Annotated in this window: 100 protein-coding genes and 1 tRNA gene (2 of these 101 cut by a window edge); 65 read left to right on the top strand and 36 right to left on the bottom strand. The window is 59.0% G+C overall.

The annotated features are described in order from the left end of the window. The 4 genes from HMPREF2920_RS01860 to HMPREF2920_RS01845 all read right to left on the bottom strand — a co-directional run. Positions 1 to 660, bottom strand: partial view of a homoserine O-acetyltransferase MetX gene (locus tag HMPREF2920_RS01860; protein WP_070549724.1) — the 5' portion only. The gene continues 477 nt to the left of window position 1, outside the view; 660 of the gene's 1,137 nt are visible here — the first part of the coding sequence; the start codon lies at positions 658 to 660; the stop codon falls past the left edge of the window. 45 nt (positions 661 to 705) lie between these two features. After that, positions 706 to 2,028, bottom strand: a complete 1,323-nt coding sequence (locus tag HMPREF2920_RS01855) for an O-acetylhomoserine/O-acetylserine sulfhydrylase (protein ID WP_049193268.1) — start codon at positions 2,026 to 2,028, stop codon at positions 706 to 708. Positions 2,029 to 2,680: 652 nt separating this feature from the next. Continuing rightward, entirely contained in the window at positions 2,681 to 4,903 is a 2,223-nt protein-coding gene (locus HMPREF2920_RS01850; protein ID WP_070549725.1) for an NADP-dependent isocitrate dehydrogenase, read from the bottom strand. A 265-nt stretch (positions 4,904 to 5,168) separates the two neighbouring features. Continuing rightward, complete coding sequence (locus HMPREF2920_RS01845) at positions 5,169 to 6,158, bottom strand: molecular chaperone DnaJ (RefSeq protein ID WP_070549726.1); 990 nt, start codon at positions 6,156 to 6,158, stop codon at positions 5,169 to 5,171. Positions 6,159 to 6,552: 394 nt separating this feature from the next. Here HMPREF2920_RS01845 and HMPREF2920_RS01840 point away from each other — a divergent pair, with 394 nt between their 5' ends. Both HMPREF2920_RS01840 and HMPREF2920_RS01835 read left to right on the top strand, forming a co-directional pair. Beyond that, positions 6,553 to 7,863: an MFS transporter gene (locus tag HMPREF2920_RS01840; protein ID WP_016422141.1), complete on the top strand. Its 1,311-nt coding sequence runs from the start codon at positions 6,553 to 6,555 to the stop codon at positions 7,861 to 7,863. A 43-nt stretch (positions 7,864 to 7,906) separates the two neighbouring features. Next, positions 7,907 to 8,863 (top strand): exodeoxyribonuclease III, encoded by a 957-nt coding sequence (locus HMPREF2920_RS01835; protein ID WP_016422142.1) that lies wholly within the window; start codon positions 7,907 to 7,909, stop codon positions 8,861 to 8,863. A gap of 28 nt (positions 8,864 to 8,891) precedes the next feature. Here HMPREF2920_RS01835 and HMPREF2920_RS01830 read toward each other — a convergent pair whose 3' ends face one another. Next, complete coding sequence (locus tag HMPREF2920_RS01830) at positions 8,892 to 11,579, bottom strand: DUF6541 family protein (RefSeq protein WP_070549727.1); 2,688 nt, start codon at positions 11,577 to 11,579, stop codon at positions 8,892 to 8,894. Between the two features lie 191 nt (positions 11,580 to 11,770). On the opposite strand from HMPREF2920_RS01830, the gene HMPREF2920_RS01825 reads away from it, so the two are divergent. From HMPREF2920_RS01825 to HMPREF2920_RS01815, 3 genes are all read left to right on the top strand, one after another. Further along, positions 11,771 to 12,202, top strand: coding sequence for a hypothetical protein (locus tag HMPREF2920_RS01825; protein ID WP_016422144.1), 432 nt, complete (start codon positions 11,771 to 11,773; stop codon positions 12,200 to 12,202). Between the two features lie 96 nt (positions 12,203 to 12,298). Next, entirely contained in the window at positions 12,299 to 13,354 is a 1,056-nt protein-coding gene (gene trpS, locus HMPREF2920_RS01820; RefSeq protein WP_049171954.1) for a tryptophan--tRNA ligase, read from the top strand. 62 nt (positions 13,355 to 13,416) lie between these two features. Continuing rightward, positions 13,417 to 14,442, top strand: coding sequence for a YhjD/YihY/BrkB family envelope integrity protein (locus HMPREF2920_RS01815; protein ID WP_070549728.1), 1,026 nt, complete (start codon positions 13,417 to 13,419; stop codon positions 14,440 to 14,442). On the opposite strand, the gene HMPREF2920_RS01810 is transcribed toward HMPREF2920_RS01815, so the two are convergent. Next, entirely contained in the window at positions 14,443 to 15,693 is a 1,251-nt protein-coding gene (locus tag HMPREF2920_RS01810; protein ID WP_180950687.1) for a D-alanyl-D-alanine carboxypeptidase family protein, read from the bottom strand. It lies immediately after the preceding gene. Between the two features lie 156 nt (positions 15,694 to 15,849). Here HMPREF2920_RS01810 and HMPREF2920_RS01805 point away from each other — a divergent pair, with 156 nt between their 5' ends. Further along, positions 15,850 to 17,079: an adenosine deaminase gene (locus tag HMPREF2920_RS01805; RefSeq protein WP_016422148.1), complete on the top strand. Its 1,230-nt coding sequence runs from the start codon at positions 15,850 to 15,852 to the stop codon at positions 17,077 to 17,079. Between the two features lie 29 nt (positions 17,080 to 17,108). Here HMPREF2920_RS01805 and HMPREF2920_RS01800 read toward each other — a convergent pair whose 3' ends face one another. The 3 genes from HMPREF2920_RS01800 to HMPREF2920_RS01790 all read right to left on the bottom strand — a co-directional run bounded on the left by HMPREF2920_RS01800 (position 17,109) and on the right by HMPREF2920_RS01790 (position 19,846). Continuing rightward, entirely contained in the window at positions 17,109 to 18,350 is a 1,242-nt protein-coding gene (locus HMPREF2920_RS01800) for a hypothetical protein (RefSeq protein ID WP_016422149.1), read from the bottom strand. Positions 18,351 to 18,482: 132 nt separating this feature from the next. Beyond that, the gene (locus HMPREF2920_RS01795) at positions 18,483 to 19,397 is read right to left on the bottom strand and encodes a C40 family peptidase (RefSeq protein ID WP_224783752.1); all 915 of its coding nucleotides are present in this window, start codon (positions 19,395 to 19,397) and stop codon (positions 18,483 to 18,485) included. 128 nt (positions 19,398 to 19,525) lie between these two features. Next, positions 19,526 to 19,846, bottom strand: a complete 321-nt coding sequence (locus HMPREF2920_RS01790; protein WP_016422151.1) for a hypothetical protein — start codon at positions 19,844 to 19,846, stop codon at positions 19,526 to 19,528. Between the two features lie 347 nt (positions 19,847 to 20,193). On the opposite strand from HMPREF2920_RS01790, the gene upp reads away from it, so the two are divergent. Further along, positions 20,194 to 20,829 (top strand): uracil phosphoribosyltransferase, encoded by a 636-nt coding sequence (upp, locus tag HMPREF2920_RS01785; protein WP_016422152.1) that lies wholly within the window; start codon positions 20,194 to 20,196, stop codon positions 20,827 to 20,829. 9 nt (positions 20,830 to 20,838) lie between these two features. Here the strand turns inward: upp and HMPREF2920_RS10695 are convergent, their stop codons facing one another. Next, on the bottom strand, positions 20,839 to 21,522 hold the full coding sequence (locus HMPREF2920_RS10695; protein ID WP_141744775.1) for a hypothetical protein: 684 nt from the start codon (positions 21,520 to 21,522) through the stop codon (positions 20,839 to 20,841). A gap of 196 nt (positions 21,523 to 21,718) precedes the next feature. Here HMPREF2920_RS10695 and HMPREF2920_RS01770 point away from each other — a divergent pair, with 196 nt between their 5' ends. Further along, a complete protein-coding gene (locus HMPREF2920_RS01770; protein ID WP_070549729.1) occupies positions 21,719 to 22,945 on the top strand; it encodes a M20 family metallopeptidase in 1,227 nt (408 codons plus the stop codon). Between the two features lie 75 nt (positions 22,946 to 23,020). Beyond that, on the top strand, positions 23,021 to 24,430 hold the full coding sequence (locus tag HMPREF2920_RS01765; RefSeq protein ID WP_038627803.1) for an NAD(P)H-quinone dehydrogenase: 1,410 nt from the start codon (positions 23,021 to 23,023) through the stop codon (positions 24,428 to 24,430). Positions 24,431 to 24,552: 122 nt separating this feature from the next. Here HMPREF2920_RS01765 and HMPREF2920_RS01760 read toward each other — a convergent pair whose 3' ends face one another. From HMPREF2920_RS01760 to HMPREF2920_RS01745, 4 genes are all read right to left on the bottom strand, one after another. Next, on the bottom strand, positions 24,553 to 24,831 hold the full coding sequence (locus HMPREF2920_RS01760) for a mycoredoxin (protein WP_038627805.1): 279 nt from the start codon (positions 24,829 to 24,831) through the stop codon (positions 24,553 to 24,555). Positions 24,832 to 24,970: 139 nt separating this feature from the next. Beyond that, positions 24,971 to 25,501, bottom strand: a complete 531-nt coding sequence (locus tag HMPREF2920_RS01755; protein WP_070545717.1) for a dihydrofolate reductase — start codon at positions 25,499 to 25,501, stop codon at positions 24,971 to 24,973. A 23-nt stretch (positions 25,502 to 25,524) separates the two neighbouring features. Then, on the bottom strand, positions 25,525 to 26,361 hold the full coding sequence (locus HMPREF2920_RS01750) for a thymidylate synthase (protein ID WP_070545720.1): 837 nt from the start codon (positions 26,359 to 26,361) through the stop codon (positions 25,525 to 25,527). 16 nt (positions 26,362 to 26,377) lie between these two features. Next, complete coding sequence (locus HMPREF2920_RS01745; RefSeq protein WP_038627816.1) at positions 26,378 to 27,133, bottom strand: 3'(2'),5'-bisphosphate nucleotidase CysQ; 756 nt, start codon at positions 27,131 to 27,133, stop codon at positions 26,378 to 26,380. A gap of 171 nt (positions 27,134 to 27,304) precedes the next feature. Here HMPREF2920_RS01745 and HMPREF2920_RS01740 point away from each other — a divergent pair, with 171 nt between their 5' ends. Next, positions 27,305 to 27,718: a YccF domain-containing protein gene (locus HMPREF2920_RS01740; protein ID WP_049171975.1), complete on the top strand. Its 414-nt coding sequence runs from the start codon at positions 27,305 to 27,307 to the stop codon at positions 27,716 to 27,718. A gap of 92 nt (positions 27,719 to 27,810) precedes the next feature. Here the strand turns inward: HMPREF2920_RS01740 and pgi are convergent, their stop codons facing one another. Beyond that, positions 27,811 to 29,448 carry a glucose-6-phosphate isomerase gene (gene pgi / locus HMPREF2920_RS01735; protein ID WP_070549730.1) on the bottom strand — a complete coding sequence of 546 codons (1,638 nt, stop codon included), beginning with the start codon at positions 29,446 to 29,448 and terminating at the stop codon, positions 27,811 to 27,813. Positions 29,449 to 29,651: 203 nt separating this feature from the next. On the opposite strand from pgi, the gene HMPREF2920_RS01730 reads away from it, so the two are divergent. Further along, positions 29,652 to 31,133, top strand: a complete 1,482-nt coding sequence (locus HMPREF2920_RS01730; RefSeq protein WP_070549731.1) for an NAD-dependent succinate-semialdehyde dehydrogenase — start codon at positions 29,652 to 29,654, stop codon at positions 31,131 to 31,133. A gap of 22 nt (positions 31,134 to 31,155) precedes the next feature. On the opposite strand, the gene HMPREF2920_RS01725 is transcribed toward HMPREF2920_RS01730, so the two are convergent. Next, the gene (locus HMPREF2920_RS01725; protein ID WP_049171980.1) at positions 31,156 to 31,530 is read right to left on the bottom strand and encodes a chorismate mutase; all 375 of its coding nucleotides are present in this window, start codon (positions 31,528 to 31,530) and stop codon (positions 31,156 to 31,158) included. Between the two features lie 65 nt (positions 31,531 to 31,595). Between HMPREF2920_RS01725 and HMPREF2920_RS01720 the strand changes: the two genes are divergently transcribed. Further along, positions 31,596 to 34,295, top strand: coding sequence for a UvrD-helicase domain-containing protein (locus tag HMPREF2920_RS01720; protein WP_016422162.1), 2,700 nt, complete (start codon positions 31,596 to 31,598; stop codon positions 34,293 to 34,295). Positions 34,296 to 34,362: 67 nt separating this feature from the next. Here the strand turns inward: HMPREF2920_RS01720 and HMPREF2920_RS01715 are convergent, their stop codons facing one another. Both HMPREF2920_RS01715 and HMPREF2920_RS01710 read right to left on the bottom strand, forming a co-directional pair. After that, the gene (locus HMPREF2920_RS01715) at positions 34,363 to 34,854 is read right to left on the bottom strand and encodes a hotdog fold domain-containing protein (protein ID WP_038627827.1); all 492 of its coding nucleotides are present in this window, start codon (positions 34,852 to 34,854) and stop codon (positions 34,363 to 34,365) included. 152 nt (positions 34,855 to 35,006) lie between these two features. Further along, entirely contained in the window at positions 35,007 to 35,714 is a 708-nt protein-coding gene (locus HMPREF2920_RS01710; protein ID WP_016422164.1) for a M23 family metallopeptidase, read from the bottom strand. A 536-nt stretch (positions 35,715 to 36,250) separates the two neighbouring features. Between HMPREF2920_RS01710 and HMPREF2920_RS01705 the strand changes: the two genes are divergently transcribed. From HMPREF2920_RS01705 to HMPREF2920_RS01640, 14 genes are all read left to right on the top strand, one after another. Beyond that, entirely contained in the window at positions 36,251 to 38,080 is a 1,830-nt protein-coding gene (locus tag HMPREF2920_RS01705; protein ID WP_016422165.1) for a cell division protein PerM, read from the top strand. 57 nt (positions 38,081 to 38,137) lie between these two features. Next, positions 38,138 to 38,791: a phosphoribosylglycinamide formyltransferase gene (gene purN / locus HMPREF2920_RS01700; RefSeq protein ID WP_016422166.1), complete on the top strand. Its 654-nt coding sequence runs from the start codon at positions 38,138 to 38,140 to the stop codon at positions 38,789 to 38,791. Further along, positions 38,788 to 40,335 (top strand): bifunctional phosphoribosylaminoimidazolecarboxamide formyltransferase/IMP cyclohydrolase, encoded by a 1,548-nt coding sequence (purH, locus tag HMPREF2920_RS01695; RefSeq protein WP_016422167.1) that lies wholly within the window; start codon positions 38,788 to 38,790, stop codon positions 40,333 to 40,335. Before purN ends, purH begins: the two co-directional genes overlap by 4 nt. Before the next feature lie 199 nt (positions 40,336 to 40,534). After that, positions 40,535 to 41,128, top strand: coding sequence for a TetR/AcrR family transcriptional regulator (locus tag HMPREF2920_RS01690; protein ID WP_016422168.1), 594 nt, complete (start codon positions 40,535 to 40,537; stop codon positions 41,126 to 41,128). 307 nt (positions 41,129 to 41,435) lie between these two features. Continuing rightward, positions 41,436 to 43,016 (top strand): carboxyl transferase domain-containing protein, encoded by a 1,581-nt coding sequence (locus HMPREF2920_RS01685; protein WP_049172754.1) that lies wholly within the window; start codon positions 41,436 to 41,438, stop codon positions 43,014 to 43,016. Between the two features lie 54 nt (positions 43,017 to 43,070). Then, the gene (locus HMPREF2920_RS01680; RefSeq protein WP_069359441.1) at positions 43,071 to 45,164 is read left to right on the top strand and encodes an acetyl-CoA carboxylase biotin carboxylase subunit; all 2,094 of its coding nucleotides are present in this window, start codon (positions 43,071 to 43,073) and stop codon (positions 45,162 to 45,164) included. 79 nt (positions 45,165 to 45,243) lie between these two features. Next, complete coding sequence (locus tag HMPREF2920_RS01675; RefSeq protein ID WP_070429811.1) at positions 45,244 to 46,413, top strand: acyl-CoA dehydrogenase family protein; 1,170 nt, start codon at positions 45,244 to 45,246, stop codon at positions 46,411 to 46,413. Between the two features lie 2 nt (positions 46,414 to 46,415). Then, positions 46,416 to 46,958, top strand: a complete 543-nt coding sequence (locus tag HMPREF2920_RS01670) for a MaoC family dehydratase (protein WP_070601223.1) — start codon at positions 46,416 to 46,418, stop codon at positions 46,956 to 46,958. Positions 46,959 to 46,965: 7 nt separating this feature from the next. Then, positions 46,966 to 47,844 carry an HpcH/HpaI aldolase/citrate lyase family protein gene (locus HMPREF2920_RS01665; protein WP_070549733.1) on the top strand — a complete coding sequence of 293 codons (879 nt, stop codon included), beginning with the start codon at positions 46,966 to 46,968 and terminating at the stop codon, positions 47,842 to 47,844. Positions 47,845 to 47,949: 105 nt separating this feature from the next. Continuing rightward, complete coding sequence (locus HMPREF2920_RS01660; protein WP_070601221.1) at positions 47,950 to 49,704, top strand: AMP-binding protein; 1,755 nt, start codon at positions 47,950 to 47,952, stop codon at positions 49,702 to 49,704. A 4-nt stretch (positions 49,705 to 49,708) separates the two neighbouring features. Beyond that, positions 49,709 to 50,461, top strand: a complete 753-nt coding sequence (locus HMPREF2920_RS10860) for a CoA transferase subunit A (protein WP_070601219.1) — start codon at positions 49,709 to 49,711, stop codon at positions 50,459 to 50,461. Then, positions 50,462 to 51,130, top strand: a complete 669-nt coding sequence (locus HMPREF2920_RS10855) for a CoA transferase subunit B (protein WP_005509864.1) — start codon at positions 50,462 to 50,464, stop codon at positions 51,128 to 51,130. A gap of 58 nt (positions 51,131 to 51,188) precedes the next feature. After that, positions 51,189 to 52,397 carry an acetyl-CoA C-acetyltransferase gene (locus tag HMPREF2920_RS01645; protein ID WP_070601218.1) on the top strand — a complete coding sequence of 403 codons (1,209 nt, stop codon included), beginning with the start codon at positions 51,189 to 51,191 and terminating at the stop codon, positions 52,395 to 52,397. Positions 52,398 to 52,529: 132 nt separating this feature from the next. Next, positions 52,530 to 53,393, top strand: a complete 864-nt coding sequence (locus HMPREF2920_RS01640) for an HpcH/HpaI aldolase/citrate lyase family protein (protein ID WP_016422177.1) — start codon at positions 52,530 to 52,532, stop codon at positions 53,391 to 53,393. Here HMPREF2920_RS01640 and hypD read toward each other — a convergent pair whose 3' ends face one another. Both hypD and HMPREF2920_RS01630 read right to left on the bottom strand, forming a co-directional pair. Next, positions 53,394 to 54,545 carry a hydrogenase formation protein HypD gene (gene hypD / locus HMPREF2920_RS01635; protein WP_070601215.1) on the bottom strand — a complete coding sequence of 384 codons (1,152 nt, stop codon included), beginning with the start codon at positions 54,543 to 54,545 and terminating at the stop codon, positions 53,394 to 53,396. A 16-nt stretch (positions 54,546 to 54,561) separates the two neighbouring features. Further along, positions 54,562 to 54,831, bottom strand: coding sequence for a HypC/HybG/HupF family hydrogenase formation chaperone (locus HMPREF2920_RS01630; RefSeq protein WP_049172773.1), 270 nt, complete (start codon positions 54,829 to 54,831; stop codon positions 54,562 to 54,564). A 123-nt stretch (positions 54,832 to 54,954) separates the two neighbouring features. Here HMPREF2920_RS01630 and hypE point away from each other — a divergent pair, with 123 nt between their 5' ends. Beyond that, positions 54,955 to 56,097 carry a hydrogenase expression/formation protein HypE gene (gene hypE / locus HMPREF2920_RS01625; protein ID WP_049172775.1) on the top strand — a complete coding sequence of 381 codons (1,143 nt, stop codon included), beginning with the start codon at positions 54,955 to 54,957 and terminating at the stop codon, positions 56,095 to 56,097. Here the strand turns inward: hypE and HMPREF2920_RS01620 are convergent. Then, on the bottom strand, positions 56,094 to 58,508 hold the full coding sequence (locus HMPREF2920_RS01620; protein ID WP_083308218.1) for a carbamoyltransferase HypF: 2,415 nt from the start codon (positions 58,506 to 58,508) through the stop codon (positions 56,094 to 56,096). The genes hypE and HMPREF2920_RS01620 overlap by 4 nt on opposite strands. On the opposite strand from HMPREF2920_RS01620, the gene HMPREF2920_RS01615 reads away from it, so the two are divergent. From HMPREF2920_RS01615 to HMPREF2920_RS01590, 6 genes are all read left to right on the top strand, one after another. Continuing rightward, positions 58,465 to 58,902 (top strand): hydrogenase maturation nickel metallochaperone HypA, encoded by a 438-nt coding sequence (locus HMPREF2920_RS01615; protein WP_306297366.1) that lies wholly within the window; start codon positions 58,465 to 58,467, stop codon positions 58,900 to 58,902. The genes HMPREF2920_RS01620 and HMPREF2920_RS01615 overlap by 44 nt on opposite strands. A gap of 16 nt (positions 58,903 to 58,918) precedes the next feature. After that, positions 58,919 to 59,737, top strand: a complete 819-nt coding sequence (gene hypB / locus HMPREF2920_RS01610) for a hydrogenase nickel incorporation protein HypB (RefSeq protein WP_070566216.1) — start codon at positions 58,919 to 58,921, stop codon at positions 59,735 to 59,737. A gap of 333 nt (positions 59,738 to 60,070) precedes the next feature. After that, complete coding sequence (locus HMPREF2920_RS01605; protein WP_016422185.1) at positions 60,071 to 61,309, top strand: hydrogenase small subunit; 1,239 nt, start codon at positions 60,071 to 60,073, stop codon at positions 61,307 to 61,309. Between the two features lie 13 nt (positions 61,310 to 61,322). Next, complete coding sequence (locus HMPREF2920_RS01600; RefSeq protein WP_049193295.1) at positions 61,323 to 63,071, top strand: nickel-dependent hydrogenase large subunit; 1,749 nt, start codon at positions 61,323 to 61,325, stop codon at positions 63,069 to 63,071. Continuing rightward, the gene (cybH, locus tag HMPREF2920_RS01595) at positions 63,068 to 64,336 is read left to right on the top strand and encodes a Ni/Fe-hydrogenase, b-type cytochrome subunit (RefSeq protein ID WP_083296836.1); all 1,269 of its coding nucleotides are present in this window, start codon (positions 63,068 to 63,070) and stop codon (positions 64,334 to 64,336) included. The genes HMPREF2920_RS01600 and cybH overlap by 4 nt, the downstream gene beginning before the upstream one ends. 61 nt (positions 64,337 to 64,397) lie before the next feature. Then, entirely contained in the window at positions 64,398 to 64,982 is a 585-nt protein-coding gene (locus HMPREF2920_RS01590) for a hydrogenase maturation protease (protein ID WP_070566238.1), read from the top strand. On the opposite strand, the gene HMPREF2920_RS01585 is transcribed toward HMPREF2920_RS01590, so the two are convergent. Further along, positions 64,979 to 65,338 carry a hydrogenase maturation nickel metallochaperone HypA/HybF gene (locus HMPREF2920_RS01585; RefSeq protein ID WP_187403833.1) on the bottom strand — a complete coding sequence of 120 codons (360 nt, stop codon included), beginning with the start codon at positions 65,336 to 65,338 and terminating at the stop codon, positions 64,979 to 64,981. The genes HMPREF2920_RS01590 and HMPREF2920_RS01585 overlap by 4 nt on opposite strands. 40 nt (positions 65,339 to 65,378) lie before the next feature. On the opposite strand from HMPREF2920_RS01585, the gene HMPREF2920_RS01580 reads away from it, so the two are divergent. Together HMPREF2920_RS01580 and HMPREF2920_RS01575 are read left to right on the top strand one after the other, a co-directional pair. Continuing rightward, a complete protein-coding gene (locus HMPREF2920_RS01580; protein ID WP_070601211.1) occupies positions 65,379 to 66,734 on the top strand; it encodes a nickel-dependent hydrogenase large subunit in 1,356 nt (451 codons plus the stop codon). A gap of 4 nt (positions 66,735 to 66,738) precedes the next feature. Then, a complete protein-coding gene (locus HMPREF2920_RS01575) occupies positions 66,739 to 66,999 on the top strand; it encodes a HypC/HybG/HupF family hydrogenase formation chaperone (RefSeq protein ID WP_049172782.1) in 261 nt (86 codons plus the stop codon). Here the strand turns inward: HMPREF2920_RS01575 and HMPREF2920_RS01570 are convergent. Continuing rightward, entirely contained in the window at positions 66,996 to 68,582 is a 1,587-nt protein-coding gene (locus HMPREF2920_RS01570; protein ID WP_070601209.1) for an LCP family protein, read from the bottom strand. The genes HMPREF2920_RS01575 and HMPREF2920_RS01570 overlap by 4 nt on opposite strands. 184 nt (positions 68,583 to 68,766) lie before the next feature. Here HMPREF2920_RS01570 and rfbD point away from each other — a divergent pair, with 184 nt between their 5' ends. The 4 genes from rfbD (at position 68,767) to HMPREF2920_RS01550 (ending at position 72,564) form a co-directional block, all read left to right on the top strand. Continuing rightward, positions 68,767 to 69,741, top strand: a complete 975-nt coding sequence (gene rfbD, locus HMPREF2920_RS01565; protein ID WP_070601208.1) for a dTDP-4-dehydrorhamnose reductase — start codon at positions 68,767 to 68,769, stop codon at positions 69,739 to 69,741. 11 nt (positions 69,742 to 69,752) lie between these two features. After that, a complete protein-coding gene (locus tag HMPREF2920_RS01560; RefSeq protein WP_070601206.1) occupies positions 69,753 to 70,676 on the top strand; it encodes a glycosyltransferase family 2 protein in 924 nt (307 codons plus the stop codon). Between the two features lie 41 nt (positions 70,677 to 70,717). Then, entirely contained in the window at positions 70,718 to 71,875 is a 1,158-nt protein-coding gene (locus HMPREF2920_RS01555; protein ID WP_048731655.1) for a mannose-1-phosphate guanylyltransferase, read from the top strand. Between the two features lie 320 nt (positions 71,876 to 72,195). Next, positions 72,196 to 72,564, top strand: coding sequence for a WhiB family transcriptional regulator (locus tag HMPREF2920_RS01550; RefSeq protein WP_005510060.1), 369 nt, complete (start codon positions 72,196 to 72,198; stop codon positions 72,562 to 72,564). A 371-nt stretch (positions 72,565 to 72,935) separates the two neighbouring features. Here HMPREF2920_RS01550 and HMPREF2920_RS01545 read toward each other — a convergent pair whose 3' ends face one another. Further along, a complete protein-coding gene (locus HMPREF2920_RS01545; RefSeq protein WP_016422197.1) occupies positions 72,936 to 73,418 on the bottom strand; it encodes a metallopeptidase family protein in 483 nt (160 codons plus the stop codon). Positions 73,419 to 73,590: 172 nt separating this feature from the next. Between HMPREF2920_RS01545 and HMPREF2920_RS01540 the strand changes: the two genes are divergently transcribed. The 4 genes from HMPREF2920_RS01540 to manA all read left to right on the top strand — a co-directional run bounded on the left by HMPREF2920_RS01540 (position 73,591) and on the right by manA (position 77,838). After that, positions 73,591 to 73,998: a DUF3499 domain-containing protein gene (locus HMPREF2920_RS01540; protein WP_005509890.1), complete on the top strand. Its 408-nt coding sequence runs from the start codon at positions 73,591 to 73,593 to the stop codon at positions 73,996 to 73,998. Between the two features lie 116 nt (positions 73,999 to 74,114). Further along, the gene (locus tag HMPREF2920_RS01535) at positions 74,115 to 75,494 is read left to right on the top strand and encodes a phosphomannomutase/phosphoglucomutase (protein ID WP_083295704.1); all 1,380 of its coding nucleotides are present in this window, start codon (positions 74,115 to 74,117) and stop codon (positions 75,492 to 75,494) included. Positions 75,495 to 75,532: 38 nt separating this feature from the next. Further along, positions 75,533 to 76,549, top strand: coding sequence for a hypothetical protein (locus HMPREF2920_RS01530; RefSeq protein ID WP_049172792.1), 1,017 nt, complete (start codon positions 75,533 to 75,535; stop codon positions 76,547 to 76,549). Between the two features lie 86 nt (positions 76,550 to 76,635). Further along, entirely contained in the window at positions 76,636 to 77,838 is a 1,203-nt protein-coding gene (manA, locus tag HMPREF2920_RS01525; protein WP_049172794.1) for a mannose-6-phosphate isomerase, class I, read from the top strand. Here manA and HMPREF2920_RS01520 read toward each other — a convergent pair. Beyond that, positions 77,835 to 78,593 (bottom strand): hypothetical protein, encoded by a 759-nt coding sequence (locus HMPREF2920_RS01520; protein WP_069359452.1) that lies wholly within the window; start codon positions 78,591 to 78,593, stop codon positions 77,835 to 77,837. The genes manA and HMPREF2920_RS01520 overlap by 4 nt on opposite strands. A gap of 350 nt (positions 78,594 to 78,943) precedes the next feature. On the opposite strand from HMPREF2920_RS01520, the gene HMPREF2920_RS01515 reads away from it, so the two are divergent. From HMPREF2920_RS01515 to secA, 9 genes are all read left to right on the top strand, one after another. Beyond that, a complete protein-coding gene (locus HMPREF2920_RS01515) occupies positions 78,944 to 79,318 on the top strand; it encodes a DUF4259 domain-containing protein (RefSeq protein ID WP_038627901.1) in 375 nt (124 codons plus the stop codon). A 67-nt stretch (positions 79,319 to 79,385) separates the two neighbouring features. Continuing rightward, complete coding sequence (gene ahcY, locus HMPREF2920_RS01510) at positions 79,386 to 80,840, top strand: adenosylhomocysteinase (RefSeq protein ID WP_069359453.1); 1,455 nt, start codon at positions 79,386 to 79,388, stop codon at positions 80,838 to 80,840. Positions 80,841 to 80,885: 45 nt separating this feature from the next. Continuing rightward, the gene (locus HMPREF2920_RS01505) at positions 80,886 to 81,515 is read left to right on the top strand and encodes a dTMP kinase (protein WP_069359479.1); all 630 of its coding nucleotides are present in this window, start codon (positions 80,886 to 80,888) and stop codon (positions 81,513 to 81,515) included. Positions 81,516 to 81,569: 54 nt separating this feature from the next. Continuing rightward, a complete protein-coding gene (gene mtrA, locus HMPREF2920_RS01500; RefSeq protein ID WP_048731669.1) occupies positions 81,570 to 82,244 on the top strand; it encodes an MtrAB system response regulator MtrA in 675 nt (224 codons plus the stop codon). Positions 82,245 to 82,322: 78 nt separating this feature from the next. Beyond that, on the top strand, positions 82,323 to 83,996 hold the full coding sequence (gene mtrB, locus HMPREF2920_RS01495; RefSeq protein ID WP_070429795.1) for an MtrAB system histidine kinase MtrB: 1,674 nt from the start codon (positions 82,323 to 82,325) through the stop codon (positions 83,994 to 83,996). Then, positions 83,997 to 85,838: an LpqB family beta-propeller domain-containing protein gene (locus HMPREF2920_RS01490; protein ID WP_049193303.1), complete on the top strand. Its 1,842-nt coding sequence runs from the start codon at positions 83,997 to 83,999 to the stop codon at positions 85,836 to 85,838. It begins immediately after the preceding gene. A 493-nt stretch (positions 85,839 to 86,331) separates the two neighbouring features. Then, complete coding sequence (locus HMPREF2920_RS10555; protein WP_141737802.1) at positions 86,332 to 86,589, top strand: hypothetical protein; 258 nt, start codon at positions 86,332 to 86,334, stop codon at positions 86,587 to 86,589. 161 nt (positions 86,590 to 86,750) lie between these two features. Then, positions 86,751 to 87,410, top strand: a complete 660-nt coding sequence (gene hpf, locus HMPREF2920_RS01480) for a ribosome hibernation-promoting factor, HPF/YfiA family (RefSeq protein WP_016422210.1) — start codon at positions 86,751 to 86,753, stop codon at positions 87,408 to 87,410. 161 nt (positions 87,411 to 87,571) lie between these two features. Then, positions 87,572 to 90,274 carry a preprotein translocase subunit SecA gene (gene secA / locus HMPREF2920_RS01475; RefSeq protein WP_070545755.1) on the top strand — a complete coding sequence of 901 codons (2,703 nt, stop codon included), beginning with the start codon at positions 87,572 to 87,574 and terminating at the stop codon, positions 90,272 to 90,274. A gap of 3 nt (positions 90,275 to 90,277) precedes the next feature. Here the strand turns inward: secA and HMPREF2920_RS01470 are convergent, their stop codons facing one another. After that, positions 90,278 to 90,901, bottom strand: coding sequence for a hypothetical protein (locus HMPREF2920_RS01470; protein WP_049172812.1), 624 nt, complete (start codon positions 90,899 to 90,901; stop codon positions 90,278 to 90,280). Between the two features lie 284 nt (positions 90,902 to 91,185). On the opposite strand from HMPREF2920_RS01470, the gene HMPREF2920_RS01465 reads away from it, so the two are divergent. From HMPREF2920_RS01465 to HMPREF2920_RS01450, 4 genes are all read left to right on the top strand, one after another. After that, positions 91,186 to 91,596: an HAD-IA family hydrolase gene (locus tag HMPREF2920_RS01465; RefSeq protein ID WP_038627918.1), complete on the top strand. Its 411-nt coding sequence runs from the start codon at positions 91,186 to 91,188 to the stop codon at positions 91,594 to 91,596. After that, positions 91,596 to 92,087: a DUF6912 family protein gene (locus tag HMPREF2920_RS01460; RefSeq protein ID WP_038627920.1), complete on the top strand. Its 492-nt coding sequence runs from the start codon at positions 91,596 to 91,598 to the stop codon at positions 92,085 to 92,087. The genes HMPREF2920_RS01465 and HMPREF2920_RS01460 overlap by 1 nt, the downstream gene beginning before the upstream one ends. A 327-nt stretch (positions 92,088 to 92,414) precedes the next feature. Next, positions 92,415 to 93,479, top strand: a complete 1,065-nt coding sequence (locus tag HMPREF2920_RS01455; protein ID WP_070601204.1) for a flavin reductase family protein — start codon at positions 92,415 to 92,417, stop codon at positions 93,477 to 93,479. Positions 93,480 to 93,548: 69 nt separating this feature from the next. Continuing rightward, positions 93,549 to 94,889, top strand: a complete 1,341-nt coding sequence (locus HMPREF2920_RS01450; RefSeq protein ID WP_070601202.1) for a fatty acid desaturase family protein — start codon at positions 93,549 to 93,551, stop codon at positions 94,887 to 94,889. Here HMPREF2920_RS01450 and HMPREF2920_RS01445 read toward each other — a convergent pair. From HMPREF2920_RS01445 to aroA, 3 genes are read right to left on the bottom strand one after another with little or no spacing between them, the layout of a single operon-like run. Continuing rightward, on the bottom strand, positions 94,886 to 96,271 hold the full coding sequence (locus HMPREF2920_RS01445) for a chloride channel protein (protein WP_049191129.1): 1,386 nt from the start codon (positions 96,269 to 96,271) through the stop codon (positions 94,886 to 94,888). The two genes, HMPREF2920_RS01450 and HMPREF2920_RS01445, sit on opposite strands and share 4 nt — an antisense overlap. Then, complete coding sequence (gene rsgA / locus HMPREF2920_RS01440) at positions 96,258 to 97,304, bottom strand: ribosome small subunit-dependent GTPase A (protein WP_049191126.1); 1,047 nt, start codon at positions 97,302 to 97,304, stop codon at positions 96,258 to 96,260. The genes HMPREF2920_RS01445 and rsgA overlap by 14 nt, the downstream gene beginning before the upstream one ends. 2 nt (positions 97,305 to 97,306) lie before the next feature. Beyond that, the gene (gene aroA / locus HMPREF2920_RS01435) at positions 97,307 to 98,785 is read right to left on the bottom strand and encodes a 3-phosphoshikimate 1-carboxyvinyltransferase (RefSeq protein WP_083308216.1); all 1,479 of its coding nucleotides are present in this window, start codon (positions 98,783 to 98,785) and stop codon (positions 97,307 to 97,309) included. A 70-nt stretch (positions 98,786 to 98,855) separates the two neighbouring features. Between aroA and HMPREF2920_RS01430 the strand changes: the two genes are divergently transcribed. After that, positions 98,856 to 99,551, top strand: coding sequence for an SOS response-associated peptidase (locus tag HMPREF2920_RS01430; RefSeq protein WP_070601198.1), 696 nt, complete (start codon positions 98,856 to 98,858; stop codon positions 99,549 to 99,551). A gap of 39 nt (positions 99,552 to 99,590) precedes the next feature. Here the strand turns inward: HMPREF2920_RS01430 and ybaK are convergent, their stop codons facing one another. Continuing rightward, positions 99,591 to 100,103, bottom strand: coding sequence for a Cys-tRNA(Pro) deacylase (ybaK, locus tag HMPREF2920_RS01425; RefSeq protein ID WP_070601197.1), 513 nt, complete (start codon positions 100,101 to 100,103; stop codon positions 99,591 to 99,593). Positions 100,104 to 100,200: 97 nt separating this feature from the next. Here ybaK and HMPREF2920_RS01420 point away from each other — a divergent pair, with 97 nt between their 5' ends. Next, on the top strand, positions 100,201 to 100,830 hold the full coding sequence (locus tag HMPREF2920_RS01420) for a sigma-70 family RNA polymerase sigma factor (RefSeq protein ID WP_016422221.1): 630 nt from the start codon (positions 100,201 to 100,203) through the stop codon (positions 100,828 to 100,830). Further along, a complete protein-coding gene (gene rsrA, locus HMPREF2920_RS11035; protein ID WP_016422222.1) occupies positions 100,827 to 101,135 on the top strand; it encodes a mycothiol system anti-sigma-R factor in 309 nt (102 codons plus the stop codon). The genes HMPREF2920_RS01420 and rsrA overlap by 4 nt, the downstream gene beginning before the upstream one ends. Positions 101,136 to 101,268: 133 nt before the next feature. On the opposite strand, the gene HMPREF2920_RS01410 is transcribed toward rsrA, so the two are convergent. The 4 genes from HMPREF2920_RS01410 to HMPREF2920_RS01400 form a co-directional block, all read right to left on the bottom strand. Further along, a tRNA-Ala gene (locus HMPREF2920_RS01410) sits at positions 101,269 to 101,341 on the bottom strand. Between the two features lie 367 nt (positions 101,342 to 101,708). Beyond that, positions 101,709 to 101,783 carry a 50S ribosomal protein bL37 gene (locus HMPREF2920_RS11030; RefSeq protein WP_014300525.1) on the bottom strand — a complete coding sequence of 25 codons (75 nt, stop codon included), beginning with the start codon at positions 101,781 to 101,783 and terminating at the stop codon, positions 101,709 to 101,711. A 75-nt stretch (positions 101,784 to 101,858) separates the two neighbouring features. Then, complete coding sequence (locus HMPREF2920_RS01405) at positions 101,859 to 102,128, bottom strand: WhiB family transcriptional regulator (protein ID WP_005511107.1); 270 nt, start codon at positions 102,126 to 102,128, stop codon at positions 101,859 to 101,861. Between the two features lie 485 nt (positions 102,129 to 102,613). Then, positions 102,614 to 103,720, bottom strand: coding sequence for a diacylglycerol/lipid kinase family protein (locus HMPREF2920_RS01400; RefSeq protein WP_224786649.1), 1,107 nt, complete (start codon positions 103,718 to 103,720; stop codon positions 102,614 to 102,616). A 100-nt stretch (positions 103,721 to 103,820) separates the two neighbouring features. On the opposite strand from HMPREF2920_RS01400, the gene HMPREF2920_RS01395 reads away from it, so the two are divergent. Next, complete coding sequence (locus HMPREF2920_RS01395; RefSeq protein WP_246816249.1) at positions 103,821 to 104,279, top strand: hypothetical protein; 459 nt, start codon at positions 103,821 to 103,823, stop codon at positions 104,277 to 104,279. On the opposite strand, the gene HMPREF2920_RS01390 is transcribed toward HMPREF2920_RS01395, so the two are convergent. Then, a complete protein-coding gene (locus HMPREF2920_RS01390; protein WP_070601193.1) occupies positions 104,276 to 105,607 on the bottom strand; it encodes an Rv3212 family protein in 1,332 nt (443 codons plus the stop codon). The two genes, HMPREF2920_RS01395 and HMPREF2920_RS01390, sit on opposite strands and share 4 nt — an antisense overlap. A gap of 69 nt (positions 105,608 to 105,676) precedes the next feature. Continuing rightward, positions 105,677 to 107,041 carry a DEAD/DEAH box helicase gene (locus HMPREF2920_RS01385; protein ID WP_049182189.1) on the bottom strand — a complete coding sequence of 455 codons (1,365 nt, stop codon included), beginning with the start codon at positions 107,039 to 107,041 and terminating at the stop codon, positions 105,677 to 105,679. A 94-nt stretch (positions 107,042 to 107,135) separates the two neighbouring features. Here HMPREF2920_RS01385 and HMPREF2920_RS01380 point away from each other — a divergent pair, with 94 nt between their 5' ends. The 5 genes from HMPREF2920_RS01380 to HMPREF2920_RS01360 form a co-directional block, all read left to right on the top strand. After that, positions 107,136 to 107,360: a DUF3107 domain-containing protein gene (locus HMPREF2920_RS01380; protein WP_070851115.1), complete on the top strand. Its 225-nt coding sequence runs from the start codon at positions 107,136 to 107,138 to the stop codon at positions 107,358 to 107,360. Then, positions 107,360 to 108,268, top strand: coding sequence for a DUF3152 domain-containing protein (locus HMPREF2920_RS01375; RefSeq protein WP_038627952.1), 909 nt, complete (start codon positions 107,360 to 107,362; stop codon positions 108,266 to 108,268). Before HMPREF2920_RS01380 ends, HMPREF2920_RS01375 begins: the two co-directional genes overlap by 1 nt. A 9-nt stretch (positions 108,269 to 108,277) precedes the next feature. Beyond that, positions 108,278 to 109,129, top strand: a complete 852-nt coding sequence (locus HMPREF2920_RS01370; RefSeq protein ID WP_070601190.1) for a TIGR02569 family protein — start codon at positions 108,278 to 108,280, stop codon at positions 109,127 to 109,129. 102 nt (positions 109,130 to 109,231) lie between these two features. Further along, on the top strand, positions 109,232 to 112,582 hold the full coding sequence (locus HMPREF2920_RS01365) for an ATP-dependent helicase (RefSeq protein WP_246816248.1): 3,351 nt from the start codon (positions 109,232 to 109,234) through the stop codon (positions 112,580 to 112,582). Between the two features lie 2 nt (positions 112,583 to 112,584). After that, on the top strand, positions 112,585 to 115,343 hold the 5' portion of the coding sequence (locus HMPREF2920_RS01360; protein WP_070601186.1) for an ATP-dependent helicase. Its footprint extends 736 nt past the window's final position; the window shows 2,759 of its 3,495 coding nt (coding positions 1–2,759); it begins with the start codon at positions 112,585 to 112,587; its stop codon lies beyond the right edge, outside the window.

Here is a 115,343-nt window from a genome sequence, read left to right as displayed (position 1 = left end):
CGGAGTCACACCGCGGTCGTAGTAGTCGCCGCCATGCCAATCGGGATCGGACTCAATGAATTGAATCTGCGCAGACTGAATACCAATCTGCCAAGCAGACGCACGTGCGCCGACACACATCACCAATGCCTTGCCGACGAAATCCGGGTGCATCAGTGACCACTCAAGCGCTCGGGCCCCACCCAAGGAGCCGCCAATGACAGCTTGGAGGCGGGAAATTCCCAGTTCTTGCAGCGCCAGGTGCTCCACCGTCACCGTGTCGCGCACGGAGATTGCGGGGAAGCGAGAGCCCCAGGGCTTGCCGTCGTCCGGATGTGGACTGGAAGGGCCGGTTGTACCGCGACAGCCACCGATGACGTTGGTGCAGATAATGCAGTACTCGTCGGTATCCAGGGCGCGGGCAGAGCCAATCATCCCGTTCCACCAACCCGCAGTCGGGTGGTACTCATCCGAGGGGCCGGAAGCGTGGGCGTCGCCGGTTAGAGCGTGCTCGAGGAGGATGACATTCGAGCAGTCGTCGTTAAGCCGGCCCCAGCGTTCGAACTCGACAGTGACGTCGGGGATGACCGCGCCAGCCTCGGTTGTGACATCGCCGATAAAGACACGCCCCGGTTCGCCCTCGGGTGCGAGGGCGGCCGGGGTAGATGGGGAAAAGCTCATGCCTTATAGACTACTTAGTCCGTTCTGTGTCTGTGTACAAACGGTCTACGCGAGTGCTGCGAAGCCGCCCTCGAGATCGGCGATGATGTCATCGATGTTCTCGATACCGACAGAGAGGCGAACGGTGGCCTGGGAAATGCCGGCGCGGATCAGACCCTCCTCATCGGACTGGGAGTGAGTGGTGGTGGCCGGGTGGACAACCAGCGAGCGGACATCACCGATGTTGGCGACGTTGGAGTGCAGCTTCAGAGCGTCAATGAACTTCCACGCCTTGGCGGTGTCGGCATCCTTCAGGTCGAAGGAGAGCACGCCGCTGGCGCCGGAAAGGTCCAGCTTGTTCAGGGTCTCGTACCACGGGGAGCTCGGCAGTCCAGCGTAGTTGACCTTGGCGACCAGCGGGTGGTTCTCGAGGAACTCAGCGACAGCCTTGGCGTTCTCATTGTGGCGCTCGATGCGCAGAGCCAGGGTGTCGAGGCCCTGAGCCAGAACCCAAGCGTTGAACGGAGCCGGGGCAGCGCCGGTGTCGCGGAGAATGCCAGCGCGAGCACGCAGTGCGAAGGCCGGGGCGCCCAGGTCGGCGAACTTCAGGCCGTGGTAAGCCTCGTCGGCCTCGGTGAAGTTCGGGAAGATGGAACGGCCGTTGCGGGTCTGAGTCCAGTCGAACTTGCCGCCGTCGACGATGACACCGCCAAGGGAGGAGCCGTTACCAGTCAGGAACTTGGTGGTGGAGGAAACCACGACGTCAGCACCGTGCTCGAGCGGGCGCAGCAGGGCCGGGGTCGGAACCGTGTTGTCGACAATCAGCGGAACGTTGTTGCGGTGTGCAACCTCGGCGATGGCCGGGATATCGAGGACGTCGATCTGAGGGTTGGCGATGGACTCACCGTAGAAACCGACGGTGTTGTCCTGAACTGCTGCCTGCCAGGACTCCGGGTCATCCGGGTTCTCGACGAAAGTGCAGTCGATGCCAAGGCGCGGCAGGGTGACCTTGAACAGGGTCTCAGTACCGCCGTAGAGGCGTGGCGAAACGACGAAGTGGTCGCCTGCACGAGCCAGGGTGAGGACAGCAGCGGTCTCAGCTGCCTGGCCGGAGGAGAACAGTACGGCAGCGACGCCGCCTTCGAGGCTGGCGATGCGCTGCTCGACGGCATCCACAGTCGGGTTGGTCAGGCGGGAGTAAATCGGGCCTGCATCCGAGAGGTTGAAGCGGTTGGCAGCGTGCTCAGCGGAATCGAAGACGTAGGAGGAGGTGTTGTAAATCGGCAGGTTGCGCGCGGAGGTCTGTGCGTCCGGAGCGAAGCCGGCGTGAATAGCGCGAGTGGACAGGCCCCAGTTGGCGGCGTTGCTGTTGTCGTACTTGGTGGTCATTTCAGATACTTCCTTGCGGTTTTTTTGAGGTCGTTCAAAACGTTGCTTACAAACAATAGTGAACCAAGCTGTCTATTGCAAAGTTTTGGAAAAACCCAAGGTAAGAGGGTGTGTGTATCTGTGTCGAGAGTGCTATAGCCCGCTTAGTACGGATTGGTTTGATTAGTTCTGGGGCGTGGTCGGTTGTGGGGGGGGGAGGCTGCTGTATATGGGGGCGTGGGTGGCGCGTGGTGGGTGGTGGGTGGTGCGTGGCGAGTGGTGTTCGACGGGTGGCGGTTTGCCGAAGGAGTTAGTGCCTACCTTTATGACAGTTTGAAGGCAATTTTTTGGACAAAAGTGTCATAAAGGTAGTCAGTAACTCATGGGGTGAGGCACTGCGGTGCCGGGGCATCGGGCGCTGCGGTGCCGAGTGTCGAGGTGAGCCAAACAGGGGACTGAGTATGGGCGAAGGGTACCGTAAAGCGCCGAAAAGCACTGGGTACTGTCAAGACCGTTACGGAAGTCAGGGCATAGAAAAAGCCCCTCGCGCCATGTGCATCAAATGCAACATGAGCGAGGGGCTATCGCCCGAAACCGGCGGTCAGCCTAGGTCGGCCTAGACCAGCCTGGGCCAACCAGGTCAGCCAGACCAGCCAGGAGCAAGCAGCTAGTCCTACTTCTTCAGACCGTCGATGATCTCGTTGAACTCAGCGGACGGACGCATAACTGCGGAGGTCTTCTCATCGTCCGGCAGGAAGTAGCCACCCAGATCAGCTGGGGAACCCTGAGCATCAATCAGGGTCTTGGCGATGGACTCTTCCTTCTCCGTGAGAGCCTTAGCGACCGGTGCGAAAACTTCCTTCAGCTCGGAGTTCTCGTCCTGCTTGGCCAGCTCCTGTGCCCAGTAGAGAGCCAGGTAGAAGTGGGAGCCGCGGTTGTCGATTTCGCCAGCCTTGCGGGACGGCGACTTGCCCTCGTCGAGCAGGGTAGCGGTTGCCTTGTCCAGGGCCTCAGCCAGGACGCGTGGACGTGGGTCGTCGTCATGCTCAGCGGCGTAGCGCAGGGACTCGGCCAGTGCCAGGAACTCACCCAGGGAGTCCCAGCGCAGGTGGTTTTCTTCCTGAACCTGCTGGACGTGCTTCGGTGCGGAACCGCCTGCGCCGGTCTCGAACAGGCCGCCCCCGGCCATCAGCGGCACGACCGACAGCATCTTGGCGGAGGTGCCCAGCTCCATGATCGGGAACAGGTCGGTGAGGTAGTCACGCAGAACGTTACCGGTTACGGAAATGGTGTTCTCGCCGCGGCGGATGCGCTCGAGGGAGAACTTGGTAGCGGACACCGGATCCATGATGCGGATATCCAGACCCTCGGTGTCGTGGTCTGCCAGGTACTCGTTGACCTTGCTGATCAGGTTGTTGTCGTGCGCACGCTGCGGGTCCAGCCAGAACACTGCAGGGTCGCCAGTGATACGAGCGCGGTTGACGGCCAGCTTCACCCAGTCGCGGATTGGGGCGTCCTTGGTCTGGCAGGAGCGCCAGATGTCACCCTCGGCGACGTGGTGCTCAATCAGAACCTCGCCAGCGGAGTTGATGACCTGCAGGACACCGTCAACCGGGATCTGGAAAGTCTTGTCGTGGGAGCCGTACTCCTCAGCCTTCTGGGCCATCAGGCCGACATTCGGGACAGAGCCCATGGTTGCCGGGTCGAAAGCGCCATTGGCGCGGCAGTCCTCGATAACAGCCTGGTAGACGCCGGCGTAGGAGGAGTCCGGGATAACAGCGAGAGTGTCGCGCTCCTCACCATCCGGGCCCCAGCCCTTGCCGCCGTTGCGGATTAGTGCAGGCATGGAGGCGTCAACGATGACGTCAGACGGAACGTGGAGGTTGGTGACGCCCTTATCGGAGTTGACCATGTAAAGGGCCGGACCTTCCTTCAGGTCCTTCTCGATAGCGGACTTGACGGCCGCCGCAGTAGCGTCGTCAAGCTTGTGTAGACCATCGAGCATAGCGCCCAGGCCGTTGTCCGGAGTCAGGTTGGCGGCAGCCAGCTTGGACTCGAACTTCGGGAAAACAGATGGCAGAAAGGCCTTGACAACCTCGCCGAAGATCAGCGGGTCGGAGACCTTCATCATGGTGGCCTTCAAGTGGACGGAGAACAGGATGTTCTCGCGCTGTGCGCGACGAATCTGAGCGCGCAGGAAGTTGTCCAGGATGTGGACGTTCATGCCCGTGCCGTCAATAATCTCGCCCTTGAGGACCGGCATGTCCTTCTTCAGGGTGATGATCTGGCCGTCGTTAGCCTCGAGCTGGTAAGTCAGCTTGTCGTCGGCCGGCATGACAACGGACTTCTCGTTGTGGCGGAAGTCGTTGGAGGCCATGGTGGCGACGTTGGTCTTGGAATCCGCGGACCAAGCGCCCATGCGGTGCGGGTGCTTGCGGGCGTAGTTCTTCACCGGCTCCGGAGCGCGGCGGTCGGAGTTGCCCTCACGCAGTACCGGGTTAACGGCAGAGCCCTTGACCTTGTCGAACTTGGCGCGGTCGGCGGTCTCTTCCTCGCCTTCCGGCTGCGACTTGTACTTCGGAATGTCATAGCCCTTTTCCTGCAGCTCTGCGACAGCGCGCTTAATCTGCGGGACGGATGCAGAGATATTCGGCAGCTTGATGATGTTGGCGTCCGGCTCCTTGACCAGCTTGCCCAGGGCTGCCAGCGCATCCTCTACCTTCTGCTCGTCCGAAAGACGCTCCGGGAACTGAGCCAGAATGCGGCCTGCGAGGGAGATGTCGCGGGTTTCAACATTGACACCAGCCTGGCTTGCAAATGCCTCCACGATTGGCTTCAGCGAGTAGCTCGCCAGCAGAGGGGCTTCGTCAGTACGGGTCCAAATAATTGTCGCCATAATTCATGTCTCCTATCTGTTTTGTTCCACGATAACCCAGTTTTGAATCTTGGGTTGTGTCGGGGCATAGCGCAAAAACAGTGATAGTGATATGAATAACGCAATTATGTGAGGCAAGTCACGAAATGTGCAATTATTTGTCGCTTATTCGCCGCTTTTCATTCCATTTTTCGCTTTACGACGGCCCCCGCGCTCAAACCCTTCAAATACGAAAAACCGCGCTGGGGTGTCGTGCACGCCGGCGCGGTTGTTCAGGGCAGCCTATTTAGTTCTGTGTATTGTTCGGAGGATTGTTCTGGCCGAACTGGTAGCCCTGAGTGTTCTGAGACTGGGGGTACTGCGGAGCATAGCCCTGCCCCGGCGCCGACTGGGTAGTCCTGACCAGTTTCTGGCCGCGGAACCATGCGCGCATGTCCTTGAGGAACATAAGAACACAAGCCGCGATCAGCATGGCACCTGCGAGGAAGAGGACTACATCCACCCAGGAGCTCAAGAACAGGAGGGGGATGATGGTCATAGCCAACGCCAGTGGTGCCACGGTGACGCAGAAAAAGATTGGTGCCGTCGAGTCTTCACCGCGGAGGATGGAGTGAATCCAGTATGCGGTCAAGGTGACAAGCATCATTCCCATCAGTAGGAGGACTGGAACAAGAACGAGGGCGGCTGCAGCGCCCATAATGTAGCCGATGTCATCCCAAGAATCACCCAACGATGACTCTAGGCTGCCGAGATCGTTGGCGCCCTGGATGCCGAGCGTGATTGCGTACAGAACTGCGATGATGCCAATCAGAGTTGAAAAACCGACCAAGCCGGTAGTGATTCGGGGGATGAGTGGCATGCGCTGCCACATGTTCTGCAGTGTGGCGTTTGCAGGCAGCGGTGGTACATCCGTGGTCACCGTGGTGGTTACTGTCGCAGGACTGGTTTGAGTTGGGGCGGACCACTGTGCTTGTTGGGTTTGCGTCTGGAACGAGGATTCCTGCGCAGTGGGTGCCGGGCGATTTGCCAGCCCGCGCAGCGTCGCAATGGTGATGGTGGCGTTCTCATCGGCCAGCAAAGCGTCGTATTCGCGGCGACGTCCCTCATCGCCAAGCACTTGCAGCGCAGTGAGCTTTTCCTGGAACTCGCCGGAGTACTCCGAGACGCCAGCATCTCGCAGTTCGGAGAGCTGATTAGAAAGATTTGTATGGAGTTCTTCGGTGCTGGCTGCGCTATCCAGCTTCAGAGACTCGTAGAGGTTATAGCGGTCGCCCATAGTGGATCAAGATCCTATCGGTATTGCAGTTCGAAATATCTTTTAAAACAATTTACCTGGTAGCTATTACGGCAGCATCGAAGACCCGGAGCGCTCGATGGTAGGAAGTCCGTGGCGCTCGGAGGGAATGGTAGTCCTCGGCAAACAATGCCGATTGCAAAATGGTTTAGAAGAACTTGAGTGAGCGACTTCCACTAATGGCCGTAGATGTTATTCCGCGCACAAATACCCGGGGAACAGGCGGATTAAATAGCGAAATTTTTGTGTTGCGGAGTAGAGTCTCATTTTTCCCTTGCGGCTCCCCTCACGGTTTTGCGAACCCGTCTTGGGCCGAAAGTCGAGGGGAACTGAGAGTCCACCAACTGGCGTAAGAAGAGAAAAGGAGACGGTCGCAATGACGTCGTCAAGCGAAGTAACAACCCACAACGACGACCACAAACCGCGTGCGCGTCGTGCGGGAGCGTTTAGCTCGCATCGCCGTCCTGTTCCGGTGCAGGACGACATCTCTGATCTACGCCGAATCTTGGTGATTGTGGCTCTGTCGGTCGGTGCATTCGGCATCGGCGTTACCGAGTTTGTGGCCATGGGCCTGCTGCCTTACATCGCTGATGCCTTCGGACGTGATGAGGATGCCGCAGGGCGCATGATTTCGATGTACGCACTCGGTGTTGTCGTGGGCGCACCCCTAATTACCGTGCTGACCGGCTCGATTCCGCGCAGGCGCATGCTCCTGCTGCTGATGGCGGCATTTACCATCGGCAATGGTGCCACGGTTTGGGCAGGCACACTGGGCTCTTTCGAAGCAGTCATGGTCTCGCGCTTCATTGCCGGTCTGCCGCACGGCGCGTATTTCTCGGTGGCGGCGCTGGTGGCGGCCTCCCTGGCTAAGCCGGGACAGCGCGGCAAGATGGTGGCTCTGTCGGGCGTGGGGTTGTCGGTGGCGACTGTGATTGGTGTGCCGGCCGCGCAGGTGCTGGGACAGATTTACGGTTGGCGCAGCGCCTTCGCGTTTGTCGCGGTCATCGGGCTGATTGCATTTGTTTCGCTGTGGTTCGCCGTGCCGCATATGAACCGCATGCCGAAGACACGTCCGATGGATGAGCTCTCGGCTCTGGTGACACCGCAGGTGCTGCTGACCGTCGCGATTGGCACCGTTGGTTTCGGCGGCATGTTCGCGGTTTACACCTACATCACCTGGACTATGACTCGCGAAGCGGGCATGAGCGAAAACCACATCTGGATTGTGCTGATGGCCTACGGCATCGGCATGGTTGTCGGTACTTACATCGGTGGCTGGCTCTCCGACCGCATCGGGGAGTGGGGCATCATGGTTGCGCTGGTGCTGATGGTAATCATGCTCAGCGTCTTCTACTTCACCTCACAGAATGCTGTGCTGGGCACGATCAACTTCCTCCTTATCGGTCTGCTGGGATCGGTATTGGTGCCTAATCTGCAGACCCGTCTGATGGATGTCGCCGGTCGCGCACAGACGCTGGCGGCAGCTCTCAACCAGGCCGCATTGAACATGGCCAACGCATTCGGAGCGGCGCTCGGTGGTTGGGTCATTGCGTCCGGTTATGGCTACCGCGCACCGGCTTTGGGCGGCGCGACGTTGGCGATGTTGGCTATCTTCATCGCTCTGCCGACCATTGTTCTTTACCGCCGCTCACAGGCGAAGAAGGCCGAGCGCATCGAACTGCGCTAGGGGTCTTCAAGGCGTAGTGCACGCATAGGTAACGTATGAGGGCATGAGCCTTACAATCGCGACAATCAATGTCAACGGCATCCGCGCCGCCGTCAAGGAGCGCAGCGAAACCAATCTGGGATTGCTGGAGTGGCTGAAGCACACCAGTTCCGATGTCGTTTTGCTGCAGGAAGTCCGCGCCACCGACGACCAGGCACGCAAGGCCCTCGCGCCCGCTTTCGATGCCGGATGGCATTGGGTCGGTGCTGAAAACCTGGGTGCCAAGGGGCGCGCCGGCGTGGGCATTCTCTCGCGCTTTCCGCTTAACGACGTCCAGGTGGGCATCGGCTCCGAGGAGTTCGAAGAATCCGGTCGGTTTATCAGTGGTGTTGCCCCGGCAGCGGACACCGGCCTGGATGTGGATGTCCAGATTGCCAGCCTCTACCTGCCCTCTGGTGCCGCCCTGAGCGAGAAGCAGGATGAGAAGTACCGCTTCCTCGATGCCTTCTCCGACTACCTGGCCGAACTGGGTGCCAAGGGGCGCGACGGTCACCACGCAGTCATCGGCGGCGACTGGAACATCTGCCACCGCGAACAGGATTTGAAGAACTGGAAGACCAACCGCCGCAAGAGCGGTTTCCTACCGCAGGAGCGTGCCTGGATGGACTCGGTCTTCGGCTGCTGGCCCGATGAGGTTCCCCAGGATTCGCAGGTACAGGCCAGCGACAAGGAGCTGGAATCCGGTGCCTTCTCCGATGGTTCTGTGTGGGAGGCCCCGAAGCTCAATGCAGATCCGGTGTGGTTTGATGTCACTCGCCGTCTGCACCCAGAGGCCGACGGTCCCTGGTCCTGGTGGACCTACCGCGGTAAGGCGTTCGATACCGATGCCGGCTGGCGCATCGACTACCAGGCGGTAACCGAACCAATGCTCAAGCGTGCCGTCAGCTCGGTAGTGGATAAGCCTGCCGCCTACGACCTTCGCTGGACGGACCACGCGCCGGTGATCGTGGAGTACGCCTAAACCCGGCATACGCCTAACCCCGAGTGGACTAGTGTGCTCCGACGTCAGCGAACTCTGGGATTATCTCAGGCTCGGGAGCAGTTACGAGATGCCGGTTCTGCCGCAACATCGAGGCGATGCCGTCAACGATGGCGTCGGCCCATTTGTCCTGCATAGCGGGGTCGGCCAAATCGCGGGTGAGTTTTTCAGCGCCCACCGCTCCCAGCGATAGCGCAATTGTCGGCGCATGTGGCCGCGAACTCTGGTTCACCGCCACTGCCGGCGCCAGGCCGGTGCGAAACTCGGTTGGCACCCCGTTTGTGCTGTAACTGCTGTGCGGATTGAAACCTCGGTACACCATTCCGTCGCGCACACCCGCCGCCAACTGCCAATCGGCAGGAGCATCGTCCTCAGGTTCGAGAGACTTCACCACAGCGGATACCGAAAAGCCACGATCGCCGATGTTATCCCCAGAAAGAGTCTGGCCCTCTGATGAGCGACCGACGATTACGGTGGCTGCGCTCGCCGTGTCGTCGGCAAGCGAATGCGCGCCAACGATTGCGCCGCGCTGACGGAGCTTGTCGCTGGCGCGTTGCACGATGCTGTCGATGTGAGCGGAAGTATCCCCACTCAAACGCAGCGCGCGAGGCAGGTCGGCGTTGATAGCCTCGATGGCCTCGCGGCGAGAGTCGACGGTGATGCGCGCGCCGGCGAGCGGATCGACAGCCTCGTCGGGGGAGGGGACGATTGGCTGGCGCGGAGGCATCCACAGCGGATTGGGGCGCGCCGGGCGGTGTGGGGAACTGTTGACAACAGCGTGCAACTCTTCAGGTGAAAACATCTTGTTGACCGCGAAAATCATCACCGAACTGTCGTGATACACAGGCGTGAGCCCCGGCGCGTGCCATGCCCAGGAACGCATCGACAGCGCCTCCGTGCCATCCGTGTTCACACCCGGCGGGGAACTAATGATGTAGTGCACTCCCAATTTCTTCGCCATGGCATCGAACTCTGGATGTGAGCCCAGCAGGTCAACGTTTATCGGCAGCTTGTTGCTCGCCTCGGCAGTTTTGTCGGAGAAGGAGAAATGGCGGAACAGGGTCGGCAGTCCGGCGATGGCATACATCCACGCAGAACCGTCACGACGGTCATTGAGAATATGCCCCTCAAACGCATGCGGCTGTGCGGACAGCCAATCAATAGCTTCCATGTCCGCAGCGGTCACAAACGTGCTTCCGAAACTCTGGCGAATTGCCTCGCGCTGAGCAGGCCCACTCGCCCAGGTCGCAGGCACAATCGCCAGTGCCGCTACGAGCCCCATCGCCAGCGCAGGATTCCACGACTTGGTCGGCTGATCTCGCTTTGCGACGATCCACTGCGCCGCAGCCACAATCCCGACAACGGCAGCCGCGACTGCGTAGCCGACCAGCACTGCGCGCAGAATTCCCATAACCGCCTGCATGCGGTACGGCATGTCGTAGAAGAAAGTGCCAATAAACTTCAGATAGGTGCCGAACGGCTCAGACCAACGGGACTGCGCACTATCGGACACCACAAAGAGCAGCCCGAAAACCAGTGCCGGCCACGGAGCCCATGGGCTGTCTGGCAGGCGAGAGACAAGCGCCACCACCAGGCCGATGAGCACAAGAACCAGAACAGTCCGGGAAAAGATGGGCTCGTCAGCATAGCGGGAAAACCCAATCAGAGTTCGCCACAGTGATTCGGAGCGGGAAATCTCAATTTGGCCGGTAAAGCCCGCAACGGATTCGCCTTGCCCCCTCGCGGACAAAGCTGCCGGGAGAGTCATCACCAGGGCGAGCGCGCCGATAATTAGCGTGCGAACTAGGCCACTGACGCTCGGTTGGGTAATCAACCACAAGCCAACAAAGAGCACGGCAGCAATTGCGCCGGCCGGGTGGGTGATAAACGTGCCGACCAGGGCAAGCGCAGCGGGGACAATATAGCCCCGCATGGTCAAAGCCGCAGCAATCGGCAAAGCGGCCACCGCGAGCAGATACGGCATGGAGGAGGTGCGCCAAAGGGCCACCCAAATCTCCGGAAGCATCAGCGTCGCGACGGCAGCTGCGGGACCGGCATAGGCCGCCCACTTAGGACCAACTGCGGTGCGGGCTAGCACCGCAGTTGCTGCGGGAACAAGCAGCGCCGGGGCCAAGAACGCAAACACGTTGGAATCGAGGAAGACCGAGCCGGGCAGCAGCCCCGCCATGGCATGCCAGCCGGTGGGGTAGAACATTTCGGCCCCGGTCTCCTGATTCATCAGGTCACCGGCCGCGGTGGGCGAGGCTATTGCATGCTCGTCAATGAACCGGAGGAAGTTGGTATGCCAGAGCATGTCCCAGGCTTCGCGGATAGCGCCGGGGCCGCCAGGGACGTCGTTAAGCACGAGCATGGCGCGCATCGAGCCGACTACCGTAACTCCGACGACAATCATCGCGGTGACAACGCCGGAATCGAAGCCGTCTTCGGGCGTTGCTCGGGGGACGAATCTGCGCACCAGATAGCCAATAGCACAGAACCATGCCCACATGCCGGCCACGAAGAGCCAGGTGTAATCCAGCCCGAGCACGTGAGACAACCATGCGGAAAAACCGGTCACACCCAGCATTAATGGGCCGGCAGATGCCAACGCGAGCGTGGGACGTAGCCCACTGGCCCAACCGAGAACTGCGCCTGGGACCAGCAGGATGAAGACGGCAACCGCAATGGCAGCGAGCATGGGACTCCTGACGGATAAGAGAATTGAATTAGTCCAATAATACCTGTGGGTTAGTTCGGCACTTGGGACGCGAGCGCCTAAGATTTGAAGAAAGGACTGATGGGACTTCAGCCGCTGTAAAACCCAAGCGCGAATCTGCGCGGGACTTGAAGCGAGCTCGGTGCGGACCAGGAAAGGAGAGGACATCCCCAGTGAAAAACGGCGAGAGCGATAACAAGCGGCACCAGATGGCCGATTTGGAAGCCATCGCACGGAGTCTGCAGAACGACCCTGGCACTGCTGTCAATGTCCCAGTGGTCGTGACTTCCGGTGTCATTGTTGCGTTTATCGTGCTGTCTTTTGCCTACGCGTGGCCACTGTGGATTTCCCTCGGACTCATTGTTCTGCTGGGAGCCGTGATGGTCGTGTCCTACACCCGTAGGCCACCCGTAGCCCCGCTCGAGTTGACCCAGGGGGAGCGTGAGCGTGTTCGCCGTGTTCTCTCTGAACACGGCATTCGCCCAGCGATCACGTTGGTGCGCGCACTGTACCCCGAGGAATCGCCAGCTGCTGCGGCGCGCACCGTCAAATTGCTATCCGATCGAATGCTTGTGGAGCAGGGGGACGAGGGGCGTCGGGGCTAGCTTTTGGCAGTCGGTTTCCTGCAAAAGCCCGTGGTGTTGTCGAAACGGGTACGTCGTCGACTCTCAACTGCGGGCCTCGCGCTAGACTTATTGGCTATGAGTGAAAGCAAGGGTCCTGAGGCAACTAATCCTGCACCGAGTGCTCGTAAGCAGCGCGTTCTGTCCGGCATTCAGCCGACCGCAGATTCCTACCACCTGGGCAACTACCTGGGTGCATTGAAGAACTGGATTAATCTGCAGGATGACTTCGACGCTTACTACTTCATTCCAGACCTGCACGCCATCACTGTCGAGCAGAATCCGAAGGAGCTGCGTCAGCGCACTATCGCAGGTGCCGCACAGCTGATTGCACTCGGTATTGATCCGGAGAAGTCGGTGCTCTTCGTGCAGTCGCATGTGCCCGAGCACGCGGAGCTCGGATGGGTGTTGACCTGCTTGACTGGCTTTGGTGAAGCCAGCCGTATGACGCAGTTCAAGGACAAGTCCTCTCGTCAGGGCGCGGAACATACCTCCGCTGGTTTGTTCGCGTACCCCATGTTGATGGCTGCCGACATCTTGCTCTACCGCCCACAGCTGGTGCCGGTGGGGGAGGATCAGCGCCAGCACCTCGAACTGACGCGTAACCTGGCGCAGCGCTTCAACTCCCGCTACAAGAAGACCTTCGTGGTGCCGGATCCACACATCATGGAAGGCTCCGCGAAAATTTACGACTTGCAGGATCCGACCTCGAAGATGAGCAAGTCGGGTGCAAATCCGAAGGGCATTATTAACCTCTTGGACGACCCGAAGGTCTCCGCCAAGCGCATTCGCTCGGCCGTTACCGACAATGACGGAGAGATCCGCTTCGACCGTGAGAACAAGCCGGGCGTTTCCAACCTGCTGGTCATTCAGTCGGCGTTGACCGACAAGCCTGTCGACGAGCTCGTTGCCGGCTACGAAGGCGCTGGCTACGGCCAGCTGAAGGCTGATACCGCAGATGCGCTGGAGGCATTCACCACGCCACTGCGTGCACGCTATGAGGAGCTCATGGCCGATCGTGGTGAGTTGGAACGGATCCTGGCCGAAGGCGCTGACCGTGCCCGTGAAGTTGCCGCCAAGACACTTGCAGATGTGTACGAGCGAGTCGGGTTCCTGAAGGCCGCCAACCGTTAATTCAGCTGTAGACTCTGCGCTTCAGTCTCCGTACCGAAAGCTGGCACGTTAAGGTAGGGGACATGGCAACCTCTACTCAAAAAGATCCGAAGAGAACGGACCGCTATGGCATCGAGCGTGTACACGCCGATGAACCGAGCGCAATCGACCGCCTCCGCGAAAAGTGGGCGTGGTTCGATCACGTTATGCGGATGCAGGAGCGCTACTCCGAGCAGGGCGGTAACTTTTTTGCCGCCGCTGTCACGTACTTCTCCGTGCTGTCGATTTTCCCCCTAATCATGACGGCATTTGCCATCCTCGCGCTTGTGTTGCGTGGCAATGAGCAGCTGCTTGAGCAAATCCAGTCCGCTATCACCGACTCCATCGATGGGTCGATGGGCGACACCATCAACGCAATTATCGAAGGCGCGATCGATCAGGCAGGTGGCGTCTTCACCGTCGGTTTCATTGCCACCCTGTGGTCGGGGCTTGGTTGGATGGGCAACCTCTCCAACGCAGTGACACAGCTGTGGAAGCGCCCGCTAGGCGCTAGCAACTTCGTGATCGGAAAGGTTCGCGACCTGCTGCGTCTGCTGGGCATGCTGGTTATGATCCTGCTGACCTTCGCTGTCACTGCAGCCGGCTCTTCCGGACTGACCCAGTCCCTGCTGGACAAGATTGGTCTGGCTCATGTCCCGGGAATCACAATTATTGCGGGATTGATTGCCATCGCCATTGGTCTCGTCGCCAACTGGCTGCTGTTCTTCTGGATGCTCGCTTTCCTGCCGCGCGGGGGCGCCCCGTTCCGCTCTGCGGCAAAGGGTGCGATTATCGGTGCGATTGGCCTTGAGGTTGTCAAGCAGCTCGGTAGCGTTTTCTTCTCCAACGCCCTGTCGAACCCGGCCGGTGCAGTTTTCGGTCCGGTCATCGGTTTGATGGTCGTTTTCTACCTCATCTGGCGCATAACTATGTATGCCACTGCCTGGACCGCGACGACCGAAGAAGCGCTTGCCGACGAGGAGCTGGATGCACCTGCTCCTGCTGTCATTAACGTCCGTGCGGAAGCGGCCAACCCGTCCGGATTGAACCGCCTGCTCGGTTCGAAATAATTAGCCTCGATCGCGTCTGCCGAAGCGGTAGGTGACCATCGCAATCAATGCGATGACACCTACGATGGCAGCGCTGACAGTAATTTTTAGCCCGGTTCCTGTTGACTCGTTGTCCAGGATATCGGGCAATTTTTCTACCAACTTATCCTCAGTCGCTTCCGCTTCGAGGACACCGACAGAGCTGTCCTGCGGTGCCGCGAAGCCGGCGTCGAGAAGCGATGCCGCCTGCTCCCAGGGGCGCGGTGAATCCTCCACAGTGACGTCGAGAACGATGACGCCGAGACGACGGCCATCGCGCTCAGCCACCCCAGCGAAGGTATGACGGGCATCGTCGGTAAAACCGGTCTTGCCTCCAAGGGCGCCGGGGTAGTCCTGGGCAATCAGCTGATTGTCGTTGGCGATTTCGAAGTCATCGACCTCGAGAGCCTTGTCTCCGGGGATGGTGGCCAGGCGGGTGGCCGAGAGCTTGCGATAAATCTCATTGTTGAATGCGTGCTGGAAGAACAGTGACATGTCGTATGCCGACGTCATCTGTCCCGGAGCATCGAGACCAGTCGGGTTGACCACTCGCGTATCCGTCGCCCCCAACTTCTTTGCCAGGGCATTGACCTTCTCTGTGGTCTTATCCATGCCACCAAGTTCGCGGGCCAAGGCGTGGCCGGTGTCGTTGCCGGAGTTAAGCAGCAGACCAGTCAGGAGCGTTTCTACCGAGTAGTTCACGTCCTCGACGATGCCGACACGAGAGCCCTCCATGTTCGCGTCCTCGAAGGTCGCCTTGACTGGGGTGTCGAGCTTCAAATTCTCGATTGCCTCCATCGCCAGCAGCACCTTAATAATCGATGCCGGACGGTAGCGGCCGTGCGGGTCCTTCGCCGCAAGGACATCGCCGGATTTCAAATCGAACACCGTCCATGCAGAGGCGGAGAGGTCCTTCGGAACGTCAAACCCCTCACCGCTGACAATGCCGCAGGCGGACATCTTGCTACCTCCAGCCAGCTTTTGAGGAACCGGAAGTGGAGCGGGAGATGTTTCGCCGGGAGCCGGAACCTCAGAGGAATCCACTGGTGCTGGTGGAAGGGTCTTGTAGGGGCAGCCCTCCGTGTCACGGATATCAGGTGCGGGACCGACAATCGGGGCGTCGTCGGTAAGCGAGGTGCTCTGCGCCATGGCTGCAGGGGCGGTGCTCGGCAGAAGCAGAGCGCTGGTAGCTAGCAGCGTAACGGCAGATGAGAAGCGGCGAGAGGGAAACATGATGAAATAAGGGTAGTAAAACGTCACCCGAAATGACGTATTCGTCGTGTGTGGATGGGGGAAAACGGGGGAGCGGAAGCCTTTGTACAAAGCAGAATTACGATTCACCGGCAGTGAAGTAGAAGCGGAGGGCACAGTACCGATAGTCTGGCCATTATGACTAATTCTTTGCACAGTGATGCTCAGTCTCTGGACACACAGTCTTCGGCATCGAATCTCGATGAGATGCGCAAGGTTGTCGCCAGCCTGCCCAAGGTACTGCTTCACGATCACCTCGACGGCGGCCTGCGCCCGCAGACCGTTATCGACCTGGCCGCGGACTGCGGTTACACCGATCAGTTGCCCACCACCGACGTGGATGAACTGGAGAAGTGGTTCATTGACACCGGCAACTCTGGCTCGTTGCCGAGCTACCTAACCGCCTTCGCGCACACCTGCGCCGTCATGCAGACCGCTGAGTCGCTGACGCGCGTGGCGCGTGAGGCCGTCGAGGATCTGGCCGCCGACAACGTCGTCTACGCTGAGCTGCGCCTGGCTCCGGAAAACCATTTGGAAAAGGGCCTGGATATGCAGGCTGTCATCGACGCACTGGTCGAAGGCCTGGCGCAGGGTGAAGCCCATGCCGCCGCTGAGGGAAAGCACATCACCGCACGTCTGCTGGTCTGTGCGATGCGCCAGAATGACAATTCCAAGGAAGTCGCACAGCTGGTGATCGACAACTACGGGAAGAACTCCGACGGGTACGTTGTCGGTTTTGACATCGCTGGACCGGAAAACGGCTTCCCACCGGCTAACCATGCCGAAGCATTCACCATGCTGCGGGAAAACCTCATTCCGGTCACCATTCACGCAGGTGAAGACGCCGGTGTGGATTCGTTGCAGGACGCTGTCGTGCAAGGTGCTCGCCGCCTGGGTCACGGCGTGCGCATCTACGAGGACTTCGGTGCTTCCCTCGAGGGCATCGAATGCCAGGAGGTTGCCTCCGCTATTCGTGACCGCCAGATTCCGCTGGAAATCTGCCCGACCTCCAACGTTCAGACTGGTGTCTGTGACAGCGTTGCGGATCACCCGTTCTCGCTTCTCGACGATATGAGTTTCGCCTGCACGGTCAACACGGATAACCGTCTGATTGGTGCGACTTCCATGACCCGGGAGTGCATGGAGTTGGTGGAGAACTTCGGTTACGGCTACAGCGAGCTGTTCGAACTGACCTCGAATGCGCTAAACAATGCATTCGTGGATCTGCCGACCCGCGAGCACATCATGGACACCATTATTTACCCCGCTTACCTGCAGCTTATCGACAACAGCGACGAGGACATCGAAACTGATGTCAACGGTGCGGGTTTCGGTGCCGAAGATGAGCTGAACCTGACGCTGGACTAGCCAGCGCCGGCCAGCTTTGCTGGGAGGAGCTAGATCTTGGTCGTGAACCGAGCGGCCAAGTCCTTCTCCAGCTGCCTCCAGCCCTCGGCCTCATCGTCGTAAGGCGGAACTGGCTCGGACATTTCTCCGGTGTCCAGCAGGAAGTTCAGCAGCCACTGCAGCTGCTGGTTGCCCGCCAGTACCTCGTTCACGGCATCATCTCCAGCCCAGTCAGCGGCGTCTGCGAGTAGCTCGTACGCGCGGGCGAGCTGGGCGGTGTCCACGGCGTTCGGGCCCTTTTCAATGTCCTCGGCCAGACCGGTAAACGAGTACTCATTGTCCTCGTGCACTACGGCCTCCAGTTCACCTGCGTTGGCCGCGGTGATGATTTCATCCCACGTCGTCAGCGCCGACATGTCGTGATGCTTGTGCTCCAGCAGCCAACGCACCATCGTGCGGGGCTGTGAGAACGTGTGAATCTCACCGGCGCTGCCCAGGAATAGCGGGCGACGTCCCATGTAACAACGCAAGGTGTAGAGCGTGCGGCCAGCGATGGAGATCTTGATCGGGTCGATGCCAGCGTTGGCCCACACCGTCTGATCGTACGGATCGCCGGCGGTCTCCTCTGCGGACTTCTTTTCCTCTTCGCGCTTCTTCTCCGCCGCTTCACGACGCTCACGCTCCGCGGCCTCCGCCTCCTTTAATGCGGCTGCAGCAGCGGTTTCAGACTCTTCATCGATGCTCGGAGTATTTGCGCCGATGGCGTCGATAGCGTCAATGCAATTGTCCCAGTTGGTCAAGATGACATTACCGATAGCCGACCACTGAGCGGCGCCACTGCCCTGGAAGTGATCAGCACCATTTTGCGTGGCAGCCAGGACAGAGTGAGAGGCGAACATCTGGTTGATCGGAGTGAGATCCGCGATCGCACCAATCGAGCGAGTGATGGCAAGAATGCGATCAGCGCGCGAAACATGGTCGTAGTCGGCCCGGCCGGCCAGAATCTCTGGCAGCCCAATCAGGTCATAGCGGTGGCGTGGCGCCGCGATGGCAGCTCCCGGTAGCTGCTGGTTGAAGTTGCGCCAGCTGGGGTGCTGCGTGAAGTCGTGAGGAGCATCCGACTGTAGGAAAGCCAGGAGCTTTGCCGCCGATGAGAACAAATAGATGTCATCACCGCGGCCGAGCAGAGCCTGCCACTCGGAGCCACCCTCACGCCAGCTTGGAGCCCACAACGTGTAAAAGGTGCCCGAGGTCAGCTCGAGTTCGATAGGAACGATGCCTTTCCTGGCCATAGTTTTCGTCGCAGCCCTTCTGCTTGTCGGTGATTATTAAAACTCAAAAATTGTCATACCTGCAGCGCCCCCACGGGTGGCAAGTTTGCGTATTCCTATCTTAGAAGTTTTACGACGCAGATACCCACCGCACTATCCGGTCGGACGGTAGAACCCCTTAAACGGCATGCCGATGTTGGTCGTACGCACGGGGTTTACCTGCACCGGATCGCCCGCTTCGACCATCTTTCCGTCACCGATAACCATGGCGACATGGCCGTCCCACACTGCAAGATCGCCAGGTAGCAGTTCATCCTGGCTCACCTGTCTGCCGACGGCCTGTGCTTCTGCCGTGCGGGGAATATCAACACCAGCTTGCCCGTAGGCCCAGTGCGTTAAGCCTGAACAATCGAGCGCCTGCCCCGGAGTATTTCCGCCCCAACCATAGGGCGTTCCGACGGCACTGAGTGCAGCCTTCACCGCAGCTTGGGCCTCTGGTGTGGGCGCGCCAGCTCCAGCATCCGCAGGTACCGGCGCGCTGCCCGAATCGGACGACGCCTCCGAACCATCTGCAGCGTCGGTAGCGCTAGCCGAACCTGGGGTGTTCGTAGACGTAGAAGCGAGGGCGGCTTGAGTGATACCTGGGGCCTCCAACTGTGCCGAGTGAGGTGGGGTAGGGGTGTCCACCGCGGTACTCGCTTGCTGTATCAGCGACTGCACCAGAGGTCGCAGTTCTTGCTCGAGTTTCATGAGCCGCGCAATGGCCTGGGAGATCGCGGAACTGGCCGCTGAGGCTAGGCTGGCGCCGGTCGCGGCGAGACCAGCGGGCCCCGCAGCCGTCGCAGTCAACGAGCCCATGGCGGAAGTGACAAAATCCATGGCAATCCGGGCCAAATCAGTGGCCGCTGACATTACTGCGGCCAGCCCCTTGGCAATGTCACTGTCAATGGTTCCGGCGCGAGTTTCCAAGTCGGCTGCCGCATTTGCAGCCCGTTTGAGACTTGTTCCCGCGGCCCCTGCTCCGGAACCAGCACCATCGCCCCAGTTGCGGTCAACGGAATCTGCCACTGAGCGCCAGGCGGTACTCGCGGCGGGTATTGCGGCCCCAGCAAGTCCTGCCAGTGCGGGTGCGATGGCAGGACTTAGCTGTTGTGCAATCGCGGTGGGGACCTCCGTAAGTAGATTGGTGGGAAGCATCACGCACCGCCCATTCCGCGAGTTGCAACGGCTCCCATTTTCGGTGAGATGGACTGCAGCGCATATGCGCCGGCATCTTCAGCAGTGGACACCGCAGAGACAAGAGCGTTCAGTGCACGAGCAGCGCTGGTGCCGTACTCATTCAGCTCAGCTACATGCTCGTGTTGGTGCTGTAGAGCAGTGGCTGCAGCGTGACAGAAGGGCCCAGCAAACGGGACGTCGCCAAGCGAGAGCAGTGCGCTGATGCCCAAGTCAGCGCCGCTGACCTGCTGCGACAACGCGTCAAGGCGCGTGGCATCGGCAGAAATCAGCTCTGGCACCAGCGTAAAGACTGAGTCATTCCCGCTAGTGGTCGGAGAGAGAAAAGATTGGCTGTGGGAACTGTGTGGTGATGGACGGGACAATGTTGACGGCCTCTCTAGGAAATTCGCGTGTGGTTCAACACTCAGTGCTGTGGCAGAACGGCTAGCGGGGTTCGGACGGCGACTGAGTGGCAAGTGGTTTGGTAGTAGGCGGACTTGTGCAAATAGGGCGCAGTAAATAGCCCTCGTATTGTTAGGCGCGAAAAAGGCCGATTCGGTTCCATATTTTTTGGGGAACGCGTTTTCAGAAATTTGCTTTTGCCGGCACCAGAGCAGCAAAAGCAAAGCAATGTATTTTGGAAGGCATGGAGATTACCGTTGTCAACCATCCCTTGGCACAGTCACGTTTGACCATTCTGCGCGACGCGCGCACTGATAACGCGGGCTTCCGTGCGGCACTCGCCGATCTGGGCGCAATGCTGATTTACGAGGCAAGCCGGGAGCTGCCCGTCGATAACTTCGATGTTCAGACCCCAATCACTACCGCGCCGGGTTACCGTCTGCAGGATCCGCCGATTATTGTTCCCGTCATTCGTGCGGGTCTTGGCATGATTGATCCGTCGCTGTCGATGATTCCGGATGCGCAGGTGGGCTTTATTGGCTTGGCTCGTAATGAGGAAACCCATGAGCCGGTGCCGTACCTCGAGGCGCTACCGGAGGATCTGTCCGGGCGCACTGTCTTCCTGGTCGACCCAATGCTGGCAACCGGCGGTTCACTGCTGCATGCCCTGAAGCTGTTGGTGGATCGCGGCGCGGACAACATCACGGCCGTGTGCATCATTTCCGCACAGCAGGGTGTCGACGCCTTGAAGGAATCCGGTTTCCCGGTGCGTCTTGTCACCACAGTGGTGGACCCGGATCTTAACGAGGATGCCTACATCGTGCCGGGGTTGGGAGATGCGGGCGACCGCCTCTACGGTCCCCGCAACATTGATCTTTAAATTGATCTCTTAGGCAGTTCCCCAGGCTTCTGCCGCGTACTTCTTGACGACCTCGTTGTCCTTGGTCACAAGAACTCCGTCGGGGGACATCTGGTACTTGTACGAGCCGTTTTGTGCAACAACGCGGTCGCCCTCATCGACGATGATGTCCATCGATCCGGAACCCTGTGGTGTATCCGAGCGGTAGTACTTCTCGCCGGAGCGCGTCTCACAAGCAGCAGCCTTAATTCCCTGTTCAGCGGCGATAACAGCAAAGGCGCGGTCACCGTTGTCGCAGCGTGCGGAGCTGCCCACGAAGCCCAGGCCGTCTAGGTCGGAGCGGCCAGTGCCGAAGTCCTGCCCCTCCGGAGCTGATGTCGGCTCTGAGCTCGTCGTCGTGGATGGCGAAGACGTGGTGCTCGGCGTCGACGACGAGGACGATGTCGAAGTGCTCGGCGTGCTTGACGACGTCTCGGAGGACTTCGACGTAGTTGTGGTCGTGGTGGTCGTCTTGCTCGTAGAAGTCGAACTCGTCGAGGACGGCGGTGTCGAACTGGGCGACGTCGGCTGCGAGGAGGAGGGGACCTCCGGACGCTGGGGCTCATCACTATTGTTCAGCGACAGGCCGATGGCGATGCCGATGACGACCACGAGTGCGGTGGCCACGATGATGATGGGGATGCTGAGAGACTTAGGTGTGCCATTGCCGGACATGCCTATTATCATCGCAGACTTCCTCAAAATGTGAAACATCTGATAATTGAAGAGGCCAAAGTTAAAGAAGTGACTCCTGGTCATGCGTACGTCTGGCGCTGACATTCAAGCGCTTGCCGGCCACTGCTGTCGCTGGCGCAGTCGTCGGTAGGCCTCTTGTTACGGCCTGTCGATGGAGCGCTTACACTGGAGAGTTGTGATTGAGGAGTTTATTAAGCACTGGTGGGCCGAGCACGCGAACGAGATTCTCGAGTGGCGGCGGCATCTTCATGCGCACCCAGAGCTATCTCACATGGAGCACGCCACCACGGCTTTTGTGGAGGAGAAGCTGCGTGCTGCAGGGCTGAAACCAGTGCTGTTTCCCAACACCGGCCTGATGGTCGACATTGGTGAAGACGAACTCGCCGGTAGCGAAGCCGGAGGTGAACTCCCGGGACGTCTCGCTTTCCGCGGTGATATCGACGCGCTTCCAATTACAGAGAGCACGGGGCTGGAGTTTGCCAGCACCAATGACGGCGTCATGCATGCCTGCGGGCATGATTTCCACACCGCGATCACGCTCGCGACGGCACTGGCTATGGCTGAGTACCACGAAAAGCACACGTTGCCGACGCCGCTGCGTTTCATTTTCCAACCCGCCGAGGAGGTCATGGTTGGCGGTGCACCCGAGGTTATCGCTGCCGGTGCGCTCAATGGCGTTGAGCGTATTTTTGCCGTCCATTGTGAGCCGAAGCTGCGCGTAGGTCACGTCGGCGTTCGAACAGGTGCCATCACCTCTGCGGCCGACACGCTGGAGATTCAGGTGCATGGCCCGGGCGGGCATACCTCCCGTCCGCAGATGACAGCCGATGTTGTCTATGCACTGGGTAAATTGATTGTAGATTTGCCGGGCTTGCTGTCGCGACGCGTCGATCCTCGTACAGGCACCGTGCTGACGTTCGGCTCCGTTCACTCCGGGTACGCGCACAACGCGATTCCGTCGGAAGGCAGCGTCAGTGGCACCCTGCGCACCGCGGACATCAAGACCTGGCGCGACATCGATCCACTGGTGCGCGAACTGATTGAACAGGTCCTCGCTCCGACCGGCGCCGATTGCACCATCAACTACGAGCGTGGCGTGCCGCCTGTGCTTAACGACGAATACTGCACCGCCCTGATTGCGGAAGCGGTGCGACGAGTGGACGAGAATGCTGTCATTCAGGCCCCACAGTCGTCCGGCGGCGAGGACTTCGGTTGGTATCTCGAGCACGTCCCGGGTGCGATGGCTCGTCTGGGCTGCTGGTCCGGTCGTGGAGACAAGCACGATTTGCACCGAGATGATCTAATCGTGGACGAGCGTTGCCTGGGCGTTGGTGTGAAACTCTTCGCTGGCATCGTCGCACGCTATGAGGATGGCGCGCAGTCAACCATGACTGTCCGTTAGACTATTGGGGCAAAGCGGGGAAAACGCCTCCCGCGGTAGTTACATTGTGATATCCACGGCAACTTTGGAGGATTTGTGGCACAGAGGATCGTAATCATTGGCGGCGGCCCAGCCGGCTACGAAGCAGCGCTGGTTGGCGCCAAGTACGGTGCTGAAGTCACTGTGGTTGAGGATGCCGGTATGGGCGGTTCTTCCGTCCTGTGGGATTGCGTTCCCTCTAAGGCCTTCATCGCGGCGACGGGCGTTCGTACCGATATGCGCCGTGCGGACGAGATGGGTCTTCGCCCGGACTTCTCCCAGCGTAAAATCGACTTCACTGCGGTCAACGAGCGCGTTAAGCGCCTGGCGCAGCAGCAGTCTGACGATGTTCGCGCACAGATGGAGCGCGAGGGCATCAAAATGCTGCAGGGCCGCGGTCGTCTCGATGACCACGACCCGGGCCGTGTAACTCACTACGTCACCGTCGACTTGCTCGAGGGCGGCGAGGTCACTCTTGAAGCCGACCTGGTGCTGGTCTGCACCGGTGCGTCCCCACGTATTCTGCCGGGTGCAATTCCTGATGGTGACCGTATTTTGACCTGGCGTCAGGTTTACGAACTGGAGGAGCTGCCGGAGCACCTCATTGTGGTCGGTTCTGGTGTTACCGGTGCTGAGTTCGTATCCTCGTTCACCGAGTTGGGTGTGAAGGTCACCATGGTCGCTTCGCGTGACCGTATCCTGCCGCACGAGGATGCTGACGCTGCAGATGCCCTGGAGGAGGTCCTGCTGGAGCGCGGTGTGGACGTTGTGAAGAACGCCCGCTGTGATCTTGTCGAACGCACTGAGGACGGCGGCGTTCGCGTCGTCACTTCCGACGGCCGTGAGGTCTTCGGCTCCCACGCGTTGATGACCGTCGGATCGATTCCGAACACTGCGGATATGGGTCTGGACGCAAGTGGTGTGAAAATGACCCCGTCTGGCCACATTCACGTTGACCGTGTTTCCCGCACCAACGTGCCGGGTATCTACGCTGCCGGTGACTGCACCGACTTGTTCCCGCTGGCTTCCGTTGCAGCTATGCAAGGTCGTATTGCGATGTACCACGCCCTCGGTGAAGGTGTTTCGCCAATTCGCCTGCGCACCGTTTCCTCGGCAGTGTTCACCCGCCCGGAGATTGCGACTGTTGGTGTCTCCCAGGCTCAGATTGAGTCCGGTGAGGTCTCCGCTCGTGTTGAGGTTTTCCCGCTGGCAGGTAACCCGCGTGCGAAGATGCGCTCGCTGCGCCACGGCTTCGTCAAGCTGTTCTGCCGTAAGAATTCCGGCATGATTATCGGTGGTGTGGTGGTCGCTCCGACCGCCTCGGAGCTGATTCTGCCAATTGCTGTGTGTGTCTCCAACCAGCTCACCGTCGATGACCTGGCAAGCTCCTTCTCTGTCTACCCGTCGCTGTCTGGCTCGATTACTGAGGCTGCTCGTCAGCTGATGGCACACGACGATCTGGACTAATGCTGGTATCGCGACTGGCAACATGACCGGCCGCACTCGTAATTAAAACAAGCCGAGCCCCGAAAGTGGGGCTCGGCTTTTTGGCTGTGCAATAAGAACGTACCGATGCGCTTATGCTGCGCTTACTTGCTGGAGAGTTCAGCGTACTTAGCGGTGACTTCCTCCACAGACGGATTCGTGGCGTGCTCGCCATCGGAGTACAGCACAGTCGGCACAACGCGGTTGCCGTCATTGACGGACTCAACCCACTTCGAAAGGTCGTCGTGCTTTTCGACGTCCCAAGCCTCAAACGGAGTGCCGTTTTCCTTCAGGCCAGCAATGAGGTTCTGGCAGAAAGGGCACCAGGCCGCAGCGTAAATGGTCACGTGTTCGGTGGTCTGTGGAGTCTTCACATCAGTCATACTTAGTCCAACGCGCGGACCAAGGCCGATATTCCATTGCGCAATACGTCCGCCGGGCAGTAGCCCCACCTCAGAGCCTTGCTCGGCACCCTTCCCAGATGCTCTTCGGAGGCTTTCCTTCCGAGGCTTTTAAAGGAAGCTAATCCTCTAGACGCCGCCACGTGCAGAAGCGGTAGCGTAGGCCGGTCGTTGACGTCTGCCACGGGCCATCCTCGACACGAACCCAGTCGTAGAGGTCGGGAGCCATGACCGGTACCGGGACATTGACATCAGTATCAATGTCGGTGACCACGCATTCGTCGGCAAGCGAAAGTGCATCGCGATAGACACGTCCGCCCCCGATAATCCATGCTGCGGGCTCGTCGGCGACGGCTGCGAGTGCCGCTTCGAGGCTGGCTGCGGATTCAGCGCCGGGGAAATCGGACACGGAGCGCGAAAGGACGATGTTTCGACGACCCGGGAGTGGACGGAACTTGGGATTCAGCGAGTCCCACGTGCGACGCCCCATGATGACTGGTGCGCCCATCGTCGTTGTTTTGAAATGCTGAAGATCTTCAGGCAGATGCCAGGGCATAGTCGCGCCGTCGCCGATAATGCCGGCCCGAGACTGCGCCCAAATCATCCCTACAAACGGGGGCTTTGCGCTGGTGGAAGCGGTGGACTCGTTCATGTCGACACTCACCTTTCGCTGACTTAGACAGCCACCTGACCGCGAATCAGAGGATGCGGGTCGTAGCCGATGACCTCGATGTCCTCGTAAGCGTAGTCGAAAATGCTGTCGGCCTTCCGAAGCTTCAGCGTGGGGTAGGGGCGTGGCTCACGGGAGACCTGCAGTTCGCACTGTTCAATGTGGTTGTCGTAGATGTGGCAATCACCACCGGTCCAGATGAACTCACCAACGTCCAAGCCCGCCTGCTGCGCCATCATGTGCGTCAACAGTGCATAGGAAGCGATGTTAAATGGCACGCCCAGGAACATGTCCGCGCTGCGCTGGTAGAGCTGGCAGCTGAGCTTGCCATCTGCGACGTAGAACTGGAACAGCAGATGGCATGGCGGCAGCGCCATATTGGAAATCTCGGAGACATTCCATGCGCTGACGATGTTGCGGCGGCTATCCGGGTTGGACTTCAAAGTCTCCAGCGCCTGTGCAATCTGGTCGATGTGGTGCCCATCCGGAGTGGGCCAGGAGCGCCACTGCACGCCATAGACCGGGCCGAGGTCGCCGTTGTTGTCTGCCCACTCATCCCAAATAGTCACTCCGCGGTCCTGGAGCCACCGGACGTTCGAATCGCCGCGGAGGAACCACAGCAGCTCGTACACGATGGACTTCAGGTGCACCTTCTTAGTGGTGATCAGTGGGAAGCCCTCGTTCAGATCAAAGCGCAGCTGGCGGCCGAACACTGAGCGAGTGCCCGTGCCAGTGCGGTCTGATTTAGCTGCTCCGTCAGCGAGAATTTCGCGCAGCAAATCCTCGTACGGAGTCTGAATGCCCTGATGAGCCTGTGTTGTGATGTCAGTGGAGTCGGTCATAGCCGCCCTAGCTTACCTACTTCTGCTCTTGATTCTTGAATTCCTTCACCGCTGCCAGAATCTCCTCCGACAGGTCCGGTCGGCAGAACAGCATATCCGGCAGGAAAGTATCGACATTATTGTAGGTCGGCGCGGAGCCGTCTAGGCGGCTGACATGCAAACCGGCGGACTTAGCGACACCAACCGGCGCTGCCGAATCCCACTCGTACTGACCACCGTCGTGGATGTAGGCGTCGTAGTCACCGAGCAGTACGTGCATTGCCTTCGCACCAGCGGAGCCCATCTCTACCAGCTCCATGCCCAGCTTGTCAGCGACGTACTTTGCCACAGCCGGTGGGCGAGTACGCGATACGACAATCTTGCCCGCACGCGGCCCCTGGACAGCCTTGGCCTCACCCGTGTGGAAAACCTGGCCGTGATCCGGCAGACCAACAGCAGCGTGGGTCGGCTGACCGTCCTCTACCAGAGCGACATGAACTGCCCAGTCCTGGCGGCCCGAAGCGAACTCACGCGTGCCATCGAGTGGGTCAATAATCCACACCCGCTTTGAGTCCAGGCGCTCACGGTTATCCGCGGCTTCCTCCGACAGCAGTCCGTCGTCCGGACGGTGCTGCTCCAGTACGCGGGCAATCCACTCCTGTGCCAGTGCGTCGCCGGCATCTCCCAGAATGCGGCCACGCAGCAGGCCTACGTTGCGGACACCCTTGAGAATTTCACTGGCGCCCACGGCAAGTCGATAGGCAAGAACATCATCTTCAATGTAGGCAGACATGACTTAGATACTATTAGCTTTTTCCCAACCCCGCTTTGCGACGGGATGCCGCGCCCCATCCTCACCGCATCCGAGTGGCTCCATGGGCTTAATGCCTCACTTTGCGCAGGCGTTAGGTGAGCTGCGCTAACTCCAGATGCCGACTACGCATCCTGACTAGACTTAAGTGGCATGAAGACCTTGCTGAATATCATTTGGCTGTTGTTCGGTGGCCTGTGGCTTGCTTTGGGCTACATTTTCTTCGGCGTTCTTGCCTGTATTTTGATTGTCACAATTCCCGCTGGTGTGGCCTCGTTCCGCATGGCTTCTTATGCACTGTGGCCGTTCGGACGCTCCGTGGTGGAGCGTTCCGGACGGGGCGCGGTCGGTGCCGTTAGTGCCGGTGTGATGAATGTAATCTGGTTCCTCATCGCCGGTCTGTGGCTGGCCATCGGTCACATCATGACTGCGGCGGCGCAGGCTGTCACCATCGTTGGAATTCCACTGGCGGTGGCCAACGTCAAGATGATTCCGGTGACCTGCTTCCCATTCGGCAAGGACATTGTGAAGGGCTACCGTGTGGACGGCTACGCGGTGAAGATTTAGAGGGATACAAATAACAACAGCCCGCCCGCAGCGAGAATCAGTTCAAGCCGAGGGCGGACTGTTAGTTATCTAGGCCAGTTGGCCAGAAGACGTTAGCGCTTGTCGCGGTACCAGGTCAGCAGCGCATCGGTGGAGGCATCGCCCGAATCCGGTGCAACTTCACCGGTAACAGCAGGCAGTAGGTCGCCAGCCTGCTGCTTGCCCAGCTCGACGCCCCACTGGTCGAAGGAGTTCAGGCCCCAAACAATGCCCTCGACGAAGGTGATGTGCTCGTAGAGTGCAATCAGCGCACCGACAGCGTCCGGGGTCAGTTCCTCGGCCATGATGGTCGTGGTCGGACGGTTACCTGGCATGACCTTGTGCTCTACGAGTTCCTCGGCAACGCCCTCTGCGCGAATTTCTTCTGCGGTCTTACCGAAGGCCAGCACCTTGGTCTGTGCGAAGAAGTTACTCATCAGTAGGTCGTGCATAGAACCTTCGCCGGAAGCCGTCGGCAGATCCTGGCGTGGACGGGCAAAGCCGATGAAGTCAGCCGGAACTAGGCGAGTTCCCTGGTGAAGGAGCTGGAAGAAAGCGTGCTGGCCGTTCGTTCCCGGCTCACCCCAGAAGATTTCTCCGGTGTTGTAGTCCACCCTCTTGCCGTCGGTACGCACGGACTTACCGTTCGATTCCATGGTGAGCTGCTGAAGGTACGCCGGGAAGCGAGAGAGATCTTCAGAGTAGGGCAGCACGGCATGCGACTGAGCGTCGAGGAAGTTTGAGTACCAGACATTCAGCATGCCCATCAGTACCGGCACGTTCTGCTCCAGCGGAGCGTTGAGGAAGTGCTCATCCATTGCTCGGAAGCCCTGCAGGAAGCGCATGAAGTCCATCGGGCCAACGACTGCCATGATGGACAGGCCGATGGCGGAGTCGACGGAGTAGCGGCCGCCGACCCAGTCCCAGAAGCCAAACATGTTCTCAGTGTCGATGCCGAATTCGGCGACCTTTTCGGCATTCGTGGAAACGGCAACGAAGTGCTTGGCGACGGCTTCTTCGCTACCCAGTTGCTGGATAAGCCAGCGGCGAGCTGCGTGAGCGTTGGAGAGCGTCTCCTGCGTGGTGAAGGTCTTGGAAGCGACAATAAACAGCGTGGACTCCGGATCGACCTCATCCAGAACCGCCTGCAGGTCAGATGGGTCAACATTAGAGACAAAGCGGGCATCAATGCCGGCAGTGGCGTAGGTGCGCAGCGCCTTGGTCACCATTGCCGGGCCCAAGTCGGAGCCACCGATGCCGATGTTGACCACAGTCTTAATAGTGTGACCCGTGTATCCCAGCCAGTCTCCACTGCGGAGGCTGCGAGCGAAATCGCGCATGCGGCCGAGCACCTCATGCACGTCGGCAGCGACATCCTGGTCGCCGACGGTCAGATTTTCCTCTGCTGGCAGGCGCAGCGCTGTGTGCAGCACGGAGCGGTTTTCAGTGGTGTTGATCTTGTCACCGCGGAACATCTTCTCGCGTGCTTCTTCGATTCCAGCTGCACGAGCGAGCTCAACCAGCTCGGCAAAACCGTCGAGGCACATCAAGTTCTTGGAGAGGTCAACGTGGAGAGTGCCAGCATCGAAAGTCAGCTTCTCAGCGCGGCCTTCTTCAGTTGCGAAGAGCTCACGCAGCGAGGTGCCGCGGACGTTGTCCACGCGCTTAGCCAGCTGAGCCCACTGCTCGGTTCCAGTGATATCTACAGTCATTCCTGCTCCCAGGTAATTTTTGACGAAATGCACTTTATACATCCCCAGACTAGTTGCGTTTTGGCGCTCTCGCCGGGCGGCTGGATTCGACCAGGCGTGACCACAATCTGCCAGCAACTCGAGTCCGCAGTGCTCATGCGTCGCCCCATCCGCCACCTACGAGCCCCTAGCCCGCTTCAGCAAAGGCACCTACCCTGGAAAATATGACTGATTTCACTCCCGATTACGACAACATCCTCAAAGACGTCCCCACGGGTCTTCTCCTCGGCGGTGAGTTCCGTCCTGCGTCGAATGGCGAGACCTTCGACGTAATTAATCCCGCCACAGATAATCCGCTGGTCAAGGTCGCTTCTGCCACTGAAGAGGACGCGAAGCGGGCGCTTGACGACGCCGTCGCCGCCCAGAAGGAGTGGAAGGCAACCCCGCCCCGCAAGCGCAGCGAGATTCTTTACCGCGCATTTGAACTCATCCGTCGGGATGCAGATAAGTTGGCCCAGCTGCAGTCCCTGGAGATGGGCCGTGCGCTGCCGGATTCCAAGGCCGAGGTCGGCTACGGTGGCGAGTTTTTCCGTTGGTTCGCTGAGGAGGCTGTGCGTATCTCCGGCGATTACCGAATTTCTCCGAGCGGAACCTCGCGCGTCGCGGTGATTAAGCAGCCGGTCGGCCCGGTTTTGGCTATTACGCCGTGGAATTTCCCGCTGGCTATGGGGGCCCGCAAGATCGCCCCGGCACTCGCCGCCGGCTGCCCGGTCATTATTAAGCCCGCGTCCAAAACTCCGCTGACCATGCTCTACCTGGGCAAACTGCTTATCGAGGCCGGTGTCCCCGCAGGCGTGATCTCCGTGCTGCCAACAGGACACTCAGCCAACGTTTCGGCCCTGCTTTCCGATGACCGCCTGCGCAAGTTCACCTTCACCGGTTCCACCGAAGTTGGCCAGATGCTCGCTGCGAAGGCCGCGGAGACCTCGATGAAAGTCTCCCTTGAACTCGGCGGAAATGCTCCGTTTGTCATTCTCTCTGATGGCGATGTCGAAAAGGCTGTGCAGGCAGTCAGTGACGCCAAGCTCCGCAATGGCGGCCAGGTGTGCATCGCCCCGAATCGCTTTATTGTTCATGAAGCCAAGAAGGATGCGTTCGTCGAGGGCGTCGTCAAGCGTTTTGCGGAGCTGAAGTTGGGCGAGGGTACCGATCCGGCGACGGACCTTGGGCCACTCGCGCTGCGTGATCAACAGGAAAAGGTTCGTGATCTGGTTGACGATGCGGTCAAGCGCGGTGCGAAAGTAGAGTGCGGCGGCAAGATCCCAGATCTCGGCGGCGCGCTTTCCGACGGCTACTTCTTCGAGCCCACAGTTCTGACCGATGTGCCCGAGGATGCGGATATTGTCCGCGAAGAGATTTTCGGTCCGGTGGTTGCAGTGACAACCTTCACGGACGATGAGCACGCGATTGAGCAGGCAAATGACACGATCTTTGGTCTGGCGGCGTATGTGTTCAGTGAGAACCTGACCAAGGCACTTGGTGCGGCAGAGGCATTGGAGTCCGGCATGGTTGCGGTCAATAAGGGCTCGCTGTCGGACCCGTCGGCGCCGTTCGGTGGTGTCAAGCAGTCCGGTCTTGGCCGTGAGGGCGGCTTCACCGGTATCAATGAGTTCCTAGAGGAAAAGCTGATTTCCCTGGAAGGCTAGCAGGACAGGTAGCTGGCGAGGGTTAGCCCAGGCGACCGCGTCCCATGCGCAGCAGCGCCGACGCGATTGCCGGGCCCTCTGGGCCAAGTGCGTCGCGGAACTCGTTGATGATCTGCACCTCTCGGCCGTGCACGAGACGCGTGCCGCCAGATCCCAGGCGGGTTTTGCCGACGGCCTTACTGATTGCGGTGCGGCGTTGAATGGCATCGATAATCAGCCCGTCAAGGCGGTTGATTTCCTTGCGGTACTGTTCGATCTCCGCGGAGCTCAACGGGTCATCGGTACCGGTGGGGGTGCGGACTTCAAAAGGGGATACTGCCGCCGCCTGCTGGCTGTGCTCGGCGCCGTCGGTGTTGTCGGTGTGTGCGGCGCGAGTGTCCGCAGGGTTTTCGCTCATAGTTCTTATTGTGCCAAAGGATTCGAACAGTCCAATCCGGGGGCTCGGCTACTGTAGTAGCCATCATGGGAAATGAAACTGGAATGCTGTTCGGGTCCTTCAATGCTGACGATGGACGTAGTGGCGATAGCCATGCTGGTTCGAACCACGGTGAGGCGGGCGGTGCTACGCCTGGCCGTGGTGGGTTCGGCCACTTCGCCAGCGCTGGTAGCAATAGCGCACCGAGTGACGCTGCCAGCTTTGGCGGCGGTTTTGGCGGTGGCTTCGAGCCCAGTTTTGATTCAGAGTCGCTGCTAGAGGGGCTTAATCCGCAGCAGCGCCAAGCAGTGGAGCACATTGGTTCACCACTGTTGATTGTGGCTGGAGCGGGTTCAGGAAAGACATCTGTGCTGACGCGCAGGATTGCATACCTGATCGGTGCGCGTGGGGTCCTGCCAAGCCAAATTTTGGCTATTACCTTTACCAATAAGGCCGCAGCCGAGATGCGCGAGCGTGTGGCGGGACTGGTCGGTGACCAGGCGCGGCGTATGTGGGTGTCCACGTTCCACTCCATGTGTGTGCGCATACTGCGCATGCAGCATGCGCTAGTACCGGGGCTTAATTCCAATTTCTCTATTTATGATTCGGACGACTCCCGGCGTTTGCTGTCCATTATCGCTAAGGACATGGACCTAGATGCCAAGAAGTTCACCGGCCGCGTGCTCTCGTCGCGTATCTCCAATCTCAAGAATGAGTTGATTGACCCGGAGAAGGCCCTCGCGGACGCGTCGACGACGCGCAATCCTTTTGATGACGTCGTTGCACGGGTTTACCTGGAGTACCAGACCAGGCTACGGGCGGCTAATGCCGTGGACTTTGACGATCTAATCGGTGAGGTCGTTCGGATTTTCACCAATCACCCGCAGGTTGCAGAGTATTACCGTCGCCGTTTCCGGCATGTGTTGGTGGACGAATACCAGGACACCAACCATGCGCAGTATGTTTTGGTCTCGACGCTCGTCGGCAAGCCCGGTGGAGATGTGCCTCCGAGTGAGCTGTGTGTGGTGGGCGATTCGGACCAGTCCATTTATGCCTTCCGTGGTGCGACTATTCGCAATATTGAGGAGTTTGAGAAGGACTATCCGGAGGCCACGTCGATTCTGCTGGAGCAAAACTATCGCTCGACGCAGACGATTCTGTCGGCGGCCAATGCGTTGATTGCGCGCAATGAGAACCGCCGGGAGAAGAAGCTGTGGACCGATCTCGGTGAGGGCGGCAAGATCAAGGGCTACGTGGCGGACAATGAGCACGATGAGGCTCGGTTTATCGCTAACGAGATTGAGCAATTGGTCGACTACGGGCCGTACTCGTATTCAGATGTGGCGATTTTCTACCGCACCAATAATTCCTCCCGTGCGCTAGAGGATGTCTTCATTCGTATGGGCGTTCCGTACACGGTGGTTGGTGGCACCAGGTTCTATGAGCGTAAGGAAGTACGCGATATTGTCGCCTACCTGCGCGTTATTGAGAACTTCGACGATGATGTTTCGCTGCGTCGCATTATCAATACGCCGCGCCGCGGAATCGGTGACCGTGCGGTGGCTCATGTGTCGCTCTATGCCGAGGACGAGAGGTGCTCGTTCGGCACGGCGCTACGTGCCGTAGCGGAGGGTAAGGTTCCGGCGGTGGCGGCGCGGAGTCGAAACGCGATGGCGGCGTTCGTCGAGATGATTGATGGCTTGGCGGCGGATATGGCATCCGGTGAACTGGCCGATATCGGTGATTTGGTCAACGCGATTATTGATCGCAGTGGGTACAAGTCGGAGCTCGAGCGCTCCAATGATCCGCAAGATGCCACGCGCCTGGACAACCTCAATGAGCTCGTCAGCGTTGCGCGGGAGTTCTCTGCAGAGGCGCGGATGATGTCGTCGGTGGATATTAGCGCTGATGTAAATGAAGGCTCTGGCGCTGCAGCTGATGCTGAAAGCGGTGCTGATACTAGTGGCGAGTCCGAGGTGGAATCTGGAATCGCGAATGACCTCGCGCGTGATTTCGCGGCCGACTTCGACAACGATGGGGAAGCGGAACCGGGAAGTCTGCAGGCATTCCTCGAGCGAGTTTCTCTGGTGGCCGATGCGGATCAGATTCCGGATGATGACACCGGTGTAGTGACGTTGATGACGCTACATACGGCTAAGGGCCTGGAGTTTCCGGTGGTATTTCTCATTGGCTGGGAAGACGGACTGTTCCCGCACCTGCGCGCCCTGGGCGATCCGAAGGAGCTGGCTGAAGAGCGACGTCTGGCCTATGTGGGTATTACCCGAGCTCGCAAGCAGCTGTATCTCACGCGCGCTGTGACTCGGTCCTCGTGGGGTTCGCCGCAGAATAATCCGCCTTCACGTTTCCTGGGGGAAGTCCCAAGCGACCTGATCGATTGGCTGCGCGAGGCTCCGGCTCGCAGCTGGGGCGCCGGTTCTGGTGGTTTTGGTTCTGGTGGCTACGGCGCGGGCAGCGCGTTTGGTCGTGGCCATGGTGCCTCGTCGGGCTTCGGTTCCAGCTCGGGCTTCGGCTCTGGTGGATCCTCTAACTCTGGTGCGTCATCCCGAAAGAAGAATCAGGTCTTGCACCTAGAGCCCGGTGACAAGGTTGTTCACGACAAGTACGGCTTAGGCACTGTGCTTGAGGTCCAAGGGGCCGCGCCCCGGGCAACTGCGATGATTGACTTTGGATCCGCAGGTAAGGTCCGCATGATGCTTATCGGCGGCGTGCCCATGGAGAAGTTGTAAAAGAACAACCACCGCCCGACTGGCCGTCCCTACCCGCGGCCGTGCACGTGCCACTATCGCGTGGAGGCTACTTAGGCTTCTTCGCTGTCACCCAGCAGTTGATGGTGGCATCTTGTACTTCGGTGCCGTTGGCATCGGTCAGCACGATGTGGACGGGAAAATCTACCCCACCAGTCTCCGGTGTGATGGTGGAGAAGTCCGGCAACTCAGCCTTGGCCACAGCCGTCAGGCCACCAACGGAGATGCGCTTGTAGTTCGTCGTCATGCCCTTTGGAACCCAGCGATGCGTTGTCGGTACGCTGGCCTCACAGAGCATGCCCATCGCGAATTCAGCGAGGTTACACGCAGCAATCGCATGCACGGACTTAATGTGATTACGCACGCCCCACCAAGCGGGCATGCGCGCTACCGCCAGTCCAGGCTGCATCGTCTCTAGCTTGGGACAGATTGTGCGGAAATATGGCGCCGTCAATGCGGCGGTTAAGGAAAATAGACGCTTGCCGACGACTGGAGTCGCAGCCAACTTCTTCCACATGCGGAATGTTTGAGTCTCTGCCATGTGTCAAGAGTAAAGCCCCAGTACCGGCGGCGATGCCGGTTTCTGAAAAATTTAATCAGGGGAGGCTTGCAGCCGCGGTCAAACAGGGGCCGGTGCACAGGTAGGGCCTTCGCAGAGCGGCCAGGCTTGCTCGTACCTGTGCCGATACCTGATTAGTTCAGGTTCAGACCACGCTGGATGAACCAGGTCACCGGGTCGACCGGAGTGGTGCCATCCGGGTGGATCTCGAAGTGGAGGTGCGTACCGGTGGAGAAGCCGCGGTTGCCCATACCGGCGATGACCTGACCAGCTCGGACAGCTTCTCCGACAGCAACGTAGATGGACTCGATGTGGCCGTAGACGGAAACAGAGCCGTCGTCATGGCGAACGCGAATCCACTGGCCGTAGCCCTGAGCCGGGCCTGCATCGATAACAGTGCCGTCCATGACGGACATGATTGGGGTGTTGGTGACGTTAGCCAGGTCGACACCGTAGTGGAAGGTTCCCCAGCGTGAGCCGAACGGTGAGGTCAGCAGCCCCACGGTCGGGATGGAGAGTTTCGGAGCGCGGGCAGCCTGGTCGCGAGCAACGCGCTCCTGGTTGTACTGCAACGCCGTAGCGAGGTGGTCGCTGAGGTTAGTGCTCGGATTGAAGGAGCTGGAGGCCAGCACCATCGGAGCGTTGTTCTTCGGCTGAGCAGCGCGGGTCTGAGTCGAAGCTGAGTTCTCCGGAGCCTTATTCTCGGTCTCAGCTGCGTGGGCGACCGCGTTGGAGGAAGCGATCGTCGATGCGGACAGTGCGACCAGTGCTGCGCGAGAAGTTGCGGAAACCTCTACCTTGCGGTGCTTTCCGCCTCCGCGACGAGCATTGAAAAACGTCACTTCAATCTCCCTGCCAACGAAACTCTTTGTAACCCAACTGTTATCTAACTTCTGCGATAATAACGGTTCGATATAGGGCAAGCAACTTGTTTTTAGAGAACTTGTTCGCTGATTCGTCAGTTTCAGTTCAATAGGGCCGTGCTGTGGCCGTGGGGCTGTTGTCTTGTATCACGGATCCGGTGAAGCGCAACCGGTGTGTTGCCAGGGGATTTATGGCGGATGCCCCTTAATCGAGGGGCTGGGTAGGGGGATCGGCAAGTAGTTTCCGGGTGAACTAAGGGTGTGGTCGCGGGGGTGGCAAAAAGTAACCCATCGGCGTTGACAAATGGAAACCAAAGGTGAAGCCACTTTGGGGGGGGGGAGGGGGCAAAAGGAGATCGGACTCAACGGATACCGTCCGTCCTGGGATCCGTACCTTCAAATTAGACTCTGCAATGCCTAAACAAAGAGGCGTTGTATGTATGGCACTATATGGCCATGGCTGTGACGCACCCTTGCGTGGCACCCTATCTATATAGGTGGGCAATCAGCTGTCAATGATTAGACGCGGGAAGGACGATGTCACTGTGAAAGGCGCGGATTCGCGGAGAGGTTCCTCCGGTAGCGATCGAAATCGGCGAAGCCGCACCGGTGCCGGTGGCAGCGGCGGGGGTTCCCGTAGCGTCCGCAGCGAGCGCACTGCCCGCGCATGGCAGAATACGCAGGCCGGTCAGACTGGCGGTGCGCGCAGCGTCGGTGCCGACAGCAATCGAGCCGCCACGACGAAGATGAAAGCGGGGGGCTCCGGAACGTCGTCACGCAAGGGGCGTCCCTCGGGGTTCCGTCGTTTCATTAACTCGCCTCGTACACGCCGGTTTGGGCTGTCTGTTGCCGGTTCTTACGGCGTCGTATTGCTGTTCATCATCTCGGTAGCTCTGATTGGCGTCATCGTCAGTGGCGCTGGAATGTCTCCGCTTCCAGCGAGTATCGCGTCGATGTGGATGATCTTTAACCTCGCGCCGTTCCGTTTTAACGGCACGACGCTGGGGCTCACACCAGCACTGCCCGCGGTGCTGATGGTGTTGTTCATCGCCTGGCGTGTACGCCGCGAAGTCGCTGACCGCATCAGCATCAAGGATGTCCGCGCGTTGGTCGGCGCGTATCTGGGCACGCCCATTGTTCTCACCATCATCGCGTGGCTCATGCTTTACGACGCGTCGAAGGTGTTTCCCCGCGTTCAGACCCCTAGTTTCGGCCTTGCGATTGCAGCCGCGCTGCTTGTAAATCTCGTGGCCTTGGTGCTGGGAATGGGGCAGCGGTTGCTGCGTGCACTACTGCTGCGCCGGAAGCTGCCGGAGTGGTTGCTCGGGTCGGCCCGTCTGGCGGGCAGCTACGTGGCATGGCTGTGGCTGGCCGGTGTTGTGGTGACACTCGTTTCGCTGATTTGGCATCGAGAGTTGCTGGCAGAGACATTTGCAATCACGGATACCGTCGGTGAAAGTGTTGCGGTCAGCGGCCTCTCGCTGCTGTACCTGCCAAATGTGGCCTTCGGTGCTGTCGGTGTGCTGGTGGGCGGAAAATCGACGTTTGGGCCAGCGGAGGCTGGGCTGTTCGCAGTGCACCCGGCTCAGCTGCCACCGCTGCCGATTTTGGCTGCCATGCCTCAGTCGCTGGTGCACTGGGCTTTCGGAGTGCTGATTGTGCTACCGCCAGCCGTTGCGGCTTGGCGCGTCGTGGCATTCCTGAAGAAATCTGCACCGAAGCAGCCCTACCTGGTCGTCGTTCTCGCTGCCGTGTGGTCGATCATCTTCCTCATGGGGCTGGCTTGGCTGCTCGGCGGTGAGGTTGGCATCTTTGGGTGGGCCGGTGCCTCCTGGTGGCTGACTGGACTGCTCGGCTCGATGTGGCTGGTTGTTCCGGGGGCCATCGTGGTTGTTGCGATGACCGGTGTGCCGTCACTTGGTAGGGACAAGGGAGTCTCGGAAGTGGCCGCCGAGAAGTTCCCGCCGAAGCCTGCGGGAGATGGAAACGGTCATGCTGAGGCTGAGGATGCCGGCGACGCCGATAAGTCCGACAATGACGGGAGCGGTTCGGAGGAGTCGGAGGAGATTGTCGACGGGGAAGTCGTAGCGACCTCCGAAGATGAAGCGACCTCCGAAGACGAAGCCGAGTCCGACACAGAGGAGGAATCAGAGTCCGGTGCTGAGTCTGAAGACACTTCAGAAGACGCTGAGGAATCGGACGACTCTGAAGAGGATTCAGAAAGCGCCGCAGGCGGAGAAGCATCGGGCGAAGTAGATGCGACCGACGAGGACGAATCCGATGAGGACACCGAAGACTCGGAGGAAGGCGGCGACGGGGAACCGTCGTCAAGCCAAAAGAGCTAAGCCAACTTAGGGGGAGCGGAATTTGGGGTCTCTGCCGGGCTGGGTAAGCTAAACGCCGTGACTGAAGCACAGCCCGTCGCAGAAATTTCGCACAATAATTCCTCCAGCAAGCAGCTCCGCATCGTAGTCCTGGCCTCTGGCCTGGGCTCCCTTTTGCAGTCGATGCTGGAACTGCTGGACGCTGAAAAGGTTCAGATTGTCGCGGTTGGTTCGGACAAGGATTGTCCGGCGCTGGAGAGGGCTCAAAACCTCAATATCCCAACTTTTCGGGTGCCTTTCGATGCTGAGGCAAAGAAGGACCGAGAAGGTTGGGATATTCGTGTTTTAGAGGCCGTGAACAGTTTTTCGCCGGATATCGTTGTCTCGGCGGGTTTCATGCGCATTCTGGGGCCATCATTTGTGGAGGCCTACAGCAATCGCATCATTAATACGCACCCAGCGCTGCTGCCGTCCTTCCCAGGGGCGCGTGCGGTACCGGATGCACTTGACTACGGGGTGAAGGTCACCGGCACGACCGTGCATATCGTTGATAATGGAGTGGACACCGGGCCGATTCTGGCGCAACAGCCAGTGGCCGTCGAGGACGACGACACGGTGGAGACCCTGCACGAACGAATCAAGGTTGTCGAACGCCGACTCCTGGTTGATGTATTGCACTCGATTGCCGATCACGGAATTGAGCGTGACGGACGAAAGGCTTATCTGAAATGACCAACGACAACACGCAGCGTAAACCGATCAAGCGCGCTCTGATTAGCGTCTACGACAAGACTGGGCTCGAGGAGCTGGCTCGCGACCTGCACGAGGCTGGCGTGGAAATCGTTTCCACCGGTTCCACGGCTGGCAAGATTGCTGCAGCTGGCGTGCCTGTGACCCCGGTTGAGGATCTCACTGGTTTCCCGGAGTGCCTCGAGGGCCGCGTGAAGACGCTGCACCCGCGTGTTCACGCCGGCATTCTGGCTGATACCCGCAAGGAAGACCACCTGGCTCAGCTGAAGGAGCTCGGTGTGGAGGCTTTCCAGCTCGTTGTCGTTAACCTGTACCCGTTCCGGGAGACCGTTGCCTCGGGCGCTTCCTACGACGAATGCGTGGAGCAGATCGACATTGGAGGCCCGTCGATGGTTCGCGCTGCGGCGAAGAACCACCCGTCGGTTGCCATCGTCGTCGACCCGGCTCGTTACGGCGATGTCGCTACCGCCGTGAAGGAAGGCGGCTTCACCCTCGAGCAGCGCCGTGAGTTCGCTCGCGACGCATTCCTGCACACCGCTGATTACGACGCAGCTGTGTCCAACTGGTTTGTTGAGCAGCTCGGTGGCGCTGAGGGATCCACTCCGACTCCGCTGCGCTACGGCGAGAACTCTCACCAGTCGGCAACTCTGACCCGCATTGGTACCAAGGGGCTGGCAAACGCCAAGCAGCTGAACGGCAAGGAGATGTCGTACAACAACTACCAGGATGCCGACGCCGCATGGCGTGCCGCCTGGGATCACGAGCGCCCGTGTGTGGCAATCATCAAGCACGCTAACCCGTGCGGCATCGCAGTCTCGGATGAGTCCATCGCCGCAGCTCACCGCGCAGCTCACGCATGTGACCCGATGTCCGCATTCGGCGGTGTCATTGCCGTCAACCGCGAGGTCTCCGTTGAGATGGCCGAACAGGTCAAGGACATCTTCACCGAGGTCATCGTCGCTCCGTCCTACGAAGACGGTGCCGTTGAGGTGCTGAAGGCCAAGAAGAATCTGCGTATTCTCGTCGCCGAGTACGAAGCACCGACCACCGAGAACAAGTTTATCTCGGGTGGTCTGCTCACCCAGGATCCGGATACTTACCAGGCAGAGGGTGATAAGCCGGAGAACTGGGAGCTGGCCACCGGCGAGGCATTGAATGCTGAAGAGCTGGCTGAGCTCGAGTTTGCATGGCGCTCCGTCCGCGCTGTGAAGTCCAACGCCATCCTGCTGTCCAAGAACAACGCCACCGTCGGCGTCGGCATGGGCCAGGTCAACCGCGTGGACTCCGCAAAGCTCGCCGTTGAGCGCGCAAATACGCTTGCCGACGGAGAAAACCGTACTCAGGGGGCCTACGCTGCGTCCGATGCCTTCTTCCCGTTCGCTGACGGTCTGCAGGTCCTGATTGATGCCGGTGTGAAGGCAGTTGTCCAGCCAGGTGGTTCCATCCGTGACGAAGAGGTCATAGCTGCTGCCAAGGAAGCTGGCGTCACCATGTACATGACAGGTACTCGTCACTTCTTCCACTAATTCCTTACTGGATTAGGGGCTAACCGCCGCGGTGCTAACTGTCACCTCGGCGGTTTTTCTCTACCCGGACGTGTGGGGACCTGTGGGCGAGGATGTGTGTCTGTTGTCGAGCCGTGGTCTATGTGAACACACGCTGAGGGCAGGCGCTGGTGATAATTATGCAGACGAAATGGCTCCAATGCGTTTAACATAAGGGCTTATGTCACGTAGAACCGAAGCGCGACGGCGTCGAGAAGCAGAGATTCTCTCCGCTGCTGCTGCGATCCTGGCCGACCGAGGGTTTCATCAGACTCGGTTGGAGGATGTTGGCTCCGCTGTCGGCATTTCTGGCCCAGCTCTTTACCGTTACTTCAGCGGCAAGGAAGAGCTGTTGGCGCAGATCCTCATCGATATTTCTATCCGACTTGTCGATGGTGCGCGAGCAGTTCTCGATCGAGCAAAGAGCAATGATTGGGAGCCAGAGGAGACTCTTCGGGGCCTCCTTGCGCATCACGTGCATTTTGCAGTCACGGAGCCCGATCGCATTCGTGTCCAAGAGCGCGAAGGGGGAAATCTGGCGCCAGAGCAGAGCGCAAAAGTGCGTTCCTTGCAGCGTCTTTACATGGTCTTATGGGTGGACGCTCTGCGTGAACTACAGCCCGAACTCACCTCCGACGAGGCGCAGCTTAAAGTCCAGCTCACCGCTGGGTTGATTAACTCTTCCAGGCATGTGCTCAAATGGGCGGGCCCCGAGGCGACAAGGGAAAATGCCTTTGAGATGGCCCTCGCTGCGCTGGGCATTAACAACCAATAATCCGTATTCATTCTTCTGCCGTCTGGCCTCACTGTGCTCAGCAGTGTGAGGTCAGGCGGCTTTGTTGTGCGGTGCAGGGCGCTCACATTCAGTTGAATTCACCCCCGAAACAGATTTCTAGGGGAAACATAAATCTCTATTGGAAACATGTTGCGACCTCGGGGAGAGGTGTGTATTTCAAGCTGCATAAAAGACTTCCGGGGGTGAAAGTGTGGTCTAAGAAACAAAATTTGTTGTGAGGTGACTGGGGTCACATTAATCTTTTCGTCAAGAAAGTTAATAGTCATTAACGGAAAGTATTTCGCCCATGACTCACGCTCCAGCATTGACCAACCGACAGCGCCACGAAGAGCTCGTCGCAGAGCTCAAAGAGCTGCTTAGCACAACAGCACGCGGTGGTTCCGAACGTGCCCGTGCTCGCCATATTTCCCGCGGTAAGCTGCTGCCACGTCAGCGCATCAACCAACTGCTTGACCCCGGCAGCCCTTTCCTTGAGGTCGCACCGCTAGCGGCCCACGAAATGTATGGCGGCAAGGTTCCGGCTGCTGGCGTCATCGCCGGCATTGGCATCATCGAAGGTCGTCGCTGCCTGGTTGTAGCCAATGACGCAACCGTTTCCGGCGGAACGTACTACCCGTTGACTGTCAAGAAGCACCTGCGCGCACAGGAGATTGCCAGCCTTAACCACTTGCCGTGCATTTACCTGGTCGACTCCGGCGGGGCCATGCTTCTCAACCAGGATGAAGTTTTCCCTGATCGCGATCATTTCGGTCGCATTTTCTACAACCAGGCCAACCTTTCCGCTCGCGGGATTCCGCAGATTGCCGCCGTGATGGGATCCTGTACCGCCGGTGGCGCCTATGTGCCGGCGATGAGCGATGAAGCGGTCATTGTGAAAAACCAGGGCACCATCTTCCTGGCAGGCCCGCCACTGGTTAAGGCTGCAACTGGTGAAGATGTCACACCAGAGGAACTCGGTGGCGGCGAACTGCACTCCAAGACCTCCGGCGTTACTGACCACCTCGCGGTTAACGATGCCGACGCACTGCGTCGTGTCCGCGATATCGTCGCAACGCTCCCCAAGGACCCGGAAGTTCCGTGGGACACAGAATCCACCGTCTCGCCGACTCGCAACCAGACCGATCTTTACGATGTCGTCCCCGTCGATGCCAAAGTGCCTTACGACGTTCACGAGGTTATTGAAATTATTGTGGATGGAGGTCAATACCAGGAGTTTAAGGCCGAATTTGGTACGACCCTGGTCACTGCTTTCGCCCGCATCCACGGCCACCGCGTCGGCATTATCGCCAACAACGGCATTCTCTTCGCGGAATCTGCGCAGAAGGGCGCGCACTTCATCGAGCTGTGTGATCAGCGCGGCATCCCACTGGTATTCCTGCAGAACACCACGGGCTTCATGGTTGGTCGCGAATACGAGGCCGGCGGTATCGCAAAGCACGGCGCCAAGATGGTCAACGCCGTGGCTACCACCCGCGTGCCCAAGTTCACCGTAGTCATCGGTGGTGCCTTCGGCGCCGGCAACTACTCCATGTGCGGTCGCGCATATTCGCCGCGCTTCCTCTGGATGTGGCCGAATGCTCGCATTTCCGTCATGGGCGGTCCACAGGCGGCGATGACGCTGTCGACGGTTCGTCGCAACCAGATTGAACGCTCAGGTGAGAGCTGGTCGCAGGAAGAGCAGGAGGAGTTTGAAGCTCCGATCCGCGAGCAGTTTGAGCGCCAGTCGCACTGCTATTACTCATCGGCTCGCCTGTGGGATGACGGTGTCATCGATCCCGCAGATACCCGCCGAATTCTTGGCATGGCCCTCGATGTGGCAAGTGGCGCGCCCCTGGATGAACAGGGCTTCGGCGTCTTCCGCATGTAGTAACCAGCTAAAAACTCTCGACACCGCATTTTCTGGAAAGGAAACACAGGGCACATGACAGCGCACAACACGCAGCCCCACGCAGCTGGCGGCAGCCTGAGTACCGTATTGGTCGCAAACCGCGGGGAGATTGCCTGCCGCATTATTCGAACCCTTCGTGACAACGGAATTCGCTCCGTCGCGGTCTACTCGGATGCCGATGCCGACGCCCCTCACGTCCGCATGGCGGATATGGCCATCCACATTGGCCCATCTCCGGCACGTGAGTCCTACCTGGTTATCGACAAGATTATCGATGCCGCTCGCCGCTGCGACGCAGACGGAATCCACCCCGGTTACGGCTTTCTGTCTGAAAACGCAGACTTCGCGACCGCCTGTGAGGAAGCAGGTATTGAATTCATTGGCCCACCGGCCAGTGCCATCAACACCATGGGTGACAAAATCTCCGCCCGCGCTGCCGTCGAAGCCCGCGATGTTCCCACCGTGCCGGGTCTGTCTCGCCCCGGGCTTAGCGACGAGGACCTCATTGAGGCAGCCCCATCGATTGGCTTTCCGGTACTGATTAAGCCGTCGGCAGGCGGTGGCGGCAAGGGGATGCACCGCGTGGAAAACGCTGCTGACCTGCCGGCTGCGCTCGCGACGGCCCGTCGTGAAGCGGCGGGTGCCTTCGGCGATGACTCCCTGTTCATCGAGCACTTCGTCGACACCCCGCGGCATATCGAGGTGCAGATTCTCGCAGATAAACACGGCAATGTAATCCACTTGGGCGAGCGTGAGTGCTCGCTGCAGCGACGCCATCAGAAGGTCATCGAGGAAGCACCGAGCCCTCTGCTGGATGAGGAAACGCGCAGCGCAATTGGTGAAGCGGCCTGTGACGCGGCCCGCTCGGTCGGCTACGTCGGCGCGGGCACGGTGGAGTTCATTGTGCCGGCGAAGGACCCGTCGTCGTTCTTCTTCATGGAGATGAATACGCGCCTGCAGGTTGAGCACCCCGTGACTGAGCAGGTCACCGGCCTGGATCTGGTGGCGCTGCAGGTTGACATTGCCTCGGGACGCCCACTGCCGGTTGCTCAGGAAGATGTAACTCTCACCGGTCACTCGATTGAAGCTCGCGTGTATGCCGAAGACCCGGCGGCGGGATTCCTGCCCACCGGTGGCACGGTCACACGTGTCGTCGAGCCGAGCGGGGCGGGAATCCGGGTGGATTCCGGCATTGTCGACGGTTCCGAGGTCTCATCTCTCTATGACCCGATGTTGATGAAGATCATCTCCCATGGGGAAAACCGTGAGCAGGCGCTCGAGCGGTTGGACCGAGCGCTCGGAGACACCGTTGTCGCAGGTGTCGGAGTCAATATCGACTTTTGTCGCTACCTGCTGAACGTCCCCGAGGTTCGCGCCGGCGATCTTGATACCGGTCTGCTCGACCGCGTGGCGGAAGGCTTCGCCACCTCCGAAACACCGGACGATGTCTACCTCGCCGCTGCGATGGACTGGCTGACTTCCCGCTTTGAACAAGCCACCGACTCACCGTGGCTGACCCCGGATGGCTGGCGTGCCAGTGCGCCTGCCGCGCAGCGCATTCGCTTTGGGGCAGGGGAGGACTCGCGTCTGATCTCGATTGTGGGCACCCCGGCGAGTGCTGACGTCGTTGTCGGTGACGTAGTCGCAGGTCTGTCGGCCGAAGCGGAGAACGAAGATATCGACGTTCCAGAACCGCGAAATTACAAAGTTTCGGTCTTTCGCGACGGGGAACATCTGCGCATCGTCCGCGACGGAGTCGCACAGCACTTCCTGGTCGAGACCATCGACAATGCGGGGTCGGCGAACCACGAAGAGTACGTCGTCGCCGGTGCCCACGGCACCTGGGTATTGCCCCGCACCGAGGTAGTCACCACCGGTGCCGAAGCCGATGCAGGCGGCTCTGGCGTCATCCAAGCTCCGATGCCCGGCGCGATTATCGCGTTGGCGGTGGAGGAGGGAGCCCGCGTCGAAGCTGGTGAGGCTCTGTTGGTCATGGAGGCCATGAAGATGGAGCACACTCTCACTGCCGAAATTGCAGGTGAGGTTAGCTTCACCGTCGCGCCGGGCGATCAGGTCACCGGTGACCAGCAACTGGCGGTCATCACTGTGGCCGAAGCCGAGGAATAAAAACCCACACGAAACGCACCAACCAGGTCTAACGCCAATCAAGTCCCACACCTACAAAATCTTTTAAGGAGCACTCATCATGTCCGAAAGCACCAAGATTGCAACCGCCATCCTCGACGACGAATACGTGGAACTGCAGAAAGTAGTTCGCGAATTTGCCAACGAAGTTGTCGACCCGGTTTCCGCCGAGCACGACCGCAACCACACTTTCCCGTACGAGGTTGTCTCGCAGATGGGCGAAATGGGCCTGTTCGGTCTGCCATTCCCCGAGGAAGTCGGTGGCATGGGCGGTGACTACCTGTCCTTCGGTATCGCCCTGGAGGAGCTGGCTAAAGTCGATCAGTCGGTCGCTATCACCCTGGAAGCCGGCGTTGGTTTGGGCGCCATGCCAATCTTCCACTTCGGCAATGACAAGCAGAAGGAGACCTACCTGCCCGAGCTGACTGCTGGTAAGAAGCTCGCTGGCTTTGGTCTCACCGAGCCGGATGCAGGTTCCGACGCCGGCGCCACCCGCACCACAGCCCGTGAAGACGGCGATGATTTCGTCATCAACGGCGCCAAGCAGTTCATCACCAACTCCGGCACGGATATTACTTCGCTGGTTACTGTCACCGCAGTCACCGGCCAGAAGGAAGATGGCAAGAAGGAGATTTCTACCATCATCGTGCCGAGTGGCACGGAGGGCTTTGTCGCGGAACCGGCTTACGACAAGGTCGGTTGGAATGCCTCCGACACCCACCCACTGACCTTCACCGATGTTCGCGTCCCGCAGGAGAACCTGCTGGGCACCCGTGGTCGCGGCTTCGCTAACTTCCTGTCCATCTTGGCCGAGGGGCGTGTCGCAATCGCAGCGCTTGCCACCGGTGCTGCGCAGGGTTGTGTTGATGAGTCGGTCCGCCACGCCAAGGAGCGCCACTCCATGGGCCGTGCGATTGGTGAATACCAGGCTGTTTCCTTCAAGATTGCCCGTATGGAAGCGCGTGCGCATGCCGCACGGATGGCGTGGTACGACGCAGCCGCAAAGATGGCCGCGGGCGCAGAGTTCCGTCGTGAAGCGTACATCGCCAAGATGATTGCCTCGGAGGCTGCGATGGACAACGCGCGCGACGCGACGCAGATTTTCGGCGGCTACGGGTTCATGAACGAGTACCGCGTGGCACGCCACTACCGCGACTCCAAGATCCTGGAGATCGGCGAGGGCACCACAGAAGTGCAGCTCATGCTGATCGCGCGCGGATTGGGGCTGTAAAAATGGCTGACAACAACGCAACCGAAGTCACCCGCGACGTCGTGCAGCGCGGACTGTGGTTCGAAGAGTACGAGGTTGGCGCGCGTTACCTGCACCGTCCGGGGCGAACCGTCACTGAAACCGATGACGTCCTCTTCACGACGCTGACCATGAACACCCAGCCACTGCATCTGGATGCGCACTGGTCGAGCCAGCAGCCGGGATTCGGAGGCGAGCGCCTGGTCAATTCGATGTGGACGCTGTCGACGGTTGTCGGGCTGTCTGTCGGGCAGCTGACGCTCGGCACCATCGTCGCCAACCTCGGCTTCACCGAAGTGGCGTTTCCCGCACCGGTGTTCCACGGCGACACCCTGTACGCAGAGACCGTCTGCCGTAACAAGCGCCTGTCCAAGTCCCGCCCCAACCAGGGCATTGTCGAGCTCGAGCACATTGGACGCAACCAGGACGGCACCGTCGTCTGCCGCGCAGTCCGTTCCACGCTCGTCCAATGCGCACCGACTTCGCTTGACGACGGCTCCGAGAACGCAGCTTCAGCGGGGAAGTGAGTGGCTCATGTCTACGCATAACTCCTGGCAGCCGCTGGGCCCTGCAATTCTGTTTGCGCCGGCCGATCGGCCAGAGCGATTCGGCAAAGCTGCTGACCGCGCCGACATGGTGATTCTGGATCTGGAGGATGGCTGTCGCGCAGAAAACCGTGAGGCTGCCCGCGAGGCTATCGTCTCCTGTGACCTCGATCCGGCCCGCACCATTGTGCGTGTCAATCCACCGGAGGTTGAGGACTACGCAGCGGATATTGACATGCTGCGTGGCACCGCTTTCCGCCAGGTGATGCTGCCCAAGGCTTCCTCGGCGCAGCAAGTGGATGAGTTGGTAGCGGCACTGGGGGAGAAGACCCAGGTCATTGCCCTTATCGAAACTCCGCTTGGGGTCATGCGCGCCGAAGAGCTGGCGCAGGCCGATGGCGTCGTTGCGCTGTTCTGGGGCGCAGAGGACCTGGTGGCGGGCTTGGCGGGAACGTCATCACGCTTTAGCGAAGCAGAGGCTGCACTCGCGCCGGGCCGTATCTATGCGGGCAGCTACCGCAGTGTGGCGGTACATACCCGCAGCCACGTTCACCTGGCGGCAGCGGCGCACGGTAAGGCCAGTCTGGATTCCATCTACGTCAATATCTCCGACGCGGATGGGCTAGCTGCGGAGGCAGCCGATGCCGCTGCGTTGGGATTCGCTGCCACCGTCTGTATTCACCCAGGTCAGGTCCCGACAATCCGCCAGGCTTATCGCCCTAGCGACGAGGAGATTGACTGGGCGCGTCGGCTCTTGGCGGAAGCGGAAAAGAACACCGGTGCCTTCAGTTTTGACGGCCAGATGGTGGATGCGCCGCTCTTCCGTCAAGCAGAAGCCATTGCTCGGCGAGCCGCTGTAACCGGTTAGTCCCACAGCCGGTAACTACCACTGATTTATCCCCCCCCCTAAAGAACACAATTCCCTCTCACACTCCGCACTATGCGGAGTCACTTAAACCAAGGAGATCTCCCCATGACCGCGACATTGAAGAACCACGCAGAACAGCGCACTGCTGATCCTTCGAAGCTGCCGGAGGGCTTCACCACTGTGCCGGCACCATACGGCAAGGATGTTGTCGATGCTGATGGCAACAAGATGAGCCACGTGTTCGGCGCCGGTGTCGAGCAAGGTGCCGCTCCACTTCGCGATGAGACTCTCGGTGAGAACCTGCGTGCGATTGTGGAGAAATTCCCGTCCCGCGACGCCGTTGTTGACGTCTACGCGGATGTCTCCTTTACCTTTGAGCGTTTCTACAACCGAGTTCTGCGTCTGGCCAGCGCTTTCATCCGTGAGGGCTACCGTCCAGGAGATCGTATCGGCATTTGGTCCACCAACCGCTGGGAGTGGACCGTGGTGCAGTACGCCTGCCACCACATCGGCCTGGTGCTGGTCAACATCAACCCGGCTTACCGCCAGCACGAGCTGAACTACGTGTTGGAAAAGGCAGGTGTGCGTATGGTGTTTGCCGCCCGCCGCTACAAGGACTCCGATTACCGAACCATGCTGATCGAGGCCTCCAAGCAGCGCGGTGTGCGCCTGGACAAGGTCATCTACTTCGGCTCCTCCGAGTGGTACGAGCACATGCACAGCGAAATCGATGACCTGAGCGAGTACACCTCCCAGCTGAAGCCGGATGATCCGATCAACATCCAGTTCACCTCGGGCACGACAGGCTTTCCCAAGGGCGCTACGCTGACGCACCGCAACCTGCTGAACAATGGTTACTTCATCGGTGAGCTGTTGGGCTACACCGAGGCCGACCGCATCTGTGTGCCGGTGCCGTTCTTCCACACCTTCGGCATGGTGATTGGCACCTTCGCTGCCTTCACCCACGGTGCCGCTATTGTCATTCCGGCTCCGTCGTTTAAGGCGCGTGAAACGCTCAAGGCTGTGCACTCGGCTAAGGCCACCAGCCTCTACGGCGTGCCGACGATGTTCATCAATGAGCTTGAAGAAGCCCACGACCAGGAGGAATACGGCTCCCCTTACGACCTGTCGCTGCTGCGCACAGGTGTGATGGCAGGTACCTCGTGCCCGTCGAAGACCATGCGTGATGTGATGGACAAGCTCAATATGCGTGAGATTGCCATCTGTTACGGCATGACCGAGACTTCGCCGGTGTCCTTCCAGACCCGCGCGGATTCCCCGCTGGAAAAGCGCGTCAACACCGTCGGGCAGATCATGCCGCACCTGGAAGCCCGCATCATCTGTGAAGAAACCGGCGAGACCCTACCACGAGGTGAACAGGGCGAGGTCGTCGTCCGTGGATACTCCGTGATGAAGGAGTACTGGGAGCACCCCGAAAAGACTGCCGAGGCCATCGACGCCGACGGCTGGATGCACACCGGCGACTTGGGTGTGCTTGACGACGAGGGCTACCTGTCCATCACCGGACGTATCAAGGACATGCTCATCCGCGGTGGTGAGAACATCTACCCGCGCGAGATTGAAGAGTTCCTGTTCGCTCACCCGGCTGTTGTCGATGCACAGGTCATCGGCGTGCCGGATGACAAGTATGGCGAAGAAATCATGGCATGGGTAATTCTGCACGACGATGTGGAAGACCTCACCGCTGAGGACGTGGCGGCCTTTGCCCACGGCAAGCTGTCGCGTCACAAGATTCCGCGCTACGTCCACGTCGTCGAGGAGTTTCCGATGACCGCGTCGGGCAAGGTTCGCAAGGTTGAGATGCGTGAGATGGCTCCGCGAATCCTGGGCTGGGTGTAGAACAATGTCAAAAACAACTGATCAGACCGGTCGCGAGCTTGTCGCAGGCCTCGTCACTGATGGAATGACCCTGGCAGTCGGCGGTTTCGGCCTTTGCGGTGTGCCATATACCCTCATCGAGGGCGTGCGCGACTCCGGGGCAAAAGACCTCACCATCGTGTCCAACAACATGGGCATTGACGGTACTGGGCTCGGCATTCTGCTGGAGAACAAGCAGGTGGCAAAGGTAGTGGCCTCCTACGTCGGCGAGAACAAGGAGTTTGCTCGCCAGTACCTCGAAGGAGAAATCGAGGTGGAGTTCACCCCACAGGGCACTCTGGCAGAGCGTCTTCGCGCAGGTGGCGCAGGTATTCCCGCGTTCTACACCGCAACCGGCGTCGGCACGCTCGTTGCAGAGGGCAAGCCCCACGCCGACTTCGACGGACAGACCTACGTGCAGGAGCGTGGCATCGTTGCCGACATCGGCCTGGTGCACGCCTACCACGGCGATATTGACGGCAACCTTGTCTATCGCCGGACCGCGCAGAACTTCAACCCGCTGTGCGCAGCATCCGGCAAGGTGACCGTTGCAGAGGTGGAGTGCTTGCTTGGCCGCGGCGAGATCGACCCGGATCTGGTGATGACTCCGGGTGTGTATATCCAGCACATCGTTCGCGGTGACGGACGCGAGAAGCTCATTGAAAAGCGCACAACTCGGCCACGCAATACCGATTCCAGCCACGATGCCGGTGACGCGGCAGCAGGGGAGGAGATTTAAATGGCACCTGCGAAGACAATTATGGACAAGGGCTGGAGCCGTGACGAGATGGCACAGCAGGCCGCTGAAGAGCTGCGCGATGGCGACTATGTGAATCTGGGTATCGGCATTCCGACACTGGTGGCAAACCATATTCCCGAAGGCGTGCGCGTTCTGCTGCAGAGTGAAAACGGAATTCTGGGAATGGGTGCCTTCCCATATGAAGGCGAAGAGGATGCTGACCTCATCAATGCGGGGAAGCAGACCGTGACATTGGTGCCGGGCGCGGCAATCTTCGACTCCGCCACCAGTTTCGGCATGATTCGCGGCGGTGCCGTGAAAATGGCCGTGTTGGGTGCGATGGAGGTGAGCCAGTGCGGTGACCTGGCCAATTGGATGATTCCGGGAAAGATGGTCAAGGGCATGGGCGGTGCGATGGACTTGGTCGCCGGTACCCCTCGAGTGGTGGTTTTGACCGATCATGTTTCCAAAGATGGCAAACCAAAATTGGTAAAAGCCTGCGAACTGCCCCTCACAGGTGCAAAAGTAGTGAAAAGGATTATTAGCAACCTGGGAAGCTTCGATGTCGCTGATGATCACCTGGTGCTACGCAGGCTGGCACCTGGGGTGACGCTGGCAGATATCGAGGCCAACACCGAAGCCGCATACGTGGTTGACCTCGAGAATTAAATACGCAGCAATCATGGTCAGTCCACACTCATCAGTTTTGACTTAGGAGAATCCATCCATGAGTAACCTTCCAGCTCCCAGCCCGAATGATGTCGTTATCCTCGCTGGTGCTCGCACCCCGCAGGGCAAGCTGCTCGGTCAGCTGGCACCGCTTACTTCCGTCGAACTCGGCGCACATGCTGTCAAGCACGCTGTTCAGCGTTCCGGCGTTGCCCCGGAAGAGGTTCAGCACGTCGTTCTGGGCCAGGTGATTCTCGCAGGTGCTGGCCAGAACCCGGCTCGACAGGTCGCCATTAAGGCAGGTCTGCCATGGAATACGACCGCTGAGATTGTTAACAAGGTCTGTCTCTCGGGTCTAAACGCTGTCATTCACGCCGCTCGCTTGATTCGTCTCGGTGATGCAGACGTCGTTGTTGCAGGTGGTCAGGAGTCCATGACGCACGCTCCGCACGTTGCACGCGGTGTTCGTCAGGGCAAGTCCTTCGGTGCGCTGAAGCTGGAGGACACCTTGGAGCGCGACGGTCTGGTCGACTCCTTCGATGGTGTGTCCATGGGTACGCTTACCGACGGTCCGAACAGCGACCTCGGCATTAGCCGCGAGCAGCAGGACGAGGTTGCGGCCGCTTCTCACCAGCGTGCGGCTAAGGCGCAGGAAGACGGTATTTTCGCGCAGGAAATCGTTCCAATCGAGATTCCGCAGCGCAAGGGTGACCCGGTAGTTGTCGACACCGACCAGGGCATTCGCCCGGAGGCCACGGTGGAGACCCTGGCTAAGCTGCGCCCGGTCTTCCTGAAGGAAAACGGCACCATCACTGCCGGTAACTCCTCGCCGATTTCCGACGGTGCCGCAGCAGTTGTGCTGGCATCGCGTGCTTACGCAGAAAAGCACGGCCTGGACTACCTCGCAGTTGTGGGCAAGGCTGGCCAGACCGCAGGTCCGGATAACTCCCTGCACGCTCAGCCTGCGGACTCTTTGAAGGAGGCCCTGCGTCGCGCTGAGTGGGACGCGCAGGAGCTCGACTTCATCGAGATCAACGAGGCATTTGGTGCGGTGGCCGTCAAGTCCCTGCGTGAGCTGGACTACCCGCTGGAGAAGACCAACATCCACGGTGGCGCGATTGCCCTCGGCCATCCGATTGGCTGCTCTGGTGCCCGCCTGACTCTGACCGCAGCGATGGAGCTGAACCGTCGCGGTTCGGGTCGCGCTGGTGTGTCCCTGTGCGGTGGCGGCGGTCAGGGCGATGCGCTGCTGCTGTACCGCGACTAATCGCAAAAGGCTGAAAAACTCAGCAAGCCCGCGTTGTGGTTTCCACTCTATGGATGCCACAACGCGGGTTTTGTTGTCTCCTGGGGAGCCCCTGCGCGAAGGTGATTCGAGTTTTCAATTAGGTTAGGAGCTATGACAGGCTTTAGCTCCCTCGATGGTGAACAGACCTTCCCTTGGCTTCCCTCTGGCCCGGCGCTACTCTTCGCCCCGGCTGACCGTCCGGAACGTTTCCAGAAAGCTGCTGAACGATCGGACATGGTCATCATTGACCTGGAAGACGGCGCTGCCGTTGACAATCACGAGCAGGCACGTGCGAACATCATCAACAATCCGCTCGACCCGGAGACGACTATTCTTCGGATCACCGGTCCCGGGACTCCGACCTTCGCGGAGGATGTCGCCTTTGCCCGTGCATGTGATTACGACATCGTCATGGTGCCCAAGATTCGAGACTCCATCCCCGCAGAGCTCGAGGGGTTGAAGATCATCGCGATGATTGAAACCCCGCAGGCCATGATTAATATCCAGCAGATTGCCACCCACCCGGACGTTGTGGGTCTGTTCTGGGGTGCCGAAGACCTGACCGCCGAACTCGGCGGGGTGTCCTCGCGGCAGAGTGTGGATGAAAACCCACGTCGCCACTACCGAGACCCGCAGCGTCTGGCGCGAGCACTTGTTCAGGTCCATGCAGCTGCAGCGGGCATTGCCGCCATTGATGCCATTCACGCTGATTTCCGGGATGAGCGTGGCCAGTATCTCGAGGCACTCGACGCAGTGGGGTGCGGATTCCTGGCTACTGCCTGTATTCACCCGGCGATGGTGCCACCGGTGCGTAAGGCATACAAGCCGTCGGACGCAACGCTGGCCCGAGCCCGGGAGATTGTCAAGCACGCTGGAACGCATACCGGCGCCTTCCAGCTCGATGGTGAAATGATTGACGCGCCCGTCGTAAAGCAAGCCGTGGCAGCGCTCGCGCGAGCGGGAATTACGGAGTAACTAGCGGCGAGATTTCGCCAGGTTCTCGGTGATCTTCCGATCGATGCGGCCGAAGTTGTAGTACGCCGCACAGGCACCTTCGGGGGAGACCATGCAGGTGCCGATGGGGGTCGCCGGGGTGCAGGCAGTGCCGAAGACCGCGCACTGCCAGGGCTTGATGTGGCCGGTGAGCACAGAACCGCATTCGCAGGTCACGGGGTCTGGGATACGGCGCCCCGGCACCTGGAAACGACGCTCGGCGTCGAATGCCGCGTATTCCTCAGAGATGCCGAGGCCGGAGTTTTCAATCCAGCCGAGACCACGCCACTCGAAGGTGTCGCGGAGGGAAAAGACGCGGTCCATAAGTTTCTGCGCGGTGGTGTTGCCGGAAGAGCGAACGACGCGCGCGTACTGGTTGTCCACCCGGGACTTACCGGCAGCAACGTCGCCGCTGACGAATTGATCCAGCAGCATGACGACGGCCTGGAGCACATCCAATGGCTCAAAACCGGTGACCGCCACTGGCAGATTGAACTCGCGCGGCAGGAACTCGAAAGCGTCCGTGCCGGTGGTGGTGGCCACGTGGCCTGGGCCGATAAACCCATCAACCTTGGTTTCGCCGCCGTTGACGATGGCGCGCAGCGGCGGCTCGATAAGTACGTGGTTGGAAAACACGGAGAAGTTTTCCACGCCCTGCCGGCGTGCGGCCTCAACGGTCACGGCAGTCGACGGGGCGGTGGTCTCGAACCCGACGGCGAAGAAAACGACCTGCTTATCGGGGTTGTCGGTGGCGATCTTCAGCGCGTCGAGAGGCGAGTAGACAAAACGCACATCGGCGCCGCGCGCACGTGCCTGCATCAGCGACGTTTCGGACCCCGGCACACGCATCATGTCGCCGAAGGTCGTGAAAATGACGTCTTCCTGCTGTGCCAGCCAAATGGCATCGTCGACGCGACCCATGGGGATGACGCAGACGGGGCAGCCGGGCCCGTGGATCAGCTCGATGTTTTCGGGTAGGAGGTTTTCCAAGCCGTAACGGTAAATGGTGTGCGTGTGCCCGCCACAGACTTCCATCAGCGCGATGGGCTTCTCCAGCTTGGTGGCCTCGCGTTCAATGCGTGCGAGCAGCTTCTTCGCAGCGGCGGGATCGCGGAATTCGTCAACGTATTTCATGGTGCCGTCCAGCCCCTCAGTTGATCTGTGACGATGAGAAGGATTCCAGCTCATCCTCGTAAGTGTCGCCGCCTAGCTGTTTGATTTGCTGGAGCGAAAGTCTGGCTTCTTCCTCGTCGATCTTGCTCATGGCGAAACCGACATGTACGAGAACCCAGTCACCGGCGGTGAGGTTCTCGTCAACAAGTAAATCGGTGGAAATCATGCGTGCGACGCCACCAATTTCCACTGTTGCACGGGCAGCATCGTGGACTTCTGTGATGACGGCAGGGACACCAAGACACATACGCTTCTCCTCGTTTGCAATACTTATCGAGACTACCATCAGAGGCAGCGAACCTCGTTTTCGAAGGACGAGTGACGCAAGCAGTTTTGTCCGCCACCAGCTGTGAAGTTAGGGATAGTGAGCATGCAGCCGAAGAATCGTCTGAACACCAACGAAGCCAAGGTAAACACCAATATTGGTCGCGTTCGGGCACGTCCGTTCAGGCTTCTCGACGATTACGTCACCTTGCAACACGGCTCCGGTGGAAAGGCCTCCGCAGCTCTGGTTGAACAGGTCTTTTTCGACGCCTATGGCAATGAAATTTTAGGGCAGGGTGGCGACTCCGGGCTGTTCGCTGCCGAAGCCGTCGTCGAGGCTGCGGCAGCTTCTGCACATGGTGGGGCGCGGTTGGCAATGTCCACCGACTCCTATGTGGTCAATCCCATCGAGTTCCCGGGCGGCGACATCGGGGATTTGGCCGTCAACGGCACGATTAACGATCTGGCGGTAGCTGGAGCCAGGCCCCTGGCGCTGACCGCATCGTTCATTCTGGAAGAGGGGCTGGAGATTGCGACTCTGCGCCGCATTGTGGCGAGTATGCGCGTCGCTGCCGATGCCGCAGGGGTGAGCATCGTCGCCGGCGACACCAAGGTTGTGCCGAAGGGCGCAGGTGACCAGGTCTACATCACCACGGCCGGGATGGGCGTGGTCCGCGGCGACTACGCCGGTGCCGCTACGAAAGGATCTGTCTACGCAAACATCGAGGCCGGAGACCGCATCCTCGTCTCCGGTCCAATCGCCGATCACGGCATGGCCGTCATGCTCGCCCGCGGCGACTTGGCTCTGGCCGCGCCTATCGAGTCCGATACCCGTGCCGTCAACGGCCTGGTCGAGGCACTACTTGAAGCTGCCCCCGGCACTCGTTGGATGCGCGATGCCACTCGTGGCGGCCTCGGCACGGTCGCCAACGAGCTCGCCCGTGGCACCGGTCTTGGTGTCGTACTTGACGACGATTCCATTGCGGTCCGTGAAATGACCCGTGGCGCCTGTGACATGCTCGGCATAGATCCGCTCTACGTCGCCAATGAAGGCACCTTCGTCGCCGTTGTCCCCGCCGGGCAATCCGAGGCAGCGCTCAGTGCGCTCCACGCAGCCGGGGCTTCCGAGGCTTGTGATATCGGCTCCATCGAGGACGAGCCCGCCGCTTCCGTGGTACTGGTCACCGGATTCGGTGGCACCCGCATGGTGGACATGTTGGTCGGCGACCCGCTGCCGCGCATCTGCTAGACATCCATGCCCGTTGCCGCCAGCAGGCGGCCGGCCACCGCCTGACCAAGACTCAAGCCGCCATCGCCCGGTGGCACAATTTGATGCTGCAACAGAGTAAAGCCCTCAGCTGCAACTTCGCGCCGCAGCAGCTCCATCAACAGCGCATTATTCGCGCAACCCCCGCTGACGCCGACAACATCGGTGCCGGCTTCCTCCGCAGCCTGCACCAATCGCTTGCCGACGACACCCGCGACCCCACCGTGAAACACAAATGCGGCCTGCTCAGCGTCAGGCGATGCTACCGCCTCCCGAATGGCGTCCTGGAAGGGCACTGGCTTGGTCTCTGAACTGACCGCTCCAAGCGCTTCCGCATGTGACCTCACGTAGCGAGTCGCCGCTGCCTCCAACTCCATGGCCGCTTGCGCCTCGTAGCTGATGGCTCCGCCACCGCGCCAGCGAGGAAGCAGCAGTGCTGCGGCGGCATCGAATATGCGGCCGAGAGAAGAAGTTTGCACTGTGCCAACTCCCGTCGCCAACTGGCTTTTAACCAGGGCTACTTCGCGCTCGTTGGAGAGATTGCGCAGGAGGTGGTCGTCGTCAAGCCCCCAAGCATGAGCGAGACCGAGGGCGAGCCGCCACGGGTGCGTGACGGCGCGATCTCCACCGACCAACGGGAAAGAGGGGCAGTGCCAGGTGCGTTCCCAGTTTGCGGAACTGCGACTGAGCGTGAGGATCTCGCCGCCCCAGATGGTGCCATCAGTGCCGTAGCCGGTGCCGTCGAGGGTGGCGACGACGGCACGGCCCGCGTTCAGGGAAAGGAGACGGTGCTCGGCGAGTAGCGAAAGCGCGTGTGCGAAGTGGTGCTGAACCGCGAGCAGCTCGATGTCGTGCTCGGCGGCGAAGCGTTCGGCGAAGGCGGTAGTGGCGTAGCCCGGATGAAGATCGCAGACGACAAGATCCGGGGTCGCGTCGCGCATGGAAAGGAGCTGTTCAACTGCTCTCTGGTAGGCCTTCTGGCTGGCCCACGACCCCATGTCGCCAATGTGCGCGGAGACGTGAGCGAGGTCCCCATGCGCGATAGCAAAAGTGTTCTTCAGCTCTCCGCCGGTCGCGAAAATGGTGGGTTGGGACGTGCTCCGGGTGCTGGTGCCAGGGCCAGTGCCAGGGCCAGTGCCAGGGCCAGGGCCAGTGTGGCTACGAGAATCGGTGGGCGTGATTGAAACGGGGACGGGAGCGAAGCCGCGGGACCGGCGCGATGGGGCGGTGCCGATGAAAACCGAATCTTCAACGGGTACGTGGATTTCGCGGTCGTGGAGGATGAAAGCGTCGGCGATGTGACCGAGCTTCTTCAGCGCGTCGGCATTGTCGGTACAGACGGGCTCGCCACTGAGGTTGCCGCTGGTGACCACGAGCGGGCGATCGCAAAGCAGCAGGTGAATGCCTGAGTACGGAAGCATAATCCCGAAGCTGTCGAGGCCCGGTGCGATGAGATTGGAAAGCGGCCCCGACCGCTGCTTCGGTGCAATCACAATCGGTGCCTCAGGGGAGTCGAGGAAACGCTTCTCCTGCTCAGTTAACTCAACCAGTTGGGCAGCGGTGTCAACAGTGGGGGCCATTACCGCCAACGGTTTGTCGGGTCGACGTTTGCGCATCCGTAGTTTCTCGCAGGCAGCGTCATTGGTGGCATCGCAGACCAGGTGAAAACCACCAATACCTTTGACGGCGAGCAGGGCGCCGTCGTCAAGCAGTGCGTGTGCGCGACGAAAGAGCGCGAGAACCTCCTCGCGGGAGGTGGCGGTGGTGGTGCCGCCTGCATCGTGCCAGCTCAGACGCGGGCCACAGTCGAAGCAGCTGATTGGCTGAGCGTGATAGCGGCGGTCGGTAGGGTCGGTGTACTCGCGCTCGCACGGGGTGCACATCGGAAAGGCCGCCATAGTGGTGCGCGGGCGGTCGTAGGGCAGTTCAGTGATGATGGACAGGCGCGGTCCGCAGTTGGTGCAGGAGATGAAAGGGTAGAGGTAGCGCGGGTTGGTAGGGTCGAAAAACTCACGGCGGCAGTCCGGGCACAGTGCAGTGTCGGGCGGAAGCAGTGCGCGGCCGGAGTAGCTGTGGCGAGAGGGCACGATGGTGAACTCGCGCTCATGGCCCAGTGTCGCGATGTGCTCGGCGGAGTGATTGATGATGCGGGCAAGCGCCGGCAGTTCGGTGAAAAGCTGGCTGCGGAAGGCAGCGAGGGCGTCCGGTGGGCCTTCTACCTCGATGAATACGCCCTGCTCATCGTTGCCACAGAAGCCGACGAGACCCGCGCGCCGGGCGATGGTGGCGACAAAAGGGCGGAATCCGACCCCCTGGACGATACCTTCGATACGCCAGCGAATGCGTTGAATGCTCGTACCCATCCCCGCTCCGGTCGCGCCTGCCTTTTCCATGCATTCAACTTTACGTAAGCGGCTCGGGTCCGTTCGCACTGCTAGTTTGGAGATTGTGCACGAAGTAGCGTTGAGCATGCAGTTAGCGAAGGTTGTCACGAGAGCAGCCGAAGGTCGAACTGTACGCACTGTGCACCTGCGGATAGGCGCTCTACGGCAGGTTGTGCCAGAAACCCTTTCATACGCGTGGGATTTCGTCAGTCACGATACCGGTTTGGGGGACGCGAAATTGGATATTGACTGGGTACCTGCGGTTGTCGAATGCGCGCACGGGCATCGCGAACAGGTGGGGCCACTCGATGGCCTGCTGTGCCCCACGTGCGGAAAGCCAGGACGCGTAATCTCGGGGGAAGAGTTCACAATCGTCGACATCGACGTCGACACGCACAAGTAGGAAAGACGGTTTTATCATGGGACGTTTCCACCGGCATGACGGCGATGACGCACACCACCATCACCACCATCATCATGACCACGACCATGACCACCATCACGGCCATGACCACGTTCATCTCGCCGATCCCGATGACACTAGCCACGGCGACCATTCGGGTTATGAAACCGGCGTGGAACGCGTGACCATCCTCGAGGACATCTTCAGCGAAAACGACCATCGCGCGGAGCATAATCGCGAGCTGCTTGCTGAACATGGCGTGGAAGCCATCAACCTGATGAGCTCCCCGGGCTCAGGCAAGACTGCGCTGTTGGAGAAGACACTGGCGGCTGCGCAGGGAAAGCTGCGCGTCGGCATTATCGAGGGTGATATTGAGACGGCTCTCGATGCCGACCGCCTGGAGGGTTACGGGGCACAGATTTCGCTGCTGAACACGGGCAACGGATTCGGTGGTGAATGCCACTTGGACGCCCCGATGGTCTCCCGCGCGCTCGAGGGGCTGGATTTGGCCACGCTTGACCTGGTCATGATTGAAAATGTGGGAAACCTTGTCTGTCCGGCTGAGTTTGAGGTCGGCGAGACTCGCAAGGCAATGGTCTACTCCATCACCGAGGGGGAGGATAAGCCGGTCAAGTACCCGGTGATGTTCCGCTCTGTACAGGTGGTGGTTATCAACAAGATGGACCTTGCCCCGTACCTTGACTTCGACATGGAGCTCTTCCGCGCCAACCTGGAAAAGGTCAATCCAGGCGTGAAGGTGATTGAGGTCTCCGCTAAGACCGGGGAGGGCATCGACGAATGGCTCCGTTGGGTCAACCCTGCGCTGGTTGATTAAGCGCGCGCCGGGGGCCGTCGTGAAGCAATGGGGGCGTCACGGCATGCTTGACGACGGCCCCGTTACCCCCCCCTCGCTTCGCTCCACCTTAGTGGGGGATAGGTGATATCCCGCTGTAATCTGCGGCGGTTTTTCACGTTCACTACCTGTACCTGGAGCTATATTTACGCAACATTTATCTTGCATATTATTTTGTTATAACCGCAGCGCAGCACCATTATTCAGGTTGTTCTTAGGTCGCTATACTTGGCCATGTATAGGCAATGGGCCTTGGTAGTTGTAAAACCTCGAAACCAATATTCCTAATAACTAAGCAGAAGGCGCAGCGAAAAAATGATTAGTGGCGCGAATTGGCAGGAAGGGACCCTCGGCGAAAACCTCGCTAGAGCTGGTGTCTCACGGCGCAGTTTCATGAAGTTTTGTGGCACTATGGCGGCAATTTTTGCCGCCGGAACTCCGAATGTCGGTGAGGCTGCGGCGCAGTCACTGACTCCCTCGGCGGAGGAAATCGCAGATAAGCTCTCGGCTGTAAAGAAGCCGAAGGTGGCTTGGCTGCAGTTGCAGGAATGTACCGGATGTATGGAATCCGTATTGCGTTCCGGAGGCACCACTGCTGAAGATGTGGTGCTGAACCTGGTTTCGATGGACTACAACGAGCTGCTCATGGCACCGTCCGGGCATGCGGCTGAAAAGGCTTTGGACGACATGAATGCCGAGGATCACATTCTGGTGGTCAATGGCTCGATTCCGACCGGCGAGAACGGTGCGTACTGCACCATTGGCGGTAAGTCGGCAGAACAGGTGCTGCTCGAGGCTGCTGAGAAGGCCACGGCAATCCTGGCCGTTGGTGCCTGCGCAGTCTGGGGTTCTGTCCAGGCTGCTAAGCCGAATCCGACCGGTGCCAAGGGTGTCGATGAGATTATCAAGGACAAGCCGGTGATTAACGTCTCTGGTTGTCCGCCGATTGGTGAGGTGATTACGGCCACCCTGACGTACGTACTCACTTATGGCAAGACACCGGAGGTCGACGCTGAGGGGCGGCCAAAGTTTGCCTATGACCAGCGTATTCACGACTCCTGCCCGCGTCGCGCGCATTACGATGCCGGTCAGTTCGTGAAAACCTTCGACGACGAAGGCGCACGAAACGGCTGGTGCCTTTACGAGGTCGGCTGTAAGGGGCCATCCACGTTTAGCCCATGCCCAATCGTGCAGTGGAACCTTAAGTCCGGTTGGCCAATTGGTGCTGGTCACCCATGTATTGGCTGTACTGAGAAGGACTTCTTCGACCAGTTCACTCCGTTCTACGACAAGCTGCCGGGAATCCCGGGTATTGGAGTGGAGTCCAGCGTGAACACGGTCGGCGTTGGACTGCTGGCTGCCACTGCCGCAGGTGCCGCGGTCCATGGCGGACTCACACTGGTGAAGGAACTGAAGATAAGGCGCTCCAACGGCGAAGAAAAGGTGTTGGCTGCGTTTGGTGGTGTGGAAGGCCGGAAGCCACCGATGGTCGACCTTCCTTCAAACGCACCAGGCACGCAGAGCGAGACAGCATCCGATTCGAAGGACAACTAAGGGGGCATAGGACATGGCTACGGAAAAAGTTGTAATCGACCCGATTACCCGAATCGAGGGACACCTTCGCATTGAGCTGGAACGCGAGGGAGACCAGATCAAAACCGCGTGGAGTGAGACTACTCAGTTCCGCGGTATCGAAACCATTGTGAAAAACCGCGATCCTCGCGATGTCTGGGCATTCGTTGGTCGTATCTGTGGTGTGTGCACGGGTACTCACTCGGTGGCGTCCATTGCCGCTGTCGAAGATGCCATTGGCTCGACACCGCCCCCGCAGGCACGTCGTATTCGCGACCTGGTGATTGGCTCGCAGGAGATTCACGACCACGTCGTGCACTTCTACCATCTTCACGGTCTGGACTGGATTGATGTCACGAAGGCTCTCGAGGCAGATCCGAAGAAGACCGTTGAGTTCGCGCAGTCGATCGGCTCGACGTGGAAGGGCAACAACGAAGAAACCTTCGCCCGGGTCAAGGAGACCGTGCAGGGCATTGTGGACTCCGGCCAGCTGTCCATCTTCACCGGCGGCTACTGGGGACATGAGGACTACCGCTTGCCGCCTGAGGCCAACCTGATGGCAGTGTCGCACTACCTCGACGCCTTGGCTTTCCAGCGCTCTATCATCCGCATTAACACCGTCTTCGGCGGTAAGAATCCACACCCGAACTTCCTGGTCGGAGGCATGGCGTGCTCCATCGACCCGGAACGCTCTGAGACGGTCAACCAAGTCGGCATTGATCAGATCAAGTCCTGGATCGACGAGATTGTGGAGTTCGTCAATGACTGCTTCTACCCAGATGCAGTCGCCATCATGAGCGTTTACAAGGACTACTTCGACATCGGTCGCTCCTCCGACAGCTTCCTGGCGGTAGGCATGGCCGGCGCCACTTACTCCGGCGACCCGGCTAAGTCCCGTGTCCAGACCGTGCATCCAGACATCAAGCCCGGTGTCATTCTCGACGGTGACTACACCAAGCTCCACCCATTCCAGCCGGAAAAGATCGAGGAATTCATCAACTCCGCCTGGTATACGCAGGAAGCCGGCGATGATGTCGGCCTCAAGCCGTATGACGGCGAAACAACTGTGAACTACACCGGCCCGAAGCCGCCGTACGAGTGGTTGTCGGACAATGAAAAGTACACCTGGTCGAAGGCGCCGCGTTACGACGGTCGCGCTGTTCAAGTTGGCCCGGTTGCTCGTGTGCTGTTGGCATACCTGCAGAAGGAGCCGGAGACAATGCGCCTGGTCGACGAGGTCATGGATAAGCTCGACCTGCGCATTGAGCAGATGAACTCCACTGCGGGACGCACCTACGCACGTGCTGTGGAGTCTGTGACCACCGCCAATTACTTGGCAGATCACATTTTCCCGGAGTTCGTTGAGGCCCTGAAGAACGGCGACATCGATGTCTTCGACAACAGCCGTTGGGAGCCGACCACGTGGCCGGAAAAGTGCCAGGGCGTGGGCTTCCTCGAGGTCGCTCGTGGCATGCTCAGCCACTGGGTCAAAATTGAAAATGGCAAGGTGACCAACTACCAAGCCGTGGTTCCCACCACGTGGCTGGCCGGTGGCCGTGACTCGAAGGGGCAGCTTGGCCCATACGAGCACGCGCTGGCTGGCGATGGCACACATCCGCTGGTTGATCCCGAGCAGCCGCTTGAACCACTTCGCACGATTCATTCCTTCGATCCATGTATGGCCTGCGCAGTCCACATTTTGGATCCGGCTGGTCAGGAAATGTTTAAGGTGACGACGGCATGACACCCCCAGTGAGTGAAAATCCGGAACTGCGACTAAAAGATTCCAAGGGCAACCCCCTGGTTATTGCGGTTATTGACGCACACACCAGCCACTGGTTGTCGCCATCCGAGGTCATTCAGGCCGCAGCAATTGTCCCGGACGACTCCCGCGATCCTGTCGACCTTGCGCTAAAGGTCAGCTTGCGTCGTCGTCGTGACGATCTTTTCCACCTCGACGGCACGCCACTGATGAAACTGACCCCGGATTCCTACGACCCGGCGACGCCTGACCGCCGTTACTCCATTGCCAAGGTGCACGGCCTCAACATTGCGGATCAAACGGTCGATGTCGCCATCATGCGCGGTGAATTGAATGCGGTCGTTGAGGCATCCACGATGTCCCGTGAGGAAGGCGTTCTACTTCGTCGTAACGCGAACATGCACCATGGTCGCGGGCACCGCAGCATGGGCGTCGCGCTTGCTCCCATTGACAAAGACGGAAATATCATCGGAGAGTTCATCTTCGAAGGATTCGTGGCAATGGGGCTGCGGAAACTCGACGAGGCCATTGCGGAGAACAAGAAGGGCTCCGGTTCGTGGGTCGAGGTTCACCTGTGGGGATGGGCGCTGCGCGTTCAACATTGGTTGAACCTGGCGCTGATGTTGGTGATGACCTTTACTGGCTGGTACATCATGCAGCCCTATTTGACTGAGCGCACCTATGACGGCTCGGCCGCGGGATTCGCGATGGGATATGTCCGTTTCGCGCACTTCTTAGCCGGATTCCTATGGATCGCGGTGGGGCTATGGCGTGTCATTCTGCTGTTTGTTACCCACGACCGACAAACACGATGGCGTGCGCTATGGCCGATTTATAACAAGCAGGATGTTAAAGACCTCTGGCACACGATGCAGTACTACCTCTTCCTGCGCAAGGAAGGGCCGTTCTACTTCGCTCACAATCCGCTGCAGCAGCTGGCGTACACCGGCATTTATGTGATGTGTTTCATTCAGATGCTCACAGGCTTGTCGCTATACGCGATGATGGATCAGTCCAACTGGTTCTTCCAGCTGCTGGCTATGCCGACGCACTGGATTGGCATCGGCTACTTCCGCCTGATTCACACAATCATCATGTACCTGATTTGGCTCTTCGCCATCATTCACGTCTACCTGGTCATCCGCTCCGATGCGGTGCACAACCACGGTGGTCTGTCCTCGATGATTGGTGGCTCTGTCTGGCTACCGCGCGGCACGCAACCGGTTGACTCTCCACGCATTGGATAGGAAATCATTGGGTAACGATAAGGTGTCCGACGCAGTCACCGGTGCTGATGCTGGCACTCCGTTGGTGACGGTTCTTGGCATCGGCAACCCCGTCATGGGCGACGACGGCATTGGTCTCGAGCTGCTGAGGCGTCTTGCCCCAGAACTGGAATCTGCAGGCATGGGGCAGACAACGCAGGCTGGGGATTCTGCGCATCTGGTCTGGTCGCCCTCCAACCTCGATGATCCTGCGAACCTCGCCGGGCGAGGGGACGAATGGACGGGTGCGGTTGCCTACATCGATGGTGGCACCTGCGGTATGGAGTTGCTGCCCATCGTGCAGGAGGCCAAGAACCTATTGTTGCTCGACGCTCTCGCTGGTCCGGGGGATCCCGGTACCGTCGTCAAGCTCGTCGGTGACCAGATCCCTAGACTATTGGCGGCAAAGCTGTCCGCGCATCAGGTCGGCTTGCTGGATTTGCTCACCGCGGCGCGACTGCTGGGACAGGAGCCTGAGCGCGTCGGTGTGGTGGGAGTGGTCTACGAGTCTGCCGACATGGTGGTGGGGCTCAGCAACACGGCACTTGGCGGCATTGAGGAGGCGACTGAGGTTGCGCGCGAGCTCATCGACAGCTGGCTTGCCGACGAGCGCGAAAGCGACGTCTAACTCTCGCCCTCAGCGTTGACCTCAACACTGGAGATTTCAAACTCGCGGCCGTGCCGCAAATCCGCAGTTGGGGTGCCGCAGACAGGGCAGGTTAGAGCATAGAATTCATCAATTTCATGCTCGGCCTCGCAGGTGGGGCAGTAGACCGTCGAGACAATGAGCTCGGCATCTAACTCGGCGCCCTCACACTGCGTCGCGGCACTGGCCACAGGCCATGCGGCGATGAGGGAATCGTAGACGACTCCGGAGCGGTCGCCCACACGCATTGACACCTTTGTCACGGTACGTCCCGGGCAGACCTCGGCAATCTTTTCCACCACGCTGGTCAACAATCCAAGCTCATGCACAGATACCATTATGGCGAAGCACTCAGCGCGAAGGAGGCGCAGGCGGACCATGTCATCCAAATCCGTTCCGGCTACCCAGCACATCCAGCTCGATGAGCTTGTTGACCCATTCGAGGCACGACTGGATGTCTATCGCGATGACAACGGTGCCATCACACAGGTGTCCTTCGACCTTTCAGGGCTGCCGCGTATCGACGGGATGCTCGTGGGCAAGCAGGCATTGGATGTGCCAGATATCACCAAGCGGCTGTGTGGCCTGTGCCCGGTTGTGCATCATCTTGCAGGCGTACGGGCGGTGGAGGACCTCTACAGGATTTCCGACATTCCCCGAACCGCACAGTTGATTCGAGAGCTGCTGGTGGCCGGGTCGACCTTGGATAATCTAGCGACCAAGTTTGTGGCCGTCGACCGCGAGGGGGCGCGGACAATGAAGCGTGCCGGAAAAGCTCTGATGCGTGCAGCGGGGGCACCGTCGCATTTCCCAGATGTCGCCGTCCCCGGCGGTGTGCGCGCGGCAGTGGATAAGACGCTTGTTTCTGAGGCAGAAAGTGCCCTAGAGGCGCTAGCTGAGACGGCGGTAATCAAGGAAGTGGAGCTTCTTGCCGCCCCCGATGCTTCTGATGCTTGGACGGATACTTTTGACGGTCTCGACGTCGCAGTCGTCGACGCTGACGGTGAGCTGGCTCCGCTGGGAAATTACCTGGCAGTCGCGCGGCACGACACCGATACCGCAGCGCAGATTTTCCCGGCTGCTGATTGGCCTACACGTGTTCGGGAATCCCGTCCGGGCGATGCCGCTCCCAGACCGGTGTTTGATGCCTCGAAGGAGCTGGGCAAGGATGGCTGTGAAGGTGAGCAGGCCGATTTCTACCGGGTGGGGCCGGTCTCCAGGCAGGTTGTCGTCGATAAGCGTGGGGTGAGCCCACGCGACGCCCAACGCCAGCTTCTCGCTGACACCGTGGCTTGGGCGAGGCGGGTGCTTTCCGACGGGGAACTGCTCGGCGAGCATGTGTGCGATCCGAATGCTGCGACAGCGATTGAGAATGCTGACTTTGAAGGGCATCGCAGTGGTGTCGGGATGATTGACGGGCCGCGCGGGCTGTTAGTGCATCGCTATACGGCAGGGGCTGACGGCATCATCACGGATTGTCAGATCATGACACCAACTGCGCAGAACGAACCCTGGCTGACTCGTATGCTCACCGAGCAGCTGTGCGGCGGCGGAGAGGCTGCGGGGGTCGAGAAGTCCATCTGGGCCGCTGATCCGTGCTTACCGTGTAGTTCGGCACCTGCGGGAGTGATGACATTCACGATGCAGGAACATGCCGGTGCACCTGCGGACAATATGACAACGGATAGCCGTGGTTCGGCGGACGCCCCGACTGTAGCGGAGAGGACGAAGTAACACGATGTGTCTTGGAATTCCTGCCCGGGTTTTGGCAATAGCCGATGGTCCACTGCCGATGGCGACAGTGGATATGGCGGGGCAGAAGCGGCAATGCTCGGCAATGTACGTGCCTGAGCTGGTGGCAGGTGATTGGGTGTTCGTCCAGAACGGGTTCATCATGAACGTGCTGGACGAACAGGAGGCCAAGGAGTCCTTAGCCGCAATTGAGGAATATAACCTCATCGAACATGTCGCTGAGGTCTCCCCGAAGGGGCGGACCTAGTTCACGCAGGTCACGCCAGCGGCGTCAATAGCGGGGCGATCTTCCTGCGGAATTTCGCCGCCCTCTTGGCCGATGATGTCGCCATTGGAACCATCTTCAACTTCAGGCGCAGGTTCGGCACCGTCGCCCGAATCAGTGGCCATTCCCTCTGATGTCAATCCTGGGCCGTCGTAGTCACCGGCAATCGTCACTGAGATGTGGTGCGGATCGAGGTATGGATCGTGGACAATCGGTACGCCACCGAGTGCTTCAGAAATGGCCTGAGCTGCCGGATCCTCTGGGTCAGCCGCATTGATCTGGCTGGAGGCAACGCCGGCGAACTCAGCGTTGCCGACCTCTCCCTGGGTGTAGCCCTTTTCTGTTAAGAAACCTGAGACGCCGCTGGCCAAACCTTCAATGCCTGTGGCGTTGTAAACGCTGACCGTAGTTTCAGCCGCGTTGGGGTCAGCCTTCTTTTCGTCTTCTTCCTTCGCCGGAGCTTTTTCTTCCTTGGTGCCCAGCAGGGTCTCGAAGTACTTGTGAACCTGGCCCTTATCGATTGTGACCACCGACTCGCCATAGTCACCGACACCGTCAATCGAGGTCACCGGGATAGTTTCAAACTTCACGTTGCCACCACTGAGGCCCTGCATCTGGGTGGCAAATCCGGTGACATCCCAGTTGTCGTCGAGCACCACCGAGCGCTGGACGGCGTTGCCCAGTTCAGACAGCTTCGCGGGATTAGACAGCGTGCCAGCGCCGAGCAGCTTATTGGTGAACGAGGCCATGAAGACCTGCTGGCGAGTAATTCGGTCGAGGTCACCGCGGGGCAGGCCGTGGCGCTGGCGGACGAATGAGAGCGCGTCGGCACCCTTCAACGTCTGTGAGCCCGCTGGGAAATCTGCACCCGAGAACTCGTCGTAGACAGCCTCATTCAGACATACATCGACACCACCAATGGCATCGGTGAGCAGGACGAAGCCGAGCAGGCCAACTTCTGCGTAGTGGTCAACGGTGATACCGCTGAGATCGCTAATGGTTTCAATTAGAGCTCTACGTCCGGCCTCGGTCGAGCGACGCTCAATGTCTTCCGGCGAGGCGCCGCTTCCTGCGAGTTCCTCTTCGACCATCTGCTTTGTGTTGCCGTAGACGCCATTAATCTTTGTGTTGCCTAGGCGATTGGTGTGGACATAGGTATCGCGCGGAATGGAAATTGCCGTCGCTGAAGAACCATCGGCAGGAACACGAATCACAATAATCGTGTCTGTATTCGTGGCTTCTTCGTCGCCGGCACGCAGAAGCTCAACTTCTTCCGGAGTCAGCGGGTTGCCCTGGGCATCGGTGCGAGAGTCGGAGCCGACGAGCAGAATATCGGTTGCACCGTCCTTCTCACTGCCCAGACCGAAGTCGCCACCCGAACCCAAGTTGTCGGTGGTTCTACCAAGTGTCCACCAGCCAACTGCGGAAATAACCAGGATAATGGCTGAGAGCAGCACAAGCGCATTGCGTAGCATCGGCGGCCAAGCCTGGGCTGTACTCTCTGCAGAGGACGGTGGCGCTTGAATATCGCGTGCGTGACGCGCGCGTGGCGTGTGGCTGCTCAAACCGGGGCTCCTCTTAAACCGTTTTTCGAAAATATAATTTGTGCTGCAAGTCTGCGTGGGCATTCCACACATCGTGGAGCGCAGTAAGCAGCTGCGGAAACTACATAAACCTTAACCGTCCAACCGTGTGCGGTTACACCTCAACACAGTGTCAATCGTATCTACGATAGTGATAAAGAAGAATATGTCTGAAATTTCAGTCTCGCATTTCGCCACTCATGGACCAACCCACAGCAACTCGCGGCGTCCCATTGTCGCCATAACTGGTGCGGCGGGACAGCTGGGTACTGCGCTTCAGTGTGATTCTTTTGCCGCCGGTGTTGAGGTGCGCGCTCTCACTCGGGCACAGTTGGATATCACTGATTCGGCTGCTGTGGAGGCAACGCCTCTGCTTGACGACGTCGGCATCATCATTAACGCGGCAGCGGCGACCGATGTCGATGGCGCAGAATCCGATCCCGGTTCGGCGCACCTTATTAATGCACTCGGACCGAAGTACTTGGCGGCTCGGGCGAAAAAAGAAGGCGCGTATCTCATTCACATCTCCACCGACTATGTCTTCGGTGATGTAGCAATCGATGAGATGACGGGGCAGCGCCGAGCGCTGCGAGTTGATGATTTCACCGCGCCTCAGACTATGTATGGACGTACCAAGTTAGTGGGGGAGAATAATGTGCGTGATTCGGGTGCGCGTTTCGCTATTTTGCGCACGGCGTGGGTCTGGTCGGGGCCCACACAGCCGGAGGCCAAGGACTTCGTTTCCACGATGATGCGTCTGGCAGAGACGGCGACTGACGACAAAGGCAATCCGGCAATTATTAAGGTCGTTGACGATCAGCACGGAAACCCCACATTTGTCGGTGATCTCGCCGGAGCTGTCTGGGAGTTGTCCGAACGTGTGTTGTCCGAACCGAGCAGCGCACCGACCGGCACCTTCCATGTCACGGGCAGCGGTGAGGCGACATGGTTCGAGGTGGCTCGCGAAGTGTTTCGGCTCACCGGTCACGATCCGCAGCGTGTGGTGGCTTGTACCAGCAGTGAGTTCCCACGTCCGGCCCCACGTCCGGCCTGGTCCGTGTTGGATGGTTCGGCATGGAGTGAGGTAGGTCTACATGCGCTTCCGGAGTGGCAGGACACTTTGCGGGCAGTCCTGACCTAGGGTCTAGGTTTGTGATTGAAACCTCGAATTCCCCGCAACCCTCGCAGCTTCCGCTCGGTGTGGTCACCGTGACCTTTTCGCCCGGTGAGCACCTGAGCAAGCTGGTGGATTCGCTGGGCCCCGCCGCCAGTGCCTCCACGCGTCTGATTATGGCCGACAACGGCTCGACGGATGGTTCCGTGGAGAAGGAAGAAGCTCGGGCCAAGGAGACCGGAGCGGATGTTCAGCTTCTGCGCACCGGCGGCAACATTGGCTATGGCGCGGCCGCCAACCGTGGCATTGCGGAGCTGGGGCGGGCTCGCCGTGCTGGTGAAATCAATCCTGATTACGTCATGCTGGTCAATCCTGACGTGGTGTTTGCCCCTGGCGCAATCGATGTTCTGTTGGAATGCGCGCAGCGCAATCCCAAAGCTGGAGCGATTGGTCCGCTGATTCGCGAGGCGGATGGCAGCGTGTACCCGTCGGCGCGCGCGGTTCCTAAACTTGTCAGCGGTATCGGGCACGCGCTGCTTGCCGATATCTGGCCTACTAACCCTTTCTCACGGCGCTACCGGGATGACACGGATATGGATCGTGAGCGATCGGCGGGATGGTTGTCGGGCGCGTGCCTGCTGCTGCGGTGGGATGCGTTCGACCAGATTGATGGCTTTGATACCCGCTACTTCATGTACATGGAGGACGTGGATTTGGGTGACCGACTGGGCAAGGCCGGTTGGAGCAATGTTTTCTGTCCCCGTGCAGAGATTCGTCACGCGCAGGGGCATTCTGCCAGTAAGCACCCGGAAATTACCGTAAAGGCCCATCACGAGTCGGCATACCGTTTTATGTCAGATCGCCTGCCGGGGCCGGCGCTGGCACCTGTGCGACTGGCATTGCGTTTGGGGCTGTTCCTGCGTGGCAAAGTCATAATCGCGGTCAAAAAGCGTAGGAATTAATTAACTGTTGGAATGATCCATCGAAGAAAGTTACCGATTTCATGACTACCGAAGTTCGTCCGAGTGCTGGGCATGGCTCCGCCTTCCAGCCGGGAGCGGATGCTGCACAGCAGGCGGGAGCCACGTTGGCTGAACAGACTGACGCTGTCATTCTGGTCGGCGGGCAAGGTACGCGTTTGCGTCCCCTTACCGTGAATACGCCGAAGCCGATGCTGCCCACGGCAGGGCATCCATTCCTGGAGCATCTGCTTGGCCGCATTCGTGCAGCAGGTATGAAGCACGTGGTATTGGGCACCTCCTACCGAGCTGAAGTATTTGAAGAACACTTCGGCGATGGTTCGGATTTGGGTCTCGAAATTGAATATGTCTTTGAAGCTGAGCCGCTGGGTACCGGTGGCGGTATCCGAAACGTCCTAGACAAGCTGCGCTATGACACCGCGATGATTTTCAACGGCGATGTCCTCGGCGGTACCGACTTGCGTGCGGTGTTGGGTACTCACGCGGAGAAGGATGCGGACGTCACGATGCACCTCGTACGTGTGCCGGATCCACGCGCGTTCGGCTGTGTCCCGACCGATGAGGATGGGCGCGTCCTGGAGTTCCTGGAGAAGACCCAGGATCCGCCAACCGATCAGATTAATGCCGGTATCTACGTGTTCCGCCGCGAGATTATCGAATCGATTCCGGCTGGTCGTCCTATTAGCGTTGAGCGTGAAATCTTCCCAGCGCTGCTTGACCGCGGTATGAACGTCTACGGTCACGTTGATTACGCCTACTGGCGTGACATGGGGACTCCGGGTGACTTCGTCCGCGGCTCCTCCGATTTGGTCCGCGGTATCGCGCCGTCACCGCTACTAGAGGGTAAGCACGGCGAAGCGCTTGTCGACGAATCAGCGTCGGTCGGTGGCGGCGCTCTTCTCTACGGTGGCTCTGTCGTCGGACGTGGGGCGGAGATTGGTGCGGGAGCTCGGATTGATCAATCGGTGATCTTCGACGGCGCACGCATCGGTGCCGGTGCTGTGATTGAGCGCTCTGTGATTGCCGATGGCGCCGATATTGGCCCGCGGACGGTCATCAGTGATGCCATTATCGGCGAGGGTGCCGTCGTTGGTGCGCGCTGTGAATTGATCAACGGTATCCGTGTGTGGCCGGGTGTCCAGATCCCCGATCACGGAGTACGTTTTTCGACGGATGTCTAGTCTGCAGCCTTCGGCGTGTCAGACTTTTGTCGGCAATATCTGATTAGAATTGCCGAAGTGTCGCCAAAGGTGCCGGTGAGAGGCATGTGGCGAATGTGATTGAGTTCAGGTGGCAGGTTTAGAGTCCGGGGGCCATCCTTCAACCTGAACTTAATCCCCAACGCGGGGGGAGGGGCTTCAGGGGCAATGAAAAGTATTGGGGCAAATTCTCTATTCGGCTTGACCGATGGTGGGTTACACGTGTGTAATCACAAATGTGTGTTTCGCACACTAAGCCCAATTTAAAGACCCGCAGCAACAACCATCAGGAGGCCCTCGGCATGGAAAAGTCCAGCATGTTTGATGGCGGCTCTGCTGTGGATAGTGAGACGAATGCGGGTGACATCGCTGTGAATGATAGCTCCTCTGAAAACCAGCCTCGGCCGTTGACAGAGTGGGCAGATGACCTTTCGGGGTTGTTTGAAGCCGTCGATCAGGACTGGCAGGAGCAAGCTCTGTGTGCCCAGACCGATCCAGAAGCTTTCTTCCCTGAGAAGGGTGGATCCACTCGCGAAGCAAAGCGTATTTGTCGTGCTTGTGGTGTGCGAGATGAATGCCTGGAGTTTGCTCTCGAGCATGATGAGCGCTTCGGTATTTGGGGTGGCCTCTCTGAGCGTGAGCGCCGCCGTTTGAAGCGGCAGATTGGCTAGGGCAGCCGGGTCTGCATTTTATCCCTCGCTCGACCTCGCAGTTTCCCCTTGGGTAATACCCTGGGGGATTTTTCGGTGAACGAGTTTTTCCTGCTCTCTAGGGTTAATAGACGAAAATATGTCCGCTCAGCATGTCGCTGGGTGGGCCCTTTTGCCGCTTAGCCCTCAATCCGAGTTACTGACTGCGTTTATGACAAAAATCGCCCGAAAAATGGCCTGAAAGTGTCATAAACTCACACAGTTTCACATTTGCAGCCCGTATTCACGCGTGCAGCCGGTAATTTATGGGGCCTGACCAGTTACTATCTTGAGAATCACACACTGTTTGTCTATTAACCCGGTCTCTAGGGAGCTCCTTAGGAGAAAGCTTTCTACAGGAAGTTCTCGTTGAAACTAGGGTCCACCTCAACCGGGTCAATGCCCAGATATACCGCTACCAGGCGGGTCAGTACATATTGCAGCATCTGGTCCAGTTCCACTCGGCCCGAGACACGGCGCTCAATGGGGCGGCGGAACACTACTACGCAGGGGCGGGTGGGGTTGCCTACGCGGTCAATGCCAGCAGGGATAAGTCGTCCCAGCGGAACAGGTCCATCAGCGACAATCTCTTCCGGGAAGTACATGTCCGGGCGCAACTGCATGCGAGGAATCGTGTCGATGGCGATGTCCAGGTGCGACAGTTGTCGGGACCAGCGCTGATCCAATGGGGCATAGGCGTCAATAACCGCCTGGTCAAAAGCTTCTGAACGGCTCTTCCAACGAGGTACTTCCGGCGGCAGCAGAGGTCCCCGAGGTCCGCGACCGCGTCGCAGTGAGCGTCGCAAAGAGCGCGGAGTATAAGCCGATGAATTCATATTTGTTGAGCATAATCGGTCGGCCTGTCAACGTGGGTGAGGTCAACTTTCGGCCATGTCGCGGGTTTGCTGGGTAAGGCTGGGGTGCCCCGGGGAGCGTCGGAAAGCGAAAAACGCCCGGAGTGGGAGAAAAACTATCGAAACTTAAAGTTAGGGTCTAGACTTTGATGCCGTGAGTGTTTTTAGACGTTGTTGCCGGCCCGGCTGTGGCAAACCTGCCGTAGCTACGTTGACGTATGCCTACGCGGAGTCGACGGCTGTGGTGGGGCCGCTCGCCGCCGCGTCCGAACCGCATAGCTGGGATCTCTGTGAGAAGCACGCGCGTTCCATCACCGCACCGCTGGGTTGGGAGCTCGTGCGTTACGACGTGCCGACGCCCGCCCAGGACGATGATGATTTGACCGCATTGGCGGAAGCCGTCCGTGAAGCTGGCCGCAACGCGACTGGCCTGGTGCTGCGGGATGAGGTCGACAACCGTCCTCAGACCTACAAGATTGATTCCAGCCGTCACCCGTCGACGCGGAAATCCGCGCGCGGTCACCTGCATGTAGTTCGCGATCCGGAGGATTCGGACGACTAACGGGTCGGGCGCCGTGCCCCAGCTCATGCCATCTTGCCGCGGCATTTCTTTGTGAGAGCCTCTCTGGGGCTAGTATCATTTTTCACAAAACTGATACTTACCCAGAGAGGTTTTTCGTGGGCACTTACAATCGTTCCGATTTGGATGCCGTCATCAAGGCCTATGACGTGCGCGGTGTTGTCGGTGAGGGCATCGACGCGGACCTCGTCGGAGCCATCGGCGCCGCCTTTGGGCACATCATGCGTTCAGAGGGCGCAACGCGTGTCGTAGTTGGCCACGATATGCGTGAGTCCTCGCCGGAGTTGGCGGCTAGTTTCGCCGATGGCGCGGCAGCGCAGGGGCTCAATGTCACCCTGCTCGGCCTGACCTCTACGGACGAGCTGTATTTCGCCTCCGGAGTAAGGGAATGCCCGGGCGCGATGTTCACTGCCAGCCACAACCCAGCTGAATACAACGGCATCAAGATGTGCCGTTCGCTGGCCCGCCCAATCGGGCAGGAGACAGGGCTTGCTCAGATTAAGGACCTGCTTGTCGACGGAATTCCGGAGTACACCGGCACTCCGGGCGAAATTGATCGTGAGGATGTTCTGCAGGATTACGCGGCGTTCCTCCATGGGCTGGTCGACATTCGCTCCGGCCGTCGCCTGAAGGTTGCAGTCGATGCCGGTAACGGTATGGGGGGACTGACAGTTCCGGCAGTGCTCGGAGAAGACATGGATGTTGCTGATCTCTACTTTGAGCTCGACGGCAACTTCCCGAATCACGAGGCCAATCCATTGGAGCCCGCCAACCTCGTTGACCTACAGAAGTTTACGGTGGAGCAGGGCGCAGACATCGGTATTGCCTTCGATGGCGACGCTGACCGCTGCTTCGTCGTCGACGAGAAGGGCAACCCGGTCAGCCCATCGGCCATCTGTGCGTTGGTGACCACCCGCTACCTGGAGCAGAACCCGGGTGCGGCTATCATCCATAACCTGATCACATCGCACGTCGTGCCGGAGATGATTGTGGAAAACGGCGGAACCCCGGTTCGTACCCGTGTTGGGCACTCCTTTATTAAGGCGCAAATGGCCGAGCACAGTGCTGTTTTTGGTGGCGAGCATTCAGCGCACTACTACTTCAAGGAATTCTTCAACGCAGACTCCGGCATGCTGGCTGCCATGCATGTCCTGGCCGCACTGGCCGAGCAGGATAAGCCGCTGAGTGAATTCATGGCCGAGTACAACCGCTACGAGGCCTCCGGTGAGATTAACTCCCGCCTGGGTAGTGCCGAGGAGCAGCAGGCCAAGCAGAAGGAAATCGAGGCCGCGTTTGCCGATCGCACGGAGTCCTCGGACTGGATGGATGGCCTGACCATTGAGCTGGCGGACTCCAAGGCGTGGTTCAACGTCCGGGCCTCCAATACGGAGCCGCTGCTGCGTCTGAACGTCGAGGCTCCGACGCGTGCTGAGGTCGACGCTCTTGTCGACGAAGTTCTCGGCATCATCCGCGGTTAATCAACCCCACGCGCCCGTTTTCAGGCATGCTTGGGAGTATGACCTCGTCATTCGACTCCTCCCATAACCCGCGCCAAGAGGCCCTGTTCTATCGTATGGCCACTGCCGGTGCAGGTCTCAGAGCTGCTGCTTCCGCGACTCGCGGGGGTGCGTTTGCTCAACTTTCACTGCCGCGCAGTGCGGTCATCCTCGTGGGAAATCGTCGGGCGCAGCTCGCTGCCGAATCCGTGCGCGCGCTTGCCGACGATATCCGCTGTCCGGTGGTAATTGCGCATCAGTTGCCCAGTTATGTCGGTGCCCTCGACTTGGTCATCGTCTGTGACGACAACCCCGGCAGCCCACTGGGGGCAGCTCTGGCTGAAGCTGATAGGCGAGGTGCTGCCACGGTCGTGGTGGATCCCGGTGAAGGGCCACTGCGTGCCGCCGGTAGCCCCGATACGGTTGTGGTTCCGCGCCCGGCGATGGCGGAGTCCGCGTCCTTTACCGCCTATGTCGGTGCCATCGCCAGCGCGCTCACCGAATGCGGTGCCACCACCCTGGCTCCGGCCGGGGTAGTGGAGGAAGTCGCTGATGCGGTGGACGCCGATATTGCCGCCTGTGCTCCGCAGCGAGATGAAACAGTTAACCCCGCGCGGCAGGTAGCGCAGTGGGTGGCAGGCCGCAGAATGCTTGCAGTGTCGACGACCTCGGCGCTGGCGCCGGTAGCGGAACTGGCATCGTTACAGATGCTTGAGGCAGGCGTGGTCTCGGCAGCGTCGTCGATAAGCGAATTGTCTCTTAGTGTGGGCGCGTTGCTCGCTGCAGAACCCCAGGAAAGCCGCGATATTTTCTATGACCCGTTTATTGATGGTGGGGATGAAGGGGCGACAGTGCTACCGTTGGGGGCGATTGTTTTAGCTGCGCCGAACAATGTGGGCCACTACCGGGACCACTACGGCGAGGTTGGATGGGCTCGTGTGGAGTGCCCTGCGCTCGATGCGGAGACTCATCATCCATTGGTTGAAGTATGTGTTGCTGCAGCCAGAGTTGGTGCGATTGCGGCGTTTTCTGCGTAATCGCCGGGTGTCACCGAAGGCTTTTGGGCCTTCGGTGAGATTGGCGTGCTCGCGCCAGAAGTGACTATTAGAGGAGTGATACGGGCATGGAGCTGTTGGACCCCGTGCTGCAGTCGTACCCCTGGGGGTCTCGTACACATTTGGCGAGAATCACCGGTGCGGACGCTCCCACATCGAAGCCCTGGGCGGAACTGTGGTTTGGTGCGCATGCACTGGCATCGGCCACGGTGGCCGGCACGCCGCTGGATGAGCTCATTGCGCAGGATCCGGCAGCTGCGCTCGGATATGCAATTGACACCGACAACGGCAGGCTGCCGTTCCTGTTGAAGCTGCTCGCAGCCGATGAGCCGTTATCGCTGCAGGCACACCCCACCTTGGCAGAAGCTCAGGAGGGATTTGCACGCGAAAATGCGGAGGGCATTCCGGCCACTGCACATTTCCGAAATTACCGGGACAACAACCACAAGCCGGAACTTATTGTCGCCCTGACTACCTTCGACGCGTTGGCCGGATTCCGCCCGGTGGAGCGCACGAAGGAGTTGCTCGCGACGCTGGCGGTACCGGAGCTCGACCATTACATGGGACTGCTCGATGCCGCCGATGACGAGAGTGCTCTGCGGGCATTGTTTACAACGTGGTTGACGTTGCCCCAGGATGTCCTCGATGAGCTGGTCGAGGCCGTGGCTGCCAAGTGCGCGGATTACAGTGGCGATGACGAGGAGTTCTCGCGAGTAGCCGAGACCACTTGCGAATTGGCTCGAAAGTATCCGGGGGACCCGGGAGTCCTGGGGTCGATGCTGCTTAATCGCCTTCGCTTACAGCCGGGCGAAGCCATCTACCTTGGTGCTGGACAGCTGCATGCTTACCTCAATGGCATGGGCGTGGAAATCATGGCCAACTCCGACAACGTGCTGCGCGGAGGGCTGACCTCTAAGCACGTCGATGTCGTGGAGCTACTGCGCGTGCTCTCTTTCCGACCGCTGCCAGATCCGGTGCTGCAGTCGCGGCTGACCGATGATGGCTGGAATGACTATGACGCGCCGGTGCGCGAGTTTCGCCTTCGTTCGCGGGATCTGGAGCCGGGCGAACATGTTCTGCTCGACGAAGAATCCGCCACGGTTGTGTTGTCTACAGCGGGCACGGTGGCGTTGCGTCACGACGACTCCGTGGTTGAGGTTCCCAGCGGCCATGCGGCCTGGGTTCCGGCTGTCGACGCAGTCGATATTGAGCTGACTGCGCGCCAAGACGGGGCAACCGTCTTTGTCGCGACCGTCCCGCGGGTGGGTTAGTCCTCGTCGTTATCGAAGAGATTTCCCAGGAATCCGGAGTCCTTCGGCTTTTCCGGGATTGGGGAAATCTTGCTATTGCTAGCCCCATTGCCGCCAGTGGTGTCCTTCTCCGTCGAAGGGGTCTGGTCCTTCGGAGGTGTCGGCTCCTTCGGGGATGTCGGCTCCTTCGAAGGAGTCTTCTGAGGAGTCTCGGACGGAGTTGTGGTTTGCGTACCCGACTGGGACTGCGCCTGCGATGAAGGCGGCTTCGGCTCAGCTGCTGCACCACCATCGCCTTCCGGAAGACTGTCGTTCGGCTTTTCCGAGTTATCTTCCGGTAGCAGTGGCACCGGCTTGCTGGGCGTCGGCGAAGAAACGTCGTCAGAGGTGGGCTCTGTGGTCTCCGTGGTCGTCGGAGGTGTCGATGTCGTCGACGTCGGAGTTGTCGCACTTGAGCTTGTGGAAGTCGGGGGGATGTACGCCTGCGGTGGCAGGTACGGATCCTCAACGATCTCGGTGCTCGATGACGTGGTCGGACGAGATACTAGACTGTCGTTCGTCTCAGTCAGCGAGGAATCTGAATTCGGTTCAGTGGTCTGCTGCAGCTCGGCATCACTAGGAACTGGAGGCAGTGGAGCAGAGGTCTCCATTTCCGACTGAGAGCCGGCGTTTTCCGGATTTGCACCCTTGGCGGCATTGCTATCGGAGCAGCCTACGAGCGAAGCGCTCAGGGGAAGGGCTGCAAGCAGAAGAGCTCCAAAAGCCTTCTTCACCATGGTAGGTACTCCTTTCGTGTCATGCGTGAGGTCGCCCTGTAACGAAAAAGATAACAGTTGCATTACGAGGTCTGGGAACTAACTTAACATGCCCGTTATCTTCTCTCTAGGGTGAAAATTGTGTTGAAGGGATTAAATATGTCTCTCGAACTGTAAAAGTGACGAAAAGTCGGGTAGAACTTCGGTAAGGCCACATGCGGTTTTCCGGCTAGCGGTACGTGCAGGCGACAGCTTTTAGGTCGGCGGCCAGATTACCGTGGGCTCGTCGAAAAGCGCTCTTTGGAAAGCGCTCGTCGATAGGCGAAAACTGGCTATTGGTTCGAAGCGCGAAAGGAGCGTGGCCACCTATCATGTCCATCTGGGATACTGAGATTTTTGGTAGCGATTCGGTCATTGAACTCTTCGATGAGGTTCAGGATCTCGACTCACAGGATCGTGTTGGTGCATTGATTGATGCTGGCCGCATTGGGGTGGATTCCGAAAATAGCGATGAGAAAGCATGCGCACTCGCGGCGGCTGTGATCATTGCAATTTGGAATGGTGCGCCATTTAGCGGCGGTGACATTGTGGAGGACTACAGCTTCATCCGGGAGGGAATCTCCGAGGCGCACGGCAGCGAGGAAGATGCGTTGGCTATCGCATCCGAGGTCTTCGATAGTCTTCTGGGGGAACTCAGTGAGTCTGACCAGGCGGCGCTGGAAAACTGCGTCGAAGCGGTAGAGTAACTCTCGCGTCCCCAGTAGTAATTCTTTAAGAAGAATCTCACGTCAAAGAATCTAGAGAAAGCGTTACATGTCCTCGAAGAACATTGATTTCAAGGTTGCAGACCTCTCCCTGGCTGAGGCCGGTCGTCACCAGATTCGTCTGGCTGAGCACGAGATGCCAGGTCTAATGGCGCTGCGCGAAGAGTACGCGGAGCAGCAGCCACTGGCCGGTGCCCGTATTTCCGGCTCCATTCACATGACGGTTCAAACCGCAGTGCTCATCGAGACGTTGACGGCGCTGGGCGCACAGGTCCGCTGGGCCTCGTGCAACATCTTCTCCACTCAGGATGAGGCCGCTGCGGCAGTCGTCGTTGGGCGAAACGGCACTCCGGAGGACCCGCAGGGTGTTCCGGTTTTCGCTTGGAAGGGCGAGACACTGGAAGAGTACTGGTGGTGCCTCGACCGCATCTTCGACTGGGGCGATGAAGATGCCAACATGATTCTGGACGACGGCGGCGACGCCACCATGGCTGTCATTAAGGGCATGGAATTCGAGGATGCTGGCCTGGTGCCGCCTGCAGAAGAGTCGGATTCGGATGAGTTTATTGCCTTCAAGGACATGCTTCGCGCCAGCCTGGAGAAGGATGCCGGCCGTTGGCACCGAATTGCAGAGTCGGTCAAGGGTGTCACAGAGGAGACCACCACTGGTGTCCACCGCCTCTACCACTTCGCAGAGCAGGGAGTGCTGCCATTCCCGGCCATGAACGTCAACGATGCGGTCACCAAGTCCAAGTTCGATAACAAGTACGGCACCCGTCACAGCCTTCTGGACGGCATCAACCGCGGTACCGACATGCTGGTTGGCGGCAAGAACGTACTGGTCTGTGGCTACGGTGACGTGGGTAAGGGATGCGCAGAGGCACTGGCTGGCCAGGGCGCTCGCGTTCAGGTCACCGAGGCCGACCCGATTAACGCATTGCAGGCATTGATGGACGGTTTCGACGTTGTCGCTACTGAGAGCGTCATCGCAGATGTCGACATTGTCATCACCGCCACAGGCAACAAGGACGTCATTACTTTCGAGCACATGCAGCAGATGAAGAACCACGCGCTGCTGGGCAACATCGGGCACTTCGACAACGAGATTGACATGCATAGCCTGCACCATCGCGATGATGTCCGTCGTGTGGAGATCAAGCCGCAGGTCACCGAGTACATCTTTCCGCATGCAGACGGCGAAGAGCGCTCTCTGATCGTGCTTTCCGAGGGGCGTTTGCTCAACCTGGGCAATGCCACCGGACATCCGTCCTTCGTAATGTCGAACTCCTTCGCCGACCAGACGATCGCGCAGATTGAGCTCTACTGCAACGGTGATAAGTACGACAACTCTGTCCATCGTCTGCCGAAGATTCTGGATGAGAAGGTCGCTCGCATTCACGTCGAGGCACTTGGCGGCGAGCTCACCCGGCTGTCCAAGGAACAGGCCGAATACATCGGCGTTGATGTCGAGGGCCCGTATAAGCCAGAGCACTACCGCTACTAGTTCTAAGCAAGGCTAGGCCGTAGCCATGTGTGCGAGGAGAAAAATTTGATTATCGCAGTCGAAGGAATCGACGGTGCTGGCAAGAACACGCTTGTCACAGCTGTTACCAATCAACTCCGAAGTCAAGGGCACTCCGTTTCATCGATGACCTTTCCGGCGTACCGGCAGACAATCTTCGCTGATTTCGCCGATCAAGCCTTGCACGGTCAGCTCGGCGACACTGCGGACTCCGCCTGGGCAATGGCACTCCTGTTCGCTCTGGACCGCAAAGAACGTCGTCAAGCGATTGTTGATGCAGCGCGCGAGAACGATGTTCTGATTATCGACCGCTACGTCGCGTCCAACGCGGCCTACTCCCTGGCTCGCACACAGGATTCGGCGATCGTTGAGTGGATTGAGAAGACCGAATTCGGAGATTTCCAGCTTCCGCTTCCCGACGTTCAGGTCTGTCTGGCCACGTCGGTGGGAGTGGCAGCCGACCGCGCACGCAATCGGGAAGCCGCTGATGTGCAGCGAACTAGGGATACCTACGAAAAGGACTCGGGTTTGCAGGAGCGCACGCTGGCGGCGTACCAGAAGTTCGCGGGGGGCTCGTGGCAGTCACCATGGTTGATGCTTACGGGGGATGATGGGGCGGACCGTCTTGTGGAATGGATCAGTGCACGCCTGCGCTAGCCACCTCAACCGGAAACTACAGAACTAGATAGCTTTACGTTTAGAATATGACGCATGAGCTCAAAAATCCTGGTTGTTGATGATGATCCGGCCATCGCCGAAATGCTCACGATGGTGATGGAGCGCGAGGGCTTCGACACAGTAGTAGTCGACGATGGCCTCGAAGCTGTCAAGGCAGCAGAGCGGGAGAATCCAGATTTGATTCTGCTGGATCTCATGTTGCCGGGCATGGGTGGTGTCGATGTCTGTCGCACTGTGCGAGAGACATCGGCGGTGCCGATCATCATGTTGACTGCGAAGACCGACACGGTCGATGTGGTCCTCGGCCTGGAATCCGGTGCGGATGACTATGTCACGAAGCCCTTTAAGCCGAAGGAGCTCGTGGCGCGTGTGCGCGCTCGGCTGCGTCGTCAAGAGGACAGCCCGAGTGAGACCCTCGAGGTCGGCGACCTGACTATCGACGTGCCCGGTCACGCCGTGTTCCGCGATGGCAAGGAGATTTCTCTGACCCCGTTGGAGTTTGACCTATTGCACACTCTTGCTTCCCGTCCGAAGCAGGTCTTTTCCCGTGATGAGTTGTTGGAAAAGGTCTGGGGATATCAGCACACCTCGGATACCCGACTCGTCAACGTTCACGTTCAGCGTCTGCGCTCGAAGATTGAATTGGATCCGGAAAACCCCCAGATTGTGCTGACCGTCCGCGGTGTCGGGTACAAGACGGGTGACTAATCAAGGTCAGTCAGCTTTAGTGGGAGCCGATTCTTGCGTCGATTAATAACGAAGCTTCGAGACTTCACCAACAGGGGAGTGACCTGGGCGGTTACGCTCTGGCGCACGTCTATCCAAGCGCGCATTCTGACCTCTGTGGTGGTACTGAGCGCGATGGTGATTGCGGTACTCGGTTTCGCGCTGGCGACTATTGTTACCCAGCGGCTTATCGACGCAAAGGTTACCGCTGCCGACGAGGAAATTGACCGTGCTCGCGCGGTGGTGGAGCAGGCGATTGAGAACTCTTCGTCCAACGAGCTGCAAGCTCTTCTCAACGTGGGGCGCGATGCCCTTGTGAACCGTGCAGCCGGTTCCGGTGCTGCGCCACTGACAAGTTATGAACCGCTGCTCGTGGCGCCGGTGCCACGAGGCACGGTGTTGGCTTCATCGCCGATTAAGGCCGATGTTCCAGAACGATTGCATGAAGTAGTCCGACAAGGGCAAATTGCGTATCAGGTACGCCAAGTCACTGATAACCGCGGCGATACGTACTCGGCGTTAATTATCGGTAGCCCTACTTCTACCTCGGTTGATGGGCTCGAGCTCTATCTGGTCACCTCTATGGCTGCAGAGGAATCGACTATTAAGTTGGTTCGTGGTCTCCTCGCCGGTGCGACAGTAGTCATCATGGCGCTTCTCGGCGGTATTACTTGGTTCTTCTCCAATCAGGTGACGACACCAGTGCGTTCCGCCGCCCAGATTGCCCAGCGCTTTGCCGACGGCCACTTGCGCGAACGCATGGTCGTGCAGGGTGAAGATGACATGGCGCGACTGGCCATGAGCTTTAACAAGATGGCCGAATCGCTGTCGACGCAGATTAGACAGCTGGAGGAATACGGCAGTCTGCAGCGACAGTTCACCTCCGATGTCTCGCATGAGTTGAGGACGCCTCTGACCACGGTGCGTATGGCCGCCGACCTTATTGCTGACGGCGCTGAGGACCTCGATCCGGCGACTCGCCGCGCAGCTGAGCTGATGAATGAGGAGCTTGAGCGTTTTGAGATGCTTCTCAATGACCTGCTTGAGATCTCACGCCACGATGCCGGCGTTGCTGATCTGTCCGCAGAAAAGGTCGATGTCCGTCGCTGCGTGGATGCTGCCTATCAGCAGGTAACGGTCGTGGCTAAGGAGACCGGTACACCCATCCGCTTCCACCTGCCCGATGAACCGGTAATGGCAACAGTCGACTCGCGTCGTATCGAGCGCGTGCTACGCAACCTTATGGCCAACGCTGTTGACCACAGTGAGGGCAATCCGGTGGATGTCACAGTGCGGGCGAGCAATTCCGCGGTCTCGTTTACGGTCGTTGACCACGGTGTGGGGCTAAAGCCGGAACAGCAAGAGCTGGTGTTTAACCGGTTCTGGCGCGCTGACCCCTCGCGTGTCCGACGCACCGGCGGGACCGGACTTGGCTTGGCGATCGCGCGTGAGGACGCACAATTGCATGGTGGGGAACTGGAGGCATTTGGCGTGCCGACGGTCGGTAGCTGTTTCCGCCTGACTGTGCCACTGGAGCCTGATGCGAGCTTCGGTGAGCATCCGCTCGGCCTGGAAGTTCCGCCGCTGCCCGATCAGATTCCGCATCAGCAGGAAATTGGTGCACGGGAGTTGGAATCGGATTCGATTGCACCGCAAGTCAAGAGCCAGGATCAGGGTAAGGGGCAGCCGACTAGCGATAGCGAATCCCGACAGGCACGAGAGGAGGATATTTAAATGACGGCGCAGCAACAGTCAAAGGCTCGTCGCGTCCTGCGTAAGACAGTGGCGCTTAGCTCAGTGATCATTTTGGGCACGGCCGCAGGATGTACCACCATTCCGAGAAACACCAGCCCCCAGGTGCTGCGTCCGTTTGAGCCGCCCCAAGTTCGTATTGAAGTTCCTCAGCCACGACCGAATGTCAATGCAGACATTGTCCTGCGCGACTTTTTCGCCGCGGCCGCGCATCCGGTTGATGATTTTCAAGCTATGCGTGCCTTCATGACCCCGGAACTTGCGGCCAGTTGGAAACCGCAGGATAGTGCCCGCATTCTCGACGGTGTCAACCTCATCGCCCAGAGGGATGAAGGAGGATCGCGACAGTCCTTCGTTGCCCGAGGTCGCAGCGTTGGTCAATTCGGTACTGATGGTGCGTATGAGCCCCAGTCCGGTGACTATGAGGAAACCGTGGAGATGAAGCTTGGTTCGGATGGGCAGTGGCGCATTTCCTCGCTGCCCGACGGTGTTGTCATGGAGCGTCAGGCATTCCTGGAAAACAATGTGCCTCGCAATATCTATTTCCTCGATCCGGCGGGTAATCATTTGGTCACAGATCGTCGTTGGCTCTATCGTGGCGTCACCGATGGCGCGACCAATCTGTTGACGAAGCTGAAGAACGGCCCATCAGCACCACTGCGGCCGGGCGTCACCACCGTGCTCAAGCCCAATGCCTCAATTGCGGTGGAAGCAGGACCTGTGTCCAACGCGGACGGTCGCAGGGTCGAAATCACCGGATTGGGTGATGTTTCCGAGGAACTGCGTGTCATGCTCGCGGCGCAGATTATCTGGACTCTCGACTCGGCAGATTTCCGTGGTCCGTGGATCCTCATGGCCGACGGCGAACCACTAGTTGCCAGCCACGACGAGCCGTGGACGAAGGACACCGACACAATCCAGCTCTACGACCCGAATCATCTACCGGCTGATAACGCACCGTTACGGACGGTCGACCGCAGCGGTATCTACGAGATCGCTGACGGCCACGCCACACCTGTGGGACGCGGCTGGACCGCCAGCGGCAGCACCGCGGTGTTCTCCGCGGCAGTGGGCACCAACCCCAATGGCAGCGAGCTCATTGCCGCCGTGTTCCGCTCGGCCGTGGATGGTCGTGCTGGGTCGTATGACCTCGGGGAGTCCACATTGATGCTCGGCGGAATACAAGATCAGCCGGTTCCTGTGCTGACTGGCGAGAGTCTCACCCGTCCGACATGGTCTCCAGACGCCGAGGCGGTCTGGACAGTGAAGGACGGTACAACCGTCGTACGCCTGGTTCGGCAGTCGACGTCATCTCGGATTCAGCAGGAGGAGGTTGATACCTCTGAGCTCAATCACCTTCTTGACGGCGGCGCAGGCACGGGGCGCCCGAGCGCCGGTATTTCTGAATTCCGCGTCGATTCTTCAGGCACGCAGGTAGCGATGATTATCGCTGGTGAAGTCTATATCGCCACCATCGAAAGGCATGACGATAAACCGTGGAAGTTGACGCACCCGCGTGCTCTGCCGCTCCCTGAAAACGTTTCCCCGGTGTCGCTGACGTGGTCGCCGAATCAAACGGTCACGGTGGGCGGTTACAGCGGGGACACCCCGATGTGGAGCGCCTTCCCGGACGGTGCGACCAGCTCTGTTCTGCCGAAGCTCAACCTGACACCGCCAATTCCTGTGGTTACCGCGACCTCGTCGAAGCGTTACGCATTAGATGCCACCGGTGTTATGGAGCTGATCTCCAGCGAGGGGCAGCAGCAGTTCTGGCGCCAGGTTCCGGGTGCGCGTGGTCGAATGGCTCCGGTGTCTGTGGAATAAGCGCAAATCGGGGAGGGGATTAATGGCGCAGGGGAGGTCATCGCAGGAATTTCTGCGCGTGCTTTACGACGTTACCCGCGATGCAATCGGCCTCGTGATACCGGAAACCTGTCCGGTGTGCGGCTGCTCCGGGACGCTGTGTCGCGATTGCAAGGACGATCTTCAGCAACCTCCAGTGCGGTTTTCACCGCGGGCTGCGTTACGCGCAGCAGCGTGGACCTGCGGTCCGTACTCGGGTGCGAGGAGACATCTCATTTTGTCGGCCAAAGAACGGGGCAGTGGTGAAGCCAGACGAATCATGGGGGCCGTGTTCGCCGCTGCGGTACGAAGGCTAGCCTCTGATGGCCATATAATGCCCCCGGAAATTACCCCCGTCATTTTGATTCCCGCGCCGACAAGATCGTCATCCCGTCGACAACGGGGTGGGGACCCGGTAACAATTGCCTGCGACTTTGCTTGCAGTCAGCTCCCCTCCAGTTCGGTATTGCCCCTGGTGCGCATTGGCGGGCGCACGCGGGATTCCGCGGAGCTGGGGGCTTCTCAACGCAGACGAAATCTTTCTGGCCACATTGTGCCGCTGACGCAATTCAAGCGCGGAATTAGCGACAAGCTGCGACAACGCTGTGCGCAGGCGACAGTAATTCTGGTTGATGATGTGGCCACTACTGGTGCCACTGCAGCGGAAACCGAGTTGGTGGCAGCGTCATTGGGGATTCGCATCGACATGGTGTTGGTGCTCGCCCGGGCGTAGACGCAGGGGTGTCGTCGGCAAGCGAAAAATAAACGAGGGGAACGTGGCATTGGTTACCCCCGGAACTGTATCCTGGGGGTGCAGAAAGACTCGTCACCGTAGACGCCGTGAGTAATCCCGCTCACGGAAGGGCGGTGGCCATACCGGGAGGTAGGTAGCAAGTGTCCACACCTGCTGACAACAACGAGGTACTCAGCCCGAACGCTCAGGTGACCATCACCGGGCGCAATGTTGAGGTTCCAGAGCACTTCGCAGATCGTGTTAAGGCGAAGCTGGCGAAGATTGAGCGCCTCGACCCGACTTTGACCTTCTTCCACGTGGAGCTCCAGCACGAGCCGAATCCGCGCCGTGCAGACCGCTCTGACCGTATTCAGATCACCGCTACTGGCAAGGGTCACCTGGCTCGTGCGGAAGCCAAGGAAGATAGCTTCTACGCTGCACTGGAGTCTGCTCTGGGCAAGATGGAGCGCTCCCTGCGTAAGGTGAAGGCTCGCCGCAAGATTAGCCGTTCTGGCCACCGTGCACCGATGTCCGTCGGCGAGGCAACTGCTTCGCTGGTTGCAGAGGCTGAGGCAGCGGCTCCGGAAAAGGCTGATCCGTACGAGGATCTGGTTGAGGACGTGACCCCGGGTCAGGTTGTGCGTACCAAGCAGCACTCCGCAACTCCGATGACGGTGGAAGATGCTTTGTCTGAGATGGAGCTCGTCGGTCACGACTTCTACCTCTTCGTTAACGAGGCAACCTCTCGTCCGTCCGTGGTCTACCGTCGTCACGCATACGACTACGGTCTGATTGAGCTGGCAGACGAAGACGAGAAGTAAGTCTTCACCAAAAAGAGCACGCAATACCGCGCAGAGCTGTGTATTGGTAAGTAATTGCTCACATGAGCCCGTCTTCTCTTAGAAGGGAAGGCGGGTTCGTCGTATAATCAACCGTTGCACATTAAAGTTCGACGTGAATCGGCCGGAAAGGTCCCAATTTAGTGTTTTCGCTCAGCAAGTTGCTCCGCATTGGTGAAGGCCGCGCTGTCAAGAGGCTTGGCAATATTGCAGATCAGGTCATCGCCAAGGAAGACGAGTACGCAGCTCTTTCAGACGATGAACTCCGTGCCAAGACCGAGGAGTTTAAGAAGCAGCTGGCTGACGGTGCCGATGTAGACGATTTGCTTCTGGATGCTTTCGCCACGGCGCGCGAGGCATCCTGGCGCGTGCTGGGGCAGAAGCACTACCGCGTCCAGGTTATGGGCGGTGCGGCACTGCACTTCGGCAACGTTGCCGAGATGGGTACTGGTGAAGGTAAGACCCTGACCTGTGTGCTGCCCGCATACCTCAATGCGTTGGCAGGCAAGGGTGTTCATGTCGTTACGGTTAATGACTACCTGGCTAAGCGTGACGCGGAGTGGATGGGTCGAGTCCACCGCTTCCTGGGGCTTGAGACTTCCGTGATTCTCTCTGAGCTCAGTCCGGACCAGCGCCGCAAGGCCTATGCTGCCGACATCACCTACGGCACGAACAACGAATTCGGCTTTGACTACCTGCGCGATAACATGGCGCATTCGCTCGACGATTTGGTGCAGCGTGGGCACCACTTCGCCATCGTCGATGAGGTTGACTCGATTCTGATTGACGAGGCCCGTACCCCGTTAATTATTTCCGGTCCAGCGGATGGCGATCCGCACTGGTACCTGGCGTTCTCCAAGATCGTGCCGCGTATGAAGCGCGACATTCACTACGAAGTCGATGAGCGTAAGCGCACCATCGGTATTCGTGAAGAGGGTGTTGAATTCGTTGAGGATCAGCTGGGTATTGCCAACCTGTACGCTCCGGAAAATTCCTCGCTGGTCAGCTACCTGAACAATGCTCTGAAGGCCAAGGAGCTGTTCACCCGCGACAAGGATTACATTATCCGCAATGGTGAGATTCTCATTGTCGATGAGTTCACCGGTCGTGTGCTGGCAGGCCGTCGCTATAACGAAGGCATGCACCAGGCAATCGAGGCCAAGGAAGGGGTGGAGATTAAAAACGAGAACCAGACGCTGGCAACCGTCACACTCCAGAACTACTTCCGCCTCTACGACAAGCTGTCCGGTATGACCGGTACGGCTGAGACTGAAGCGGCTGAGCTGCACCAGATTTACAAGCTGAACGTCATGTCGATTCCGCCGAATCGCCCGAAGCAGCGTGAGGATCTGCCCGACCTGATTTACAAAACGCAGGAGGCAAAGTTTGCCGCTGTTGTCGAGGACATCCGCGAATGCCATGAAAAGGGCCAGCCAGTTCTCGTTGGTACGACGTCAGTTGAGAAATCCGAGTACCTTTCCAAGCTCCTGCAGCGCGAAGGTATTCCTCACTCTGTGCTGAACGCTAAGCACCACGAGAAGGAAGCTGAGATTGTCGCAGTGGCGGGTCGTCTCGGAGGCGTTACCGTGGCAACTAACATGGCCGGTCGTGGTACTGACATTGTGCTGGGCGGTAACCCGGACATCATCGCTGACCTGAATCTGCGCTCTCGTGGTCTGGACCCGGTGGAAACTCCGGAAGAGTACGAAGAGGCGTGGGACGCTGAGATTGAGCGTGTTCGTCAGCAGTCGAAGGAAGAAGCTGACAAGGTACGTGAGGCCGGTGGCCTCTACGTCCTGGGTACTGAGCGTCATGAGTCACGCCGCATTGACAACCAGTTGCGTGGTCGTACCGGTCGTCAGGGTGACCCGGGTGTTACCCGCTTCTACCTGTCCATGCGCGATGATCTCATGGTTCGCTTCAACGGTCAGCGCATGGAAGCGCTGATGAACACTCTGAATGTCCCGGATGACGTTCCTATCGACTCCAAGGTTGTCTCCAACTCCATTAAGAGCGTCCAGGCTCAGGTGGAAAGCCAGAACTTCGAAATCCGTAAGAATGTTCTGAAGTATGACGAGGTTATGAACCAGCAGCGTAAGGTCATCTACGCTGAGCGCCGTCGCATCCTCGAAGGTGAGGATTTGAAGACTCAGGTCCGTGACATGCAGGACGACGTAGTCGATGCGTATGTCAACGGTGCCACCGCTGACGGTTACGTGGAGGATTGGGACCTCGACGAGCTGTGGAATGCCCTTGAGCAGCTCTATAGCCCGACGTTTACCGCGCAAGAGCTCATTGATGGCTCTGACTTCGGTACCCCGGGTGACCTCTCGGCCGATGAGCTGTCCAAGGCTCTGCACGCGGACATCTCGGCCAGCTACGACCAGCTTGAGGATGCGGTCTCCGCAATTGGCGGCGACGACCAGATGCGCAACATCGAGCGCTTCACCATCCTGAACGTCATGGACCAGAAGTGGCGCGAGCACCTCTACGAGATGGACTACCTCAAGGAGGGCATTGGCTTGCGCGCCATGGCCCAGGCTGACCCGCTGGTGGAGTACCAGCGTGAGGGCTACGACATGTTCACCGCGATGATGGACGGCATCAAGGAAGAATCGGTTCGTCAGCTGTTCCTAATCCGTAAGCAGGTTATGCCCGCAGTGGAAAACACTGAGGGACAGGAGAATCAGGCTCCAGCTCTGCCGACGGAAGCTGCTGAGCAAAATCAGCAGATGACCTACTCCGGTCCCAGCGAGGACGGCAGTGCAGAGCAGCAGCGCGTGGATCAAGAGTCTGAGGGCAACCGAGCGCAGCGTCGGAAGGCGGCTCGCAAGCGCCGTCGCTAAGCACTAAAGCACCCGAAACGCGGTCATGGTCCATGGCCGCGTTTTTGCTGTTCCGCGGCGGAAAGTGCCCGTGAACGCGCGAACGCGCGGACCGACACGGCAACTACCCAGGAACTCGACCTTCTTGCCGTCCGCGGAAGCGCTGGCGTGAAAGGATTGCAACGCGACACCCTTGAGGCTGGTGTTCTTCGACAGCGTGAGTATCGCAGCGTGAATAATCGGGTCGATATTGATGCGACGTAGATCGTTGACTCGCCTGCGACCCGCGATGATGTCGAAGACGCGGCGAGTAATCGTGCCAAGCTCCTGTCTCAGATTCTGTTCACAGTGCTGGACGACGTGCGGTGTTTGCGGCGTCTTTTTTGCAGCAGGAGCGGCCGCGACGGGCGGTAATGCCGTCATGACAGCGGCTCCGGTGGCAGCCGAGCATCCGCTGTAGGTCGGTGCCACTTTTGCGGTTTGAGAGGCGGCGGCATTAGCTGACTGGCCGAGTTGAATTGTGTGGAGAAGCGAAAAGCCCGTTGCCGGTTCAATGGATTCCCTGCCACTGGAGCGGTGCTCAGCGGCGTGCGACAGCGCGTAAGGCATCGGTGTCTGAGATTTTGGTACGTGAGACGTTGGTGCCATGGATTAATCCCCCTAAAAACTCTCCATTGGCAAGTTCCCCCTTGCTGAAGACCATTGTCCTACAAGTGCTTTAAGTGTGCAGCTTGTGAAGGGGAATTCACGGCTGGCATGGGGGTGGGGAGAAGATACAGCCGCGAAGTGGGCTGAGTGTCTCGCTGTTAATAGCCCTATAGGTTTCCGTCAAAGCCGTTCTGGTCGTCTATAAATTGGCGTAATGAACAGCCAATTAACACGCTGAACTGGAAAAAAGGCAAACGTGCAGGTCATGCGATAAACTACAGGCCATGCGCGGAATGATTATCGATTACTGTGGTGTCCTCGACGGTACGGATGAAGACCAGGCACGTTGGCGTAATTTGCTGGTAGAGGCGCGTGCAAATGGTGTTGGCCTGGCAGTCCTGTCGAATGACCCAGGTGGCCCATCGGCGGATCCGATTCGCAAGCTCGAAGATGAGGGCCTGGTAGACGCAGTTGTGCTCTCTGGTGAAATTGGCCATGAGAAGCCTTCGGCAGAGGCTTTTAATGCAGCTGCTGCGGCTATTGAACTGCCGGCCCGGGACTGTGTGTTGGTGGATGATTCGATTGAGAACATCCATGCTGCCGTCTCTAACGGCATGGTGGGAGTCTTCTATCAGCAGTTCGACCGCGCAGTGGTCGAGATTGCCGGTCTACTGGGTCTCGAGGGCGAGTTCTAATGCGTGTCTATATCCCAGCGACTTTCTCTATGCTTGAGGCGCTGAAGGAGGATGAGCTCTTCCACGCCCGCGGTGGTTGGGGCTTTGCTGTCACTGAGGCGCTGCGCGATTTCTTTACTGAGGGCGATGATGAGGAACTGGCAGATGTGGCCTTTGATGAGGCTGCGCGTGCGTCGCTTCGTCTGCTCGATGCTGCAGAAGAGAAGTTCCCGCACCGCCGAGTAGTCATTTCCGTCGATGTGGAGGCGGAACCGCAGTCGGATATGGGCGATGCTGTGGTTAAGGTCGGCGGCCCAATTTCGCTTGCCGACGTTGCAGCGCTCCACATTGATGTGGAAGAGGCGGAAAGCAAGGTTGAGGCTGCGATTGAAGCCGTCGATAAGGCAGATCTCGGTGACGAGGATGCGGAGCTCACTGTCGGCGATGCGCTGGAGATTCCGCTGGCGTGGTATGACGTAGCTGAGCTCGGCATGGTGGTCGACTTCCTGTAGTAGCGCGTGCTTGGTGTTGAAGAAGGGGACTGGGTTTGGAACCCAGTCCCCTTTTGTATGGCACAAGTTTTTTCTGCGGGGGTATAAAAGGCGGGATTGTTTTGTGTGGATAAGCTCCATGTCAAAGGGGGTGTTTCGCAGGAAAGCGGGGGTAATGACAATTTCGCTATTTGTGTCAAAATCATTTGCTTCTCTTGACCAATAACTTACCGCTCCGTAGTCTACGTCTAAGTAACCTACGGGCACGTAATAATGGATCGGGCGGGGAACGCCCGCTGATGAACAGTGTTATTACTTGTTCTCCCGTGACAGTCAGGAGGGCCAAGAATGGGGCTTAAGACCAAAGTTTCCCGGGTATTGAAGCATTTATCCACGCCACTTTTGCCCGATGACTACACGCATTTGCTAAATCCGCTGTGGTCAAGTCGCGAGCTGCGCGGTCAGATTGAGGCCATTAATCCCACATCTCCTACTTCAGCAGAGTTGATAATCCGTCCGGGTTGGGGGATGCCAACAGACTTCAAGCCAGGTCAGTTCATTGGACTCGGCGTAGAGGTCAAGGGGAAATACCTGTGGCGTTCCTACTCACTGACAAATGCACCGCGGCCTCATGACGGGCTGCTGACTATCAACATTCGTGCACTCAACGACGGCTACGTGTCCCAACATCTCGTCGCCAATGTAAAACCGGGTGCTGTCGTCCGCCTGGCTGCCCCGGCTGGAGATTTCCATCTTCCGGAGCCACTCCCAGCCCGCATTGCTTTTGTTACCGCAGGCTCCGGCGTAACTCCTGTGATGTCCATGCTGCGTGATCTTTCAGCTCGCAAAGCATCAGTGGAAGTCGAACACATTCACTCCTACCGCGGCGAAGCAGAAGCTGTGTTTGTCAACGAACTCCGGGAGATGGAACAGCGCAGTGCTATTAGTGCGTTGAAGTATCGCCTGCATGCCCGGAATACGGAGGCGCAACCGCGGATTGACGCTGCTGCGGTTACCGACATCATTGGTGACTTTGGAGCGCTGGCATCGTCGGCAAGCGCCTATGCCTGTGGTCCGGTTGAACTGCTGAAAAACCTTGAGCCGGAGTTTCCCGGGCTGCGGACGGAACGTTTCACCGTTGACCGCTCGGCGGCGGGGGAGGTCGGCGGCACGGTGAGTTTCGGCAGCCGAGGCGATATCGACGTAGACGGTGCAACCACCATCCTGGAGGCGGCCGAGAGCGTCGGGGTCGACCTGCCGTACGGCTGTCGGATGGGAATTTGTGCGACGTGCGTGCAGCAACTCTCCGACGGCACAGCGCGGGACATCCGCACCGGTGCGACGTTTGTGGCGGGCGAGCGGGTCCGAACGTGCGTCTGTGCGCCGGCGGGGCACGCGCGTATCGAACTGTAAGTTCGCCCCACATCTATCTCAACCTACATTAACCAGGAGAAACTACCTAAAGGAGTTGGGACCCTTCCCATGGCAATTTCCGATATCGCATCGTATGCGCACTTGAGCGAAGAAGACGTCGCAGAGATTGGGCGTCGGTTTGCGGAAATCGAAAAGCAACACCGCGATTCGCTGGGGCAGAAGGATGCTCGCTACATCCGCACGCTCATCCGCATTCAGCGCACCCTTGAGGTGACTGGTCGAGGTCTGCTGATGGTGCCGACCGCAGGCATGGCCCTAAACAAACTAGGGATGCTGCCGAAGTCGTGGAAGAACACCGCGCACTGGGGTTTCAAATGGGCGGGTGCCTCAGCGCTGGGGCTGGCAAAGATTTTGGAAAACCTCGAAATCGGCCACAACACTATGCACGGTCAGTGGGACTGGATGAATGACCCCGAGATTCACTCGGCCACCTGGGAGTGGGACAATTCCTGCCCATCCAGCGGGTGGAAGCACTCCCACAACTTTGTCCACCACAAGTACACCAATGTGCTCGGTATGGACAACGATGTGGGATACGGCATTCTCCGGGTGACTCGTGACCGCCGTTGGAAGCCTTCGACGCTGCTGCAGCCGGTGACAAACGTGGTGTTGGCCAGCCTTTTCCAATGGGCAGTGGCTTTCTACGACGTTGAGCTCGGGCGTGTGTTCGCAGGCAAGAAATCCTGGGATGAGGCCCGGCCGCAGCTCATGGAGGTTCTCAACAAGTCGGGGCGCCAGGTGGTCAAGGACTACGTTCTCTTCCCGGCGATGGCGGGTCCACGTTACCGCGAAGTGGCATTTGCGAACATGATGGCCAACCTCGCCCGTAATCTGTGGGCCTACGCTGTCATCTTCTGCGGACACTTCCCGGATGATGCCGAGACTTTCACCAAAGAGCAGTACAACACCGAGGACAAGAGTGAGTGGTATTTGCGCCAAATGCTGGGCTCGGCGAACTTCCACGGTGGGCTGGCGTTGTCGGTGCTCTCGGGAAATCTGAATTACCAGATTGAGCACCACCTCTTCCCAGACATGCCATCCAACAGGCTCGCGCAGATTTCGAAGCAGGTTCAGCAGATTTGCCGGGAATACGACCTGCCATACAACACGGGGTCGTTCCCGAAGCAGTTCTTCCAGGTCCAGCGCACACTACTAAAGTTGTCGCTGCCGGATCGCTTCTTAGTCGCTGACCCGGACAACGCCCCAGAGGTGCGTTCGGAGGCGGCGTTCAAGAAGTATCCGCAGGTTGAAGCGGAGCTCCAGTCCAGTTCCCCGCAACGCAAGGGCTTAGCGACGGGGCTGCGAATGCTCCGCCGTCTTCGCCCAGGCGTCCGGGAAATTGTCCGAGCCTATACAGGTCGCTCAACGCACACTGCTGCGCACGGTTAGCCCTCGACCCGCTTGCGGATCGCAGCTGCGGCTGCCGGTTTGCGGTTCCATGGCATTGATTGCTTGTGGGGGAGCCGTAGCCAGGCGCGAATTATGGTCACAGTTAGTGTCGCAGTTGCACCAGCGAGGAAGAGCGCTAAGTAAGCCGAGGAATTCTGGCCGGTAAACTCCACGGTCACGATCAGTGCGAACAGTGGAGCTGCCATGGACGCCGACAGGAAGGCCGCCGCGCCGAGAATCGCAAAGTCGCTCAGCGGAACTGAGGGCATCAATGGCTGTACGAAGCAGCCGACGATGAAACCGCTGAGCGCGCCAAGGGCAAAGCCGGGAGTCAAGAGACCACCGACGGCCCCCGAACGGAAAGTAACGAGAACCGCGATAGCTTTCGCAATCAGCAGGATGACAGCAAAACCCAGCAGCGGGCGGTCCATGAGAACTGTGGTCGCAGCGATACGGCCATTGCCCAAGACTTCTGGAACCCACAGTGAAATCACACCAACTAGCGTGAACGCGAGGGGGATGGCCCAGGCAGAATGCCAGCCAGTCGGTGCCTTGTCTAACACCCGCGAGCTGAGAATGCGAAATGCGTAGCCAATGGCGCCGCAGATAACACCGAGGAGCAGTGCCGCACCGAGGTTGCCCCATCCGTCTGAGAGATTGATTGGGCTGTAGAGCGGGCTACTTCCGACCACAATGCCCGACGTCACCGTCGCAATGGCCGAACACGCCAGCACCACCATCACCGCGGTAATGCTCAGTGAGCCCAGCAGAATCTCCAACGAGAAAACCGCTCCAGCCAGCGGGATGTGATAGATCGCCCCCAGGCCGGCACCGGCCGCTGCTGCGACCAGAATACGGCGGTGTAGCGGATCGATGCGTAGTCGATGCGACATCTGTGAGGCCACCATTGCACCTAGCTCACGCGGGGCATTCTCGCGTCCCATGGATGCACCTGCGGCTACGGTCGCCATCTGCAAAAACACATTGACAAGAGTCGACCACACAGGCATGAGACGGCCGTGCATGCCCGCCTCAACGCTTTCAATGGGCTTCGCCTTTGTGCGCAAAGCGGCCCACATTGGTCCTGCAATCAGCCCCGCCAACACGATCCCGACAAAGCGCTGTAGGCCGGTGGTGCCATCGGTCACGACCGCTACGTCACCCTCGTGCTGCCCGTAGACCGCGTACTCGATCCCGTGCATAATCAGCGCGAGCCCGGCTGCTCCGAGCCCCGTCGCAAGACCGACGATAAGCGTGTAGATGCACAGTCGAATCCAGCTGCCGGGAGCGGGGTAGAGACCGGAGTCCTCTTTGTTCGACTCAGCACTTGCCGAGGCTTCAGAGGGCGTCTCCGCAGAATTGGTGTGGCTAGTCTCTTTCAATGTCCAGCTCCCAGTCCTCGTTGTCGCTGATAGCGATCAATAGACGACGCACTGCCATCGCTCGACGGTGCTGAACTCCCTCCAACTTGTCCAGGGCGCACTCTGGATCCGCGGGTGGTCCCAAATGGGTGCAACCACGTGGGCATCCATCTGTTGCCGCCTGGATATCTGGAAACGCTGCCAGTAGCGTCTCCGGTGTCACATGAGCCAGGCCAAAGGAACGAATGCCCGGGGTATCAATGATCCACGAGGGCGCGCTGTTTTCGCTTTCCGACGGCAACATCAGTGCCACCGACTGCGTGGAGGTATGGCGGCCCTTACCCACACCACTGACTTCGCCGGTCTCACGGTTGGCTTCGGGAACAATCCGGTTGACGAGGGTTGATTTCCCAACACCGGAATGCCCAACCAAAGCTGTCACTCGTTCTGGAACATCGATGAGCTCTGACAAAGGAGCCAAGTCATCGTTAATACCGCAGACAACGACATCCACTCCGAGTGCGGAAAACTCCCCGGCAAATTCCTCTGGGTCAGCCAGATCAGACTTAGTCAGACAGAGCACGGGACGGACACCGCCGGCGTAGGCCGCGACCAGCGCGCGTTCGACAAAACCGGTGCGGGGTTCAGGATCGGCGACTGCACACACAATGAGTAGCAGGCTGGCATTGGCCACGACAATGCGCTCATACGGGTCATTGTCATCGGCGGTGCGACGCAAAACCGTGCTGCGCTCTGCCAGCTTGACGATGCGGGCCAGTGTGCCCTCACGGCCGCTGACATCGCCGACGACACCGACACGGTCACCGACAACGATATTGGTGCGGCCGAGCTCGCGGGCACGCATGCATGTCACTGCAACATCAGCGTTGTTATCGAGGACTACACCCCAACGACCACGATCCTTGGTCACCACCATGCCCCAGTGGGCATCTGCGTGGCTAGGGCGATCCTTCGTCCGTGGCCGAGACCCTCTACCGGGGCGGATGCGTACATCGGACTCGTCCCATTGCCGTCCACGCCTGCGTGCCGCCACTGTTATTTCCCTGCCTCGGTTCCGTCCTCCATGCCATCAAGTCGAGTGTCGACCGACTTTTCCAACGAACTAGGGCTGGGGGAGGCCAGTCCGAGCATCTCCAGCCAGCGCAGGTCGAATCCAGGCATGGTCTTAGCGGTGGTACCGATGTTTTCGACTTCCACGCCCTCCGTGCGCAGGCCAACAATGGCACCAGCGGTGGCCATTCGATGGTCGGCGTAGCTGTGCCAGAGGCCACCGTGGAGCGGAACGGGGTCAATCGCAATGCCGTCGTCAAGCTCCGTAGCGCGACCACCGAGGCGGTTGATTTCCGTGGTGAGCGCGGCAAGACGGTTGGTTTCGTGACCGCGCAAGTGTGCAATACCCGTCAGCTCGGTGCGGGTGGTGGCCAGGGCGGCGATGGCAGCGACCGTTGGGGTCAGCTCGCCAATCTCGGACATGTCCATCGTGATTCCGCGCAGCTCTGACGGCTTTGGGCCCACGACGGTGAGGCTGGTGCGGCCACCCTCGTGACGGTTGAACGTCACGGTAGCGCCCATTGCGGTGAGGATCTCGCGGATGCGGTCGCCCGGCTGCGTGGTGTGCTCTGACCAGTCGGGCACGGTGACGCTGCCACCAGTGACAGCTGCAGCGGCCAGGAAGGCGGCAGCGTTGGACAGGTCGGGCTCGATCTGCCAAGTACGACCCATCATTTCGGTGGGGTGAATGGTGAACGTTGTGCGTGATCCCTCAGGTGCGTCGGCCGTGGTCTCGTCGACCTGCACACCGGCCTCACGGAGCATGTCCAGGGTCATGTCAATGTGCGGGCGGGATGGAATCTCTCCGGTCGGGCGAAGTACGAGGCCACGGCCATAGCGCGGCGCTGACAGCAACAGGCCGGAGACGAACTGGCTTGAGGCCGAAGCGTCAATTTCCACTTCGCCGCCGATGTCCGGCAGATCTTGCTCTTGGACCGAGTCACCGAGGCGGTTGCCCTGGTTCGGACCCTGTGGATTGACCGTGAAAGGAAGCCCATTTCCAGCGATGTTCACACCGAGGCTGCGCAGGGCATCCAGCACGGCTGACATCGGGCGAGCCTTGGCCTCTACGTCGCCTTCGAAGAACACCGACCCCTGTGCCAGAGCTGCGATAGGCGGCACGAAGCGCATAACCGTACCTGCAAGGCCACATTCCACGACACCACCGCGGAGCATGCGTGGAGTGACACGGAGCGTGTGGTTCGGGGAACCCGAATATGTCGAGTCGGCACTGATGTCAGTTCCCAGGGCCTGCAGTGCGCGAATCATAAGATCGGTATCGCGAGAGCGCAGAGCACCATGGATAACCGATGGGGTCGAAGATAGCGCCGCGATGACAAGAGCACGGTTCGTAATCGACTTCGAGCCGGCAATCTGCACCGTGGCGCTAAAAGGCTGTCGACCGGATTCGGCACCGTCGACACTTACAGTAGGGGCGGACCAATTCTGATTTTGGGAACACACACAACCAATTATGGAACACTTTCACTCCATACCTCGACTAGAGGGGGAGACATCGGCACAATCAGTTGGTATGTGTGGTCGTTTCGTCAATTTCACAGTCGCCGAAAAGCTGCTCAGCACCACGGCTGAAATTCCCGGTTTGGCGCCCGTGCGTGCCGACGGCCCGTTGCCCACCTCCCGCTACAACATCGGCCCGACCATGCCAATAGTCGCTCTTGCCCGCGAGCACCCCGGCCGCACAGGAACCATTGCAGCCACCGTGCGCTGGGGTTTAATTCCGCAGTGGGCCCGCGAAGTGCCAACGACACCTTTCTTCAACGCCCGTGCGGAAACCTGGCAGTCCAAACCGACTTTCCAGGACGGCCTTCCCTGCGCAATCCCCATGAACGGTTGGTATGAATGGAAAAATCGCCAGCCCTACTTCGTCAGCTTCGGTGATGATGCACCACTTTTCACCGTCGCGGGGCTGTGGGCACGCTGGGGAGATATAGTCTCCGCCACAATTCTCACCACCGACGCCGTGGGACAGCTCGCGAATCTGCATCATCGTATGCCGCGCGTGCTTGCCGACGATGAAGTCAGCGATTGGCTGGATCTCTCGGCCTGGGCAGCAAACGGAGATGTTGGCGTGACCAGCGCCGAGGTGGTGGAAAAGCTGACCATCCGACCGGTCAACCGCGCCGTCGGCAATGTTGCGAATGAAGGGCCGCACCTGTTGGATGAGCCCGATGGTGCGGTACCCGGCCACAACGAGGAGCTGTTCTAAGGCCATATCAGCGGGGAGGTTGCAGGAGTAGCCGCAGGATTAGCGGGCGATGTCGGCGACCGTGGCGTCGCAAAGCGAAACCAGATCAGCGGGTGACAGTTCGATGTCCCACCCGCGGCGACCACCGGAGACGAACACAGTGTCGGAGAGAGTGGCTGTCTCATCAATGACGGTGGGGAGCTTGCGGCGACCGCCAAGCGGGGAGATGCCGCCGGGAACGTAGCCGGTGGCAAGCGACGCGTCATGGGGGTCGGCCATCGTGGCCTTGGAAGCCCCGATAGCCGCGGCGGCGGCCTTGAGGTTGAGCATTCCGGTGGCGGGGACGACGGCGATGGCCAGCCCAGTGCGTTTGCCGGATAGCTCGATAATGAGAGTTTTGAAGATGCGTTCGGGCTCGACGCCGAGGTGTTCTAGCAGCCAAGAGGCGGCCTCTTCGCCGAAGTTGTCGCTGCCGTGGGGGAATTGGTGAACGTGGAAGTCGATTCCGGCGTTCTCACAGAAGGCGATGGCCGGGGTGGCGGCAGCAGATTTTTTGGCGGACTTCTTCGACATAATTTCCCATCGTTGCACACCAGCGCAGTGACGCTACGAAATGCCTGGTGACGGGGGTCTGCCGACTCGTGGGTGAGGATGTTTTAGGATAGGTAGCATGTCAGGTGATCAGACAGGAACATCGGCCATCCGGACTGATGAGTCGGATGAGGAGCTTGCGCAGCGCTTTGAGCGTGATGCCATGCCGCTTTTGGATCAGCTCTATGGAGCGGCGCTGCGGATGACACGCAACCCCGCCGATGCCGAAGACCTGGTGCAGGAGACCTATATAAAGGCTTTTCAGGGCTTCCGCTCCTACAAGCCGGGCACGAATCTGAAAGCGTGGCTCTACCGCATTCTGACGAATGCGTACATCAACAACTACCGCAAGGCGCAGCGTCGTCCTGCCGAGTACGCCACCGATGACATTACGGATTCACAGATCGCGGAAACCGCGTCGCACACTTCGATAGGGCTGCGCTCTGCTGAGGTTGAAGCGCTGGAAAAGCTTCCAGACGAGGAAATTCGTGACGCTTTGATGAGTCTCAAAGAGGATTACCGGATGGTGGTCTACTACGCCGATGTCGAGGGATTGCCCTACAAGGAAATCGCCGAAATCATGGGCACGCCCATCGGAACTGTGATGAGTCGGCTCCACCGTGGAAGAAAACAGCTCCGAGACGCGTTGCACAACGTAGCCGTGGAACGTGGATTCTTGAAAGAAGAGAAGGGAGATTCTCCGCGATGAGCCGAGAGTCGAGCCAAGATATGGAGCAGACGCCAGAGCGCGGGCACGCCTGTGAAGATGCTTTCTGTCAGGATGTCCACTCGCGCCTACACGCATTTTTGGATGGCGAGTGTGATTCGGAGGAGCGCCGCTTTCTCGAGGAACACATTCACAAATGCCCTCAGTGCTTAGAAGAGTTCGGTTCCGAGCAAGCTATCCGACGGCTGCTGCGCCGGTGCTGCCAGCAACCTGCCCCTGAGGACCTCCGCCAGCGCATTACCACCCGCATACGCGTGTCCTATACGCGGGTGGAGTACCGCAGGTAGTTGCTGGCGGCTAGGTTTTGGTGCGTCATCTTTTGGCGTGTATTCCTTTGATGCTTAATACGATGTTGCGTAACGCGGTAATGCGAAATACGGAAAATCCCAGGTCACGGTGATGTGGCCTGGGATATTTTTGTGGAGCTAAGGGGAATCGAACCCCTGACCTTCGCATTGCGAACGCGACGCTCTACCAACTGAGCTATAGCCCCGTTGCTTTCGAGCAACCTAGCTGAAGCTGCCGTAAAAGCTCTATTTTTAGACGTTACTCCCGGTGTGGTTGGGGCTCCAAACTCGCTGGTTGGGGTCTGGCGGATGGCTAATTCTGAAAAGCGAGGATGGGGTATCGAAGAGGTATCGAAAAGGTGCAGAAAGTGACTAGGTTTATGACAAAAAACCGCGGGTGAATTCAATTCACGTGTCATAAACCTAGTCACTTTCAGACCTGCTACCCGTTGAGGTATCCGCTGGAGGCATAAAAAAACTCCACCCCGTCCCTCGGTGCAATACCGAGTTGTGTCGGGGTGGAGTGAGATGTCTTAGCCGGCGATGGCTAAGACTTCTGCAACTAAGGGCAACTTAGCTGTTCGGACGCTTGCCGTGGTTAGCCTTGTTCTTACGGCGGTCCTTGCGCTTACGGCCACGCTTGCTCATAGCTGGGCTCTCTTTCTATCGGGTTAAACAGGTATCAACCGGTATAGATTACACGGTAAGGGGTAAGTCTTTTAATTAGACTGCGGTGCTGGTGCGAGTGCGACGAGTGCGGCCGCGGTTGCGACGGCGCTTCAGTGCGCGACGCTCGTCCTCGCTCATGCCGCCCCAGACACCTGCATCCTGGCCGGTCTCAAGTGCCCAAGCCAGGCACTGAGCAGTAACGGGGCAGCGGTTGCAAACGACCTTGGCCTTAGCAATCTGGGCGAGAGCCGGGCCGGAGTTACCGACCGGGAAGAAAAGCTCCGGATCCTCTTCACGACAAACGGCCTTGTGACGCCAATCCATGACAAACTCCTAAAACATTACGAGCCCCGGGTGAGGGCAGGGTTAAATTTCCTTGCGGGAAGGCAGCTCCGGAAATGGATTTCGTCAGACACGACAAATCGCCGTATCTCAACGAGGGTTGGGGTTCATTCCCGGTTGCCCAGGGGTATTAGGCATCTTGGGAGGGGCTACCTGTTGCATCGCCTATGCGACGTGAAGGGTAGTGGGGACTCACCAAAGAGTTTGCGCCTAAAAAGGCGAGACTTGCATGGTTGCACATCCAGTGAACTGCGTGCCTGTCTCGCTGACGATTTACATGTTTTCACGACTGGAGCGGTTCGTAAAGAGCAAAATGAATAAAAGTGCCAAACCTCACAGAAAAGTGAAGTTTTGGTTAAAACGCCAGGTCAAAACTAGCCCCTTGTGGGGGTGATTTTAGTTTTGGTAATTGCAGTAGTGAGGGTGTATGGCGCGTTTTTGTTGGCTTGTCAGTAAACAGTTACAGCTTAAGCCGGGTTTGCCTCGGTCTTTTGGCTTGTACTGAACAGGCGGCGTGTGCGATCCATGGCCTTTTTGGTCACCACAACGAGCAAGCGCTCGTCCACGGGGCGGGTAGCGACCTTCTTGGTGAACTGGTCCTCGGTGTAATCGTCGGCACGCGCCACAAAATTGATTGCGCCTTGCTTAACGCGGATGTTGAGGGAATCGCGCTGATTGATGTACTCGCCGTCCAATTGGAGACGAAGTGGAGCAGTAGCGGTGAGCTGGATGTGCTGAGCGTTGTCAACGCGTCGTTCGCGGGCTTCTATGTGGAAGGGGGAGCGCAGTCGGGTGAAGAAACCGGCCAAATTGGCTGCGGCGACAAGCCCCGTCACTCCCTTTAAAGAAGTGAAGCCATAAAACCCCAGGCCCCTGCGCAGTGACACAGTGGGGTTGGTGACGATGGGGAGGTCGCCGAGGAATGTCCATGGATTGGAGTTGGACACCACAGCCATTGCGAGATCGCGGCCAAATTCCTTGCCGTCGATAGTTGCGGTGATTTGTGGCGGGCTTTTGCGCAACTCGTTCCATGCGGTGAAAATTGCCGGCAAATAGCGCACGGCTTTGGCGCGGGTGCCGTTATGTCGGAGCTGTTCCATGGTGGAAATGACTTCCGCATCGATGCCGATACCGGCATTGACGACGAAGCATCGCTCTGCTGCATGTCCAACGCTAATAGCGCTGCGGGTTCGGGAGCGCAGCAGGCTTGCGATGTACCACGCGGCATCTACGGGGTCGCGGGGAATACCCAACGCACCCGCCAAGACGTTGGCGCTGCCTGTGGGAATTGTTGCGATGGCAGGCAGGTCAGTGGCAGGCAGTGCGGAGAATGGGTTGGAGTACATGAGCCCATTGACAATCTCGTTAATGGTTCCGTCGCCGCCGAGGGAAATAATGACGTCGTAATCGCGAACCGTTATTCCCGCGACCATTTCCTCAGCATGGCCGGGGTAAGCGGTGAACATGGATGTCAAGCGGATCCCATCGACTGAGCGAAGCGCCCGCACAATGCTGGGCATGCGTCGAGCAGAGTTACTGGTCGAATTCGGATTGGAGATTAGCAACGCACGCACAGGCACCAAGAGTAGTGCATGAATAGACCTGTGATGGGTGCATTGGTCGACTTGCCTCCAGAGTGTATTCATCGGTTCTCACCGGGCTAACATGTAGGGCGTGAGTAACCAGAAAAACAGCAGCAATGCGTCCAAATCGCGTACTACTGACCAGCTTGCGGTAACTGACGGGCCGATGGCCGCACCTCAGGTTGTCATGGTCGGTGCGTGGATCGGTGTCGCCGAATGTACCCTCGGTCTGGGCTACGGAGTCTTCCTTCTGATTCGTGATTTGATGGGGTACCGCGACGAGGCCGCGGTCATTTCCGGTTGGGGTACCGCGCTGTGGTTCCTTCTCATTTTCGGCGCTGTTTTCGCTGGTGCGATTATGTTGCTGCGTGGCGCTCGTTGGGGGCGCGGGCCGATTATTATGCTCAACCTCTGCTTGCTGGGGGTGGCCTATTACATGTTCCGCTCGAGCGCTTTTCTGCTGGCTCTGCCGACGGCGGCAGCTTCAATTGCTGCGCTGGCCTGTATGTTTAGTCCGAAGGCGATTGATTGGGCTGCCCGCTCTTTTTAAGCTTCGATGGCGAACGCGTCGACTGACTCACCGCGCTGAACCAGTAGAGTGTCACCGACAACTGCAAGGCGCACGGGCAGTTCCGGCTTGTCCGCATCATTTACATGAGTGGACTTCGCAGCTGCAGGCAACGGGAGTGTGCCGATAATTTCGAGAGTTGAGGCATTCAATACCGCAACTCCGTCAGTGACTGGCATGAAAACATGCTCACCCCATGGAGCTGGGGTTCCTGTGGCCTCAGGAAACTCGAAATCCGGCGCCAGGGTGCTCGGGCGGAAGCCAAGTAATCCACGTGGCGACCACCACGTCATGTGATGGGGGAGATCCGTTGTAAAAGGCGCACGCGGGGCGTCGTCGTCGGAGTTAGCTTCAGCCGGTGCTGGACGCAGAGTAGTCTCACCCAGCGCCAACTCAGTTAGCATCGTGCCGTCCATACGAAAAACGCGGATGCGATTGTCTGCCAGTACCGCTGCCGTGTCCTGGCCAATCGATACCAGCGACATATCTGCAGTTACTGGACCAAGGTCAATATCGCTCTTGACCTCTGGTTTCCGCGATTCCTCCGGATTTGCCACCTGCATGACCAGGCGTCCGTGACCATCGCAGTTGTTGACAACGGCCAGCAGCTCCACGCGTGTGAGCGCACTGATAATCGAACACTCTGGGTGTGGCTGCATCTTCGGTTCCGGGGATGCTGGAATCTTGCCGTACTCGACTACTCGGACCAAGTCAGAACGCCACAGCTCCAGGAATCCAGAGTCGTAGACACCCGCGTATGAATTCGAGCGCACGGCGGCAGGGCTGTCAGCCGCAATCGATTTTCGGGTCGCGACATACTGCCCCGAATCGGGTTTGAGTGCAACGGTCTCACCGCAGCCAGCTGCCCCGCGAAAAGTCGCGAAAACTTGGCCATCACTGCCCGAGAGCGCACACAGCGGAATATCTCGTCGATAGTGCCATCGCTCCGTGCCGTCGTTAAGCGAGATAGCACGCACGCCCCGGTCCTCAGCAACGATGAGGGAGTTGTCCATCACCAGTGGCGCCGGGGAGATGGTGTGCGTGCTTGTGCTTGCCGACGATTCGGTGGACCACACCGGCCGGAGAGTATGTGGCATTGCCTCCGGATCGTTCGCAGCCGGGGCTTGCATTGCCGAGCCGGCAGAAGCCGTCGTTTCAGTGCGATCGACCTTGCGGGCCGGGGAAGCGACCCATGTCCAACCGATGACTAGCACTACGGCGATGATGAGAATGACTGATGCGATTCGATTTCGACGCAGTCGGGTCTCTGCAGTGGTGGGCTCAGCGTTGGCTTGTGGTGACTGCAGCACGGTTGGAATGTCCTGTCGACGAGTGGTCGTGGAGAGAAGTGAGGCGGGGGAGTTGGCACGCGCAGCAGTTTAGCGGCGGCGATGAGAATTGGAGTGGCCGTCCCGCCGTGAGTTTCGTCCTTGGCCGCGATTGCGATGATGAGGCTGTGAGCGGTTGTTTCGCGGACCTCTTCCGCCACGCCCGCGAGGCGGTCGGGACCCCAACACCGGACGGGCTGGCCCGACCTTCTCATCGATTCCCTCGGGGATGTCAAGAGCTTCGGCGAGCTCGGGGGAGGTGGAAAACCACGTCGGAATCTCGGCCATGTCCAGGTCGAGAGCATCTGAAATAGCCTTCCACTTTGCGGTCTCATCCCAGCCGACGAGCGTAACGGCGACACCGCTGTGTCCCGCGCGTCCGGTACGGCCGATGCGGTGGACATAAGTCATTTCGTCATCGGGCACCTGGTGGTTGATGACGTGGGTGACATCGTCGATGTCGATACCGCGAGCCGCGACATCGGTTGCGACCAGGACGTCGACGTCGCCATTGCGGAACGCCGTCAGTGAGCGCTCACGTGCAGGCTGGCCCATATCGCCGTGGACGGCGGTGACCAGGAAGCCCCGCTCGCCGAGCTGCTCAGCAACGGAAGCGGCACCACGCTTTGTACGAGCAAAAATGATGGTGCGCCCACGACCGTTGGCTTGCAGGATGCGGGCAATGACTGAAACCTTATCCATTTGGTGCGATTGGAAAACAATCTGCTTAGTGGTCTCATGGACTGTGGCCTCTTCCTCGCCTGATTCAGCGCGGATGTGCACCGGGCGATTCATAAAGGTACGTGCGAGAGTCAGAATAGGGCCCGGCATTGTTGCCGAGAAGAGCATGGTCTGACGTTCATCCGGCACCGCAGCCAGAATCTTCTCGATGTCCGGCAGGAAACCCAAGTCGAGCATTTCGTCGGCCTCGTCGAGAACCAAAATCTTTACGCCTGACAGCTCTAGATTATTGCGCTGGTAAAGATCGATGAGACGGCCCGGAGTGCCGACGATGATGTCCACGCCGCGGTCTAGCTGTTCAATCTGTTCCTCATAGGGGCGGCCACCGTAAATGGTGCATACACGCAGATTGGTTGAGTGCGCAGCGCGGGCTAAGTCCTCGCCGACCTGCACGCACAGCTCACGGGTGGGAACGACGATGATTGCGCGGGCAGTGCCATCCGGTTCTGGAATGCGGGCGTCATCAAAGACGCGGTCAATGAGGGGGACACCAAACCCAAGGGTTTTTCCCATGCCAGTACGGGCTTGGCCGATGATGTCCGTGCCGTCGAGCGCCAAGGGCAGCGTCAGTTCCTGGATGGCAAATGTGCGGTTGATTCCTTCGTCGGCGAGTGCGTCGCAGATTTCCGCGGCGACCCCCAATTCGACGAATGTCGGGGACTGGGACTCTGCCACGGCGACTCCTTTGCTGTTTGTAACCTCACGTGACACGACGGCTTAATCGGTCTCTCTAATCCTAGCCGCTTTGGGAATGGTTATGATGTCACCTATGGACATCACTATTGGATTTGCAGACAATACGCGTGAGCTGAGCATTGAAAACGTCGCTGGTGGCGAGGAGGTCAAGGCTGCGATCTCCCAGAAGCTGGCTGCTGGCGAAGGTGTGATTGAGATCAGTGACGGCGCTGGTCAGGAGTACCTGATTAATGCTGCCAAGGTCGCCTACGTCCGTACCGGTAATAACGCAGACCGTAAGGTTGGCTTCTTCGCCTAATGACGCAAGAACCCTTTCTCGTACGCATTGCAAGGAGTTGGGGGTGGCGAGCCTATGCCATCCCCGTACTTGTGGTGCTCACAGTCATCATTCTCTTCGACATCTTCACTGCTGAAGATGATTCTCCAGGTTCCGGCAATGGCACTGTCACCTCGCAGAGTGGTAACAGTCGCCCTGGTCCGGTGCCCGGTGAGGGGTACGGTGATGGTTACGAGGGAGGACAGTTGCCACCTGGTCCGGCCTTTGCCACGGAACCCTCGGGAAATTTTAAAGATGTCACCGTGGCGCATCCCCGTGTCGGGGAGGGGCGCCGCAATGCGATCAGGTATTCCGTGGAAATTGAAGACAACATTGATGTTCCTTCAATTGGTGGCGAGCGCGCCTTTGCGGAGACGGTGAACTCGATTCTGGCCGATCCACGTGGCTGGACAGCTAATCCAGATTTTTCTTTCGAGGCAGTGCCTCGCGATCAGGATCCGACGATTGTCGTGCAGCTTTCCGCGACTGGAACCGCACATCAGCTGTGCGGAAACACCTTGGGAATGGAGACCTCCTGTTACCTGTCTGGGCAGCGGGAAGGTGAGCCTGGGCGCGTGGTCGTCAGTATCGCCCGGTGGGTTCGAGGTGCCCTGCCTTTTGAGGGGGACCTGGGATTGTATCGCCAATACCTTATTAATCACGAGGTTGGGCACGGACTTGGGTACGCGGTTCACGAGCCCTGCCCGAGGGATGGCGGTATCGCGCCAATCATGATGCAGCAGACCCTGAGCGTGTCGAACGATGAACTGCATGAAATCGACAGCAGCGAGGTCTATCAGACCGATGGCAAGACGTGTTCTGTCAACGGCTGGCCGTATCCATTTGGGGCGGACGACGATACGGCCGCACCGACTCAGAAAGCAAGGTAGTAGCAGATTATGATTGCCACTCCTCCCGACCGTGTTTTGGAGGCCTTTGGTGCCGAGGGTGAGCCGCATCGTGCCGGGCGAGCTTGGGACAATGGCTGGGTCTACGACGATTCCATTGTCCTTTCGCCGGTACATAATTCGGCGCAGGCGCTGTGGTCTGCAAAGGTTCGCAGCGCGCTAGATGTCGATGGCGTCCGAGTAGCGAAATCCGTGCGTACCAGTGACGGCCGCTTGGTCATTGCTGGGTGGCAAGCCCGTCATTTCATTCCGGGGGGATTCGCGCCACGTGCCGATGAAACCATTGTTGCCGCTGGTCGCGTGGAAGAGTCGCTTGCCAGTATTGAACGGCCACAGTTCCTCCTTGATAAGGAGCCCGATTACTTCGTCATGTGTAATCGCGCAGCTTGGGAATCTGACCCAATCGGCATCCTCGAGCAGCTTCTCGACGCGGATAGCGTCCCCCGCGCCGATTGCGCCGAGGCTCTCACAATCTCCGGTGATCTTCTCCAGTTGCGGGCAGAGATGGTTGTGCCAACGGGGCTTCTGCAGGTCTGTCACGCAGACCTCGTCGGCACGCTGCTTTACGACGGCACGGCCGCCCCAGTTCTCACCGATATCGTGCCAGCATGGCGTGTCCGTGGTTGGACAGCTGCCTTAGCGGCAGTGGATTGTCTGTCCATGATGGGTGCTGATGAAGAGCTACTGCGACGCTTCGATCATTTGCCGGATTTCGGTCAGTTGCTCGTTCGTGCGATGTGCTATCGACTTTTTGTCCACGCTGTTAGTCCGGAATCGCAGCCGGGTGCGTATCGAGGTCTGTTCCGCGCGGCTTCGCTAGTTCGCGCATTTGTGTCTAAGTAGCGCCGGGCAGTATTCACGGGAGTTTTTTGGGGGGGGGTATTTTCCCCCAGTTTCGAATGTGTGTTCGAGTGCTTGTCCGGAGGTTGTGCCACAATGGTGCACATGAACGTAGATGGAATGCCGAAGGTTCGGTTCGTCCAGGAAGAACCTCCTCGTCGTCGGCAGTGGTTGGGTACTGCGGTAGAGGCGCTTTTCCCTTCCCATAATCAGGCGCTCGTGGTAGAGAACAAGCTTGTAGGCCAGTCTGTTGTGCGCGTTTTAGGCGGCCCAGGGACTGGCAAGAGTTCGCTGCTGGCAGATCTCGCGGTGGACTACATGCAGGCGGGCATTCCGGCGGACAGTATTTTGGTGGTGTCGCAGTCAAAAGAGGCCGCCGCGGAATTGAGACGGGATATTGACAGGCGTTTTTCCTCTGAACTGGGGGAAGGCGGTTCGTTCGGGGCAGGTCAAGGTGGCATGGTGCGTGCCGTGCATTCACTTGCCTATGCAGTAGTACGTGATGCCGCCGTCAGTCGGGGAGAGCCTGAACCATCGTTGACCACTGGTGCACGCCAAGATGCTGTCGTGCGGCAGCTGTTGGCCGGTCATGCGGAAGATGGTGGTGCGTATTGGCCAGAGCGGTTGCGCCCGGCTCTTCCATTAGTCGGTTTTTCCCGTGCGGTTCGTGACTTTCTGCTGCGTGCAGCTGAGCGGGGGATTGATGCCCCGAGGCTTCAGCAGCTCGGCGTGGACCATGGCATTGAGTCGTGGTGTGCGGCTGGCAAGTTTATGGCGGAGTATCAGCAGACCATGCGGTTGGCGTGGGAGCCCAGCTTGAACGCCGCAGAGATTGTCTCTGCGGCATTGATGGAGCTGGATGCAGACGCGCAAGCACTGGCTCGGTGGGGAAAGTCGGTAGTGCTGGTCGATGATGCTGAACACCTATCGCCGGAGGCTGCGCGTCTTGTGGATCGGTTTGTGTCGCAGGCGGCGGTGGCCGTCATTACTGGTGATGAAGATCAATCGGTATTTCACTTCCGCGGTGCTAATAATGACTATCTCCGGGGGATTGGTGAGGCCGAGTACAAGGCAATCCACTTGCAGCAGTCTTACCGCTGTAACGCTGATATCGCGGATTTAGTCAACGCAGTTTCTCAGCGCTTGCCTAAGGCTCCTGCATACCGTGGCATTGTTGGTTCAGTTGGAACACAAGAAGCTAGTGAATCCGACGTTGGAAACAACAGCGAGACCGTCGCAGCGGAAAACTCGTACGCAGCTAAAAGTGCAGTAAAAATAGCTATTCATCCCTCTGAACGTGCACAGCGAGCCACAGCCGCGGACTACTTCCGGCGCCTTCATATTGACGAGGGGGTGGCATGGAAGGATATGGCGGTCATTGTCCGGTCCGGTGCAGGGGAGTCCTCTCTGTTCCGTGCATTGTCGCGTGCGGGGGTGCCTGTGCAGATTGACCCAACGGACATCGTGCTAAGTCATCAGCGATTGGTGCGAGCGCTGATGGTGGCGTTGCGGGCAACTATGAACCAGCTCGATGACGTGGAGTGGGAGGAGTTTCTCTCCGGCCCACTGGTCAACATGGATCCGATTGTCAAAGAGCGTCTGCTGCGCGGAATCCGAAAGGCCGACCTGTTCGGTGGAGCCGCGATGACTCAGCTCATCGGAATCTTGAAGGCAGATGGACTCACAACTGAGCAGCTGGAGCTTATTGAGTCTCTGTCGCAGCGTGAACGTCAGGCACTGCAGGTGCCGCTGGATCTGTTGAGCGCAGCGCGTGAAGCGTTGCGCGATGGTGTGGAAGCAACTTTGTGGGCAATTTGGCAGTCCACTGGTTTGGCAGACCATCTGGTGGCGGCATCGTTGCGCGGCGGTACAGCTGGAGCATCGGCTGACCGCGACTTGGATGCTGTGATGGCACTGTTCGACTTTGCTGGTGACCGTGTGGAGTTGAATCCAAAGCTGACAGTTGACGGTTTTATCGCTTCTGTGGAAGAGCAGGAGCTGCCCATCGGCGCACGTGACCGTAGCGGGGTAGAGCGCGATGCCGTGCGCATTCTCTCAGCGCATGCGGCTCTGGGCAGGCAGTGGAAGGCAGTAGCAGTTGTCGGAGTCCAGGAAGGCCAGTGGCCCAGCCTCGGTGTGACTGGCTCGGTGATGAAGCAGAACGAGTTCATCGGTCTCGTCGACCACGGAATTGAGCCGCGGGAGTACATCAATTCCATGGCCGATGCGCTGGCGGAGGAACGTCGTTTGCTGCACGTCGCGGTATCACGGGCGAGCGACAGGGTACTGCTGACCGCAGTCGATTCTCCTGATGATGTTGGAGTTCCCAGTCCGTTTGTTATCGAGCTCGTTGAAAAGCTCGGTAATTCGGCGACGGAGCTGGCGAAGCAGTCGGAAGCCTCTTCGGCTGCGAACGGAGAAGGGGCTACGGCTAATGAAGCAAACGCCGGCAACCCGGATGTTGCAGAGGCAGAAGATTCCAAATGGGCCGGTGAAGGCCTGCCACGGGTGCTCTCTGTGGAGTCACTGCTGGCAGAACTGCGTGCAGCCGTTGTAGACGATGCGGAGACTGAGACGCGGCGTCGACAAGCTGCACGTCAACTCGCGCGATTGGCGCAAGTTGAGGTTGCTGGCGCACATCCAGACACCTGGTGGGGGCTCCGTGCACCGTCGACCTCGAAGCCGGTAAATGACAAGAAGCCGATGAGAATCAACCCTTCCAAGGTGGAAGCAACCTTGAGTTGCCCGCTGAAGGCCATGCTGGATAAATCAGCACCGACATCGGCCATGTATTTGGGCTCTCTACTGCATCAGGCGGTAGAAGCCGTAGCCAAGGGAGTGACTGTGCCTGAGGCGCAGTCTGAAATCCGGCGTGTTTTTGGTGACCTGTCCGATGATCCGGAGTGGCGTAAGCGTACTGAGGAAGAGACCTGGTTGACAGCGCTGGAGGATTGGCAGCGGTGGATTTCGACTAAGAAAGATATCGGAACCGAGGTTCCAGTAAAAGTCAACATCAACGATGACATCGTCATTGTCGGACGAATCGACCGGTTGATTGAAGACGCTGATGGTGCAGTTCAAATCGTCGATATTAAAACCGGTAAGACAGCGCCCTCCGGTAAAGAAGTAGAAGGACACGCACAGCTAGCTACATATCAGCTGGCGTTGTCGAGGGGGAAGCTCGTTGAAAGCGGAGATGGGCTTGCTGTGGGCAACGGCGAAGGCATTGAACAATCTGGGGCATACCTGGTATTTCCGCGAAAGTCACACAATAAGACCATTATCACTAGCCGAGAACAGTCAAAGCTCACGGAAGACAAGTTGGCTGACTGGGAGCGTCGCGTGGAGCAGGTAGCACGTGCGACGTCTGGCCCGCGTGCCTTGGCGCTCGCTGGCGATCATTGCAAGTTCTGCACGCTTTCGAAGGCGTGCCCGGCAGCAGAAGGGAATCGGTAGTCATGTCGGAGGAACGAACCATCGTTGATCCCGTCACCCTGTCGGAGATGATGGGCCAGGACTTTCCGCCCACCCCGCAACAAGCGGCGGTAATCGGTGCACCGATGGAACCAATGCTTGTTGTCGCCGGTGCCGGTGCTGGTAAAACAGCGACAATGGCTGCCCGTGTCGTGTGGTTGGTCGCCAATGGCTTTATCCGCCCAGAAGAAGTTCTAGGTTTGACCTTCACCAGGAAGGCAGCGCGCGAGCTCGGCGTCCGTATCCGCCAACAGCTCAATGCGCTCGCTTCCTCTCCCGCATTTCGTGCACAGGCTTCACCAGAGGTATTAGCAAGCCTCGAGGTCATTGCCCCAACCACGCTTACTTACGATGCCTATGCCTCTGAAGTCGTGAGCAATTATGGTCTTTTGCTGCCGACGGAGCCGGGGGTCACCATTATGGATGGCGCGACGCAGTGGCAGTTGGCCTGGGAAACCGCTCGTAATGTGGAGGAAATTGATGTCGATATTGCACCATCGACGCTGGCCAGTCGCATTATTGAGCTGGGGGCGAACATCGACTCAAACCTTTCTTCACCGCAGGCGATTCGCGAGGAAACCGAAGCATTCATCAGCAATATTGAGCAAACCCCGCAGAAGGGTAAACGCGAGGGGCTAATTGGCGATCTACAGGGCATCGTCGATAAGCAGCGAGAGAGATTAGAGATTTTGCCGCTGGTAGAACAGGTTCGAGCACGGTGCAATGAAGAAAATGTCGCCACCTTCGGTATGCAGATGGCTCGTGCGGCCCGACTAGCCACCGACTTCGCGGAAGTCGGAGAGGAGGAGCGGCGTCGCTTTAAAATCATCATGCTCGACGAGTACCAGGACACGTCGCACACACAGCGGCTGTTCCTGCGTGCGCTGTTCTCCGGTGGTTGTGTCACCGCTGTCGGCGATCCGATGCAGGCAATTTATGGCTGGCGAGGAGCAACTGCCGAAAACCTTGTGCAGTTTGTCAATGATTTTCCGCGGTCGGATGGGCAGCCAGCGGAGAAAAAGCAACTGACCATTTCTTGGCGAAATCCGCAGTCAGTGCTGCAGCTTGCTAACGCAGTCTCCGACCGTGCTTTCGCGGGGCAGGCTCGTACGGTAGAGGCACTGGATGCCGGTCCAAAAGCAGGTCAGGGTGAAGTGCAGCTTGCTTTCACCGCAACCGGTGAGGAAGAAGTTGCATACATCGCAGATTGCATGGAGGCGCAACTACGCGAATGTGAAGCAGCTGGCAACAAGCTCGATGCCGCCATCCTGGTTCGGACAAATGCTGAATCGGCTGTCTATTTAGATGCACTGTCTGAGCGGGGTGTGCCTGCAATCATTGTGGGACTCGCTGGATTGCTGCATTTGCCCGAGGTCATGGATATCACCTCGGTGATGAAGATATTGGTCGACCCCAGTTCAGACCAGGATGCTCTGCGTCTGCTGCTCAGCCCACAGTTCAATTTGGGTGCCGCAGACGTGGAGGCACTTCGCACTCGTGTAGACCAGCTGGCAATGGCAGGCAAGGACGAGTTGGCTCGAAAGAAGGGCAACGTCGAAGAGACTTCAGACTCCTCACCGCTTTCCCAGCTCGCTCGCCAGTATGACAAGCTCGTGGAAGATGCCGAAGCAGCATCGTCCGCGGTGGGGCTGGGGCACGCCATCGCCGACCCGGATATTCGTTTTTACGACGGCACCCCGCTGGCGCGCGGCAGTGTGGAAAAAAATGGGCGGTTGGTCTGCAGCGAGTCACTGAACTACACAGATGAAGCAATGGCGCGCATCGCACAGTTGGGTGCAAGCCTACGAAAACTACGTCGGTTCTCGCTGAATAAGCCTCTGCCGGAACTGGTCGAGGACATCGCTACTGAGTTTGGAATTCGCGTAGAAGCAGCGGCTGGACAGTACGGTTCCGCTACCGCGATAACCAGGCCGACGACTGCGCATCTGGATAGGTTTGTCGATATCGCTGCGACGTATTCGCAAAATATCTCGGACGATGTGACAGGGTTTTTGAACTATCTGGAATTCGCTGTTGAACACGATGATGGTTTGGAACGGGCACCTATGAACATGCCGGAAAACTGCGTCCAAATCATGACTATGCACAAGTCAAAGGGCTTGGAGTGGGAAACGGTTGCTGTTCCGGGCATCACCACCAGCAAATTCGACAAAGTTGATTTGTCATCGTGGCTCACCAATTCAGTTCAACTGCCTCCTGGTGCAATTACCCAAGTGGATCCGTTAACGGCTAGTGCAGAAACAACAGAGGATGCAACACAGCTTGCAGCAGGCGATTGGGCTCCGGTCGCTGATTCTGTCGATAGCAATGCCCCCGAACTGGACATATCAGGCGCAGATAACCAGACCGACCTCAACAAGGTGATCAAAGCCTACAAGGAAGAGCTGCGAGAAGTGGAGAGGGAAGAAAAGCAGCGCCTCTTCTACGTTGCCATGACTCGCTCTGCAAAAAAGCTCATTGTTACTGCAAGCAGGCGGCCTAATCCGAGCTTGAAGAATCCCACTGACGTGTCGGCAGACTTCGCAGCCATCGCCACGCAATTCAGTGACTATGTGGTGTCGTGGACAGATGGGGAGGACCCTGAGGTAGAGGACACCGAAGTCGATTTGGACTGCGACACTGCGGTTGATGGGGTGGTCTGGCCCGTTGATACGCTGGGGAACCGCCGAGATAGTGTGCAGCGAGCAGCCGAAAATGTCATGCGCTACATGGGCGAACACCA

It is taken from the genome of Corynebacterium sp. HMSC075F02 (assembly GCF_001838335.1).
Lineage (GTDB): Bacteria > Actinomycetota > Actinomycetes > Mycobacteriales > Mycobacteriaceae > Corynebacterium > Corynebacterium jeikeium_D.
The sequence above is the reverse complement of the archived record's forward strand: the minus strand, read 5'-3'. Positions and strand labels throughout refer to the sequence as shown.

What these genes read in the sequence shown, in the direction of transcription:
- HMPREF2920_RS01855 (WP_049193268.1), bottom strand. Translation starts at nt 2,028, where the DNA reads ATGACCACCAAGTACGACAACAGCAACGCCGCCAACTGGGGCCTGTCC.
- HMPREF2920_RS01850 (WP_070549725.1), bottom strand. Translation starts at nt 4,903, where the DNA reads ATGGCGACAATTATTTGGACCCGTACTGACGAAGCCCCTCTGCTGGCG.
- HMPREF2920_RS01845 (WP_070549726.1), bottom strand. Translation starts at nt 6,158, where the DNA reads ATGGGCGACCGCTATAACCTCTACGAGTCTCTGAAGCTGGATAGCGCA.
- HMPREF2920_RS01840 (WP_016422141.1), top strand. Translation starts at nt 6,553, where the DNA reads ATGACGTCGTCAAGCGAAGTAACAACCCACAACGACGACCACAAACCG.
- HMPREF2920_RS01835 (WP_016422142.1), top strand. Translation starts at nt 7,907, where the DNA reads ATGAGCCTTACAATCGCGACAATCAATGTCAACGGCATCCGCGCCGCC.
- HMPREF2920_RS01830 (WP_070549727.1), bottom strand. Translation starts at nt 11,579, where the DNA reads ATGCTCGCTGCCATTGCGGTTGCCGTCTTCATCCTGCTGGTCCCAGGC.
- trpS (WP_049171954.1), top strand. Translation starts at nt 12,299, where the DNA reads ATGAGTGAAAGCAAGGGTCCTGAGGCAACTAATCCTGCACCGAGTGCT.
- HMPREF2920_RS01815 (WP_070549728.1), top strand. Translation starts at nt 13,417, where the DNA reads ATGGCAACCTCTACTCAAAAAGATCCGAAGAGAACGGACCGCTATGGC.
- HMPREF2920_RS01810 (WP_180950687.1), bottom strand. Translation starts at nt 15,693, where the DNA reads ATGTTTCCCTCTCGCCGCTTCTCATCTGCCGTTACGCTGCTAGCTACC.
- HMPREF2920_RS01805 (WP_016422148.1), top strand. Translation starts at nt 15,850, where the DNA reads ATGACTAATTCTTTGCACAGTGATGCTCAGTCTCTGGACACACAGTCT.
- HMPREF2920_RS01800 (WP_016422149.1), bottom strand. Translation starts at nt 18,350, where the DNA reads ATGGCCAGGAAAGGCATCGTTCCTATCGAACTCGAGCTGACCTCGGGC.
- upp (WP_016422152.1), top strand. Translation starts at nt 20,194, where the DNA reads ATGGAGATTACCGTTGTCAACCATCCCTTGGCACAGTCACGTTTGACC.
- HMPREF2920_RS10695 (WP_141744775.1), bottom strand. Translation starts at nt 21,522, where the DNA reads ATGTCCGGCAATGGCACACCTAAGTCTCTCAGCATCCCCATCATCATC.
- HMPREF2920_RS01760 (WP_038627805.1), bottom strand. Translation starts at nt 24,831, where the DNA reads ATGACTGATGTGAAGACTCCACAGACCACCGAACACGTGACCATTTAC.
- HMPREF2920_RS01755 (WP_070545717.1), bottom strand. Translation starts at nt 25,501, where the DNA reads ATGAACGAGTCCACCGCTTCCACCAGCGCAAAGCCCCCGTTTGTAGGG.
- HMPREF2920_RS01750 (WP_070545720.1), bottom strand. Translation starts at nt 26,361, where the DNA reads ATGACCGACTCCACTGACATCACAACACAGGCTCATCAGGGCATTCAG.
- HMPREF2920_RS01745 (WP_038627816.1), bottom strand. Translation starts at nt 27,133, where the DNA reads ATGTCTGCCTACATTGAAGATGATGTTCTTGCCTATCGACTTGCCGTG.
- HMPREF2920_RS01740 (WP_049171975.1), top strand. Translation starts at nt 27,305, where the DNA reads ATGAAGACCTTGCTGAATATCATTTGGCTGTTGTTCGGTGGCCTGTGG.
- pgi (WP_070549730.1), bottom strand. Translation starts at nt 29,448, where the DNA reads ATGACTGTAGATATCACTGGAACCGAGCAGTGGGCTCAGCTGGCTAAG.
- HMPREF2920_RS01730 (WP_070549731.1), top strand. Translation starts at nt 29,652, where the DNA reads ATGACTGATTTCACTCCCGATTACGACAACATCCTCAAAGACGTCCCC.
- HMPREF2920_RS01725 (WP_049171980.1), bottom strand. Translation starts at nt 31,530, where the DNA reads ATGAGCGAAAACCCTGCGGACACTCGCGCCGCACACACCGACAACACC.
- HMPREF2920_RS01720 (WP_016422162.1), top strand. Translation starts at nt 31,596, where the DNA reads ATGGGAAATGAAACTGGAATGCTGTTCGGGTCCTTCAATGCTGACGAT.
- HMPREF2920_RS01715 (WP_038627827.1), bottom strand. Translation starts at nt 34,854, where the DNA reads ATGGCAGAGACTCAAACATTCCGCATGTGGAAGAAGTTGGCTGCGACT.
- HMPREF2920_RS01705 (WP_016422165.1), top strand. Translation starts at nt 36,251, where the DNA reads ATGATTAGACGCGGGAAGGACGATGTCACTGTGAAAGGCGCGGATTCG.
- purH (WP_016422167.1), top strand. Translation starts at nt 38,788, where the DNA reads ATGACCAACGACAACACGCAGCGTAAACCGATCAAGCGCGCTCTGATT.
- HMPREF2920_RS01690 (WP_016422168.1), top strand. Translation starts at nt 40,535, where the DNA reads ATGTCACGTAGAACCGAAGCGCGACGGCGTCGAGAAGCAGAGATTCTC.
- HMPREF2920_RS01685 (WP_049172754.1), top strand. Translation starts at nt 41,436, where the DNA reads ATGACTCACGCTCCAGCATTGACCAACCGACAGCGCCACGAAGAGCTC.
- HMPREF2920_RS01680 (WP_069359441.1), top strand. Translation starts at nt 43,071, where the DNA reads ATGACAGCGCACAACACGCAGCCCCACGCAGCTGGCGGCAGCCTGAGT.
- HMPREF2920_RS01675 (WP_070429811.1), top strand. Translation starts at nt 45,244, where the DNA reads ATGTCCGAAAGCACCAAGATTGCAACCGCCATCCTCGACGACGAATAC.
- HMPREF2920_RS01670 (WP_070601223.1), top strand. Translation starts at nt 46,416, where the DNA reads ATGGCTGACAACAACGCAACCGAAGTCACCCGCGACGTCGTGCAGCGC.
- HMPREF2920_RS01665 (WP_070549733.1), top strand. Translation starts at nt 46,966, where the DNA reads ATGTCTACGCATAACTCCTGGCAGCCGCTGGGCCCTGCAATTCTGTTT.
- HMPREF2920_RS01660 (WP_070601221.1), top strand. Translation starts at nt 47,950, where the DNA reads ATGACCGCGACATTGAAGAACCACGCAGAACAGCGCACTGCTGATCCT.
- HMPREF2920_RS10860 (WP_070601219.1), top strand. Translation starts at nt 49,709, where the DNA reads ATGTCAAAAACAACTGATCAGACCGGTCGCGAGCTTGTCGCAGGCCTC.
- HMPREF2920_RS10855 (WP_005509864.1), top strand. Translation starts at nt 50,462, where the DNA reads ATGGCACCTGCGAAGACAATTATGGACAAGGGCTGGAGCCGTGACGAG.
- HMPREF2920_RS01645 (WP_070601218.1), top strand. Translation starts at nt 51,189, where the DNA reads ATGAGTAACCTTCCAGCTCCCAGCCCGAATGATGTCGTTATCCTCGCT.
- HMPREF2920_RS01640 (WP_016422177.1), top strand. Translation starts at nt 52,530, where the DNA reads ATGACAGGCTTTAGCTCCCTCGATGGTGAACAGACCTTCCCTTGGCTT.
- hypD (WP_070601215.1), bottom strand. Translation starts at nt 54,545, where the DNA reads ATGAAATACGTTGACGAATTCCGCGATCCCGCCGCTGCGAAGAAGCTG.
- HMPREF2920_RS01630 (WP_049172773.1), bottom strand. Translation starts at nt 54,831, where the DNA reads ATGTGTCTTGGTGTCCCTGCCGTCATCACAGAAGTCCACGATGCTGCC.
- hypE (WP_049172775.1), top strand. Translation starts at nt 54,955, where the DNA reads ATGCAGCCGAAGAATCGTCTGAACACCAACGAAGCCAAGGTAAACACC.
- HMPREF2920_RS01615 (WP_306297366.1), top strand. Translation starts at nt 58,465, where the DNA reads ATGCTCGTACCCATCCCCGCTCCGGTCGCGCCTGCCTTTTCCATGCAT.
- HMPREF2920_RS01620 (WP_083308218.1), bottom strand. Translation starts at nt 58,508, where the DNA reads ATGGAAAAGGCAGGCGCGACCGGAGCGGGGATGGGTACGAGCATTCAA.
- hypB (WP_070566216.1), top strand. Translation starts at nt 58,919, where the DNA reads ATGGGACGTTTCCACCGGCATGACGGCGATGACGCACACCACCATCAC.
- HMPREF2920_RS01605 (WP_016422185.1), top strand. Translation starts at nt 60,071, where the DNA reads ATGATTAGTGGCGCGAATTGGCAGGAAGGGACCCTCGGCGAAAACCTC.
- HMPREF2920_RS01600 (WP_049193295.1), top strand. Translation starts at nt 61,323, where the DNA reads ATGGCTACGGAAAAAGTTGTAATCGACCCGATTACCCGAATCGAGGGA.
- cybH (WP_083296836.1), top strand. Translation starts at nt 63,068, where the DNA reads ATGACACCCCCAGTGAGTGAAAATCCGGAACTGCGACTAAAAGATTCC.
- HMPREF2920_RS01585 (WP_187403833.1), bottom strand. Translation starts at nt 65,338, where the DNA reads ATGGTATCTGTGCATGAGCTTGGATTGTTGACCAGCGTGGTGGAAAAG.
- HMPREF2920_RS01580 (WP_070601211.1), top strand. Translation starts at nt 65,379, where the DNA reads ATGTCATCCAAATCCGTTCCGGCTACCCAGCACATCCAGCTCGATGAG.
- HMPREF2920_RS01575 (WP_049172782.1), top strand. Translation starts at nt 66,739, where the DNA reads ATGTGTCTTGGAATTCCTGCCCGGGTTTTGGCAATAGCCGATGGTCCA.
- rfbD (WP_070601208.1), top strand. Translation starts at nt 68,767, where the DNA reads ATGTCTGAAATTTCAGTCTCGCATTTCGCCACTCATGGACCAACCCAC.
- HMPREF2920_RS01555 (WP_048731655.1), top strand. Translation starts at nt 70,718, where the DNA reads ATGACTACCGAAGTTCGTCCGAGTGCTGGGCATGGCTCCGCCTTCCAG.
- HMPREF2920_RS01550 (WP_005510060.1), top strand. Translation starts at nt 72,196, where the DNA reads ATGGAAAAGTCCAGCATGTTTGATGGCGGCTCTGCTGTGGATAGTGAG.
- HMPREF2920_RS01545 (WP_016422197.1), bottom strand. Translation starts at nt 73,418, where the DNA reads ATGAATTCATCGGCTTATACTCCGCGCTCTTTGCGACGCTCACTGCGA.
- HMPREF2920_RS01530 (WP_049172792.1), top strand. Translation starts at nt 75,533, where the DNA reads ATGACCTCGTCATTCGACTCCTCCCATAACCCGCGCCAAGAGGCCCTG.
- manA (WP_049172794.1), top strand. Translation starts at nt 76,636, where the DNA reads ATGGAGCTGTTGGACCCCGTGCTGCAGTCGTACCCCTGGGGGTCTCGT.
- HMPREF2920_RS01520 (WP_069359452.1), bottom strand. Translation starts at nt 78,593, where the DNA reads ATGGTGAAGAAGGCTTTTGGAGCTCTTCTGCTTGCAGCCCTTCCCCTG.
- HMPREF2920_RS01515 (WP_038627901.1), top strand. Translation starts at nt 78,944, where the DNA reads ATGTCCATCTGGGATACTGAGATTTTTGGTAGCGATTCGGTCATTGAA.
- ahcY (WP_069359453.1), top strand. Translation starts at nt 79,386, where the DNA reads ATGTCCTCGAAGAACATTGATTTCAAGGTTGCAGACCTCTCCCTGGCT.
- mtrA (WP_048731669.1), top strand. Translation starts at nt 81,570, where the DNA reads ATGAGCTCAAAAATCCTGGTTGTTGATGATGATCCGGCCATCGCCGAA.
- HMPREF2920_RS01490 (WP_049193303.1), top strand. Translation starts at nt 83,997, where the DNA reads ATGACGGCGCAGCAACAGTCAAAGGCTCGTCGCGTCCTGCGTAAGACA.
- HMPREF2920_RS01470 (WP_049172812.1), bottom strand. Translation starts at nt 90,901, where the DNA reads ATGGCACCAACGTCTCACGTACCAAAATCTCAGACACCGATGCCTTAC.
- HMPREF2920_RS01465 (WP_038627918.1), top strand. Translation starts at nt 91,186, where the DNA reads ATGCGCGGAATGATTATCGATTACTGTGGTGTCCTCGACGGTACGGAT.
- HMPREF2920_RS01460 (WP_038627920.1), top strand. Translation starts at nt 91,596, where the DNA reads ATGCGTGTCTATATCCCAGCGACTTTCTCTATGCTTGAGGCGCTGAAG.
- HMPREF2920_RS01455 (WP_070601204.1), top strand. Translation starts at nt 92,415, where the DNA reads ATGGGGCTTAAGACCAAAGTTTCCCGGGTATTGAAGCATTTATCCACG.
- HMPREF2920_RS01450 (WP_070601202.1), top strand. Translation starts at nt 93,549, where the DNA reads ATGGCAATTTCCGATATCGCATCGTATGCGCACTTGAGCGAAGAAGAC.
- HMPREF2920_RS01430 (WP_070601198.1), top strand. Translation starts at nt 98,856, where the DNA reads ATGTGTGGTCGTTTCGTCAATTTCACAGTCGCCGAAAAGCTGCTCAGC.
- ybaK (WP_070601197.1), bottom strand. Translation starts at nt 100,103, where the DNA reads ATGTCGAAGAAGTCCGCCAAAAAATCTGCTGCCGCCACCCCGGCCATC.
- HMPREF2920_RS01420 (WP_016422221.1), top strand. Translation starts at nt 100,201, where the DNA reads ATGTCAGGTGATCAGACAGGAACATCGGCCATCCGGACTGATGAGTCG.
- rsrA (WP_016422222.1), top strand. Translation starts at nt 100,827, where the DNA reads ATGAGCCGAGAGTCGAGCCAAGATATGGAGCAGACGCCAGAGCGCGGG.
- HMPREF2920_RS01405 (WP_005511107.1), bottom strand. Translation starts at nt 102,128, where the DNA reads ATGGATTGGCGTCACAAGGCCGTTTGTCGTGAAGAGGATCCGGAGCTT.
- HMPREF2920_RS01380 (WP_070851115.1), top strand. Translation starts at nt 107,136, where the DNA reads ATGGACATCACTATTGGATTTGCAGACAATACGCGTGAGCTGAGCATT.
- HMPREF2920_RS01375 (WP_038627952.1), top strand. Translation starts at nt 107,360, where the DNA reads ATGACGCAAGAACCCTTTCTCGTACGCATTGCAAGGAGTTGGGGGTGG.
- HMPREF2920_RS01370 (WP_070601190.1), top strand. Translation starts at nt 108,278, where the DNA reads ATGATTGCCACTCCTCCCGACCGTGTTTTGGAGGCCTTTGGTGCCGAG.
- HMPREF2920_RS01365 (WP_246816248.1), top strand. Translation starts at nt 109,232, where the DNA reads ATGAACGTAGATGGAATGCCGAAGGTTCGGTTCGTCCAGGAAGAACCT.